This is a genomic window from Streptosporangium sp. NPDC003464 (assembly GCF_053588315.1).
Genome location: NZ_JBSFPS010000007.1, coordinates 1 through 83,243, shown reverse-complemented (window position 1 = coordinate 83,243; position 83,243 = coordinate 1). Strand labels below are relative to the sequence as shown.

Sequence of the window (83,243 nt, the reverse complement as noted above, 5' to 3'; positions counted from 1 at the left end):
GCCGCTCGCCGGGGAACAGCGACCACGGCAGCGTGCTGACCACCGCGTCCGCCCGCTCCACCCCGGCCTCGCTCAGGAGCGCACCGAGGTCGGCGGCGTCACCCTGGATGGTCTCCATCCAGGGCCTGGTCCGGCGCAGGTGCGCCGCCAGGTCCGGCTCGATCTCGACGGCGAGGTGCCGCGAGCCGGAGGCCAGCCGCCGCCGGATGGCCTCGCTGATCGGACCGGTCCCCGGGCCGAGCTCGATCACCACCGGCGTACCGCCCGTGGGCACCACCGCGGTCAGGGCTCTGGCCAGGGTTGGAGAGCTCGGCGCGATCGCGCCCACCACGCCCTGCCTGCGCAGCGCGACCGACATGAATGCGCGCAGGTCCGGGGGCACCGCTGTTCCGTTCATGCCCCCAATGAGACTGTCACGGGGAGGCCGTCCGCAGGGAGCCGGAACCTAGTCTTCAAGGTAGGGCTGGGCATACCCTGGAGGTGGATCCAGCCTGCTGGGAAGCGCGGCGGCGCGGGCCGTACTGTCGGGGGATGCAGTCATCGGCCGCCTGGCGGGCCCTCACCCGACGGGACCTGTTGCTGACCCCCTGGCCCTGGCGTTCACTGGCCTACCTGATCACCGGTGTGCTCCTCGGCGAGGTCGTCCTGGTGGTGTTCCTCATGGCCCTGTTCGTGAGCACGGTCCTGGCGCTGCTGCTGGTGGGCATCCCGCTGCTGCTGGCGCTGGGGTTCAGCGGGATACCGGTGGCCGCGCTGGAACGCCGCCGGTTGCGGATCATCGACCCGGCTCCGGCCGGCACCCCGCACCGCCGGCCGGAGCCGCGGGGGCTGCGCGGGTGGATAGGCCTCCGCCTGCAGGAGCAGGCCACCTGGCGGGAGCTGGCCTACCTGATCCTGCTGGTCGCCGTGCTCTGGCCGATCGAGTTGCTGGCGGTGGTGTTCGGCCTCGGCGCGCCGGTGACGATGATCCTGACACCGGTTCTGCGCGCCCAGACGGGTGAGTTCTGGGTGCTGAGGTTCTGGACGGTCGACACGGATCTGGAGGCCTTCGCGGCACTCGCCGTCGGGGCGGTCTGGCTCGCCCTGGCCCTCTACCCGCTGACATTGCTCGCCACGGCCCACGGCATGCTGGCCAGGCTGCTCCTCACCCCCCGGGAGAGCGAGCTGGGACAGCGGCTCGACGAGCTCACCCGGTCCAGGACCCGGCTGGTGGAGGCGTTCGAGGTCGAGCGGCGGCGGATCGAGCGGGATCTGCACGACGGCGCCCAGCAGCGGCTGGTCGCGCTGACCATGACACTCGGCCTGGCCAAGCTGTCGGAGGGCCCGGAGGCCGCCGAACTCGTCGGCAAGGCGCACGAGCAGGCGAAGCTCGCGCTGGCCGAGGTCCGCGACCTGATCAGGGGGATCCACCCGCAGATCCTCACCGACCGGGGACTGCCCGCGGCCGTCGCCGACGTCGCCGACCGCTCCCCGGTGCCCGTCGAGGTCTCCATGGTGCTTCCCGTGCGGCTGCCCGAGGTGGTGGAGTCCGTCGCCTACTTCGTGATCTCCGAGGCGCTGACGAACGTGGCCAAGCACAGCGGCGCCCGTGAGGCCTCGATCACCGGATGGCTGGACGGCACCCGGCTGGTCGTGGAGATCCACGACGACGGCATGGGCGGCGCGAACACGTCGGAGGGCACCGGCCTGGCGGGGCTGGCCGACCGCGTCTCGGTGGTGAACGGCAGACTGATGCTCTCCAGCCCGTCCGGCGGGCCGACCCTGCTACGAGTGGAGATCCCTTGCCCGTCGATCGCCCACTGACGATAGTCCTCGCCGAGGACGGCGTACTGCTCCGCGAGGGGCTGGCCGGGCTGCTCAACCGGTTCGGGCACCGGGTGGTGGCCGCGGTGGGCGACGCCGGAGGCCTCGTCGACGCGGTGCGCGCGCACACGCCGGACATCGTGGTCACCGACGTGCGGATGCCGCCCGGCTTCACCGACGAGGGACTGCGGGCCGCGGTGGCGCTCCGCTCGGCGGACCCGGGCCTGCCGGTCCTCGTGCTGAGCCAGTACGTCGAGCAGACCTACGCGAGCGAACTCCTGGACTCCGGCGACGGCACCGGGGTGGGCTACCTGCTCAAGGATCGGGTGGGTGATGTCGAGGAGTTCGTCGACGCGCTGCTCGGAGTCGCCGCCGGCGGGACGGTCGTGGACCCCGAAGTGGTCCGGCAGTTGCTGCGCCGCCGCCGCGACCCGCTGGCGCGGCTCTCCCCTCGCGAGCGGGAGGTCCTCGCGTTGATGGCCGAAGGCCGGTCCAACGCGGCCATCGCCAGGAGCCTGGTGGTGTCCGAGGCCGCCGTGGGCAAGCACATCGGCAACATCCTCACCAAACTCGACCTGCCCCCGGCCGAGGACGACCACCGCCGGGTCCTCGCGGTCGTGACCTACCTGCGGGGATAGGACCTTCAACGCCCCTGCGGGGATCCACGGCCCTACGGGGACAGGACCCTCACGACGGCGGAGGACCACGACGCGAGGGACGGCGGCCGGCGCCGGCTCTGCCAGCGGTGACGGCCGCGATCACCACCGGCGCGCGGCCGCCACATCTCGCTGCAACCGCTCACAAGAGGGCCACAAGTCGCACCGGGCACGCTGTGCACGCTTGCATCAGAAGCAGAGGAAGCGTGACAGACATATGTTCTCCAGACCATGGTGGCGACCGGCTCTGACAGCGGTGGCCGCCTTCTCGCTGTCGGCGGGCCTGCTCGCCGCACCCGCCCAGGCGGCCCCGTCGGTGGCGGTGGCGGGCGTGCAGGCGGCCCCGTCGGTGGCGGTGGCGGGCGTGCGGGCGACCCCGGGCCGCCAGGCGGGGCGGTGCCCGGCCGCGGTGGTGTTCTCGGCCACGGTCACCGTCAAGGGCGCGGCCCGGGTGAAATACCGCTGGGTGCGCGGCGACGGCACCAAGGGCGCGGTCAGGACGGCGAAGGCCGGGACGGGGATCAAGCTCCAGGAGCGGCGGACCTTCTCCCGCAGCACCCGTGGCTGGCAGGCCGTACAGGTGCTCAGTCCGAAGAAGCTGACGTCCGGGCGGGCCCACTTCTCCGTCACCTGCCAGGGGTCCACCGACGTCGAGACCCCCAGGTCGCCCGCCGAGGGGCAGGGGCCCGCGCCGCGCGCCTCGGCCGAGGTGGCGGGGGGCAACACCTACTCGGGCCCGTGCGTGGCCCCCGGCAGGACCATTGACTTCGTCGGCACGATCCGCGTCTCGCGTGTCCCCGCGGCCGTCTCCTACCGGTGGGCCGACAGCGACGGGGGCCCGCTCGGCAGGCAGGACCTCTGGTTCTCGGCCAAGGACTCGCCGCGACGCACGGTCGGCGCGAGCCGCACCTTCCTCGCCGGCCAGTCCGGCACCCGGTGGATCGAGATCCTGGACCGCCACGGGAAGGTCCTGAGCACCTCGGCCAAGGTCCCGTACTCGGTGACCTGCACGCCGACGCCCGCGCCGGTGACCGCCTCGGTGACGGGCGTCCGGGTCGACCCGGCCGCCTACCGCGGGACGTGCGCCGCGCCGCTCACCTTCACCTTCACCGCCGATCTCGCCGTCTCCAAGCCGGCCAAGGTCACCTACCGGTGGATCCGCGGCGACGGCACGACGGTCCCCGGCGAGTGGGAGTTCAAGGACGCCAAGGACCTGACCAAGACGGTCAGCCTCACCTGGCCGGTGGCCGACCCCGCCAAGGTGGCCGGCGGGTCCGCGACGGTGCAGATCACCTCGCCGGGCAGGTCGGAGGCGGGTCCCGCGAAGTTCACGATCACCTGCGAGGACACCGGGCCCGGCACGGTGACGGTGTCGGATCCCGTGATCACCACCTGGAGCCGGGGCGGCGGCGAGTGCACCACCCAGAACCCGTACCAGGTGACCGCCGCGTCGATGATCACCGCGCCGAAGGGCGCGGGCTTCCCGCTCGACGTCACCTACCGGTGGCGGTGGGCGGACGGCGGCTACTGGCACAAGGAGACGGTGAAGATCACCGGGCCTGGACCCCACCGGGTGTTCCACCAGTGGAACGTCCAGCGGAGCCAGGCCGGCAAGGTCTTCGTGGACGTCCTCACCCCCACGCCGGTGAAGTCCGGGACCACGGAGTACTCGGTGACGTGCGACGGCAGGCCGCCCGTCCCGAACACCGGCGGCGTGGTGACCTCGGTGACCGACGCGAAGATCACGCCGTCCTCCCACACGGGCACGTGCCCGGTCGACCTGAAGGCCGTCGCGACGATCACGGTGTCGGCCCCGACCAGCGGGCCCGTCGAATACGCCTGGGTGTTCGACAACGGCACCTCCAGCCCCACCGCCCAGGTCGACTTCCCGGCCGGCGGCCCCCTCACCAAGACGGTGGTGTGGGACGAGTGGCGGGCCGTCAAGACCAGCGGTCCGGTGACCGGCTACCTGCGGACCGTCACGCCCAACACGGCGGTGTCGTCCCCCGTCTCCTACTCCGTCACCTGCGCCTGAGCACCACCCCCGGCCATCGGTGACGGCACCCGCGACCGCGCGACCCGGGTCGCGGGTGCCGTCACCCGGCCTCTGCCGGACGGCATAGCCGGCGGCGCCGGAACGGCCGCGGACCTGCCGAACGGCCCATGGCCCGCCGTCCCGGCGGCGGGGACGCTTGATCCATGACAACTGTTACGGCTCCACCTCGTCCGGGATCCTCGACGAGGTCACGCCTGCCGGCCTGGGCCGGTTACGCCGCGGCGCTCTGGTCGCTCGCCTACGGCCTGCTCGGCCTGCGCTGGGCGCTGGGCGGGCCGGGCTTCCCCTGGGGCGCGAGCGACCCCGATCCCGACGGGGCGCTGTCCATCCTCTCGGGCGCCCGCCCGCAGCCGGGCGGATGGTGGATCGCCGGCCTGGGGCTGGCCTGCGCGGTGCTGTCACTGGTGCTCGCCGTGGTCCGGGGACGGGGCCCGCTGCGGATGGTGCCGCCCGCCCTCGCCTGGCCGGCCGCCGTGGTGCTGACGCTGGTGATCCCCGACTCCCGCCTCATGATGGGCGTCGCCTACACGCCGCTCCTGCTGGTCGCGCCCCTGTTCGGCTGGGACCTCGGCGGCGCCGGCCTGCTCGACGTCTGGCCCTGGGAGGTGGTCAACCAGCTGCTGTGCGTGCTCGGCGGGGTACTCCTGGCCGCGGCCGCCCTGTCCTACCACCGCCGCGGCAGGCGGGCCTGCGCCGGCTGCGGCCGTACGGCGGGCGGCGGAGGCTGGACGGCCCCGGCCGCCGCGGCCCGCTGGGGGCGCCGGGCCGTCCACGTGGCCGCCACGGTGCCGCTGGTGTACTGCGCGACCCGATGGGCCTGGGCCCTGGGCATCCCGCTGGGGGTCAGCGAGGAGTTCCTCGCCGAGGGCTCCCGCGACACCCCGGGGATCTGGCTGGCGGGGGCCTACCTGGCCACCTTCGGAGCGCTGGGCGGGATCCTCACCCTGGGGCTGACCCAGCGCTGGGGCGAGGTCTTCCCCCGGTGGATCCCCGGCCTGCGCGGCAGGCGGGTCCCGCCGGCGCTCGCCGTCGTCCCCGCCGCGTTCGTCTCGGTCATCGTCACCGTGGCGGGCCTGACCTACATCCGCTGGACGGTCGCGGGCCGCTTCGAGCTCTCCGAGGTGGGCGCCTGGCTCCCGGAGACGTTCTGGCCGATCTGGGGAGCGGCCCTGGCCGCCGCCGCCCTCGCCTACCACCTGCGCAGACGCGGCCGGTGCCGGCGCTGCGACCGGCTGTGACGCGGACCGTCCACGACATGGGCCGCCGGTGACGCGGAAGGCCCGCCGTGGCTCGCCACGGCGGGGCGGGCCGGGGAGAATGCGACGCATGGAAGGTCGATGGATCGAAGTGGCCGACAGGGTGCTGGTGCGCCGTTACACGGAACTGGACCTGTCGGTGGGACTGGTCATGGGTGACGGCGGCTGCCTGGTGGTCGACACGCGAGGCGACGAGCGGCAAGGGGCGGAGCTCGCCGCGGAGGTGCGGCGGATCACCCGGGATCCGTGGACGGTGGTGATCACTCACTCGCACTTCGACCACAGCTTCGGCACCCGGCCGTTCCTGGACTGCCCCGTCTGGGCGCAGGAGGGGTGCCGGGCCGACCTGGTCGCGGACGGGGCCGGGACGAAGGAGGCCTGGGCGCGGCGTTACCGGCAGGAGGGACGTGCCGACATCGCCGACGACATCGCCAAGACGGAGATCGTGCTGCCGGACCGCCTCGTGACCGACCGGGCGGAGTTGACCGTCGGCGGGCGCGAGATCGTCATGGCCTACTTCGGCCGCGGCCACTCCAGCAACGACCTCGTGGTCCACGTCCCGGACGCCGGTGTGGTGTTCGCCGGTGACCTGGTGGAGAACGGCGCGCCGCCGGCGTACGGCGACGCCTACCCGCTCGAATGGCCGGCCGCCGTCGCCGGGCTGCTCGGGCTGGCCGGCGAGGGCACCGTGGTGCCCGGCCACGGGGATCCGATGGACCGCCGGTCCGTCACCGCCCAGCACGCCGAGATCACCGCCGTCGCCGGGCTCTGCCGGGAGGTGGCCGCCGGCCGGATGAGCGTGCCGGAGGCCGTACGGCTGTCGCCCTACCCCGAGGACACCATCAGGACCGCCCTCCAGCGTCCGACGGGCTAGGCCCCGTCCGGACCGGGCGGGTGGCCGGTCGATCGGGGCCGGTCCCGGCGGCCCCTCACAGCACCGCGAATCTGGCCGCGCCCCCCGGGGCGAACTCGGTGTGGATGCGGTGGAGGGGCACGCCCAGGCCGAGCAGGCGGTTGGCGGTCACCCGCACCATGTCGGGCGAGCCGCACACGAAGACGTCTCCGTCGGGGACGATCCGGTGATACTCCAGGGCGTCCACCGCGCTCTGCCTGCGCCACTGGTCCGGATCGTCGGAGACCGCGTGGACGATCCGCAGGCGCCTGTGGTCCGACCGCAGGCGTTGCAGGTCTTCGTTGTCGTAGGCGTCGACGCTGCGCCGGACACCGTGGAAGAGATCGATGGCGGGGCGGTCGGGCACCCAGACCGACTCCTCGATGAGCGCCTTGAGCGGGGCCAGACCCGTGCCGCCGGCGATGAAGATCAGGTGCGAGGTGCTCGCCCGGTCGAGCACGAGGCTCCCCCGCGGCGGTCCCAGCAGGAGGCTGTCGCCCGGCCGGGTGTGGTGCATCAGCGCCGTGCTGACCCATCCGCCGGGCACCATCCGCACATGGAAGGTGAGCAGGTTGTCCTGGCGGGGCGCGTTCGCGATCGAGTACGGGCGCCACACCCGGGGCCAGTGCGCGCTCTGCAGGGTGGCGTACTGCCCGGCCCGGTAGGGGTAGGGCTGGTCGGGCTGGACGGTGATCACGGCGATCTCGGGGGTGCGCACCTCGTGCGCGACCACGGTCGCGACCCAGGACGGCGGAGACTGGGTGGCGTCCTGCTCGGCGGCCTGGATCATCACCTCGGCGATGAACTTGTAGGCGGTCATCCACGCCTCGTCGTAGGCGGGACGCCAGAGCTCGCCCGCGTGGTACCGCATCGCGGCGACCAGGCAGTCGCCGACCGCGGGGTAGTGCTCGGGCTGGACCCCGTACTTGCGGTGGTCCCGGGCGAGCTGGCCGAGATAGTCGCCCACCCCATCGCCGTCCTCCAGGTTGAGCACCACCTGGGCGAGCGCGTGGAACAGGCGGTCGCGCTGGAGGTCCATCGCGGGCGGGAAGAGCTCCCGGATGTGCGGGTAGTTGGCGAAGAGCCTGCCGTAGAAGTGCTTGGTGACCTGGTCGGCCACCGGCTCGATGAGTGACCAGCTGTGGCGGATCAGCCCGATGTCGATTGTCATTCCGTCACCCGACCGACTTTCCCGCCTCTTCCCGCTCCCGCCCGGCGACCTTCACCTGCCCGACACCGAAGTAGTCGTCTCCCGCGGGCCTGCGTCCTTCGGACCTGCGCTCCCTGCGGTCCTGCTTGGTCAGCAGCGGGATGTGCTTGGAGCAGTGGATGTATGCCTCCTCGACCTCCACCATGACCCAGCGCTCGGCCCGGCGGCCGGGCGCGGTGCGGTCCTCGTCGACCAGGCCGTAGCGGCGGGCCGCGTCGTAGGCGGTGGTGATGGTCGCCGAGCCGTTGATGTGCAGGCCCACGAGGTCGTCGAAGAAGTCGACGAAAAGCAGGCTGAGGTGCGCGTTCTCCATGATGTTGCCCAGGCTGGCGAGGACGCCGTTGCCGCGGAACTCCGGATACATCACCCTCGTGTCGTCCACCACCCGGACGAACCCGGGCGGGCCCGCCCGGAACGACGTGTCACAGTTGCCCGCGGCGTCCGCGGTCCCCACGAAGACCATTTCCTGCCGGGCGACGAAGTCCCGCATATGGGGCGTCAGGCGGTCGACGACCTGCCGTTCGTAGAAGCGCTCCGCCCGGTCCCTGGTGGCGAACAATCTCTGGAGGATGTGCTCTCCCCTGGAGCCCGGCAAGCCCTCGCCGTCATCCAGAGCTCCGTACGGCGTGTGCTGCCCCATCACATCGCTCCCAGTAGTCCCGATCACATGGCCTGCGACGTGGGCGGCCGCCGAGCTCGCGCCCGACAGCCCCGGCGGCGGAACACCGATCCGGGCGGTTCTGCCCACGTAAGCGATGGAGCCTAAACCATAGGCACCCTTGTCCGAAATGGTCTTGAAACTTTTCTTTGAGAGTCATGAGGCATGCTCAATTTCCTCACCTGACCCGCCGAGTCACCCGCCATTCCCCTCCACAGCCGTGACGCCGGCCCTCGAAACCGGACAGGGGCCCCTGTAACCGCAGATCACAGCAGTCACCTGTCCCGACCGGCAGCATCAGGGTGTAAGGCGCGCCAGGGAGGGTAAGGAGGCCAGTCATGATCAAAGTCAAGGATACCGGCAGACCGGAAAAGCGGTGGGGCTTTTCCCCTCATCCGGTGCGACTCATCCGGCGGGCCGGGCCTCGCGGAGCGCGTCGGCCATGAGCGTGACACCCAGGCTGGTCAGGGCCAGCGCGAGCGCCGGCACGGCCGCGAGCCGCGGAGTGACCACGAGCAGGGCCGTCCCCTCGCTGACCATCCCGCCCCAGTCGACCTCCGGCGGGGGCAGGCCGATGCCGAGGAAGCTCAGCGAGGTCGCCGCGACCAGGCTCTTGGCCATGTCGCCGGTGGCGACGGTGAGGGCGGGCCCGACCGCGTGCGGGAGGATGGTCCGGCGCAGCAGGTAGAAGGGCGACGCGCCCATCGCCCGGACCGCCAGCACGTGGCCGGAGGCCGCCGCCCGCACGACCGCGGCCCGGACGACGAGGGCGCAGCTCACCCACCCCAGCGGCACGAGGGCGGCGAGGACGGCGGTGAAGCCGGGCGGCAGCACCCCGGCCAGGGCCAGCGCGAGCGTGAGGCCGGGCAGCGCGAGCGCCACGGCGGCCGCCGACCGCAGCAGCCGGTCGAGCCGGCCGCCCGCCAGGCCCGCCACGGCGCCGGCGACCGTGCCGGCCGCGGTGATGACGGCGGTGACGGCGGCGGCCAGCAGCAGCGAGGTACGGCCCGCCGCGGCGGTCCTGGTGAGCAGGTCGCGCCCGAGCTGGTCGGTCCCGAGCCAGTGCTCCCCGCCGGCCGGGAGCAGGGCCCGCGCCAGGTCCGGCCGGTAGGGGTCGTGGGGCGACAGCACCGGCGCCGCCAGGCAGAACAGGACGACCGCGCCAAACAGCAGCGCGCCGGCGACACCCCCGGCGGGCGGCCGCGGACGGTGACCCGTCACCGTCGCGTCCGGGGGTCGGCCAGCGACGCGCACAGCTCGGCCAGGGCCAGGACCAGCACGGTCCCGAGCGCGACGAGCAGCACGTACGCCTGCACGGTCGGGATGTCCCGCTGCCGGATCGCCGACACGGCGAGCTGACCCACCCCGGGCCAGGCGAACAGGGTCTCGACGACCACCGCGCCGGCCAGCAGCTCGGTGAGCACGATCCCGGCCGCGGTGATCGCGCCGGGCGCGGCCGCGCGCAGCGCGTGCACCACGACGGTACGGCGCGCGGTCAGCCCCTTGGCCAGGGCGAGCTTGACGAAGGGCAGCCGCGCCACGGCCGCCAGGTCGGCCCGGAGCAGCCGGAGCAGCGTGGCCGTACCGGCCAGGCCGAGGGTGACGGCCGGCAGGATCACCGCCTCCGGGGAGCCGTCGCCACCGGTCGGCAGGGCCCGCGCGCCGACGGCGACCAGGCTGATCAGCAGGATGCCGACGACGTACGGCGGGACGGCCGCGACCGTCACCGCCACGGCCCGCGCGATCCGGCTGTCGAGTGCGCGCGGCCGGAGGGCGGCGCGGACCGACACGAGCACGGCCGGCCCGACCGCGATGAGCGAGGCCACCCCGGCCAGCCACAGCGTCGCCGGGACCCGCGACAGGATCTCGGCGGCCACCGGCGCGCGGTCGACGTGGGAGCGCCCGAAGTCGCCTCGCAGCACGCCGAGCAGCCAGTGGAGGTACTGGGAGAACAGCGGCCGGTCGAGGCCGAGCTCGCCCCGCAGCACGGCCACGCTCTCCGCCGTGGGCTGGACGCCGCCGCGGCGGAGGATCTCCTCCGCCGGGTCTCCGGGTGCCAGGGACGTCAGGAGGAAGGTCAGCGCCGACAGCACCAGCAGGACGAGGAGCGTCCGTGTCACGCGCCGCAGGGCGGCGGTCACCGCGCCGGCGCCAGTCCGGCGAGATCCACCAGGTAGGCCGGGCTCTGCGTGAGACCTCGCACCGCGCTGCTCGTCACCACCGGGTTGTCCTGGTAGGCGAGCGGGATCATCGGCCGGTCGGCGGCCAGCAGCCGCTGGACCCGGTGGTAGAGCTCACGGCGCTCGTCCGCGCCGGCGGCGGCCGCGGCCCGGTCGATCAGCCGGTCGAACTCCTCGCTGCGGTAGCCGAGGTTGCGCTCGCGGTTCCAGGCCGCGTCGGAGCGCAGGAAGCGGCGGAACAGGTAGTCGGGGTCGCCGTTGGGCACGCTGTAGGCGCTCAGGAAGATGTCGTAGTCTCCCGCCTCCATGACCGCCTTCGTCGCCTCGGCCACGTTCACCCGGGCGGGCAGGCCCACCGCCCGGAGGTCGGCCCGCAGCACCTCGGCGATGTCGGCGTAGGGGAACTGGCCGGTCTCCGACGAGGAGATCAGGATGGAGACCGGCCCGGCCGGGCGGCCCGCCGCGGCGACGAGCCCGCGTGCCCGGGCGGGGTCGTGGACCGGGCGGAGGCCGGGATCGGACAGGGCTCCGAAGATCGGCGACAGGAAGGGCGCGCCGGGCGTCGCCGTACCCGCCAGCAGCGTGCCGGCGATGGCCCGCCGGTCGATCGCCAGATCCACCGCCTCGCGCAGTCTCGGATCCGCGAACGGTCCCCGGGAGGCGTTGAAGGTCAGGTAGTGGGTGAGCACGGAGGGGGTGCGGGTGACCCGGAACCGGCCGTCGGCGGCGACCGCGGCGACCTGGCCGGGGAGCAGGGCGCCCTTGTCCATCAGCCCGGCGACCTCACCGGCCCGCAGCGCCGCCACCCGCGCGTTGGCGTCCGGGACCGTCTTCACCACGATCCTGTCGAAGGCCGGCCGGCCGCCCCAGTAGCCCGGGTTGGCGGCCAGCTCCGCCTGCCGTCCCTTCGACCAGGAGACCAGCGTGTAGGGGCCCGTGCCCACCGGGCCGCCGGCGAACTCCCCGCCGGCCCCGAACGCCGACGGCGCCTGGATCATGCTGTAGAAGTCGGCCAGCCTGGCGGGCAGGTCCGCGACCGGCTCGGCCAGGGTGAACACGACCTTCCCGCCCTCGGCCCGCACGCCGGTGAGCTTGCCGTAGGCCGCCTCCATCCCGGCGTCGAGGCTGAAGAAGGCCGACGGCCTGGGCGCGATGCGCCGGAACCGCTCGACGTTGGCGACCACCGCCTCGGCGGTCAGCGGCGTCCCGTCGCTGAACCTCACACCGGTGCGCAGGGTGAACGTCCATCTCCGGCCCCCGCCGGAACGCTCCCACCCCGTCGCCAGCGCGGGCGCCGGCCGCATCCCGCCGTCCAGCGTCACCAGGGGCTCCCACACCCCCAGCGTCCGATGGGTGAAGTACGGATCCTCCGGCCCGGCCACGAGGTCGCGCGGGGCGGCCAGGACGAGCGCCCCCGCCGCCCGCCCGGCGTCCCCCTGGCCACCGCAGGCCGCCAGGGCGGCGAGCAGGGCCGTCCCCAGCGCGGCCACGGCCCCCGCCCCCGGCCGGGCACCTCCGCGCGCCCTCATCCAGATCGAAAGACGCGACCCGCGACGGCTCCTGTTCACATGATCATCCTTTGCGGTCGGCGGAGCGGCTCCGCGCGTTCCCGAGCCGCCCGGGGACGGCCCCCGGCGTGACACCAGAGAAACGATAACCATTTTTATACGATTGGCGCCTTTCGACCTGTCACGAGATCGCATCACAGTCCGGATACGGCCGCCAGCCCCGGATGCGGACCGCCCCGATCACGTAGGGACCGTCCGGCGCGCGCTCCGGGCGGGGGCCGGAGGACGGGGGCCGGAGGCGGACGCCCGGGGCGGGCACCTCGGGCGGCGGCCCGCGCCCCGGCACGAAAACCGATATGAGGCCCGTAGCACCGCTTGATACTCTTCGCGGGGCCGACGGGGAATCGGGAACGGTGCGGACCTGACGGCTCCCGCCGGGGCCGGGCCGCACAACGGCGCGTCACGGAGGCCATCGACAACACGCTCCGGAGGTGCCGCCATGAGACTCAGCGGGCAGGTGCTCGTCTTCGACGCCGACGACACGCTGTGGGAGAACAACATCCTGTTCGAGCGCGTCATCGACGACTTCCTCCACTGGCTGGAGCACCCGACGCTCGACAGGGCCGAGATCCGCGCCATCCTCGACGACATCGAGGCGGCGAACGCGGTCGTGCACGGTTACGGCAGCAAGATGTTCCTGCGCAGCCTCGGCGAGTGCCTGGAGCGGCTGCGCGAGCGGCCGGCGACCGTGGCGGAGCTCCGCCACATCGACGAGCTGGCGACGGCTCTCGTCGAGGGACGCGTGGAGCTGGTCCCCGGAGTCTCCGAGACGCTCGCCGACCTCGGCGACCGGCACGACCTGCTCCTGCTCACCAAGGGCGACACGGACGAGCAGCAGCGCAAGCTGGAGGTCTCCGGGCTCGCGCACCACTTCGGCGGCATCCACATCGTGGCCGAGAAGAACGTCGACACCTACCGGTGGCTCGCCCGGGAGCACAGCCTGACGCCCGCGACGACCTGGATGATCGGCAACTCCCCGAAGTCCGACATCCTCCCCGCCCGGCAGGCGGGCATGAACGCGGTCTTCATCCCGAACGACAACACCTGGGTGCTTGAGCACAGCGAGCTCGACCCCGCCGACACAGGCGTGCTGCGGCTCCGGAAGTTCTCCGAGCTGCCCGACCACTTCTGAAAACGGAGGATCCCTCGCATGAGCACCACCTCGCCGTCGGACGGCCCCTCCCGGCAGTCCGGGTCCACCACCGGAGGAGCGCGGACGCCCTCCGTCTCCTGCGTGTTCATCTGCCACGACGGCCACGGCCGGGTGCTGCTGGCCCGGCGTGGCAGCGGCGCCCGGGACGAGCCCGGCACCTGGGACTGCGGGGCCGGGGCGCTGGAGTACGGCGAGACGTTCGAGGCGGCCGTCGCACGGGAGGTCCGCGAGGAATACTCGGCCGACGCGCTGAAGATCGAGACGATCGGAGTCCGCAACGTCCTCCGGGAGGAGCCGGCCTCCCACTGGGTCGCGGTCGTCTTCGCGGTCGAGGTGGATCCCGCCGGAGTCGCCATCGGCGAGCCTCACAAGTTCGACGAGCTGGGCTGGTTCGCGCCGGACGCGCTGCCGTACCCGCTGCACTCACAGCTCGCCGAGAGCCTCAGGCTGTTCCACGCCTGGCAGCGGGCGTAGGCGCGGAACAGCGCGAGAGCCGAGCCCCTCGGCGAGCCGCGGGCGCCTGATGTCGTCCGCTCAGAACGCCTGGGCCAGGCAGCCCAGGGCGACGGCCACCACGATCGTGGCGACCGCCAACGCTCTCACGGATCTGGGAATGCGCATCACGATGCCCCTCCAGGTCTCACAGGCAGTACCGCACGAGCCATTCGTCCGCGTCGTAGGCCCGCTGCGCGGGGTCCGGCGCGGTGGCCGCGCGCTGTTCGACCATGTCCTCGAGCCGGACCCGTTCGGGCAGCCGGCCGAAGCGGGCACGCCGCGCGGTCTCGGCGGCGTCGTGCGCCGGCCCCACCTCAGGCGGCTTTCGCGTTGATGGTGACCGGGACGTTGCCGCGGACCGCCTTGGAGTAGGGGCAGATCTGGTGGGCCGCGGCGCCGAGCTCGTCGGCCGTCCGCTGGTCCACGCCTCCGAGTTCCAGGTTGAGCACGGCGCTGAGGCCGAACTCGCCGTCGTCGCCGTGGTGCAGGGTCACCTCCGCCGTGATGGCCGTGCTCCTCAGTGTGACCTTGCGCTGCGCCGCCGCCCTTCTGACCGCGCCGAGGAAGCAGGAGCCCCAACCCGCGGCGAACAACTGCTCGGGATTGGTGGCCCCGCCCGCCCCGCCGAGCTGCTCCGGGATGGCGAGCGTGGTGTCGAGGAGGCCGTCGTCGGCCTGGATCCGGCCTCCGTTGCGGCCCTCTCCCGTGACGGTGACGACCCCGGTGTAGCTGACAGCCATGACTTTTCCCTTCTGGGCTGGTGGAGAAAGCCCGGGAACGCATCGAGCGTCACCGGTTCAACTGGTGACGATATTGGCAGCCCGATGCGTCACCCGTCAAGCCGGTGACGCGCGGGGAGGGTTCATGGCAGGCGGATGTGGTGCCCCTTCCAGCGGGCGCGCAACCAGCGATCGTGGCTGGCGATCACGATCGCGCCGGGCCCGTCGGCGCCCAGGGCCTCTTCCAGCTCGTCGCAGAGGCGGGGCGAAAGGTGGTTGGTGGGCTCGTCGAGCAGGAGCACCTCGGGTGCGTCGGCCACCAACAGCGCCAGCGCGAGCCGGCGGCGCTGACCGACGGACAGCTCCCTCACTCGCAGGTCCGCGTCGCGGGGGCCGATCAGACCGAGCGAGCGCAACGGCACGGACTCGGCGCGCTCCGGACCGAGCGCCCGCTCGTACGTCTCCCGCGCCGTCCGGTCCGGCCGCTCGAAGACGGTGTCCTGGGCCAGCAGCGCGACGGTCAGACCGGGCCGCCGCCGGACCTCGCCCTCCGCGGCCGGCAGCCCGGCCAGCACGGCCAGGAGTGTCGACTTGCCCGCCCCGTTGGGCCCGGTGACCAGCAGCCGCTCCCCGAGCGGCACGTCGAGCCGGTCGATCGAGAGCCGTCCCGGCACCCGCACGTCCCGCAGTGACAGCAAGGCGCCGTCGTGGGGATCGCGGGACTCGGCGGCGTCCGCGCCGTGGGCGGCCTCTGCGACGTCGACGACCAGGGTGCGAGGGCTGAAGCGGAGAGGGGGCGGTGGGGCCGGAACCTGCTCGCGTTCCAGCCGGGCGAGCCGGCGGGCGGCATTGCGCACCCGCCGCGCGATCTGGTGCTGCACACGGCCCCCGGTGTGCCCGTACCCCATCTTCTCGCTGTCGCGCTTCAGCCGGTCGTGCGCCACCTGCCGCGCCGTCACGGCGACGGCCGCGCGCAGCTCGCCGAGCTCCGCCTGCTCCTCCGCGTGCCGCCGCTCCCAGCGCTCTCGCTCCGCGCGCTTCTCGGCCAGGTACGCGCCGTACCCGCCCCCGTACCGGACGGGCCCGTCCACCGTCGGGTCGAGATCGATCAGGTCGGTGCAGACCGCGTCCAGGAACGCCCGGTCGTGGCTGGCCACGACCACGACGCCGGTCATGCCGCGCAGCTGCTCCTCCACGAACACCGCGGCGTCGTCGTCCAGGTGGTTGGTGGGCTCGTCGAGCAGCAGCGCCGCGGGCCGCCTGATGAGCAGTGCCGCCAGGGCCAGCCGCCCGCGCTGCCCTCCCGACAGCGACGCGAGCGCACGGGAGTGCGGCACACCACCGAGGCCGAACCGGTCGAGGACGATGCCGGCGCGCCGGTCGGCGTCCCAGGACTCGCGCTCCTGAGCCTGCTCCAGCCGCACCCCGTACTCGCCGAGCAGAGCGGCGTCGTCCGGGGCGGCGGTGAGCGCGCGGGCGAGCCGATCCAGCTCGGCCAGGTCCGCGCGTGCCTCGCGCAGGGCGTCGTCGAGCACGTCGGCGATTGTGGCCCGGCTGTCGAAGGGCATCTCCTGGTGCAGGAAGCCGAGGTCGGCGGGGCGTACGACGGTGCCGGAGTCGGGCCGGTCCACCCCGGCCAGCAGCCGTAGGAGCGTGGTCTTGCCGGCGCCGTTCTCGCCGATCAGGCCGATCCTGTCCCCGGGCGCGGCGGTGAGCGAGACGCCGTCGAGCACGCGCCGCGCGCCCAGCGTCCGTACGAGATCGCGGGCGAGCAGCGCGTCACTCACCGGCGGGCCCTCCGGTCTCCAGGAGGCGCCCGCCGGACAGCTCCAGCCAGCGCTCCGCCTTGATCTCCGCGAGGAACCGCTCGTCGTGGCTGACCACCACGAACGCCCCCTCGTACGCGCCGAGCGCGCTCTCCAGCTGGCCGACGCTGACCAGGTCGAGATTGTTCGTGGGCTCGTCCAGCAGCAGGAGCTGCGGCGCGGGCTCCGCGCACAGCACGCAGGCCAGCGTGGCCCGCAGCCGTTCGCCGCCCGACAGCACCCCGACAGGCAGATGCGCACGCGCGCCGCGGAACAGGAAACGGGCCAGCATGTTCATCCGCTCCGACTCCGCCATGCCGGGGGCGGACGCGGCCAGGTTCTGCGCCACCGTACGATCAACGTCGAGCAGGTCCAGCCGCTGCGACAGGTAGGCCACCCGGCCGTCGGCCCGTCTGGCCGTGCCGCCGTCCGGCTCCAGCTCCCCGCTGATCAGACGCAGCAGGGTGGACTTGCCCGCACCGTTGGGGCCGGTCAGCGCGATGCGCTCGGGTCCACGGATCACCAGGTCGACGCCGGGCCCGGCGAACAGGCCGCGGGCCTGAAGGCGTTCGCCGAGGAAGACCGTGCGACCCGCGGGCACGTTCGTCCCCGGCAGCTCCAGCGTGATCCTCTGGTCGTCACGCAGCGCCCGCCCCGCCTCGTCGAGCCGGGCCTTGGCATCGCTGACGCGGGCGGCGTGCATCTGGCCCGACCGCCCGGCCGACTCCTGGGCGCCACGCTTCATGTTCCCCGCGAAGATGCGCGGCAGGCCGGCGTTCTTGAGGTTGCGGGCGGCGTTGCTCGCCCGGCGCTCGGCCCGCTCCCTGGCCTGCTGCATCTCCCGCTTCTCACGCTTGAGCTCCTGCTCGGCGCTGCGCACGCCGCGCTCGGCGGCCTCCCGCTCCGTGCGCACGGCCTCCTCGTAGGCGGTGAAGTCACCGCCGTAGAAACGGACCCCGCCCCGGTCCAGCTCGGCGATGCGGTCCATGCGGTCGAGCAGGGCCCGGTCGTGACTGACCACGAGCAGGCAGCCGTTCCAGTCGCCGAGCACGTCGTAGAGCCTGCGGCGCGCGTCGAGGTCGAGGTTGTTCGTGGGCTCGTCGAGCAGCAGGACGTCGGGGCGCTTGAGCAGCTGCGCGGCCAGGCCGAGCGAGACGATCTGGCCGCCGCTCAGGGTGCGCAGCGTACGCGCGAACTCCAGGTCGCCGAGCCCGAGCCGGTCAAGCTGGGCTCGGGTGCGCTCCTCGATGTCCCAGTCGTTGCCGATCGTGGTGAAGTGCTCCTCGCTCGCGTCCCCTGACTCGATGGCGTCCAGCGCGGCGATCACGGGGGCGATGTCCAGGACCTCGGCCACGGTCAGGTCGCCGGTGAGCGGCAGGCTCTGCGGCAGGTAGCCGAGCTGGCCGCCGACGGACACGCCGCCGCTACTGGGCCGCAGCTCACCCGCGACCAGCTTGAGCAGCGTGCTCTTGCCCGCGCCGTTCGGGGCGACGAGGCCCGTACGGCCGCCGCCCACGGTGAAGGACAGGTCACTGAAGACAGGGGTGTCGTCAGACCAGGAGAAGGACAGGCCAGAACTGATGATGAATGCATCGGACATGCGACAGACCTCGGTACAGAATCCGGGCGCACGGATGGGGCCCGGCAAGGGAAACAGGACTGGGGGAACGACGACGAGGGCCCACATCGGCGGCGGTCATACACGCCTGCCGGGGCCGGTCAACCTCCGGTATTACCCGGAGATGTCGACGTCACCTGCCACGTCTGGTCTCCTAACATCCGAACACAAGGTCTATCACCATAGCAGCCGTCGAGGTCAGGTCGCGCCGGCCGTCTGCGTCTCCTTCTTGCGAGCCCGGTAGGCAGCCGCCTTGATCTTGTTGCCGCACGACTCCATCCCGCACCACTCCCGGCGCCCGCCACGCGACCGATCAATGAAGATCTTCGTGCACTCGGGGTTGGCGCACTCCTTCATCAGCGGCACCTCCGGCCCGCTGAGCAGCTCGACGGCATGCCGGGCCACCGTGGACAGCGCCTGAGCCGGGGTCGCCTCCACCCACCGCCCCTCGGCCGTGAGCTGGAGGGGCGCCGGCGGCCGGCGTGCTGTCTCGTTCACCAGCGCGAGCGCCTCGCCGTCGTATCCGTCACCGGCGAGCCGGGCGGTGACCAGCGCATAGATGGCCTCCCGCACCGCCACCGCCTGGACCAGATCCGCTTCCCGGCAGGGCGAGAGGACGTTGACGACACCGGACTCCACGTACCACGCGTCGAGCCGGTCCGGGGCGTCGAGCGTCTCGAAGCGCGCGGTGCGACGCGCGCGGAGCGTGCAGGCGAGGTCGAGCGCGGGATTGCCGCACAGAAACACATGTTTCACATCACCAGTTTGACAGGTGACTTCTGGCCGTGCAATTGCCATCACCGCTTGAACAGGTGACGACAAAGGGGTGCGGCGGAGTGCGACCACGTCGTGGTGGGCGCGGGTATCGCTCAAGCTGCGACGCCTGGACGGCGAAGGACCCGAAGCGCTGGCTCTCCTCAGCCGTCCACGCCGGACACGTCCTGGCGGAGGAACAGGTTCGGGTGCCGTTCCGCCCACAGCTCCTCGTCCAGGTGGTGGTCCCGCCATTCCTCCGGCGGGTCGGCCAGCCAGTCGTGGCCGAATATCGCGTACGGATGGTCCGCGCGAACGCACTCCAGCTCGTACTGGTCCAGGTATTCCATCAACGGCCGCCACAGCTGCCTGTCCTCGACGACCAGGTACGAGGCCGCCAGACCTGGTCCGTGCAGCCAGCTGCGCATCATCCGTGCCTGGAACACGTCTGTGATCGGAGACGGCTCAGCCTCGTGGGCCGGGCAGATCAGATGCCTCGCGATCCCGATGTGCGCCCCTGGGGGCACCGCCGTCATCCGGCGCACGTCGCGCCAGATGTCCCTCATGACAGGGTCGGCCTCCAGTTCTTCCCGGTCCGGCGTCCGCAGGGTCAGCCAGCTCAGGAAAGCGCGCAGGCGGTTGCTCCTGCGACACCGGAGCACGGAGAAGGCCCCTGGCTGACGGTCCAGCCAGAACCGGACGGACGCGGCCGTGAACTCGCCGTAGGTCTCGCTCGCCATGGTGACAAGTTCGTCGTGGTCGGCGCGGGTCGCCCCGGACAGTCGCAGATCCTCCTCACCCACCCCGGACACGTACCGGCGCACGACCCCGCCGCGCCTGCGCAGATGGCTGATCGTCCGCATGACCGCCACGCACGCGTGGGGATCGCGGGCGTCGCGCAGGAGCTGGTCCATGACGTAGTGGCGGATCCGCCGGTGCATCCGCTCATAGCCGACGGGGTCCCGCCACCGCAGGTCGTGGTCGAGGGCCTCGCGCAGCACGCCGTTGACCTCCAGGCCGTGGGCGGCGGTTTCGACATACGGTTGCGCTCGGAGCCAGTCGAACAGCTCCGCCGCCCGGCCGCCCGGAACCACCGCCCGGAGAAGGTCCTCGGTGGTGTGGCGGGCGTGCGCGCACACGCGCAGCGCCCACCGATGCGTCTCCGTCGGCACGCTACCGGCCAGGAGCGCGAGCACGTTGTCGACCACGTACCGCACGGCGTCACGCCGCGACGGCTCTCCCGTGATTGACATGCTCCTGCCGGCCTCGGCGGCGAGCGACAGCGCGAAGGGGTTGCCGGCGGCGAAGTCCACGATGGACCTCCGGAGGCCGGGGTCGACGCCGCGGGCTTCCACCAGCGCGGCAGACTCGGTGGCGGTGAGGGCTCCGAGGTGCCGGATCACGATCGTCCCGGACCAGGCCGGATCGGTGAGCCAGGCGGCGCTCGGCCCGGTCCGGCCCGCCACCACGACGATCGCGTTCCCGGGCAACCGCCGGAGGTACTCGCCGCGCAGCCATGGTTCGAGGTCTCCCAGCTCTTCGAAGGAGTCGATGAGGAGAACCGCGCCGGAGACGCCGGAGAGCTCCTCGGCGGATCGTTCGAGCTGCTCGCGCGCTTCCGCGGTCGCCGGACCGTGGAGGTGCCGCACACGCCGACCCGTGGCGGCGGCGTCTTCGGCGAACTTCCGCAGCAGCGTCGACTTACCGATGCCGGCGGGTCCGCGGACGAAGAGAAGCCCCGGACGTTCCCCATGGCTCTTCGTCAGCAGATCCTGGAAGGCGGCGCGTTCCGTGCCCCTCCCGACGAACCGCCAACCGGGCCGCTCCGGCTCCGTGCCCGCCGGCTCAGGCGGGGCCGGCTGCTCCGGGGAGTGCGCGGCGGGCGTCCCGGCCCATGGGGCGGGGGCGGACTCGTCGTGGTCGGTGTCGGCCCGGAGGATCCTGTCGTGGATCTCCCGCAGCCGCGGTCCCGGGCTGACGCCCAGTTCCTTGCCCAGCAGGTCGTAGACCATCCGGTAGGTCTCGAGCGCCTCCGCCCGCCTGCCGCTGCGGTACAGGCCGAGGAGATAGATCTCATACAACGGCTCGTCGAGCCGGTTCTGCTCGATGAGCAGCGGGACCTCGGCCACCACCTCGGCGTGCTTCCCCAGCTCCAGGCGGAGCTGCAGCAACTCCTGGGTGGCGATCAGCTTCAGCCGTTCCAGCCGGAACCGCTCACGTTCGGCGGCCTCGCCCGGGACCCCGGCCAGCGCCGTGCCCCTCCAGAGGTCGAGTGCCTCCTCCAGCCGCTTCGCGGCCGCCGGGATGTGCCCGCTCGCGCGCTCCTGCCGGGCGGTTTCGAGCAGATCGGCGAACTCGGTGGCGTCCAGCGCGAACAGCGACGGGTCCAGCATGTAACCCCCGGACCGGGAGCTGATCGCCGAGCCCAGTCCGTGCTCGGACAGCAGCCGCCGGATGCGGGAGATGTAGGTCCGGATGACGGCTCCGCCGGTGCCCGGTGCCCGCTCGCCCCACAGGCCGTCGACCAGCTCACCGATCCGCACGGAGCTGCCGCTGTTGGCCAGCAACAACATCAGGACGGCCTGTTGCTGGGGCGCGCCGAGATCCAGCCGCGTGTCACCGCGATGGAGACCGGGTGGTCCCAGAACGGTGAACCTGCACGGAGCCGAGACCACGTTCGGCTGTCCGATCACTGTTTGGACGCTTTCCTTTGCGAGACTGCACGGCTGCGGGACTGCGCGGCGGCCGGCCGCCACACGGGTCCGCGGTAGTACGTCCCAGAAGGTAAGTTCACCCGGGTCGCCGTCGCGAGCGTCAGGTGACGCTGTGCGTGTACGTCGTCCGGGGTCATGCCTCGGCAATGCGTCAAGAGGCCGACGCTGCGTCAGTAGGGTCGGGCAGAGACGCCCGGGCACGGCTTCGGGGCATCAGTGACGGGTCGCGCTACGCGAGAGGGTGGGGGAAGCTCGATGGCCGGGGTGAGCTTTGGGCTACTGGGTCCGACAAGGGTCTGGAGCGGTGGGGAAGAGCTGGAGGCCGGGTCTCCGCAACAGCGGAGGGTGCTCGCCCTGCTGCTCCTGAGCGAGGGCCGTCAGGTCTCGCTCGACGAGATCGTGAGCGCGTTGTGGGGCCGCGAGGCGCCACGCAGCGCCGTCGCGAGCACCCGCACGTACGTCTCCCGCCTGCGCCGGGTACTGACCGACGGCGGTTCGGCCGGGCTGGGGACCGAGGCGGAGATCAGGTCGGCGGGCCGGGGCTACCAGCTGGTCGTGGACCCCGGCGCGGTCGACGTGGCGGTGTTCCGGCAGACCACCGCCGCCGCCCGGGAAGCCCGCGAGCAAGGGAAGATCACGGAGGCCTCCCGGTTGCTGCGCGGCGCGCTGGCGCTGTGGCGCGGACCGGCGCTCGACGGGCTGAGCGGAGCCTTCTTCGAGGGCCGCCGCGCCTGGCTCGAGCAGCTGCGCGCGTCAGCCATGGAGGAGCGCTGGGCGATCGACATCGAGCGGGGCGACTGTGACGAAGCGATCGCCGGACTGACGCTCGCGACGGCGGCGGAGCCTTATCGCGAACGGTTGTGGGAGCTGCTGATGTGGGCCCTCGACCGCGACGGCCGCCGCGGGGAGGCCCTGTCGGCCTACCGGCTGATCACCCGGTTGCTGGACGACGACCTGGGCCTGGAGCCCGGTCCCGGCCTGCGCAGGATGTACGCCCGGATCAGGACGGCGGCTGACGCCTCACTTGTCTGAGCCGCTCCACCGGCCGGCCCGGAGGTGGGCGATACCCATGTCCAGGGCGGCCTCCAAATGGACGGTCTGGCCGGTGGACATCTGGATCAGCACGCCGCCCTGGATGCCGGCCAGCAGGGCGGCCGCCGCCCGGTCGGGATCCAGGCCCGGGTCGATCTCGCCGGCGTCCTGCATGTGCCGTACACCGGCGGCGATCTCGGCCTGCCAGCGGTGCATCAACTCGGTGACCACGGCCTGGGCGCCGGGCGTGCGGCTGCCCAGGTGCGAGGTGACGGAGTTGAGCGGGCACAGACGTCCCTGCCGCCGATAACGGTCGACGACCTTGTCCCGCCATGCCTGCCAGGCGGGCCAGGAGGTAAGGCTGTCGAGCTGGGGCCGCTGGTCCTCCAGCACACGGTCGGCCTCGAGGCGGGCCACGGCCAGCAGCAACTCCTCCCGCCCGCCCGGGAAGTAGTGGAACAGCTGGCTCTTGCTCGTCGTCGTCCTGGCCAGGACGTCGTCCAGGGTCGTGGCGGCCACGCCGAACTCGCGGATGTGCGCGGCCGCGCCCTCGAGAATGCGCTGCCGCGTCGCGGCTCCCTTGCGGGTCAGCGTGCGCATGGCCACCAATCCAGATTGGACTTTTAAGTCCACATTAGCGTAGGCGCCCCGGACGCGATCCGCCCGTCGCGCGATCCGCGCCTGTCGCATCGGCCCCCAGAAGGCGCCGCAGGACCATGCGCCATCCAGGACGATTGGACTTGACAGTCCATTTTCGGCCGCACAAGCTGAACGGACCGCACGGTTCAGGAACCGAGCAATGCCCTTCTCCACCCGACGGAGTGAAATTCCCATGCCTCTGGACCACTACTATCTGCTCGGCCGTTCCGGGCTGCGCGTCAGTCGACTGGCGCTGGGCACGATGAATTTCGGCACCGGCGGTTTCCACGCCGCATACGGCAAGACCGAGGAGGAGGCCCGCCCCGTTTTCCGTCGCTACCTCGAAGCGGGCGGGAACTTCATCGACACCGCCGATTTCTACACCGCCGGTGAGAGCGAGACCATCCTCGGCAACCTCGTCGCGGAAGCCAAGGTGCGCGACAGGGTGGTGCTCACCACCAAGTTCACCAACAGCGTCGACCCCGGGGATCCGAACGCGGGGGGCAACGGACGCAAGCACATGATCAGAGCGGTCGAGGCGTCACTGCGCCGTCTGCGCACCGACTACATCGACCTGTTCCTGCTGCACACCTGGGACCGGATCACTCCTGTCGAGGAGGTCATGCGCACCTTCGACGACCTCACCAGGGCTGGGAAGATCCGCTACGCGGGCCTGTCCGACGTGCCCAGCTGGTACGCGGCGCGGGCCCAGACCCTTGCCGAGGCGAACTCCCTCGTACCGGTGGTCAGCCTGCAACTGCCCTACTCCCTTGTCGACCGGACGATCGAACTGGAACACGTCCCCATGGGGCAGAGCTTGGGACTCGGGATCACCGCGTGGAGTCCCCTCGGGAGCGGCTTCCTCACCGGGAAATATCGGAACACGGACCGGGGCCTGGTCGGGCAGGGCCGGCTCAGCGGCGGAGGCTCGCCCGGACGCTCGTGGACGGACCGGGAATGGCAGCTTCTGGCGACACTCGAGAATGTCGCCGACAAGCTCGACAGGACGATGGCCCAGGTGGCCGTCAACTGGGTCGCCACCCAGCCCGGGGTCTCCTCGGCGATCATAGGGGCGAGCAGCACGGACCAGCTTGACGCCAACTTGGCGGCCCTCGATTTCGAGCTGCCGGCCGAGCTGCGCGCGAAGCTCGACGAGGCGAGTTCCGTGCCGCCCCGGTCGGTCTACCGGATGTTCACGCCGGACTATCAGAGCTGGCTGGTCAGCCCTGGCATCAAGGTCGGGGACAAGCCGGCCGGGTACGCCCCGGCCGTGCGGAACTGGGTGTCGGGCGGCAGCGGCACTTCCTGACCCGCCTTCCGCGGCGGCCGGGCGAGAGGAACGACGTCTGCCGGTGCGGTCACCGGCAGACGGCCTTACCTCTCCTCGTGAGTCTTGAGCGTCCGCGCGAGATCGGCCCGGGAGCTCACCCCCAGCTTGGGGAAGATCCGGTGCAGGTGGGTGCCGACAGTGCGGTGAGACAGGTACAGCCGTTGCCCGATCTCCCGGTTCGTCAGCCCCTCGGCGGCCAGCTGCGCGATGTTCAGCTCGTGCGGGGTGAGCTTCTCCCGCGCGTCCGGGTCCCGGTTCGGGCTCGACTCCCCCGCACCGCGCAGCTCCCGTCGTGCGCGCTCGCCCCATGCGGCCATGCCGAGCGCGTCGAAGGTCTCCCTGGCCGTGCGCAGATGCGTCCGGGATTCCGCGGCCCGGCGCTGCCGTCGCAACCATTCGCCGAACGCCAAATGGAGGCGTCCGCGTTCGGCGGGCCACCCGGTCAGGTCCGTCCGCAGCGCGGCCGTGAACAGCTCCTCCGCCTCCGCGGTCGGGGCGAGCACGGCGCGCGCGTAGCGCAGCCCGATGTGCAGCGCCGGTGAAGGCGTCGATGCGGCCGGCGGCTCCAGGTCGTGCAGGATGTCCCGCATGGTGTCGGTCCGCCCGGCACGCACGGCGGCCTCGGTGAGCTCCGCGAGGAAGTAAGCGCGCAGGGCCAGCTGGTAGGCGGGGTCGGCGGGATCGAGGATCCGGCTCAGGGCGGCGAACGCGTCGTCGAAACGCCCCTCGCTCAGGGCCGCGAGCCCGCGCGTGAGCTGGACGGTGGCCAGGACGGGTCGGGCGCCGGCCGGGAGTGCGACCCGTTCGGCCTCGTCGGCGAGCGTTCTGGCCGACTCGTGGTCGCCCCGCAGCGCGGCGATCTCGGCCTGGACGGCCGTGGCCAGCCCGTACATGAACGGCTGACCGGTCTCCTGGGCGAACTTGGCGGCCTCCGCCGCGACCGGCACGGCCGTGGCCAGGTCGCCGAGCCGGGCCCGGCTCCACGCCTGAACGGCCAGGGCCCGGGGCAGCAACCCGAGCCGGCCCTGGGCACGCAGGCCGGGCGCGGCCGCCGCGGAGAAACGGGCGGCCAGGTCGAACGCCCCGACCTGCAGGGCCGCGCTGCCCAGGTAGCGATCGACCTCCGGGTCGGCGCCGGCCACGCCGGCCAGTTTGCGCAGCCCGTCGAGCACGGTGCCGCCCCGCTCGAACGGCGCGACGTAAGCGGCGACCGCGACCATGCGCGGATCGTCGGCAGGAACGGGGAGCCGGTCGGCCACGCCCAGCAGCGAGCGGCGGGCGGCCGGGCCCGGTTCGGACCAGAAGCAGCGCATGGCGGCGCCCCACAGGATCCGGACAGCCGGCTCGACCTGCCCGTCGGCGGCCACCGACGCGGCCAGCTCGGCCAGCTCCGACACGCGGGAGACGTCCTCGCGTACCCCGTCCTCGAAGCCGCTGAGCAACCAGGCGGCGGCGGCGCGCCGGCGCGGCGGGAGGTCGAGGGCCTGCGCGTCGCCCACCATGCGCTCGGCCGTGTCGCGGCTGCCGGATTCGACCGCGAGCTCGGCCGCTCTCAGCAACCTGAGCGCCTTCCGGTCCTGCCCTTCGCTCAACCGGGCCGCCTGCTCAAGCGCCGCGATCGCGGCGGCGACCCCGCCCCGGTGCCGGGCCCGGTCGGCCGCACGGTCCAGCTCGGCCGCCACTTCCTCGTCCGCTCCGGACGCCGCGGCGGCCCGGTGCCAGGCCCGCCGGTCCGGCCGTCCGCGTAGCGTCTCGGCGAGCGCCAGGTGGGCCTGCCGGCGCTCGGCGAGCGTCGAAGCCGCCGGGATGGCCGACCGCATCATGGGATGACGGAACCTCACCATGCCGATCCCGAGCTCGATCAACCGGGCCTCGACGGCCGGTGCGAGGACCTCCAGCTCGGCCGCCGACCCCAGGATCAGTCCCGTGGCCGCGAGCGTTTCGGAGACCGAATCGCTCTGGTTGAGCGCCGCGACCAGCAGGGCGGTGCGGGCCGGCGCCGGCAGCGTGGCGACCCGGGCGGTGAACGCACGTTCAAGACGCTCGGTGAGCGGCAGCACCGGACCGGGCCCGCCGAGGTGATCACTCAGCGACCACGCCGGACCGGGCCCCGCGTGGTCCCCCATGGCCGCCGGCAGCTCGGTCAGCGCCAGCGGGTTCCCGGCGGCCTCCTCCAGCAGCCACGTCCGGACCGCCGAGGTGAGGCCAGGGGCGATCGAGTCCAGGAGCTCGGCGGCGACCTCGTCGGAGAGCCGGTCGACGGGCATCGGGAACAGCCCGGCGTCCTGCAGGGGCGAGCGCTCACCCTCCCGGAGGGTCGCGATCATGGCGATGGGCTCGGATTCGATCCGCCGCGCCACGAAGGCGAGGACGTCGGCGCTGGCGCGGTCGAGCCAGTGCACATCCTCGGCGACGACCAGCAACGACCGGACGGCGGCCTCCTCGGCCAGCAGGGTCAGCGTGGCGAGGCCGACGAGGTAGGCGCTGGGTCCGGCCCCGTCGGCGAGGCCCAGCGCGCTCCGCAGGGCGTCACGCTGCGGGGCCGGCAGCGCGTCCACGCCCGCCCGGACCGGGTACAGCAGCCGCTGCAACCCGGCGTAGGCGAGGTTCTGCTCGGACTCCACGCCGGTCGTCGTCAGCACGCGCGGGCCTGCGACCGACGGAGCGGAGACGGCCTCCGCCACGAGCGCGGACTTCCCGACGCCGGCCTCCCCCCGGAGGAGAACGCCACTGCGGTCACCGGGGCCGTCGATGAGCTCGGCCAGGGCCTTCAGCTCGGCTTCCCGTCCGAAAAGCGGCATGGTGCGGCACTCCTACCCTCGGTGTCCCCGGCTGTCTCCCCAGCCGTGCGCGACCCTACCGAAGTGCCCGGATACGACGTTTCACCAGCGTGTACGGAATGCATATCGGGACTCACGACGACGGCGGTGACCGAGCGCATCCGTGTGCGGCCGGAGGTGCTGCTCGCGCCCCTGCGCGATCCGGTGCCGCCGGCGAAGCAGAGCGCGACACTCGACCGGTTGTCCGGTGGCCGCTTCACCCTCGGCCTCGGGGCCGGCGCGCGGGAGGACGATTTCCAGTGCTGGTCCGACGACACCCAGCAGATCGACCGCCTGGCGGACCTCCTGGCGTGACCGCTCTCACCGTGGGGCGGCGAAGAGAGATCCCTCGCGCCGCCCCACGGCCAGGTGCTCAGTCGCGCGCCGCGAGGGTCCGCGTCACCTCGTCGATGAGCCCGGCGAGCTCAACGGGCCGGGACAGGAACGGGGAATGGCCGCCGGGCAGGTGCCGGACCACGTCGGCCATCGTCAGCTGCCGCTTCACGAACAGCTCGGGCAGACTCCTGTCGTCGTCGCAGACGATCAGTGCCGAAGGGATGGTCCGCCACGACGCCCGTGTCTGCTCCTCGGTGAAGGCCCGAGCGCTCTGTGGCCTGAGCCGTGCCACGGCTGTGTCGGCCGACTCCGCGGGAACATCGTGGTAGAATGCCTCTCGCGCCGGTTCCGGGCACGGCACGATCTTGGTTTCCGGCGGGAACCACGGCCCCCCAAGGGGTGTGATCACCGCCTCGCCGGCGTTCAGCATGTGCGCCGCGAGGTAGACGAGCCGCTCGACATTCGGCACCGTCTCGGCGACCTCGGTCACCGGGACACCCCCGTAGGAGTGCGCCAGCACGGTGACGGGACCTTCGACGGTCTCGAGGTGCTCCCGTACGGCCCGCGCGTCGTCGTACATCCCGGCATCCGGGTCTCCCGACGTGCTCGGCAGATCCACCGTCGACGCGCTCCAGCCGCGGCTCTCCAGCTCCGGTACGAGCCGATCCCAGCAACAAGGCCCGTGCCAGGCACCGTGCACGAGCACCAGCTTCCTCGGCTGGTCCGTTTCAGTCATCACGTCTTCTCTGATCTCTGGTCGTTCAAGGCTCTGTCGGGAACGGCGTGCAACCGCAGCGCCGACGGGCCGGCGAAGGGCGACGCCGCAGCGTGTCGAGCGTCAGCCCGAGACCCCGCCGGGCATGGGCCGCGATGCCTGTCATGGGGTGTCCTGCTGTGCCAGGTCGCCGCAGGTGAAGCCCTTCTCGCGCTCGGGATCGAGCTGGATCTGGCCCAGGTTGGTGGTCTCCATCGGCCTTCGGAGAGTCTCCAGCTTGTCGCAGTCGTACAGGACGTATGTGCCGTCGCTCTCGCCCAGCAGCATCATCCAGCGGCCGTCGTAGAGCGGCTTGTCGTCCTCAGCGCTTTTGATCACCGCCCACTGGTCCTGGAAGCCGACGGCGTTCAGCAGTTCGTTGGCCTGCCCGCTGTTCTGGACGTCGACCGCGCCCTCGACGAGCCCCAGGATGAGCAGGAAGCCCAGGCCGACTCCGGTCATCCCGCCGACGATCACTTTCGTCCCGGCGCGCCCGATCGGCTTGCGACGCAACAGCCGGAACGGGATGAGGAAGGCCAGTACGCCGAGCCCCACCGCGATGACGACCATGGCGAACAGGTCCGGATCCCCGAAGAGGCGGAGTACGCCCCAGTACGTGGCCCCGCACCACAGTGCCGCCAGCGCCGCTGCGATCCAAGGCCGTTCCCGGAGTTTCCGTACGAGCCTGCCCGCCGCTCCGCCGGTCATCTTGTCGATCAGCCAGCCCACGCCGACGACGACGCCGAGCAGTGGCATGGCGACCAACAGGAGCAGGACCAGGGTGCTGGTCATGCGGCCGAGCAGGACCGACTGGTCGACGCCCACCTGCTGCGGGTTGACGCCGAAGACGGCGTACATCTGCTCGATGCCGATGTAGAGGACCGCGTAGAGCGCCACCGCGATCGGCACGACGACGGATCCGATGCGTTCGAGCAGTTCCAGGACACCGCCGCCCTCCCGCGTCACGGGGGTGGGGTCATCCGGGAGTACCGGTGTTTCCGGCGGTTCGAGGGATATGGGGTGACTCGACATGGCGCACGACCATAGGCGCCGCCTGCATGCGGAACGTTGACGAGGCGTATCCGCCGTGGCCGGGCACGCGGCGGCGCGGGCTGCGGACGATTCTCCGGACCAGCCCCCGGCGGCCGGCGGACCACTCCTGAGCAGCCCTGCCATGGCACGTATACACGTCGTCAACAAGCGGTCCCTAGGGTCGCACCGGGGCGGGCTGCCTGAGGCCAGGCCTGCTCAGCCGCACCGGACGCGAAGGAGACCCATGACCACTGGCGTCACGACCGCCTGTCGCGGACCCTGCACACCACCACCGTGCGGGGTCAGCGTGCCTGCGGGGTGCCGACGCCGCGCAGCAGCGTGTCGACCACGACGTCGGCGGCCTGTGCGGCGCTCAGCCCGGGCAGGTTCTCGGCGGCGTGTTCCATCAGCGGCGGCAGGACCGTGGCCGCCCAGCCGGGCGGCAGGTCGGAGCGGAGCAGGCCCTCGTCGATGGCGCGCTGCAGGAAGGCGTCGACCTCGTCGACCAGGCGGCGGCGGCGCTGGAGGATCGTCACCTCGCGGAGCATGCGGCTCGTCTCCACGGGCCATCTGCGGTTGACGGCGATGATGCCCTCGACGTAACGGTGCAGTGCGATCGCGACCGGGGCCTCGCGTAGCCTGGCGGCCTCGACGGCCTCCTCGACCGCGTCGTAGCGGGCTCCGTAGACGGCGGCCATGAGGTCTTCGCGGGAGGCGAAGCGGCGGTAGACCGTGCGGCGGTCCACTCCTGCCTCGGCGGCGATGGCGGCGATGGTCGCCGAGGGGTCGTCGGCGAGCATGCGGGCGCCCGTGCTCAGGACACGCTCCAGGTTGCGTGCCGCGTCTGCTCTCACCTGCCCAAGCTACCGCCTCACGTAGCACATGAAACAAATTCCCGACACACTGGCGGGAACGTTACATTCTTAATAGCAACACGTATGAGGCATTTACAGTGTCGGCATCCATTCGGGATGTGGAATTCCACCGTTATGGACTTGCGAGTCCATTTTTTGCGGCCTCAGCTTGGCGGCCAAGGGCTCCGACCTGATCGGCCGTACCTGAAGAAGGGAAGGAAGTGTGGAGTCGCTCGTCTCGACGATGGTGGGCCGGGATGGCGTCCAAGGGGAGCTGTCGGCGTTCATGACGGCCGCCGGGGGGCAGGCCCTCATCCTCAGGGGCGAGACCGGGGTCGGCAAGAGCGCCCTGCTCGACCATGTGGCCGGCCTCGCGGTCCCGGAGAACCACCGGGTGATCCGCGCCGCCGGGGTCGAGGCGGAGGCGGAGCTGCCCTTCGCCGGCCTGCACCAGCTGCTGTACTCGCTGCTGCCTCACTCGGCCGGGCTCGACGGAGGCCGCCGCGACGTCTTCGACGTCGTCTTCGGGCTCCGCGAGGGCAAGGCGCCGTCGGTCATGTCCCTCGGCATCGCCGTCCTCGACCTGCTGTCTTTGGCGGCGTCGGAGAGACCGCTGCTGCTGTTGCTCGACGACGGTCAGTGGATGGACGCCTCCAGCGCCGAGGTGTGCGGGTTCGTGGGACGCCGGCTCACCGGCAGCTCCGTGAAGATGCTCATCGCCGTACGGTCCGACGTCGGCTCGCGGTTCGACACGTCCGCGCTTCCCGAGCTCCCCGTGGCGGCCCTGCCGGAGGAGGCGGCCGGGCAACTGCTGGACATGCGCCATCCGCGGCTCGACGCGCAGACCCGGCGCATCGTCCTGGAGCACGCCATGGGCAACCCCCTGGCGCTGTTGGAGCTGCCCGTCCACCTGGACGGCGGCCACACCGGCCGCACGGCCGAGGAACTCCTCGGGTTCGGCAACATCCCGCTGTCGCGCCGTCTGCAGCACGTCTACGGCCTCCGCATCGAACGCCTGGCCGGTCCCGTACGCGAGGAACTGCTGCGCGGCGCCCTCGACGGCGTCGGGGCGGGACCGAACGGCAACCGCGCCCCCGGCGCCCGCTACCGCATGCGCGAGGCCGACGGAGCGGTCGCGGCCGGCCTCCTGGACGCCGACCCCGCCACCGGCGACCTCGTCTTCCGGCACCCGCTGATCCGCACCACCGTCGTTCAGCTGGCGACCCCCAACCAGCGCCGCGCGGCGCACGCCGAGCTCGCGCGGGTGCACCGCGACGACGTCGAGCGGCGCGCCCGCCACCTGGCGGCCTCGATCGTGGATCCCGACGAGGAGGTGGCAGCCGCGCTGGAGGCCGCGGCCGACTCGGCGACCCGGCGCGGGGGCGCGGTCGCGGCCGTGGCCTGGCTGACCCGCGCGGCGGAGCTGAGCGAGACCCCCGCCGACCGCTCCAGGCGGGTCGGTGACGCCGCCTTCATCGCCGGGCATGCGGCGCTCCTGGACCAGGCGCAGCAGCTCGTCCGCTCGGACCTGCCGCCGGGCGCGGGCGAGTCCCCCGCCGCGGTCGTCACCTCGGCCTACGTGGCCCTGTACGAAGACGGCGACGTACGCTCCGCGCACCGCCACGTCGCGGCGGCGATCGAGAGCCTGCGGAAAGACGGCGCGCACGAGCCCGCCGAAGTCCTCACCCGCCTGGTGAACCTGCTGCTGGCCATCAGCCAGTACGCCGGCGACGCCGCGCTGTGGGATCGCACCGGGCAGCTCATGGACTCCCTGGGAGACCGGGTCGACACACGTTCGGCGATCTACCGCGACGCGTGGAGCGACGTCGTCCGTCACGGCGCGGGCGTGCACGGGCGCGTCGAGCGCGCGTTCGCCGGCGTCTCGGAGCTGGAACCGTGGGACGTCTCGCGCCTGGCCGTGGCCGCCTACCACGTCGACACGCTGAGCCGGTACCGCCCCTACCTGCAGCGCGCCGTCGACCGTGAGGTGGAGACCGGCGCCGTGGCCACCGGCATGACCATGCTGCATCTGATCATGCTCGACCAGCTGGCCGCCGGCGAGTGGGACGACGCCGAACGGACCGGACAGCGCGCGCTGGAGCTGACCACGTCCCACGGATACGCGCTGTTCACCCAGCACACTCACGCCTACCTGGGGCTCCTGGCCGCCATGCGCGGCCAGGTCGAACGGGCCCGGGAGGTGCAGGCCCTCCTGGACGCCTGGGCCCGCCCGCGCGGCGTGGGATTCCTGGCCCAGATCGCCGACGCCATCGGCACGGCGGCGGCCCTGAGCGAGGGTGACCACGAAGCCGCCTACCTGTACGCCATCGGCATCACGCCGCCGGGATCGTTCGCACGCCACGCCCATCAGGCCGCACGCACGTTGCTCGACCTGGTCGAGGCCGCCGTGCACACCGGGCGCCTGGAGCAGGCCCGCCGGCACGCCCAGGCCGCCGCCGACGCCGGCCTGCCCGGCGTCTCCCCCCGGCTGGCCCTCGTCACCTACGGCGCCCTGGCCATGACGACCGCCGACGAGAAGGAGGCCGAAGACATGTACGCCCGGGCCGAGGCCCACCCGGCCGCGGCCGGCTTCCCGTTCGAGCTGGCGCGCATCCGCCTGGCGCGCGGCGTCCGGCTCAGGCACACCCAGGGACCCAAGGCCGCACGGCCCGTCCTGATCCGCGCCGCCGAGTCCTTCCAACGGCTCGGCGCCACGGGCTGGGCCGGACGCGCCCAGGCCGAGCTGCGCGCCTCGGGGACGCCCGCCCGGACCTCTCTGCCGTACCTGACCACGCTGACCTGGCAGGAACGCCGCATCGCCGAGCTGGCCGCGAGCGGGCTGACGAACAAGGAGATCGGCGGACGCATGCACCTGTCCCCGCGCACCGTCAGCTCCCATCTCTACCGCGTCTTCCCGAAATTGGGCGTCACCACGCGTGCCGCGCTGCGCGACGCTCTGGGCAAGGTCGGCGACGGCGGCGACGCGTGAGCCCCCTTCACCACTTCGACGGGTCGGCGCGTACCCCTCGCTCGGCGAGCCAGACCAGCACGTGGTCGGCGACCGCCCGCCAGCCGCTGTCGACGACCAGCGAATGGGCCCGGTCCGGGAACTGCTTGAGGCCGCTGGTGGCCGTCGAGTCGCTGTACAACTTGTACGCGGCCCGGGTGACGTGATCGGGCACCAGCCGGTCCTCCTGCCCCGAGATCAGCAGCAGCGGGCCGCGGCCGGTGTTGCCGTGGTCCACGACCGCCCGCGGGTGCCGTACGGCACCGCCGTGTCCCAGCTCGGCCAGCAGCCGGCGCGGCCCGGGAACGACGTGACGCTCGAACAGCTCGGCCGACTCCTGCTCGGTGACCGCGTTGGCGAACAGCCGCCGGAACCTCCCGGCGTCCATCGACACCGGCCACGGTTCCCCAGGCGCCGGGGAGGTCACGTGGTCGACCGGGACGGGGGCGATGGCGACCGCGGCACGGCCCGCGTCCGCGCCGAGGAGGTGCTGCGCGATGAGCCCGCCCACCGAGTGGCCGACGACCACGGGCGGGGTGTCGAAGGACCGGACGATGCGCGCGTAGTGATCCGTGAGCGCGTCGAGCCCCAGCTCGTGGAACGTCTCGGGGTGCCGTCGGGCCTCGTCCACCGTGGCGTGCTCTCCCGGCCAGCCCGGCGCGCAGACGGCGAAACCGAAACTGGAGAAGCGCTCGTTCCATGAATCCCACGACGACGCGTGGAGCCACGCGCCATGGATGAAGACGACGGGAGTGGGGTTCACGGATCCTCCGGAAAGGCTCAGGACCAGGTCGTACGGGCCGTGATCCAAGGATCTTCCAGATGCGTCCGGGGCGGGAACAGTCGAATGACTCAATGTTCCTGTCCGCCTTGCGTCGCCGGTCCGGCGCGGTCCGCCGGGACGCCGCGCTCCGGGGAGGGTTCCGCGTGGCCGGCACGGCTGCCGTCCGCCGTGTCTCACCGTCATGTGACTGATGTACCGGATCCCCCTGCCGGAAACAGTGAGAGACGCCGCATTCCCCGCGACACGACACGGAGGATTCCACATGATCAACAGGCGCACCTTCGGCAAGACCCTCGGTCTGGCCACCGGCGCGGCAGTCGCCTCGCTGGCGGGCGTGCATGCCTTCCCGGCCGCCTCCGCCACCAGGCGTGGGGCGGCCCCGACGTTGCCGGCGGTCACGCCCGGCACGCACACGTCCTTCGCCTCGCTGAAGCAGGTCAGGGCCGGGCTGCTGGACATCGGCTACGCCGAGGCGGGCCCGGCCCACGGGCCCGCGGTCATCTGCCTGCACGGCTGGCCGTACGACATCCACAGCTTCGTCGACGTCGCCCCGCTGCTGGCGGCGCAGGGCTACCGGGTGATCGTTCCCTACCTGCGCGGTCACGGCACGACGCGGTTCCTGTCCTCGAAGACGTTCCGCAACGCCCAGCAGTCGGCGATCGCACTCGACATCATCGCCCTGATGGACGCCCTGAAGATCGACAAGGCCGTGCTCGCCGGCTTCGACTGGGGGTCGAGGACCGCCGACATCATCGCGGCCCTGTGGCCGCAGCGGTGCAAGGCCCTGGTGTCGGTGAGCGGCTACCTCATCACGAACCTCGAGGCCAACCTCGAGCCGCTGCCGCCGAAGGCCGAACACGCCTGGTGGTACCAGTACTACTTCGCCACCGAGCGGGGCAGGAAGGCCATGGAGGACTCGGCCAAACGCCACGACCTGACCCGGCTCATCTGGGACACCGTCTCCCCGACGTGGGACTTCGACGACGCCACCTTCGAGCGCACGTCCGCGGCCTTCGAGAACCCCGACTACGCCGCCATCGTGATCCACAACTACCGGTGGCGGCTGAGCCTGGCCGACGGGGAGCGCCGTTACGACGGTCTGGAGAAGCGGCTCGCCGCACGGCCGACCATCAAGGTGCCGACCATCACCCTGGACGCCGAGCGCGACCCCTTCACGGCGCCGCCGGGCGACGGCTCGTCGTACCGGAACATGTTCACCGGCGCCTACGGACACCGCACCCTGGAGGGCATCGGCCACGACGTGCCGCAGGAAGCGCCCACGGCCTTCGCGCAGGCCGTCGTCGACGTGGACCACTTCTGACCATTACCTGAAATGCCGAGACAGCCTGCCGGATGCGATCCGGCAGGCTGTCGGTGTGTTTCCGCTGGTTCCGTCAGACGGTCTGTGTCTGCCGCCGGCGGGCACGCCAGGCCAGCAGCCCGGCCTGGATGATGAAGAAGACGCCGCCGCCGGTGGCGTAGACCGACAGCACGTCGAGCGAGGCGTCGTCCCCGAGAGCCTGGATGTTGTAGAAGATGCCCACGAGGAACGACAGACCGCCCGCGATCAGCATCGGCCACTGCGTGCCCAGCTCCGGGCCGCGCCGCCGCAGCCCGACCAGCATCTGCGCCGCACCGGAGACGACGGCCCAGGCACCGAACACGTGCAGCACCGCCGCCACCCCGCCCGCCCCCGCCAGGCCGACGCCGACGGCGGCCAGAGTGCTGAGCACCCCGTTGAACAGCGTCAGGCGACGCTCCGATCCGTCCGGGAGCGCACGCAGGTCGATCAGCGACGACGCCGCGTCCATCAGCGGATAGACGACCAGCAGGGTGATCGCCAGGGCATCGATGGGGTCGTGCGCGGAGGCGAACACCGCGGCCCACGCCACGGCCAGGACTCCACGGCCCAGGTACAGCTTGAGCAGGGATGACGTTCCGGATGACTTCGTGTTCATGGTGGGTGGCCTTCTCCAGACGAGTGGATGGTCGTCAGTGCCGGACGGGGGCGCAGTAGTAGCTGCCGTCGTCGGCCGGGTCGCCGTGGCCGATGTAGCGGGAGACGGACGGGTACCGGCACAACTCGCGCGTCACCGTCTTGCCGGAGGAGTCCGTGATGGCGGCGCTCAGCGTCTGCGGGGCCCGGCCCTGTTCGACCCAGGCCGTCAGGGCGCCGAGGGCGTCGGTGGGCACGGGGCCGGTGCTCGTGGGGCCGGCGCAGTGGGCGACGCCCGGCGCCAGGAACAGCCGGTAGAAGTCGTCGACCCGGCGCGCACCGCCCATGGCCAGCTCCACCCTCCGGCGGTAGTCCACGGTGCCCTGCGTGGGGATCAGCTGGTCGGCCTGGCCGTGCCAGGTGAGGAGCTTGCCGCCGGACCTGCGGAAGGCCGACAGGTCAGGGTCGTCGGTGCCGATGATCGTGTCGTACTCGGCCTGGGACTGCTCGAACAGCTCGGCGAACCCGGCGTAGGTGATCGTCGAGAGGTCGTAGGAGGGCTGCCGCTTCAGGAACGTCGAGACCCACGTGGCCGGTACGGGGAACGGCGCGCCCACGCGGTTCCCGTCCGTGTCGACGCGGGTGCCGGCGAGGTCGAAGCCGGCTCCGATCGGGATGCCCGACCACAACTTCCTACCGGACGGGGTGCGGGGGCCGGCCCAGATCTTGCGCACGACGGCGGCGTCGGCCGCGGTGATGGTCTCCTGCTTCCCGTCGCATTCGACGCGCTTGCCGATGAGCCGGCGCGGGTCGAAGGCGCACGTGGCGGGGTCGCCGATCAGCCCGTCGGGAGCACCGTCGAGCGGGTCGCAGACCTTGACGGCGGCCTCGTTGAAGGCGCTGAACTCACAGGGGGAGGGGAAGGTGTCCTCCTCGTTCATCACCACCTGCGGCCACAGGGTCGCGACCTCGAACTCGTCCCAGTTGATCGCCGGAGCGGTGGCCAGGATGCCGTCGAAGTCGCCGGGGTGGCGCTGGGCCTCCATGTAGCCCTGACGGCCGCCGGTGGAGCAGCCGTTCCAGTACGAGTAGGAGACGGGCCTGCCGTAGACCTCGTTGACCACCTGCTTGCCGACGGCCGCCATCTCGTGCTGGGACCGGTCGGCGAAGTTCTTCAGCAGCGCCGTGTCGACCTCGCCGTCACTTCTCAGGGCCCAGCTGGTATCCAGGTACGTGCCGACGCCGGCGTCGGTGGTCGCGGCGGCGTAGCCGCTCTTGACCGCGCCGGCCAGGCCCGCGCCGTAGTCGCCGGCGGCGAAGGCGCTGCCGCCCAACGCCTGGAAACGGCCGGTCCAGCCCGTCCCGGGCAGCCAGATCCGCACCTTGGCGTGGTCGCCGACGCCCGGGTGGGTGAGCGTGACCGTGACATCGCAGTAGGCCGGCACGTCCGGGATCTCGACCACGTCGGTCAACGGCGGCACCGGAGGGACGGTCACGGTGCCCGCCTCCCGGCTCACCGCCGTCACGGACTCCACCGCGGTGCCGGCCGGAGCGTTCACGGAGATGGACGAGCACGTGAACGGGGCGGTGGCGGAGCGCGCGGTGCCGGCCGAAGCCGCGGCCGGCAGGCACGCCGCCACCAGCGGCACTCCGGCCGCGAAGATGATCAGAAGGCGTTTCATGACGTTCCTCTCGCTGAAGTACCGGGTCATCGGCTGTCGCGGTGCGTCTCACTGTCGTTCGCGGCCGGGACCGGCACATCAGTCAGTTGACGGTCAGCATCGGCGAGCCGCTCCGGGAGCACGTCACACACGTCGCGGCGCAGGCCGGCGGGCACATACGGGGACATGTACGCACTTCGCGGCCCACGGCTGGGCGGTGCCGTCCGTGCTCACGTCCCGACTGAAGAGTCGAACGGCTTAACGCGCTGAGGCGCGCACACGCGCACCCGGCCGCCGTGTGAAGCGAGACAGCCCGTCGACCAGCACCGTCGCGGTACTGGACGACGGCTCGGCCGACCCGTCGTGACTGACCGTCAAGTGACGGATGTGACCACGGTCCTTCTCTGACGACAGTGATGGCAGCAGATCCACCACCTCCGTCTGAAGCCTCCTGAAAGGGGAAAATCGTGGTCAGCATCAAGGGTGTACGCAGCCGGCGGCTCATGCTGGGTGCCCTGTCGACGCTCGCGATCGGTCTCCTCACCGCCGCCGCCGCCACGCCCGCCTCCGCGTCGGACAAGCCGGCCAAGCCGGCCAAGCCGACCATCGTGCTGGAGCACGGCGCCTTCGCCGACGCCTCCAGCTGGAACGCGGTGATCGAAGAGCTGCGCGCGGACGGCTACCCCGTCGTCGCCCCGGCCAACCCGCTGCGCGGACCGGCCAACGACGCGGCCGCGCTCCGCAGCGTCCTCGACCACGTCGCCGGACCCAAGATCCTTGTCGGGCACTCCTACGGCGGCTCGGTCATCAGCGTCGCCGGCGCGAACGACCCCCAGGTCAAGGCCCTCGTATACGTTGCCGCCTTCCTGCCCGCCCCCGGCGAGACCGCCCTGGAGCTGACGGGCAAGTACCCCGGCTCCACACTCCCCGGCACCCTCGACCCCGCCCCCTTCACCCTCCCCGACGGCACCACCGGAACCGACCTGTACATCAAGCCCGGCAAGTTCCACCACCAGTTCGCCGCCGACGTACCGGCCGGCACCGCGGCCCTCATGGCCGCCACCCAGCGGCCCATCGCCCAGTCCGCCCTGGAGGAGAAGACCGAGGCCACCGCGTGGAAGGACAGGCCCACCTGGGCGGTCATCACGACCCAGGACCTCAACATCCCCGTCGAAGTCCAGCGCTACATGGCCAAGCGCGCCCACGCACACTCCATCGAAGTACGCGCCTCCCACTCCGTCGCCGTCTCCCAGCCGAAGACCGTGGCCGGCGTCATCGAGAAGGCCGCACGCGCCACCCGATAGCACCGGGCCGAAAGGAAGATCACAACCATGGACATGAAGCTCGAAGTCGTCGTCCTGCCCGTATCCGACGTCGACCGCGCCAAGGACTTCTACACCCGGCGGCTGGGCTTCCGCCTCGACGCGGACTTCCCCATCAACGACGGTTACCGGATCATTCAGGTCACTCCCCCCGGCTCCGCCTGCTCGATCATCTTCGGCGACGGCCTCACCGACGCCGAACCCGGAACGGTCCAGGGGCTGCACCTGATCGTGTCCGACATCGAGCAGGCCCACAAGGAACTGGCCGGCCTCGGCGTCGACGTCACCGGTCCGTTCCACGACGCCACCGGCGCCTTCCACCAGGCCGGCGAGACCGGCCGTGTCATGGGCCCGCACCCGCAGCGTGCCAGCTACGGCTCCTTCGCCTCGTTCACCGACCCTGACGGCAACCGCTGGTTCCTGCAGGAGATCACCGAACGGCTGCCCGGCCGCTGACCGACGGCACCCCGAGACAAGGCCACCCATGGAGGACCAGTGACCAGCGAAGACACCCGTACCTATGACGTGGTCGTGATCGGGGCCGGTCCGGTCGGCGAGAACGTCGCCGACCGGACCACCGCCGCCGGACTGAGCACCGTCATCGTGGAAAGCGAGCTCGTCGGCGGCGAATGCTCGTACTGGGCGTGCGAACCGAGCAAGGCCCTGCTGCGGCCCGCTCTCCTGCGTGCCGACGCCGGCCGGGTACCCGGCCTGGCCCCGGCCGCCGCCGGACCACTGGACGCCGCCGCCGTACTGGCGCATCGCGACCGCATGGCCGCGCATTGGAGCGACGACGGCCAGGTCGAATGGCTCAAGACGGCCGGCATCGACCTCCGACGCGGCCACGGCCGCCTTGACGGGCCACGACGCGTGGCCGTGACCACCCCCGACGGCGGCACCGTCCACCTGCGGGCCCGGCACGCCGTGGCCCTGTGCACAGGCAGCAGCGCCGCCCTCCCCGACCTGCCCGGACTCGCCGCCCTGCGCCCCTGGACCAGCCGCGAAGCCACCAGCGCCCCGCAGCCGCCCGGACGGCTCCTCATCGTCGGCGCGGGCGTCGTGGCCACCGAGATGGCCACCGCCTGGCAGGCCCTCGGCACCCAGGTCACCCTCCTCGCCCGCGGCACCCGCCTGCTGCCCCAGATGGAACCCTTCGCCGGCGGACTCGTCGCCGACCGCCTGCGCGGAGCGGGCACCGACCTGCGGTTCGGCGTGACCGTCGCCACCGCTGCCCGCACGGGCGGCGAGGTCCGCATCACCCTTTCCGACGGCAGCCGGCTCACCGCGGACGAGATCCTCTTCGCCACCGGCCGCGCGCCCCGCACCGGCGACATCGGCCTCGAGACCGTCGGCCTGCCCCCCGGAGGCTGGCTCACCACCGACGACACCCTCACCGTCACCGCCACCCCGGGCGACTGGCTCTACGCCGTGGGCGACGTCAACCGGCGGGCCCTGCTCACCCACCAGGGCAAGTATCAGGCCCGCATCGCCGGCGCCGTCATCGCCGCCCGAGCCTGCGGCACCCCGCTCGACACCGGACGCTGGAGCCCTCACGCCGGCACCGCCGACACCGCCGCCGTACCCCAGGTCGTCTTCACCGACCCCGAGGTCGCCGGCGTCGGCCTCACCACCATCGAAGCCCGGCGCACCGGCCGCCGCGTCGACGTCGTCGACTACGACCTCGGCCACGTCGCCGGCGCCCTCCAGCACGACCCGGACTACCGTGGCAGGGCCCGCGTCCTGATCGACCCCGATCGCCGCACCGTCGTCGGCGCCACCTTCGCCGGACCGGGCGTCGCCGAGCTCCTCCACTCCGCCACCGTGGCGATCACCGGCGAAATCCCCGTCGAACGCCTCTGGCACGCCGTACCGCCCTTCCCCACCATCAGCGAGGTGTGGCTGCGGCTGCTCGAGACGTACCGGGACCAGCACAGCCGAGGAGACAGGAACCCCTGACCTACCCGAGGAGCGGCGTTGTCACCAGGACTGACGACGGGCTTCCTCTGCAGCACATGAAGAGATTTGTGTCACATAATGCGAACTTTATATCTATAACTGCTACGTTGATGTGACAGTTAAAGAATGCCGGGCGGAGGAAACACCCATGGCCAAGACATGGCTCATCACTGGAGCGTCACGCGGCTTCGGACGCCACCTCACCGAGGCCGTCCTTGAAGCAGGCGACCAGGTCATCGCCACCGCGCGCAGCCCCAAGCGACTCGACGACCTGCCGGCCCGTCACGGCGACCGGATACGGGCGGTCGCACTCGACGTCACCGACGCCGCCGCAGCCTCCCGAGCGGTCAAGGAGGCCACCGACACCTTCGGCGGCCTCGACGTGATCGTCAACAACGCCGGCTACGGCAACAGCGCACCGATCGAGGAGATGGCCGAAGACGACTTCCGCGCCCAGATCGAGACCAACCTCTTCGGCGTCGTGAACGTCACACGGGCCGCCCTGCCCGTCCTGCGCGCCCAACGATCAGGAGTCTTCGTACAGTTCTCCTCCATCGGAGGGCGCGTCGGCGGCACCCCGGGAATGGGGGCCTACCAGACCGCGAAGTTCGCCGTCGAAGGCTTCTCCGAAGTCCTCGCCAGCGAAGTCGCCCCCTTCGGCATCAAGGTCGTCATCGTCGAGCCAGGCGCGTTCCGCACCGACTGGCAGGGTTCCTCCATGGAGATCCACCCCGTCGGCCCCGACTACGAGCAGACCGTGGGCGCCATCCACCGCTACCGACGCGACACCGACGGCACCCAGCCCGGCGACCCCGCCCGTGCCGCCAGGATCATCATCGACGTCGTCCGCGACGACGACCCACCCCGACGGCTCCTCCTCGGCAGCGACGCCGTTGCCTCCGCCCGGAAAGCCGCCGAGATCCGCGCCGCCGAAACCGAGAAATGGGCCGACGTGAGCCGCTCGGCCGACTACCCCACCGCCGGATCGACGCCGGACCCAACCGGCTCCGGACGGAATTCGACGCGGGCAAGCAGGCCGCACTGAGCACCGGTTTCCCGGGAAGTACCGGGTACGCGGTCCTGTGACCGTTGTGCGGCTCGACCTGATGACGCGGCTCCAGGAACTGCAAGTACACCGTCAACGCGGCCGCCCGGCCAGGGCCCGCGCGGGTACGGCAGCGGTACAACTCCCCTGACCGGGGTGCTAGGCTGCCGTCCGTTCGGTATCGGATCGGCGTGGGAGGGAGGTGAGGTTTGATGACCGCGGTGAAGACCGCTGCCATGCGCAGCGCCCGGGCCAACCTCACGTCCCGGGCCCCGGTCTGACCCACTTCTTCCCCCCGGCCTTGAGCCACCCGGCTCAGCGGGCGGGGTGATGTCCGCGTCTCGTCGGGGCCCCTTCTCCGCAAGGGTCTCACGTTGCCACACACATACACCGATCCATCCGGCCTGTCCCGGTACGGGTGGACCGACGCACTCGACCGAACCTTCACCGAACATCACGGAGCGGGCCTCGTGCCGGCCCGGGTCTCCCGGGTCGATCGCGGCCTGTGCACGGCGATCACCGTGTCGGGCCCGACACGGGCCACGTTCGCCGCGCCGTACCCGCCCGACCCGCTCCTGACTCCCTGCACCGGCGACTGGGCCGCGCTGCGCCCGGGCGCCGAGCCGCACCTGGTGGCGCTGCTGCCGCGGCACAGCGCGATCGTGCGCTCGTCGGCGTCCAGGTCCTCCCACGGGCAGGTGCTCGCCGCCAACGTCGACACGGTCGTCATCGCCCTGTCCTTGGCCACGCCCTTGGACGCGGCCAAACTGGAGCGGCTGCTCGCCCTGGCCTGGGAGAGCGGGGCGCAGCCGGTGATCGTCCTGACCAAGGCGGATCTGGCCCACGATCCCGAGGCCGTCCACGCCGAGGCCGGCGCGCTGGCACCTGGCGTGGACATCCTGGTCACCAGCGTCGCCACGGGTCACAACATCGACGTGCTGGCCGCGCTGGTGCGCGGCACCACCGTGCTGCTCGGCCCCTCGGGTGCGGGCAAGTCCAGCCTCGGCAACACACTGCTCGGCGAGGAGCTGCTGGCCACCGGCACGGTACGCGCGCAGGACGGCAAGGGCCGCCACACCACCGTCCGCCGCGAGCTGCTCCCCCTGCCCGGCGGCGGGGTCCTCATCGACACGCCCGGCCTGCGCGGGATCAGCCTGCACGACGCCGCCGACGGCCTGGAGCAGGTCTTCGCCGAGATCGAAGACCTCGCCGCGTATTGCCGCTTCGGCGATTGCGCCCACGGCACCGAGCCAGGATGTGCGGTCCAGGCCGCCATCGCGGCGGGTGAGCTGCCCGAACGTCGCCTGCGCAGCTACCGCAAGCTGCAACGGGAGAACGCCTGGGCGGCCTCACGTACCGATGCCCGGCTGCGCGACGAGCGCGTCAACCGGCAGAAGGCCATCACCAGTCATCTGCGCGCCACCTACAGGTTCCGGGACCAGCAGCCATGACCGGCCGCGTCCCACCGACCTCCCCGACCGCTCATCGTCCACCAGGAGCCCGCGCCACCATGCCCGAAAGCCCGCACGACCCGATCGGCGACCCCACAGTGGCGGCGCTCTTCGCCCTGCACGACAACCTGGCACGTCAAGGCCCCGGCTCCGACGCGACCACCCGCCACCTGCTGTCCCTGGCCGGGCCGCTGGCGCCGCGCCCGCGCGTGCTGGACATCGGCTGCGGGCCGGGCCGCTCCTCACTGGTGCTGGCCCAGGCCGGCGCCGAGGTCACCGCGGTCGACCTGCATCAGCCGTACCTCGACGGACTGGCACGGACCGCCGCCGACCGCGGCCTCGTCGTCCACACCGTACGGGCGTCGATGGCGGACCTGCCCTTCCCGGACGGGAGCTCCGACCTGATCTGGGCCGAAGGATCCGCGTACATCATCGGCTTCGACACCGCGCTGCGCTCCTGGCGGCGGCTGCTCGCCCCGGGTGGCCGGCTGGTCGTCACCGAATGCGAATGGAGCACCGACTCCCCCTCCGCCGAAGCCCGCGCGTTCTGGGATCAGGCGTATCCGCTGCGCACACGGGAGCGCAACATCGCCGCGGCGCACGCCGCGGGGTATGCCGTCGCCGCGGCGTATCCGCTCCCCGACCGCGACTGGTTCGAGGAGTACTACACGCCGCTGTCACAGCGCGCCCACGCGGCCGACCTGGCCGTACCCGGGATGCGCCAGGCGGTCGCGTCCACCCTGCAAGAGATCACCATGCGCCGCGAGCACGGCGCGGACTACCAGTACACCGGCTATGTCCTGCATCCGCAGAAGGACAAGGAGACGGACCCGACCATGACCCCTTCCTGGACCACCCGCCCCGAGAGCGCCGGCGACGTCGCCGCCATCCGCGACATCAACCTTGCTGCCTTCCCCAGCCCGCACGAGGCCGACCTCATCGAGGCGCTGCGGGCCGACCCGCAGGCGTGGCTGCCCGGCATGTCCTGGCTGGCCGAGGCCCCCGGCGGCGATCTCGCCGGATACGCGCTGCTCACCCGCTGCCACGTCGGCGACTCACCCGCCCTCGCCCTGGGCCCGTGCGCCGTCAAGCCCGAACATCAGCGGCGGGGCGCGGGTTCCGCCGCCATCCGCGCCGCTCTGCGCGCCGCCCGCGAGCAGGGCGAGAACCTGGTGGTTGTGCTCGGCCACGCCGAGTACTACCCGCGCTTCGGCTTCACCCCGGCCTCCGGGTACGGCATCCGCCCGCCCTTCGACGTCGAGGACAAGTACATGATGGCGCTCGCCCTCGACCCTGAACGGCCGGTCCCGAGCGGCGTCATCCGCTACCCGGCGGCGTTCGGCGTCTGATCTCCCGCTCCCTGGACGCGGCGAACGGCTCTCAGCGCGGCTGGGGGCCGTTCGACCGTCGCGAAGGCCGGCGGCCTTACGGCCGAGCACCCGTGGTGTGAGACGTGGGACTGGCCTGCCTCGGACGCGGTCACGAGCTCGCGTGGGTGAGCAGCGACATGATCATGGTCCACACCTGGTCCACAGCCAGTGAGCGTCAACGAGAACGGGCGGGACTCCGTGAGACTGGAGTCCCGCCCGTTTCGGCGTTCTAGCTGCAGATCAACCCATGTTCGGGTCGGCCTGGCTGGTGTGCCCCCTGCAAGATTCGAACTTGCGCTCCCGGCTCCGGAGGCCGGTGCTCTATCCCCTGAGCTAAGGGGGCCAACGAGTGATTAGATTACCAGCATCTTGAGGTGAACAGACACTCGCAGCGCGAAGTCGGTGATCTGGGGGCGTCGGTCTTTACCTGGTGGTCGTCCGGGGGGTTGGGCGGACCGCCCCTCGGTAGCGCGAGCGGTAGTAGGCGGAGGCGGCGAAGTCCGTCGTCTTGACGACGTCACCGCGCTTGGGGGCGTGCACCATGACGCCGTCCTTCACGTAGACGCCCACATGGGTGGGGTCTCCGGTGCCGCCGCCGAAGAAGACCAGGTCTCCGGCCTGGAGCTGGGAGAACGGCACGCGACGCCCCTGCCTGAACTGGCTGCCGGTGTAGTGGGTGAGCGCGGCTCCCGCCCTGGACCAGGCGTGCAGGGCGAGGCCGGAGCAGTCGAAGCCGCCGCCGGTCGGCCCCGCGGTCGAGCCTCCGCCCCAGACGTACGGCCTGCCGATCTGGCGGAGCGCCGCGGCCGCCGCCGTCTGCCCCGGCGACGGCCTGTCCGGCTGCCGAGAGGGCGTGGCCGAGGGACGGGAAGAGGGGGCGGCCGAGGGGCGAGAGGAGGCAGCCGGGGAAGGAGACACCTCCGGCTCCGCGGAGGAGACGACGGCCGGCTGGCGGACTCGCGAGGGAGGCGGAGAGCTGGAGGGGGCTGCGACATCAGGGGAGGCGGAGGGGACGACACCCCCAGCAGACCCGGAGCCGGAGGAGACGGTGACGTCGGGAGACTCGGAGATGGAGGCAGCGCCCCTGGAGGATCCGGAGCCGGAAAGGACGGCACCCCCAGCAGACCCGGAGGCCGGAGGGACGGTGACATCGGGAGACCCGGAACCCGGAGGGACGGTGACATCGGGAGACCCGGAGGCCGGAGGGACGGTGACATCGGGAGACCCGGAACCCGGAGGGACGGCGTCTCCGGGGGTGCCGGAGGCGCTCGTGGGTCGGGCACCGCCCATGGCGGAGAGGGCGCCTCCCGTGGCGGAGAGGGCACTGTCCGTCGCGGCCTGGCCGGCCCGGGGCGGGGAACCCGAGCCTGTGCGGGCGGCCTCGCAGGCGCCGGTGAGCGCGGCCCGGCCCCTTTCTCCGAGCCACCTCCGGAGTCCGGCCGGCAGCTCCATCTCGGCCAGCAGCCGCCTCCAGCCCTCGGCGGCCTGCGCGCAGGGGCGGGCCGCGGGCACTTCGGGGCTCCCCGCGAGGGTCGCCATGAGGACGGTGGCGGTGAGGATTGTCGTGATCATGCGTGCCCTCCCTGGGCTCGATGAACGATCGAGGCCTCAGGATGTGCGGGACGGGGCCTTCCCCAAGGAGCCGAACCGGATTCTGTGGACGCCCAGCGGGCTGTCCACAGCCGTGGAGGGTGATCCAAGTGGAGGGTGATCCAAGGAGAAACTGCGGGTCCGAGGACGCGTAACGAGGGATCATCACCGTCCCGTCCATCCCGCCTGCCGTAAGCTCCCTCGCCCGCCCGGAGACCCCTCACCGCCCACAACTCCCCCACCCCGCCCGGAGACCCCTCACCGCCCCTGCCCGGGCCTCCTGTGGAGGAGGCTCGGGTGACGGCCCAGGGGAAGATCGGGGAACCTGCGGCATCCCCGGGAAACCGGTCTCCGCCCCTTCGGGACCTGCCCTCGGTGGACAGTCGTCCGTACGCATCCGCCGAAAACCGCGCGTGACCCGGCTCCGAAGAGTTAGCCTCACGGCCGTGGGCGAGGTTCTGGGCAAGGTATTGGTGGTGGATGACGACGAGGTCATCCGACAGCTGATCGCGGTCAACCTGACCCTGGAGGGGTTCCAGGTGGAGACCGCCTACGACGGGCAGAACTGCCTGGACCGGGTGCTCGACGTGATGCCCGACGTGATCACGTTGGATGTCATGATGCCCCGGCTGGACGGGTGGATGACCGCCACCAGGTTGCGCGGCGACAAGGGGACCCGGCACATCAAGGTGGTCCTGATCACCGCGCGGGCGCAGGAGGACGACAAGCGCCGGGGGCTCGGCATCGGGGTCGACGCCTATCTCACCAAGCCGTTCGACCCGGCCGAGCTCATCCAGGTCGTCCGCGACCTGGCGCTGGCCACCCGCAGCGGCTAGATCAGTCCCTCCTTACGGGCCAGGGCGGCGGCCTGGGTGCGGGAGGAGACGCCGAGCTTGCCCAGGATGTTGGACACGTGCACGCTCACCGTCTTCTGCGCGATGAACAGCCGCTCGCCGATCTCGCGGTTGGGCAGGCCCTCGGCCACCAGCGTGAGCACCTCCTGCTCCCGGCCGGTGAGCACACCCGGCTGCGCCGAGGTGAACCGGGCCCGGCGGCCCAGCTCCGCCAGGGCCTCGCCCAGCGGCTTGGCGCCCAGTGACGTGGCGTCCGCGACGGCCCGCTCCCACTCCTTCAGCGCCTCGGCGCGTCCGCCCGAGGCGAGCAGCGCCTCGGCCAGCCGCCACCGGGCGCGCGCGGCCTCGTAGACGAACCCGACGTCGAACGCCTCGACCACCGCACGCCACGCCTCCACGTCGGCACGGCCGTGCACGCGGTGCCACTCGGCCTCCGCCCGGGCCAGCCAGGCCCGCCCCTCGAACCCCATCCCCGGCCGGGCCGCCCGCCGCGCACGGGCGAGCAGCTCGTCGGCGCCGTCGGTACGGCCCAGGTCGGCCAGCGCCCAGAGGGCGACCGCGCCGATGCGGATGTTGCCGGCGTCGGCGGGGTCCATGGCTCCCAGGACCGCGGTCGCGTGTTCCAGGGCGGCCCCGGGGTCCTGCCGCCAGAGGGCGTGCTCGGCGGCCATGCCCCGGGACATGTAGGCGACCAGGGCGTCCGACCAGAACGGCCGGAGCCAGGTCAGCCGCTCCTCGACCGCGGGCGTCCCCATGGCGACCTCGATGAACAGCGCGAAGGAGGAGAGGATGGCCTCGGGGATCTTGCCGACGCGCACGCCGAACCCGGCCGCCGTCTCCCGGGCCTGCGTCCACTCCCCCGCCATGTAGTGGATCAGGAACTGGAGGAAGCGCAGGTCGGTGCCGTAGGTGCTCCAGGAGAGCCCGGACTCCATGGCCAGCCGCACACCTCGATCGGCGGTCACGGCGGCGGTGGCCATGGAGCCGCGCTCGAACTGGGTCCGGGCGTGGTGGAAGATCGCGCGCAGGTCCATGGCCAGGTCGCCGGAGCCCTGGACGGCGACCGATCCGAACAGCTCCTCCGCCAGGGCGCGGTCGCCCTCGAACTCCGCGCAGGAGGCCAGCACGATCATCGCCCCCTTCTCCGCGTCGCTCGCCCCCGTGGCCCTGGCGACCTCCAGCGCGCGGTCGGCGAGGGGCCTGACCTCCGCGTGCCGCGGGCCCCAGCTGAGCGTGCGGGAGAGGGTGGCCAGCGCCTTGGCGAGGGCGGCGGTCCCGGGCGGGGCCGCGGCCACGGCCGCCTCGGCGGCCACGATCGCCTTCGGCACGTCGTCGGAGTCGTAGAGGTAGTAGGCGAGCCTTTCCAAGGACTCGGCCGTCGGGGGGACCTCCCGCACCTGGGCGGTGGCCCGGTGGTTGTCTCCCATGTCGGCCGCCGCGGCGGCGGTGCGCAGCACGAGCCGGACGCGGTCCATCCCGGCCAGGGCTTCGGCGCCGGGGACCCGGTCCCACAGGCCGAGCGCCTGCTCGAAGTGGCGGTGGGCCTCGGCGGGGGCGCCGAGCCGCTCGGCCCGCCGGCCCGCCTCGACCGAGGCGGACAGGGCTTCGGCGAGGTCGTGCCCGGCCAGATAGTGGTAGGCGAGCTCGGCGGCGGCGCCGCTGCGGGCGGTGAGCAGGCGGGCGAACGCGGAGTGCATGCGGGTCCGCTCGCCCGGCAGCAGGTCGGTGTAGACGGCCTCCTGGAGCAGGGCGTGCCGGAAGGCGTAGCCGTACTCCCCGCTGGGGCGGAGCAGCCCGCGTGAGACGATCTCCCGCATGGCCTCCTCGAAGGCCAGTTCCTCCAGGCCGGAGGCCTCCCGGAGCAGGTCGTGGTCGACCCGCCGGCCCGCGACGGCGGCCCCCCGGAGCACCTGCTGGGCGGCGTCGGACAGCAGCTCCGCCCGGGAGAGCAGCAGGCTGGTCAGGCCGTCGGTCATCGAGGAGCCCTCGATCGCGGCCTCCAGGAGCTCTTCGGCGTAGAACGGGTTCCCCTCGGCCCGGTCGACGACCTCGCCGATCATCCGGGCGTCGCCGCCGCCGAGGGAGGTCAGGTAGTCGGCCATCTCACCGCGGTCGAGCGGGCTCAGCTCGACCGCCGTCACCAGGGGGAGACGTTTGAGCTCGGCCAGGACCCGGCGCAGCGGGTGGCGCCGGTGGAGGTCGTCGGTCCGGTAGGTGCCGACCAGGCAGACGCGCTCGGTCTGCAGCATCCGGCTGAGGAAGACCAGCAGGTCGCGGGTGGACTGGTCGGCCCAGTGCAGGTCCTCCAGGACCAGCAGCACGGGCTGCGCGGCCAGGAACCCCAGCATCGAGCCGAAGAGCTGCTGCTGGGTGAGGGCGGAGGCGGTCTCCGGGCCGAGGTCGGTGCCGCCGGGCAGCAGCCGCCCGAGGACGGGCCGGGCGTCGAGCGCCGCGCGCAGCTCACCCCGCGCGTCGCGCAGGGCGTCCGCCAGCGGGAGGTACGGCAGCGCGTCGCCGAGCTCGGCGCACTGCCCGACCAGTACGGCGAAGCCGGCCGCCTCGGCCCGCTCGCTCAGCTCTGTCACCATCCGGGTCTTGCCGATGCCGGCGTCGCCCCCCACGAGGGCCACCCCCGCCAGCCCGCCGGCTGCCGAGTCGAGCACGGCGACCAGGCGATCAAGCTCCGCCAACCGCCCGATCAGAGCACTTTGCCCTTTCTGCCACTCCACGCCGGGAGTATGTCACGGTCTGCCGACATCGGGCCGAATGGTCCACCGACGGCGCCCGCGAATGGCCTTCGTGGCGGGGATCAGGGCGCCTCTAATGTCGGAGCCATGGTCTCCATGTCGACATTCCTGGTTTTCATCGTGGCGTCCCTCGCGCTGGTCCTGGTGCCCGGCCCCAACCATCTCTACATCGCCGCCCGGGCCATCGCCCAGGGCAGGGCCGCCGGGCTGGCGAGCGCGTTCGGCGTGGAGGTCGGCACCCTGGTGCACATCGCCGCGGCGGCGGCCGGACTGTCCTACGTGATCGCCCGGTCCGCCGCGCTCTTCAACGTGATCAAATGGGCCGGAGTGGCCTACCTGGTCTATCTGGGTGTGCGGACCCTGACCGGCAAGCAGGAGCTAACCGCCCAGGAGGCCACGCCGCAGCCGCTGCGCGCGATCTTCCTCGAAGGCGTGGTCGTCAACGTGCTCAACCCCAAGGTGGTCCTGTTCTTCCTGGCATTCCTGCCGCAGTTCGTGCGTCCGGAGGCGGGGGCGGTGCCGCTGCAGATCGCCCTGCTGGGCGGCACCCTCCTGCTCCTCGGCCTGATCTCGGACATGGTCTACGCCGCCGGCGCGGGCGCGCTCGGCGGGCGGCTGCGCGGCCGGTCGGACCTGCTGCGCCGCTTCAGCGGGATCGTCTATCTGGGACTCGGCGCCGCGACCGCCTTCTCCGGCCGGTCGAGCTGATCGCACAGGTCCCCCAGCAGGCGGGCCAGCGGCCCGGGGTCCCGCAGCACGCCCAGGTGCCCGCGGCGGGGGATCAGGATCAGCCGCCCGTCCCGGCAGGCGCGCAGGAAGGCCCGCTCGTCGCTCCGGAACGGGTCGCGGGCGCCGTTGACCAGCCACACCCGTCCGGGGTAGGCGGCCAGTGCCGCGAGCTGGTCGTGCTCGGCGACGGCCGCGACGGCCTGCGGCAGCACCTCGCACGACAGCCCTCCCGCCACCATCGCCGCGCCGGCCGGGCCGGGCAGGACGCGCCGGAGGACGTGGGAGCTGATCCGGTCCGCACGGGCGGGGTCGCGCGCGGCGAGCGCGGCGACGGACCGGTAGATCCACGCCGTCGACGCGTTGCGGGCCGTGCATCCCATGGCCACCAGCCCGGCCACCCGCCCGGGGAGGCGCTCGGCGGCGGCGATGCCGACGTAGCCGCCCAGCGAGAGCCCCGCCACGAGCGCCCGTCCGCCGAGGGAGTCGATCGCGTCGGCCACAGCCGAGACCGCCGCGTCCATCGAGAACGGCTCGCCGCGACGGGTCCCGTGGCCCGGCAGGTCGACGGCCGCGGAGGGCCGGTCGAGGCGGGACATGACGGGGCCCCACATGGTCCCGCTGACGCGGATCCCGTGGACAAGGACGACGGGCGGCATCACTGACCTCCAAATACAACGGTGCGTTGCACTTATTGAAACACAACGCACCGTTGCGTTGCTACACTCGGCCCCATGGCACCGCGCAAGGAACAGCAGATCCTCCAGGCGACGCTCGAACTCCTCGCCGCCAAGGGCTACGAGGGGCTGACCGTGGAGGGGGTGGCCGAGCGGTCGGGGGTCAACAAGACCACGATCTACCGGTGGTGGCCGTCAAAGGCGGCGCTGCTCGCCGCCGCGCTGGTCGAGGCCGACCTGCTCGCGATGGAGCCGCCCGACACCGGCAGCCTCAGGACGGACCTGGAGGCGCTGGTCCACGGGATGGCCGCGCTGCTCACGCGGCCCCCGGCGGCCGACGTCGCGGTGGCCGCGCTCGGCGCCGCCGTACACCATCCCGAGCTCGCCGCGGCGGTCCAGCGTTTCTTCGCCGACCGGCTCGCCGGAGAGGAGGCCGTCTTCGAGCGCGCGAGGCGGCGCGGCGAGCTGCCCGGCACGGCCGACCCGATGCTGATCATGGATCTGCTCGCCGGCGCGGTGTGGCTGCGCACGGTCTTCCGGGGGCTCCCCCTCGACGACGGCTTCGCCGCGGAGGCGGTGAGCACGGTCCTCGACGGCCTGACCCGAGAGCGCGCCGGCCGCCGCTGAGGACCCGGGCGGGCGGTCCGGGAACGCGCCCCGGGCGTGGGCCCGGCCGGTCCGCGGGCACGCCCGGAGCCAGATCGGCTCAGACCCGGCGGCCGGTCCGCGAACACACCCAAAGCCGGATCGACTCAGACCCGGCGGTCAGTCCGCGAGCGTGCCCGGGATGCGGTCGAGGATCGGGTACGGCATGAGCCCGTAGGCGTAGAAGTCGACCGCGTCGGCCCCCGCGGCCCGGACGGCCCGGACCTTGGCGGCGAGCCGGTCGGCCGAGTCGGTGTCGGGCAGGCCGGGCCGGAGCACGACCCGCAGCTCCTTGTCCTTGCCCGTCGAGCGGCGGTAGGCGCCCACGTCGTCGCCGACCCTGCCGGCGTCGCGGGCGTAGGCGAGCACGCCCAGCGAGGGCACCAGGTCGCCGAGGGCGACCAGGTCCACGCCGAGCTGCCAGGAGTCGTGCGCGGCGAGCCCTCCCGAGGGCAGGCCCTCGGCGTAGCCCTTGACCGCACCCGTCGCGTCGAGGAAGACCAGTTTGGAGCCCTCCGCGCTGACGGCCGTGGAGACCTCCGAGACCAGCGAGGTCACCACCTCCGAGCGGGCCCGCGCGTAGGCGACCACCTCGGGCCCGGCGTAGGCGGTCAGCGCCGCCCGGGTCACCTCGCCCTGCGCGGGCGGGTCGCCGTCGAGCACGCCGCCCACGACCCTGGCGCACTCCTCGCGCGCCACCTCGGCGTTGACGCCCAGGTCGGCCGCGCGGCGCATGCAGAAGTCGCAGAAGCACAGGCCGAGCAGGAAGACGTCCATCGGCCCGAGCGGGACGAAGCTGCGCTCGTGGTGGTAGCCGTGGCCGAAGGTGCCGAAGTGCAGCGCCTCGGCGACCACGCTGTCGACCCCCTGCCTGGCCACCGCCCGGCCCAGCGCGACCGCGTAGCGGCGGACGTCCGGGTGGGAGGGGCACAGGTCGGCGGGCGAGCCCCGGTCGCCGAAGCAACTGCGCACGGTCACGTCGGGGTTGGCCAGACCGAGCGTGGTGTTCTGCAGGAAGACGGTCCAGCCGTGCAGCTTGAGGCCGCGCTCGGCGGTGGCCAGGCGCAGCGCCGCCAGCGGCTGCTCCCCGGCGCCCTCCTGGACGGGCGGTACCAGGCGCAGCTCGCCGAACAGGTCTTCGGGCGGCGTGAAGTGCGCGCCGTCCCTGCGGATCGTCACGCGGGGGCGGCCGTGGGGGGTGACGTCACGGGCGCAGTGGTAGGCAGCGGCCACGGTCACGCCCGCCACGCCGTATCCGGTGATGCGGTCGAGGACCTTGTCCAGGCCCTCCCCGCGCACGTCCTCCACATAGACGTATAGCGAGCTGTCCAAGCCGCCGCCCTCCCACGCAGTCGGTCAGACTCTAACGCGGCTTGTAGGCCACGAAGTCGATCTCGACAAGGATGTCCATCAAGTCGGAGCCGACGGTCGTGCGGACCGGGTACGGCTGGGTGAAGTAGGACTTGTAGACCTCGTTGTAGGCGGCGAAGTCCCGCTTGAGGTGCTGGAGGTGGACGGTCGACTTCACCACGTCGTCGAAGCCCAGACCGTGGGCGGCGAGGATCGCGCCCAGGTTGCGCATCACCTGGTGGGTCTGCTCGGCCACGTCCGCCCCGACGACCTCGCCGGTCTTGGGGTCCAGGGGGCCCGCGCCCGAGGTGTAGACGAAGTCGCCGACCACGAGGCCCTGCGAATAGGCCCCGACCGGCGCCGCGCCCTCGTCGGTCCGCAGCTCCTGCTTGCCACTCATGTCACCACTCCTTTAACCGTTAACCGGGAACAACGGGAATCGCTGGGATCAGCGACCGGGGAAAACGCTCAGAGATCAGAAATAGGTGTCGATCAGGTCGACGACGATGTAGTCGTCGTCGACCACCGGCATGACCCGCCACTTGTCGAAGGCGGTGCACGGGTGGGAGATGCCGAACGAGACCAGGTCTCCCGGCTTCACCTTCGAGTCCGGCGCGAGCCGCAGGACCGCGTGCTGGTCCTGCATCTTGAGCACCGTGGCGTCGGCGACGGCCCCGCGGGGCACCGGCAGGCCCTCGTCGAAGGGGGCGTCCCGCTTGCCGAACCCGACGACGGCCAGGCCCGGCTCGGGGACGCTCAGCACGTGCGCCCAGATCTCCAGCGCGGCCCGCAGCTCGCCCCCGATCCGGGTGTAGGGCGTGCGCTCGCGGTAGTAGCCGTCGTCGTGGGTGACGTAGGCGCCGCTGCGCAGCATGATCCTCGCCTGGCAGGCGGCGAGCTCCCGGCCGATCACGTCGAACCACTGGCTCCCGCCCACCGACAGGATCGGGTCGCGCACCCGCAGGTGCTCCAGCGCCTCCAGCATCCGGTGCAGGTAGGCCCGCACCTCCGCGGCCGACGTCAGCGAGCCTTCGTACCCGGCGACGCCCGCGAGCTCCACGCCGTCGGCCGCCTGCGCCACCGCGGCGACCTCCAGCAGCTGGCCGAGTGTGCGGCTGCCGGCCCGCCCGCCCTCGTGCCCGAGCTCGGCCAGCACCCGGAACGGCCTGGCCCCGGCGTGCTTGGCGAGCGTCTCCACCCCGGCCACCGAGTCCACGAAGCAGAGGAACTCGAACGACGGGTCCTCGGCGAGCTGCGCCGCGAGGGCGTCGAGCCCCGCCGGGTCGAAGACCTGGTTGGCGATGATGATCCGGGAGACGCCGAACTCGCGCAGGGTGAGCGCCTGGCTGGGGGTGGCGACCGTCAGCCCCCACGCCCCGGCGTCGAGCTGGGCCCGGACGAGCTGGGGCGACATGGTCGTCTTGGCGTGCGGGACCAGCATCAGCCCGTGCTCGGCGGCGAAGGCCGCGAGCGTCGCGATGTTGTGCTCCAGCGCGCTGCGGTGCGCCACCATGACGGGGAAGCTGAACGCCCCTCCGAACAGCGACGATCCGACTGCCCTGCCGGGATCCACGATCCCCTTCATGCGATGCCCCCTTCGTCCGCTCTGGTGGACCCTATCCTCAGGGCCGCAGCGCCCGTCCGGGGGTGGCCCCGGTGAGCTCTCCTCCCGCCAGGACGGGGACGCCGGAGACGAGGACGTCGCCGACGCCGACGGCCAGGGTGCGCGGGGCGGCGTAGGTCGCCCGGTCGGAGACCGCCCCGGAGTCGAGGACGACGACGTCGGCGGTCTGCCCGGCGCGGACCAGCCCCCGGCCGGCGAGACCGAAGCGGCGGGCCGGGTGGGAGGCGAGGTGGACGGCGGCCTGCTCCAGGGTCCAGTCGCCGGTCTCGCGGACGTGGTGGCCCAGCATGCGGGCGAAGGCGCCGTAGCCTCGGGGATGGGGGTGGCCGCCGACGTAGATGCCGTCGGAGCCGCCCGTGTGCGCCGGATGGCGCAGGATCGCGCGCACCGACTCCTCGCCCTCGGGACCCTCGTCGGGGCGGGCCGTCACGCAGCCGGCCTCCAGCCGGGTGTCGATCAGGACGCGGCGGCAGAACTCGCCCGGCTCCAGTCCGGCCTTGGCGGCGGCCTCCGGGAGCGAGAGCCCCTCGGCCCACTCGGCCCCGGGCACGTGGGAGAAGGTGATCCGCGGCCAGAGCGCCGAGTCCCAGTCGACCGGCTCGGACTCCAGCAGCTCCAGCGCCCGGTCGGTGTCGGCGGCCGGGATCCACGACGGCAGCGCGACCATCGCCAGGATCGTGCTGCCGCGCAGGTAGGGGTAGGTGTCGAAGGTGACGTCCAGCCCGTCGAGCCGGGCCTGGTCCACCAGCGGCAGCAGGGCGGAGGCCGGACCGTGGTAGTGCGAGACGTGCACGGCGGCGCCCGAGCGCCGGGCGATGTCCGTCACCTCGGCCATGCCCGTCCCGGCCTGCGCGCCGTACCCGCGCATGTGCGTGACGTACGGCAGGGCGCCCAGCGGCGCGCAGAGCGCGGCGATCTCCTCGGCGTCGGCGTAGCGTCCGGGGGCGTACTCCAGTCCGGTGGACAGCCCCACCGCCCCCTCCGACAGACCGCGCTCGACGCGGGCGAGCATCCCCGCCAGCTCGTCGGGGGTCGCGGCCCGCTCGGCGGCGCCCATCACGTCGTAGCGGATCGTGCCGTGCGGCAGCAGGTAGGCGGTGTTCAGCGCGGTCGCGCGGTCGTAGCCGTCCAGCAGCTCGCGCACGCTCAGCGGCCCGTCGGCCGACGGGTGGGTCCCGTTGACCGCGGCGAAGTAGCGGGTGGCGTAGGCGAAGGTCTCCGGGGTGGAGGCGGGGGCGAAGGACAGGCCGTCCTGGCCCAGGACGAACGTGGTCACCCCCTGGCGGAGCGCGGCGAGCTGCACCCCCGGGTCGAACACCAGGGCATCGCCGTGGGCATGGCAGTCGATCAGGCCCGGCATGACGTGCCGGCCTGATGCGTCGATCACCGTCGCGGCCTCCGCCCCGGCCAGCCGGCCCACCGCGACGATCTGGTCTCCGGTGATGCCGACATCCGCCCGGAAGGCCGGGGAGCCCGTGCCGTCCAGCACCTGGCCGCCCTTGATCAACACATCGAATGACATGTTGGGATTCAATCATTCACCGGGAACCCCATGCATCCAGGCACGCCTCCACCCGGCCCGGCGCCGGGCCGGACGGCTCCGGACGGTCCCGGACGGCGATAATTAGGCCCCCCCACCCCTTGACCTCGGCGCGGCAGGAATGATGCCATCTTCATCTAGTTAGGAACCTTTCCTAACTAGATGACCGCAGAGAGGGCGGACCCTGTGCATGCGAGACCGCGTCTCCGTCACCCCTCGACCATCCTCGTTCCGGCACTGGCGCTCGCCCTGATCGCGTCGGTGTCCGTGCTGGCGGCGCCGCCCGGCCTCGCCGCCGACTCCCTCCTGTCCCAGGGCCGTCCGGCCACCGCCTCCTCCAGCGAGGACTCCTCGCTGGCCCCGGGCAACGCCTTCGACGCGGACGGCTCGACCCGCTGGGCCTCCGCCGAGGGCCACGACCCCGAGTGGCTCCGCGTCGACCTGGGCCAGTCCGCCACGATCTCCCGGGTCAAGCTGACCTGGGAGGCCGCCTACGGAAAGGCGTACCGGATCCAGACCTCGGCCGACGGCTCGGCCTGGACCGACGTCTACTCGACCAGCTCCGGCGACGGCGCCGTGGACGACCTGGCCCTGTCCGGCACCGGCCGCTACGTCCGGCTGTACGGCACGGCCCGCGGCACCGCCTACGGCTACTCGCTGTACGAGATGGAGGTCTACGGCAGCACCGGCGGCACCCCCACCCCGACCCCCACGCCGACCCCGACCCCGACCTCCGGCGGACCGGCCGTGCCCTTCGGGGGCCACACGATCCCCTACGCCTCCGGGATGCTGCGGCCCGGCGGGAGCCAGGCCGCGCTCGACCAGAAGGTGGTCGACTACTACAAGCGCTGGAAGGCCGCCTTCGTCAAGCAGAACTGCGGCAACGGCTGGTACCAGATCATCTCCCCCGACGCCGACCACCCGTACGTGGCCGAGGCCCAGGGCTACGGCATGGTCATCGCCGCCACCATGGCGGGGGCCGACCCCGACGCCAAGAAGATCTTCGACGGCCTGCTGAAGTACGTCCTGGCCCACCCCTCGTCGGTCACCCCCGGCCTGCTCGCCGCCGAGCAGGACACCTCCTGCAAGAGCGTCAACGGCGGCGACTCCGCCACCGACGGCGACCTGGACGTCGCCTACGGCCTGCTCCTGGCCGACCGGCAGTGGGGCAGCGCGGGCGCCTACGACTACAAGCAGCTCGCGATCAAGCACATCAACGCCATCAAGGCCGCTGAGGTCAACCCGACCACCAAGCTGATGAAGCTGGGCGACTGGACCAGCTCCGGCGACCAGTACTACTGGATCAGCCGCTCCTCGGACTGGATGATCGATCACTTCAGGGCGTTCCGCACGGCCACCGGCGACGCGACCTGGGACACCATCCGCGCCAACCACCAGAACCTCATCGCCTCCCAGCAGGCGACCTACGCCGCGGGCACCGGCCTGCTGGCCGACTTCGTGGTCAACACCAACACCACCCCGAAGCCCGCCCCGGGCAAGGTCCTGGAGGACCCCAACGACGGCAAGTACTGGTGGAACGCCTGCCGTGACCCGTGGCGGATCGGCGCCGACGCGGTGACCAGCGGCGACGCCAAGTCGCTCGCCGCCGCGCGGAAGCTGAACACCTGGATCAAGGGCAAGACCGGCGGAGACCCGAACAAGATCGCCGTCGGCTACTCCCTGAACGGCACGCAGATCTCCAGCGGCAGCGAGCCGGCCTACTTCGCCCCGTTCGCGGTGGCGGCGATGACCGACTCCGGCAGCCAGGCCTGGCTGGACGCCCTGTGGAACAAGATGCTGACCACCCCGTTCACCTCCAACGACTACTTCTCCACCAGCATCCAGCTCCAGGTCATGATCACGGTGACCGGCAACCACTGGGTGCCCTGACCCGCCCGTCCGGTACGGCTCCCGCCCGCCGGCGGGAGCCGTACCGCCTCAGTCCTGGTAGGGGATGTCCAGCCGGGAGAGCGTCCGGGGGCAGGTGACGTCCGTGCGCACCGGCCGCCGGCCGAGCAGCTCCCGCGCCTGCTGCCGGGCGAGGTTCCAGCCGTTCCAGGGATCGGGTGCGGACAGGCCGTTGTCCCGGACCACCTCCCGCAGCACGCAACTGCGGGCCGGCTCGGGCAGCCGGTCCAGCGCCGGTACGGCCTCCGCGCCGAGACCGCCCAGGTAGTCCTGGTCGATCCGGTCCACGCCCCGGACGGCGAGCTGGGTCTCGGCGACCCGCAGGTCCGGGTTCCAGACCGCGAACGCCAGCAGCGCCACCCCGGTCATCGCGACCAGGGTCCTGGGCAGCCACCCGGCGCCCCCGCGCCGCGTCAGCCGTACCGCACCGCTGATCAGGATCAGCGCGAAGACCGCGCCCAGCCACCAGATGGCGGCCCCCACCGAGGCCCGCAGCCGCGAGAACCCGTACGCCTCGACGTACAGGCCCAGCCGGTGCAGCGCGGAGACCAGGATCACCATGGTCAGCGCGCAGAGCACGCCGAGCAGCCCCGCCATCAGCCACCGGTCGCGCCCCGCGAGCCCGAGCGCCCCCGCGGCGACCGCCACGATCGCCAGCACGGACACGCTGACCACGACGAGCTGGAAGAACCCTGAGCGGGCGTACTCGGCGTAGGTCAGCCCGGTGGCGGACACCACCCAGCGGGAGCTGCCGAACAGCACCGTCAGCTGCATCGCCACGAACACCGCGAACAGCAGGTTCAGCGCGGCCAGCGGGGTCACCCAGAGGCCACGGCTCACCTTCAGTCGCAGGCCCGGAGCCTGCGGCCGCGCCGCCGGGCGCAGGCCCACCAGTGCCGCCGAGGCGGCCAGGACCCCGAACACCGCGAACAGCAGGATCCGCAGCGGCACCGAGTCCGCCCAGCCCCGCGCCGCGAACACCCGCTCGACGGCCGCGGCGAAGACCGCGTCCGCCGAGGCGAACAGCGCCCCGAACACCACCACCAGCACCACGCTCAGGCCGATCCCGACGAGCACGGGCACCACCCGCCTGCGCAGCGCCGTCCCCCGCACCGACTTCATCGGCGCGGCCAGGAACCAGGGCGCGGGCAGCAGCCCCAGCACGACCGAGACACCGCCCCTGGCCACCGCGAGCCAGCCGGCCCCGGCCCCCGACAGGGCGAGCGCGGCCAGCAGGAACCCCGCCAGCAGGAGCAGCCCGACGAGCCAGTCCGCGTCCCTGAACACCGCCACCGCGACCAGCCCGTAGGCGAGCACCCCCAGCCCCGCCGACCACGGGGTCACCCTCTGGCGCACGGCCGGCAGCAGCGCCGCCCCCATGACGACGGCGACGAGCACGAACCCCAGCCCCATGGCGCTGTAGGGCAGCGCGACCGCCGCGACGAGCCCGACCCCGGCGCACACCGGCAGCAGCCAGCGGGGAGTGGGCGGCAGCTCCGGCCTCGGGAAGATCGGCGGTGCCACGTAACCTCCGGGCGGGCCGCCTCCGTGAGGATGGGGCCCGGCCCCCGTCACCGGCCCGGCACCCGGCCCCGCGCCGCCCGGCCCCGGTACGGCGGGGCGCCCCACGGCGGGCGGCTGCGCCGAGGGGAGATGGGCGGGCGGCCCGTAGGCGTTCCAAGCCTCGCCCGAGACCGTGGTGGCGCCGATGACCGTGCCGATGAACCCGCCGACCACTGTGACGCCGACGCCCGCCAGCGCGCCCAGCACGGGCACCATGAGCCCGACGGCGATCCCCACGACCCCGCCGCAGAGAAGGCCGACGAGCCCGCCGAGGAGGACGCCGGCGACCGCCCCGCCCCAGTTGCGCACCGGAACCTGCCCGGCGGCCCGCGGGACGGGACGCACGGGGACGCCCGCGTGCCCGGGCCCGGGGCCGCCCGGGGCGGACGGCACGGGCCTGACCGCCCCGGGGGCGGGAGACGGGAAGGTCCCGGGCGTGGAAGGCACGAGGGACCCGGCCCCGGGAGCCCCGAGGGACCCGGGGACGGCGGCCGGAGGAGGCTCAGGCACGGGAGACACGGGAGCCCCGGAGGCGGAGGACCCGGGAGACTCAAGGGACTCGGATGCGGCGGCCGGCGAGAGCTCGGGCGCGGACCCCGGGAGGCCGGAGGCGGAGGACCCAGGAGACCCGGACACGGAAGAGGGAGACCCGAGGGACCCTGAAGTGGCGGCCGGCGGGAGCGCGGACGCGGACGCCGGGAGACCCGAGGCGGTAAACACCGGAGACCCGGGCACGGAGGACCCGGGAGACCCGAGGGACCCGGAGGCAGCGACCGGCGAAAGCTCTGACGCTGACACGGACGCCGGGGGACCGGAGACGGAAGACACCAGAGACCCGGACGCGGAAGACCCGAGGGGCTCGGAGGCGGCGGCCGGCGGGAGCTCGGACGCGGACGCCGGGAGGCCGGAGGCGGGGGACGCGGGCCGGAGGGCCGTCGTGACCCTTCCGGGAAGGTCTACCGCGACGCGGCAGCCGGCGCCGTCCTCGACGCGGATGGAGCCGTCGTGGAGCTCGACGATCTCCCTGGCGATGGCCAGCCCGAGACCGGCACCGCCACCGTCGGCGGCACGGCCGGCGTCCAGGCGGGAGAAGCGCTCGAACGCCCGGGCCCGGTCCTCGGCCGGGATCCCGGGGCCCTGGTCGGTCACGCGCAGCCGTACCCCGGTCCCCTCGGCGGCGGCCGACAGCACCACGGCCCCGCCGTCGGGGCTGTGCCGTACCGCGTTGTCCAGCAGGTTCGCCAGCACCTGGGCCAGCAGGTCGGAGTCGGCCCGGACGCTCAGCCCCTCGGGCACCTCGCAACGGGCCGTGACCCCGCCGCCGGCCAGCACGGCCTCGCGCAGCGCCTGGCCGCACAGCGGCGCGAGCTCGACGTCCTCAAGCTCGATCAGCCGGGCGCCCGACTCCAGCCGGGACAGGTCCAGGAGCTGGGCCACCAGCCGGCCGAGCCGTTCCGTCTGGGCCAGCGCCGTCTCCAGCGTCGCCTGGTCGGGTGCCGAGACGCCGTCCACCACGTTCTCCAGCACCGCGCGGAGTGCGGTTATCGGCGTGCGGAGCTCGTGGCTGACGTTGGCCACCAGCTCGCGCCGCTGCCGGTCCACCTCTCCCAGGTCGGCCGCCATCGCGTTGAAGGCCCGGGCGAGCTCGCCGACCTCGTCCCGGGAGGTGGCGCTGACCCGTAGGCCGTAGCGTCCCTTGGCGATGGTCTGCGCGGCGGCGGCCATCTCGCGCAGCGGCCTGGTCATCCCCCTGGCCAGCAGCTGCACCATGATCAGGGCCAGCACCACGGCCACCGCGACCCGCACGTCACGCGAGTAGCCGGCGTTGATGCCGACCTCGTTGACGACGAACGCCGCCGCCACGGCCAGCACGATCACCATGCCGAGCTTGGCCTTGATCCGGCCCAGGAAGTCGAGAGGTCTCAATGGTCGTCACATCCCTGTGTTGGAGTGGCGGGGACGCAGGCCGGCTCAGCGGCGGACGAGGGCGTATCCGACCCCGTGGACGGTCCGGACGACGCCCGGCCCCAGTTTGCGGCGCAGGGCGCGCACATGACTGTCGACCGTGCGGGTCGCGGCGGCCTCGGAGAACCCCCAGATGTCGGCCAGCAGCCGCTCCCGCTCGAACACCTGGCCCGGCCGTTCGGCGAGGCGGCAGAGCAGGTCGAACTCGGTCCGGGTGAGCTGGGCCTCGGCGCCCCGCACGTAGACCCGGCGCTCGGCGGTGTCGATCTCCACGTCGCCGGCGCGGATGACCGGGTCCGCCACGGCGAGCTGGGAGGCCCGCTCCACCCGGCGCAGCAGCGCGTGCACCCGGGCGACCAGCTCGCGCATGCTGAACGGCTTGGTCATGTAGTCGTCGGCCCCGACCCCGAGCCCCACGAGCAGGTCGGTCTCCTCCCCCAGCGCGGTGAGCATGAGCACCGGCACCGGCCGGGCGGCCTGCATCCGCCGGCAGACCTCCAGCCCGTCGAGGCCGGGCAGCAGCCGGTCGAGCACCACCACGTCGGGCGCGGACCCCGCGTAGGCGGCGAGCGCCTCCTGGCCGTCGCCGACGACCTGGACGTCGAAGCCCTCGGCGGCCAGCCGGTGCCGTACGGCCCGCGCGATCGTCTCGTCGTCCTCCACCACGAGGACACGTCGTTGAGGGAGTGTCATGCCGGGCAGCGTAGACCGGTCCTGTGCAGGCGGCCTGTGGTGAATTGTGAAGGTTCTGCGCACGTACCCGTCCGGAACCGCGGCGCGTGCCCGCGGGTGCGGGGCCTCCGCGCGCGCGGAGGCCCCGCCGGGTCAGATCATGATCATCCGACGGCTGACGACCTGGTAGCCGATCCGGGCGAACGAGGCCGCCATGGGCGCGTTGCCCACGTCGGTGGAGTCCCTCACCTCGGGCTCGCCCTCGGCGGTGAAGATGTGCAGCGTCTCGGCCACCATGTCGTCGGCGTAGCCGTGACCTCGGTGGGCGGGGTCCACCCCGATGTAGCCGATCGTCGCGAACTTGGAGTTCCGGGTGGGCATCACGATGCCGACCAGATCACCGGAGGCGTCGTGGGCCAGCCGCCACCGGTGGCGTCCGCCGGGGAACCCCGCGACGTCGACCAGGGTCGCCTCCGCGGTCGCCCGCACCCCCTTCTCGGCGAGGTTCCGCCGGTCCCAGGCGTCCAGGCTGCCCTCGGCGATCTTGGCCAGCAGGTCCACCACGGTCCCGTCGTCCTCGGCCGGGGTGAAGGTGAGCCGGGTCGACCTGGGCGGCAGGCCGTAGTCGGGGATCCAGCGCAGGTTGAGCCGCTCGACGGAGTGGCGCAGCCCGGCCCGCTCGGCCGCCTCGACCCGGTCGGCGACGTCGGCGACGGCGTCCGGCCGCTCACGCCAGTCGACCGGCAGGAACAGGTGGAAGTCGGGCCGCTCGCCGGAGGGGGCGGAGTATTCCGGGGTGACCAGCTCGGCGTAGGCGGCCCGTAGCAGGGCGGCGCCCACCTCGATCCGGTCGGGCCCGGTGCCCGGGTCGAACCAGTCGAGGCTGAAGGGGTGCTCGGAGCCCGGCGGGCCCCAGAACGCGGCCCGGGCGACCACCTCGTCGCCGCGCAGCGCCACCCAGAGCCAGTCCGGCCGGTAGCCGAGCTCGTCGAAGGGGATGCCGCGCGCGCCGACGCCGGAGGCCGGCAACGGACCGTAGCTGTGGAACAGGTCGTACTCGCCCGCGCCGAGCGGGCGGAAGAACAGGTCAGACACGTCAGAACTCCAGAAAGCGTGCGCTCTCCGGCTCTCAGGCGGCTTGTCGCCCGAGGCGGGAGCGCGTGACCAGGGTGGTGGACATCTGCTCCTCACCTCCTTTTGGTGCTCGAAGGGACGGTCAGCGTACCGACGGTCCACCCGGATATCAATCAGATAATCAGCCGTTATGGTGGCGAAGTGACCGACGTGACGGCGTACCTCCGCAGGATCGGGGCCAAGGTCGACGGCCCTCCGAGCGTGGAGTCCCTGCACCTGCTGCACCGGGCGCATGTGGAGCGCGTGCCGTACGAATGCCTGGAGATCTGGCTGGGCCGCCCCACGACAGTGGACCCCGTGGAGTCGGCCGCGCGGATCATCGGCGGGCGCGGCGGCTACTGCTTCCACCTCAACGGCGCCTTCTCCCTGCTCCTCGATGCGCTCGGCTACCAGGTGACCCGCCACTTCGGCGGGCCCCAGCACACCGCCGGGGACCCGGCGGGCGCCGACGGCGGCCACCTCTCCCTCACGGTCTCCGGCCTGCCCTCCGAGGACAACCCCGGCGGCCGGTGGATGGTCGACCAGGGACTCGGCGACGGGTTCCACGACCCGCTCCCGCTCGTCGAGGGCGTCTACCGGCAGGGCCCGTTCACCTACGGCGTGCGCCCCTCGCAGGCCGAGCCCGGCGGCTGGCGGTTCGACCACGACCCGCGCGGCACCTTCTTCGGCCTGGACTTCCGCGCCGAGCGGGCCGAGATGCAGGCGTTCGCGGCGACGCACGAGCGTCTGTCCACCTCGCCCGAGTCCGGCTTCGTGCGCGTGGCCACGGTCCAGCGACGTGACGCGGGCGGCGTCGACATCCTGCGGGGCCTGGTCCTCACCCGGCTCGGCGACCGCGAGCACACCATGACCGTGGAGACCGAGCGCGACTACTTCGAACTGCTGGCCGACGTCTTCGGCATGCCGCTGGACGACGTCACCCCCGCCGAGCGCGCCAAGCTCTGGCGGCGCCTGTGGAGCGCCCACGAGCGGTGGAGCGTCCGGCGCTGACCGCCGGTGGAGCGCCCGGTGCCGGCCGTCCGGCGCGGCCGGGCGCGTCCCGTCGGACTATGAAAACAGAAGCCAGGGGCCGATGATCGGGCGATGATCGTCATTCATTGGTCCATAGAGCACTAAGTGGCTATGTTTCTGTCCGCGATGGGACATCGAACGGGGTGAGCAGGATCGACACTCGAGTGTTAGCGGGCCGCTACCGGCTGCTCAATCCCCTCGCCGAGGGCGGCATGGGCACCGTCTGGCTGGCCGCCGACGAAGTGCTCGGCCGCGACGTGGCGGTCAAGGAGGTACGGCTCCCGCCGGATCTCGACCCCGCCCGGCGGGAGGAGTCCTGCGCCGCGGCGCTCCGCGAGGCGAACCTGGCCGCCCGGCTCAAGCATCCGTCGATCGTGACCGTCCACGACGTGATCGTCGAGCAGGAGCGGCCCTGGCTCGTCATGGAGCTGCTGTCGGGCGCCTCCCTGGAGCAGACGGTCCGCGAGAGGCAGCCGCTGCCGGCGCACCAGGCGGCCCGCGTCGGCGTGGGCATCCTCAGCGCGCTCGCCGCGGCGCACGCCGCCGGGGTGGTGCACCGGGATGTCAAACCCGGCAACGTCTTCCTCACCCGGAGCGGCCGGGCCGTCCTCACCGACTTCGGCATCGCCGTGGTCGAGGGCGAGGCGACGGCCGACCCCACCAGCCGCCTGGTCGGCTCGCCCAACTACATCGCCCCGGAGCGCCTGCGCGGCGAGCGCGGCGGTCCCGCCTCCGACCTGTGGTCCCTGGGCGCCACGCTCTACTTCGCCGTCGAGGGGGTGCCGCCGCACCCGGCCGACACGCCCATCTCGGCGATCAGCCGGGTGCTCACCGAGCCGGCCAGGGCGCCGGAGCGGGCGGGCGCGCTGGGCCCGCTGCTGATGCTCATGCTCGCCCCCCGGCCCGAGGAGCGGCCGTCCTTCGACGCCGTCGCCCAGGCCCTGCGGGAGCTCGCGCTCGGCCGCCAGGCGCCCGTGCTCCCCCTCCCGTCCCACCCGTCCTCCGCGCTCCCCCTCCCGTCCGGCCCCGGACCGGCCGTCCCCCTCCCTCAGGCGCCCGCCCCGCGCAGGGGACGCACGGCCCTGTGGGCGGCCGTCGAGGTGGCGGCGGTGGCGGCGGTCATCGGGGCCGCCATGGGCGTGACCCACCTGACCGCCGGCCCCGCGGCCCCGGGCCCGCCGGCGCGGCTCAGCGAGCGGCCGGGCGTCTTCGCCACCCCGGTGGACCTGTGCGAGCTGGTCCCGGCGGCCCGGGTCAAGGAGCTCCTGCCGGCCCTGAAGACCGAGGGAGAGCCGACCAACCAGGGCGGCTGCCAGTGGACGACCTCCGGGATCGGTCTGGAGGTGTATCCGGTGGGCGGCGGCAAGCAGTGGGGCAAGAGCCCGCGCCAGGCCCACGAGCTCTTCGTCAACCAGCGCAACGGCACCCTGCCCAACGGGGAGACCGCCTGGAGCTGGTCGGGCATCCAGGCCGGGACCCGGTCGGCCCGGGCCACCGGCCCGCTGGAGGTCAAGCCGGTCGGGGACGAGGCGTTCGGCTACGACCTCTACGAGAACCGCAAGACCGGCAGGCTTGAGAAGAGCCACACGGTGCTCCGCGTCGACAACCTCGTCGTCGACGTCAGCTACACCGTGGTGGACGGCAGCAAGGACGGCCCCGCGATCCAGGCCGGCACCCACACCGCCGCCACCTGGATCGCGAACGCGCTGAACAAGCAGAAAGCGACCCGATGAACCACCCAGACGTCCCTCGATCGCAGGGCAGGCACGCCAGCGCGCCCGCCGCCGGTCCGGCCCCCGCCGGCGCACCGAGCCCGGCGGTGCTGGAACAGGCCTCGCTGGAGCAGGTGATCGGGCGGCTCGGGCCGATGACGCCGCAGCAGGCCGCCACCGTCGGTCTGGCCGTGCTGGACCAGCTCGTGGCCGTGCACACCCGGGGGCTGCTCCACGGCGACGTACGGCCCGGTTCGGTGCTGCTCGGCCCGCACGACCAGATCATCCTGAGCGCGCCGACCTTCCGGTCCCCGACCTTCACCGCCCCCGAGGGCGTGACGGGCCCGGCCGCCGACCTGTGGTCGCTCGGTGCCACCCTCTACACCGCCGTCGAGGGCCGCCAGCCGTCCCCCGGCGGATCCCTCGACAACGCGGGCCCGCTCGCCTCGATCCTGTTCCAGCTGCTCTCCGGCGACCCGGCCCAGCGGCCTGAGCCCGGGACCCTGCGCAACATCCTGCTCGGCGTCTCCCAGAACCGCGGTGAGGCCCCCACCCCGCTGCCCCCCGCCCCGGGGGGCACGCCGGCCGCCCCGGTGGACCCGCCGGTCCCGGCGGACCTGCTGGGCCCGTCGCCGGTCTCCGCCGGCGCGCCGTCCCCCTCGGGCCCGCCGGCCTCCGCAGGCGCGCCGTTCCCCGTGGACGTGCTGGCCGCCCCCGCGGACCTGCTGGGCCCGTCACCGATCTCCGCCCCCGCGGACCTGCTGGGCCCGTCGCCGGTCTCCGCCGGCGCACCGTCTCCCCCGGACGCGCTGTCCCCCTCGGCCGTCCTGCCGGGCCCTCCGGACGTGCTGTCCCCCTCGGGCACCCTGTCGAACCCCCCGGACGCGCCGTCCGGCCCCGCGGACGCGCGGCCCGGCGTCTCGACACCCGCCGAGCCGCCCCCCTTCGACTCGGCGGACACCATGCCGCCCCGGCCCGCCTCCGATCCGTCGGCCATCCCTCCCGTCCCGGACCCCCGGCAGGCGCCCCCCGGCGCCCCCGCCTCGCGGGAGCTCGTCCCCGCCTCCGCCTCCGCCTCCGCCGGGCCGCGCGACGCGCTCGCCGCCGCCCCGGCGCCGGGCGAACCCACGGACCCGGCCGGACGCTCCAGGCAGCGGGCCGGGGTGCTCGTGCCCCGCCCGATCGTGGCGCTGACCGGTGTCCTGGTCGTCGGCATGGCGGCGACCATCGGCTTCCTGCTGGTCTCGCCGCCCGGCGGCTCCGGCGGGGACGGCCCCACCGCCGAGCCCGTCGCCGCGGGCAAGGGCCTGTTCGCCGCCGCTCCCCGCGCCTGCAGCCTGCTCGACGACCAGCAGGCGAATGAGGTTGTGCCGGGCTTCCGGAGCTCGGAGGTCGAGCCCGCCGCGTGCGACTGGCTCAACCAGCACGACTGGCGCAAGCCCGGCCCGGAGAAGTTCGACCTGCGCGTACGGCTGGTCGCCCAGAAGGCGGACGCCTCCGGGGTCCAGCGGGCCAAGGAGTATCTGGCCGGCAAGAGGACCGACTCCGTAGAGAGGGGCAAGTTCGCGACGCCGAAGCCCGCGCCGCCCCAGACCCTGAAGGGGATCGGCGAGGAGGCGTTCAGCACGGCCGGCTACAGCTCGATCAACCTCTACGGCGGCTCCTACAAGGTGACCGTGGTCTTCCGGACCGGCAACCTGATCGCCCAGGTCGACTACGAGCGGGGCGGCGTCAAGGACGACCGGGACGGAAAGATCGCGGAGGGGGCCCAGAAGGTCGCCCGCTGGCTCACCCAGTCCCTGAAGACCGATGGCTGAGCTGCCGCTGCCCGTGCTCGCGGGCCGTTACCGGGCGCTGCAGCGGCTCGGCGCGGGCGGGATGGGCGTGGTCTGGCGCGCCCAGGACGAGCTGCTCCACCGCGAGGTGGCGATCAAGGAGGTCAAGCTCGACCCGAGCCTCCCCGAGGCGCAGCGGGCCGAGTTGCGGGAGCGCACCCTCCGCGAGGCCCGCGCCGCCGCCCGGCTGGGCCATCCGTCCATCGTGGCCGTGCACGACGTCATCGCCCAGGACGGCCGCCCGTGGATCGTGATGGACCTGATCCGGGGCCGCTCCCTGGCCCAGGCGATCCGTGAGGACGGGCCGCTCCCGCCGCCGCGGGTGGCCGCGATCGGCCTGGCCGTGCTCGACGCGCTGGCCCTGGCGCACAGCCGGGGCATCATGCACCGCGACGTGAAACCAGCCAACATCATGCTCGCCCACGACGGCGGGGTGCTGCTGACCGACTTCGGCATCGCCACGCTGGAGGGCGACGTCCAGCTCACCTCTCCGGACGCGCTGGTCGGCTCCCCCGGATACATGGCCCCGGAGCGGCTGCGCGGCACCGGTGACGGCCCGGCCGCCGACCTGTGGTCCCTGGGCGCCGCCCTCTACACCGCCGTCGAAGGGCGCAGCCCCTTCCAGCGCGGCGTGCCGGTCGCCACCCTCGGCGCGGTGCTCACCGAGCAGACCCCGATCCCCTCGCGGGCGGACGGCCTGACCCCCGTCCTGCTGGCGGTGCTGGCCAAGGACCCCCGGGAGCGTCCCGGAGAGGCCGTTCTCCGCGCGGCGCTGCACCGGGTCGCCCAGGGGCTGCCCGCCGGGCCGCTCTCCCCGCAGACCCCGCCGGAGCCGGCGGCGCCGTCCCGGCCCCGCCGTACCGGGTGGCTCGTCGGGGCGGGGGTGGCCGCGGCGGCGGCCGCGGCCGCGGTGGTGCTCGTGACGGTCTCGGGAGGCCAGGCGGCGCCCGGCGCCTCTCCCACCGCGCCCGACCCCCGGGCCGGGCGCTTCACCGCCGCCCCGGAACCCTGCACCCTGCTGACCGGGGCCCAGAGCCGGGCCGTGGTGCCGGGCGCGACGCCCATGGACATGCCGGCCCAACAGGATCGGGAGGCGTACTGCGTCTGGGACAGCCCGGCCGGCGGGCGCCAGATCCGCGTCTCCCTCACCCACCAGGCGCCCGTGCCGGGCCGGAGCGCCCCCGACGCGGCCCACGAGTTCTTCGCCGCCGAACGGACGAGGACCAGGGCGGATGCGGGCACCGGCCCCATCGGGTCGGTCAGCCCGCTCAGGAACGTCGGCCGGGTCGGGGCGGAGGCGTTCTCCTACGACGTCACCGCCCTGGACCGGGTCCACGCCGTCGTCCGCTTCCGGGTGAGCAACCTGCTGATCGAGGCCAACGTGTCGGAGAAGGGCAGGCGCGCCGGCACGGAGCTGCGCAGGCACGCCCTCCACGTCGCGCGCCAGGTCGCCGAGGAGTTGAACAGCCGTGACTGAGACGTCCGCGCCGGAGCCGCGGTCATGACCGATCCGAACCTGCTCGCCGGGCGCTACCGGCTGCTGGAGCGCCGCGACCGCGCGGGCACCACCTGGCGCTCCCGTGACGAGCTGCTCAACCGCGACGTCACGATCGCCGAGGTACGGCTCCCGCCTCCCGGCCCCCACCGCGACTGGCTCCTCGGCCAGATCCGCGCCGCCGCCGACCTCCGGCACCCGGGCGTCGCCACCCTCCACGACGTGATCTCCGCCCCCGACCGGATGTGGCTGGTCCTGGAGTCGGTCGAGGGCCGTTCGCTGCTCCAGACTGTCCGCTCCGAAGGGCCGCTGCCGGCCGAGCGCGCGGCCGAGGTCGGTCTGCGCGTGCTGGACACGCTGACCGCCGCCCACGAGCGCGGCATCCACCTCGCCGCCACCCCCGAGACCGTGCTGCTCACCCCTGACGGGCGGACCGTGCTGACCGGCGTGGCGGCCCCCGTGCCCACCGGCGACCTGCGCGACCTGCGTGACCTGGGCGCCACCCTGTTCACGGCCATCGAGGGGCGGGCCCCGGACACCGGTTCCCAGACCGTCCCCCGCATGCCGGACGGGATGCCGGTGGCCGCCCCCGCCGCCGTACCGACCGGTTCCGGCCCGCTGGCCCCGCTGGTGGAGGGCCTGCTGTCGGCCGACCCCGCCCACCGGCCCGACGCCACCTCCGTCCGCATGTCCCTGGAGAACCTCGCCCCCGGGCCCAGGAGGTCACGCCGCGGGCCCGTCCTCGTCGCGGCCGCCGTCGCGTGCGTGCTCGCGCTCGCCGGCGGAGCGGTGGTGTGGAGCATGTCGGGCACTCCGGCACCGGCTCCGACGGTCCGCCCGGCGCCCTACGTGGACCCCGGCCCCTTCGCCAGGACGCCCCGGCTGGACAGGCTGTTCACCGCGGAGCAGATGGCGCGGCTGGAGGTGGCCGACCCCAGCGAATGGGGGGACGGCAGCATGTGGGGGACCGCCGACTCCTCCGCCCCCTCGTCCCTGCAGCGCCAGCTCTCCGTCACCGCGAAGCTGTATCCGGCGGCGGCCGAGGCCACCCGGGCGTTCGCGGGCCGCTTCGCCGCCGGCACCCGCACCGCGGGCACCAAGGACGGGCGCACCCAGACCCCGCCCCGCAAGGTCGAGGGGCTGGGGAACGAGGCGTTCGCCGGCGAGGTCACCAACTACGGCTACGGCGCGACCGTGGTCGTCCGCGTCAACAATCTGATCATCGACATCCAGTACCAGCGGCTGTCGGGCGAGCCGCAGGAGGAGATCAGGCAGGGCGCCCGCACCGCGGCCGGCTGGGCGGTCGGGGCGCTCACCCGCAAGGGCTGAGCACGGCGCGGCCGCCGGCGACCGGCGGGGCGGGAGGCGTCGGGACACCGCCGGGCCGGCCGGTTCCGGGCCCGCGCGCCGGCCCTTAAGCGGAGCGGAAGGGGATCGTAAGGGGCCTCCGGCACCGTGGATCCCGTCGGAAGCGATCCGCGAAGCCCTGAGGGAGAAGACCAGATGGAGACCGCCGAGTACGAGATCGTCCGTGACTTCACGGCGCGGCGCGAGCAGGTGTACGCCGCCTGGACCCAGCCGGAGCGCTTCGCCCGCTGGTTCGGCCCGCGCGTCTTCACCACCCCGGCCGACCGGGTCGTGCTGGACGTCCGCCCGGCCGGCGCCTGGCAGGCCACGCTGGTCGGCGAGGAGGGCTTCGAGGTCACGCTGCGGGGCGTCTACCGCGAGGTCGCCGGGCCGGGCCGGCTGGTCTTCACCACCGGCGACCCCGACGACCCCGGCGACGGGCCCGCCTCGGTGGCGACCCTCACGCTGGAGGAGCACGAGCACGGCACGACGATGCGTTTCCACCAGTTCGGGGTCAACACCGACGCCGAGCACGCCGAGCAGGCCAGGGCGGGCTGGCTGGAGTTCTTCGACCGCCTGGCCGAGCACCTGGCGGTTCAGGCCACGTCGTCGAAGGTCAGCTCGGAGCCGCGCGCGTAGGCGGCGGCGAACTCCTCCTCCCCGAGCGCGTCCATCGCCCCGGCGGTGATCCGCCGCACCTCGTCCTCCTCCGAGCGGGAGGCCGGGGTCCGGTGCGCCCGCCTGGCCGAGGCGGCCAGGCCGAGCAGCCGGGCGCACTCCTCGGGCGCCGAGGCGGCCGCCAGGCCCTCGACGGCGAACGCCGTCGTGCGGGGATCGCCGACCCTCCTCGCGGCGGCGAACGCCTCCAGGAACAGTTCGCGCGCGCCCTCGGCGTCGCCCCGCAGCTCATGGACGAAGCCCAGCTCGGCCAGGGCCGAGGGCAGGAACAGCGGGGGCTCGCCGTCGCGCGGGACGCCGTCGAGCAGGTGGCCCAGACGCGTCTCGGCCACCTCCAGCAGGCCGGCCCGGCGGGCGGAGTAGCCGTACCCCATCTCGGCGAAGATCTGCCCCTCCCGGTAGCCCTGCCCGGTGGCCAGGCGCAGCGCCCGCCCGCAGTGCTCCATGGCCCGCCCGTAGTCGCCGGTGTTCATCGCGATCCAGCCCAGCCACGACAGCCGCCGCACGGCCTCGGGCCACAGCCCGAGCTCCTCGGCCGTCCGCAGACCCTCGGCGAACAGCGCGCTCGCCCGCTCGTAGTCGCCGCGGATCTCGGCCAGCCCGCCGAGCCACTCGGTGGCCTGCAACCGGCCCCACTGGTCGCCCAGCTCCCGGAACATCTCGGCGCTCCGGCCGCCGTCGCGCTCCAGGGCCTCGAGGTCACGTCGGGTGAAGGCGTCGCGGGCGTGCCGGCTCAGGGCCACCGCCGTGCCCCAGCGGTCGCCGACCTCGGAGAAGGTCGCGAGCGCGCTGTCGACCAGCGCCTGTGAGGACGCCGGGTCGGCCGCGCACAGCCCGACGAACAGCTCCGCCCTGGCCCGCTCGCCCGGCTCGGCCAAGCGCAGGGCCGGCTCCCAGTCGACGTCCTGGCCCAGCGACAGGGCGAACCCCGCGTGCCAGGCCCGCGCCCTCGCCCGGTCGGCGGTGGGCCCGTCGGGTCCGAGGGCCAGCGCGGACTCCAGCGAGCGCAGCCCCTCGCCGAGCCGGCCGCGGAGGAACCAGTACCACGCCAGGGAGTTCACCAGCCGCAGGGCGTCGGCCGCCGGGGCGGCGTCGAGGGCGGCCCGCAGGTTCGCGGCCTCGGCGTCCAGCCGCCGCATCCAGCGCACCTGCTCGGGCCCCCGGAGGCACGGCTCCGCCCGTACGGCCAGCGCCGCGTAGTAGTCGACGTGCGCCTGCCGTACCCGCCCGGTCTCCCCCGCGTCCTCCAGCCGGTTCAGGCAGTAGGCCGCCACCGACTCCAGGAGCCGGTACCGCACCCCCGACGGCCCGTCCACGACCGCCACCAGCGACCGGTCGACCAGCTGCGCCAGCACGTCGAGCACGTCGACGCCGGCCTCGGCGCACACCGCCTCGGCCGCCTCCAGCGTGCAGCCGTCGGCGTGCACGGCCAGGCGGCGCAGCACGATCCGCTCGGGGTCGGTGAGCAGCGTCCAGCTCCAGTCGATCATGGCCATCAGCGTCTGCTGGCGCGCCGGAGCCCCGCGCTGGAAGCCCGCCAGCAGCCGGAACCTGTCGTCCAGCCTGGCCACGAGCTCCTGGACCCCCAGGGCCCTGACCCTGGTGGCGGCCAGCTCCAGCGCCAGCGGGATGCCGTCCAGCCTGCGACAGAGCTGCGCGACCGCCTCGGCGTTGCGGGCGTCGAGCGCGAACCCGCGGGCCGAAGCGGTCGCCCGTGCCACGAACAGCCGCACGGAGTCGGCCCTGGCCACGGTGCGCAGCTCCGACCCTTCGGGCAGCTCCAGCGCGGGCACGCTCCACAGCGCCTCACCGGCCACGTTCAGCGGCTCGCGGCTGGTCGCCAGGATCCGCAGGCCCGGCGCCGAGCGCAGCAGCGCCTCGGTCAGCTCGGCGGCCTGGTCCACCACGTGCTCGCAGTTGTCGAGCACCAGGAGCATCCGCCGCCCGCGCAGCGCGTCGGCCAGCCGCGGCAGGACGCCCGCGGAGTCCTCGCGGATGTCGAGGGCGACGAGCACGGCCTCGGCCAGCGACGGCGTGTTCCGGTCGTAGGGGGCGAGCTCGACCAGCCACGCGCCGTCGGGGTGCGCGCCCGCCGCCTGCCGCGCCACCTCCAGCGCCAGGCTGGTCTTGCCGACGCCTCCCGAGCCGGTGAGAGTGACCAGCCGGCCCGCCTCCAGCAGGGCGCGCACCTCGGCCACCGCCTCGCCGCGCCCGATCAACTCGCCGACCGGGGCGGGCACGTTCGTCACCGGCCGCTCGGTCCTGCCGCTCAGTGCGGGGTCCTGCCGCAGGATCCGCGCCTGCAGCTCGGCCAGCTCGGGCGACGGGTCGAGCCCCAGCTCGGCGGCGAGCCGCTCGCGCAGCTCGCCGTAGCTGGCCAGGGCCTCGCTCTGCCGTCCCGCCCGGTACAGCGCCCGGATGTGTACGGCGCGCAGCCGCTCTCTCAGCGGGTGCGCGGCCACGAGTTCGGCCACCTCGACCGGTTCGCCGGCGGCCAGCCTGGCCTCCGCGTGCTCCTCGACGGCGGCCAGCCGGGCCTCCTCCAGGCGCGCGATCACCGGCTGCAGGAACTCGGCGTCGGCGAAATCCGCGTACGCGGCCCCGCGCCACAGCGCCAGCGCCTCGGCCGGCTCCCCCTCCTCCACCAGCCGCGCGAAGCGGCCGGCGTCCACCGCGTCGGGGCCGGCCCGCAGCGCGTAGCCGGGAGCGCGCGAGACCACCAGGTCCTTCCCGCCCGGCTCGGCATCCTCCAGCGCGCGGCGCAGCTGCGAGACCCGCACCTGCAGGGCCGCCGCCGGGTTGGCGGGCGGTCCGTCGCCCCACAGGTCGTCGACCAGCCGGTCGGCGGACACCACCCGTCCTTCGTGGGCGAGCAGATCGGCGAGCAGCGCGCGGACCTTCAGGCCGGGGACCGTCACGACCTCCCCCGCGTCGGTCCAGGCCGTCACCGGTCCCAGCACTCCAAAACGCATAAAGGCGACCCTAAGGGCATGAGCGGGATGTCAGGAGCGGGCTCCGGCACGGCGGACCCATGGCCGCCGCCTCGGTTCAGAGGTCCATGACGGAGCGGACCTCGCGGCGCCGGAGCGCCCGGCCGCAGGCCGCGCAGAGCAGGACCGGGTCGAGGGCGGCGCCGCAGGGAGCGTGGGTGATGGCCAGGGCCGAGCCCTCGGGGGCGGGGAACTCGCGCTGGGCCCAGTCGACCAGGAAGGCGAAGACCTCGAAGAAGGCCAGGCCCTTGTCGGTGAGCCGGTAGGAGCCGTCGGGCCGCGGGTCGAGGACTCCGAGCTCGACGAAGCGGCGCAGCCGGTCGGTGAGGACCGAGGGCGCGAGGCCGAGGCCGGACTGGAAGTCGACGAAGCGGCGGGTGCCGAGGAGGGCGGCGGCCAGGATCGCGGTGCTCCAGCGGTCTCCGAGGATCTCCATCGAGTCCGGGCAGTAGCCGATCAGGTCGGGTGCGGCGCCGGGGCGGACCGTGCGCCGGTGCCGGCGGGGCGGGCCGATCCGGGAGAAGGTGGTCAGCGGGCCGGGTTCGGTGCGGGTGTCGCGGGCGCTCATCGGCCGCAGGCACGCGCCGCACCCGAGGTACGGCTCGGCGGCGTGGCCGCACAGCTCGTGCCGGAGCGGCGGCAGCCGCCTGCGGTCCGCCCAGTCCCGTTCCCAGGAGTGGATGGCCACCAGCAGCGCCCACAGGGCCAGGCCCCGCTCCGTCAGCCGGTATTCGTGGCGCGTCCGCCCGTCCCGGTAGGCCGCCAGCTCGAAGATGCCGTGACCGACCAGCTCCTTGAGCCTGCCGGCGAGCACCGATTCGGAGATCCCCAGCGCGTCGCGCCATCCGGCGAAGGTCCGGATCCGCAGCAGGAACGCCCGCTGCAGGATGAGCAGCACCCAGCGGTCTCCCAGGATCGCCAGAGCCTGTCCGATCGCACTGAGCTCAGCTCGCGCCGTCTTCCGCTCAGCGCCGCTCACGATCCATCCTCCGCTGCCCACTCGGATCCGCCGGCGAAGCATGCCGGACCGACCAACTCGATCTTGTGTTAGACAGTTTGGCCCACTCCATGACGGAATGACCCGGGCGGAACGGCCGTTGATGGGCTGACTTCTCCTATCGAAGCTTCCGGACATGGCCGAGCCTGTGGTGATCATCGATGAGTCCGGGGAGCCGAATCCATACCTTCGGGGGGTATACACCCCGGCCCGGGAGGAGATCACGGCCGAGAACCTCAAGGTCATCGGAGAGATCCCGAAGGATCTCAACGGCGCCTACCTGCGTAACGGGCCGAACGCGCGCTTCCCCATGAAGGGGCGCTACCACTGGTTCGACGGCGACGGCATGGTGCACGCCGTGCACTTCGAGGACGGCAGGGCCCGATACCGCAACCGCTACGTGCGGACCAGGGCGTTCGAGGCGGAGCCGGCCGCCGGGAGGTCGCTGTGGACCGGCGTCATGGAGAACCCCAAGGGCAACCCGGCCGGCAACACCCGCGGGCTCAACCTCAAGGACTCGGCCAACACCGATCTGGTCTTCCACCGGGGGAGGGTCCTCGCGACCTGGTACCTGTGCGGCGCGCCGTACGGCCTGGTCCGCTACGACAACGTGACCGGCGCCAAGGAGACCTACCACTACGGCGAGCACCGCTACGGCAGCGAGGCCCCGTTCACCCCGCGCGAGGGCTCCACCGCCGAGGACGACGGCCATCTGGTCAGCTTCGTCACCGACGAGCGCGAGGGCACCTCCGAGGTGCAGGTCCTGCACGCCGCCGACCTGGCCGCCGGGCCGCTCGCCCGGATCGTCCTGCCCCGGCGCGTGCCGCTCGGCTTCCACGCCACCTGGGTGCGCACGGACCAGTTGAGGGGCGGTGCCGCGACACCCCCGTCCCCGGTCGGATAATCACGATATATCTCGGATGGAACCATGGCGGCGGGCCCACACGTTGGACGGACGACGCAGAATGACACCAGGCGGGGCGCCGGCTCCGCGTTCGGAGGATGTTGACGATGTCGCCCGTCCAGAAATACGCGATCGGTGCCGGGATAGCCGTGGTCGTGGCCTGGCTGATCCTGCCCGGCTGGCTGACCCTGCTGGTCCTCCTGGGCGTCGTCGCCGCCCCGGTCGTGGGATACATGATGCTCGACCCGTCCCAGCGCGAGCGGCTCAAGCGGGCCCGCAGGCGCGGCCTGGGCCGCTGACCCGGCGGGAGCCCGCCCGGCCCGGAGCCCGCCGGGCGGGCTCCGGGCCGACGATCAGGCGGGGGCGGCCGCGAGCTCGGCCTCCACGCGCCGGGTGACCTTGCGCTCGAACACGAACGACAGCAGCGGCACGGTGCCCGCCAGCATCACGCCCACGACATACGGCCACGACCAGCGGGCCTTCATGCCGAGGTTCATCGCGGCCACCAGATAGAGCATGTAGAGGAAGCCGTGGATCGGAGAGACGACCTTCGACGGGCCCTCGATGTCGAAGCCGTATCTGAGCACGATGCACGTGACCAGGACAAGCAGCATCACGCCGACGACGTACGCCAGGATGCGGAAGGGCTTGAGGGCGGATTCCACGGTCATCTACCTCGGTCTTGGGGTTCGGACACTGAAACGATATGCGGCCTCAGGCGGCGGCCGGTTCGGGGCCGGGCTCCTGCTCCTGCTCCTGCTCCTGCCCCTGCTCCGCCGTACGGCCGCGCAGGATGTCGCGGACGAAGTGCCACCACATGAACACCGCGAACAGGCCGAAGATCCACCACTGGGCGGCGTAGGCGAGGTTGCGCCAGGTGAGGCCGCCGGCCTCGGTCGGCGGGGAGACGCTCACCGGCTTGGCCGCGACGGTCGGGGGCGGGGACTGCGTGGCGGCCACCACGAACCCGTCGCGCAGCTTCGCGCCCTGCCACAGGTTGACCAGCTCGGCCGACGAGACGGTCAGCACCTGCCCCTGCGGCAGCCGGCGGGTGCGGCGCTGCACGCTGTCGGTGGCCTCCGAGGGCTGCAGCCGCCCGGTGACGGTCACCCTGCCCTCGGGTACGGCGGCCGCCGGATCGTCGGCCCGGGGCACCCAGCCGCGCACGACGGGGATCGAGGTGCCGTCGCCGAGGTCGAGCGGGGCGAGCAGCCACAGCCCGCCGTCCCGTTCGGCCACCAGGAGCTGCCTGGACCGGTCGTAGGTCCCCTCCGCCGTCACCCGGCGGCTGACCGCCTCACTCGTCATGTGCCTGCCGGGCTGGGTGAGGGTGCCGACCGCCACCGGGGCGGGGTCCCGCGTCGCGTGGGGCTTGCCGGAGTCCTCGAAGACGCCGAGCTGCCAGCGGCCGAGCAGCCCGCACACGACAAGCGCTCCGATCGCGAGCAGGTGGAGCGCCAGCACGCGAGGAGAGAACAGGATCCGGAGCATGACACCACGCTATCCGCCCCGGTCGGCGGTCCTGTCCCCAGTACCGCGCCTCACCCGCGCCACAGGTCCCAGGCGTCTCGTGCCCCGCGCGGGGAACAGGCCGACGTGCTGTGGGCCCTCCGCGAAAGTGGCACAAATCGACGCCAGGGAGCACTGCGTATCGCTAAAGTCGTCCCATGTCTGAACCCCAGATCGACCCGGCCGGCAACACCCAGCAGTTCCGCGCGTTCGCCCAGCGGAGCGAGCCCGAGGCCGCGCCCCAGAAGCGGTCGCTGGCCGTGCCGGTCGCCGTGGCGGTCGCCGTGCTGGTGATCGCCGCCATAGCCGCATACCTGATCCTCTAAGGACCGGACGACCGACAGCGCCGACGGCACCGCCCTCGGCGCTTTTCGCGTTCCCTGGGAATGTCTCATACCGACCGGTCGGTGTGAGGCGGCTCACCCGCGCGGGGTGTGGACGGCGTGACGATCCGCCGATTACATTAGACAGCGAGTCCAATAAACGGAACGCCCTCGCCACCGGCCGGGCCGCACGTCAGGAGGCTCCACGCCCATGCGCCGTCAGGAGACTCAGCAGGGAGACCGTATGAGCACGCACCCCGGGATAACGATCATCGGTTCCGGCTTCGCCGGGCTGGGCATGGCGATCAAGCTGAAGGAAACCGGCTACCACGACTTCGTGATCCTGGAGAAGGCGGCCGACATCGGCGGCACCTGGCGGGACAACACCTACCCCGGCTGCGCCTGCGACGTCCCCTCGCACATGTACTCCTTCTCCTTCGAGCTCAACCCCAACTGGTCGCGCATGTTCTCCCCGCAGACCGAGATCCGGGACTACATGCGGGCCTGCGTCGCCAAGTACGGCCTGGCGCCGCACCTCCGGTCCGGCAAGGAGGTCGTCGGGCTGGAGTACGACGACGGCGCCAACCACTGGCAGGTCAGCACCGGCGACGGCGAGACCTTCACCACCAACGCGGTGGTCTCGGGGATCGGCGCGCTGCACGTGCCCTCGCTCCCGGAGATCCCGGGCCGCGAGAGCTTCCGGGGCCCCTCCTTCCACTCGGCCGAGTGGGACCACTCGGTGGACCTGACCGGCAAGCGGGTCGCGGTGATCGGCACCGGCGCCTCGGCCGTCCAGTTCGTGCCGCAGATCGCCGGGCAGGTCTCCCGGCTCCACCTGTTCCAGCGGACGCCCCCGTGGATCCAGCCCAAACCCGACTTCCCCATCTCGCCCCGGATGAAGAGGGCGCTCGCCCTGCCCGGCGCCGCGCGGGCGCTGCGCAACTCGATCTACTGGGCGCTGGAGACCCGCGCGCTCGGCTTCACCGTCGACCCGCGCCTGATGAAGGCGCACCGGACGATGGCCCTGCGCCACCTGGCCAGGCAGGTCCCCGATCCGGGGCTGCGGGCCAAGCTGACCCCCGACTACACGATCGGCTGCAAGCGCATCCTCATCTCCAACGACTACTATCCCGCCCTGAGCAGGGAGAACGTCGAAGTGATCACCGATGGCGCGGCCGAGATCCGGGAGAACTCGATCATCGACTCCACCGGCCGGGAGATCGAGGTGGACGTGATCGTCTACGGCACCGGATTCAAGGTCACCGACGCGCTGAACGAGCAGCGGATCATCGGCAGGGCGGGCCGGAAGATCCAGGAAGCCTGGCAGGACGGCATCGAGGCCTACTACGGGATCACCACCGCCGGGTTCCCGAACCTGTTCTTCCTGCTCGGCCCCAACACCGGCCTGGGCCACAACTCGGTCGTCTTCATGATCGAATCCCAGGTCCGCTACGTGATCGACTGCCTGCGCCTGCTGTCGAGGAGCGGCGCCAGGGCCCTGGACGTCCGGCCCGAGGTCCAGCGCGAGTTCAACGACCGCCTCCAGAACCGCCTGCACGAGCTGGTCTGGAACGAGGGCGGCTGCAAGAGCTGGTACCTGGACGAGCACGGCGTGAACCGGACGGTCTGGCCGGGCTTCACCTTCGAATACTGGGCGCGCACCCGGAAGGTCAGGCCCGCGGCCTACGAGCTGATCCACTGAACCGCCCACGGGCCTGTCAGGTTCACCCGCGCCGTCACCAGGGGTTCTGAATTTTTTACGGAAGGGATGGATTATCGATCGCCGGAGGCGATCAGGGGCACGTTATGGATGTGGGCCCGTTGCTGCTGGCCGTCGTGGTCACGACGGCGCTGGTCTTCGCCTTCACCAACGGCTTCCACGACACCGCCAACGCGATGGCGACGTCCATCGCGACCAGGGCACTGCGGCCGCACCTGGCCGTCACGCTGTCGGCCGTACTGAACTTCGTGGGGGCCCTGCTGTCGCTGAAGGTGGCGGCGACGATCGCCGAGCGGATCGTGTCCAGTGACGCGATCACGATGACGGTCGTCTTCGCCGGCCTGGCGGGCGGGCTGGTGTGGAACCTGGTGACCTGGTATCTCGGTCTGCCGTCGAGCTCCTCCCATGCCCTCATCGGCGGGGTGGTGGGGGCGACGCTCGTCTCGGCGGGCTCCTCCGCGGTCCACGGCGCCGGGATCGTCTCGGAGATCCTCGTCCCGGCGGTCCTCTTACCGCTGGCGGCCATACTCACGGCGGCCGTCGGCACCTACCTCGTCCACCGGACCGCCAGGAAGGTACCGCCGCGTATCCGCAGCCAGGGGTTCCGGATCGGGCAGGTCGGCTCGGCGTCACTGGTGTCGCTGGCCCACGGCACCAACGACGCCCAGAAGACCATGGGCGTCATCATGCTTGCGCTGCTCGCCGACGGCGCGATCGGCGACGGCGCGACCGTGCCGACATGGGTGATCTTGAGCAGCGCGACCGCGATGGCCCTGGGGACCTACGTCGGCGGGTGGCGGATCATCCGGACCGTGGGCAAGGGGCTGACCGACATCAACAGCCCGCAGGGGTTCGCCGCCGAGGCGTCCTCGGCCGCGATGATCCTCGCCGCGTCGAACTTCGGGTTCCCGCTGTCGACCACCCACGTGTGCTGCGGCTCGATCCTGGGTTCGGGGGTGGGCCGGCGGGTCGCCAGGGTCCGGTGGGGTACGGCGGCCCGGATAGCCGCGGTCTGGCTGCTCACCCTGCCGGTGTCCGCCCTGGTGGGGGCGGTCGCCTGGAAAGGGGCCGAGGCCATCGGGGGTTTCCCGGGCGTCGCGGTGATGTTCCTGGTGGTGATGGCCTTCGCCCTGGAGATCTACGTGGCCGCGGACATACGGCCGGTCAACGCCTCCAACGTCAACGCCACCTGGACCGAAGACGGGACGCCCCCGGCCTGCCTCAAGGAGCCCACACCGGACGAGCGGGCGCAGGAGTGGGCGGAGCGGCGGGCCCAGGCGGAGAAGCAGGCGGCCGCCGAGGAGGAGGCGGTGCGGAAGGAGCCGACCAGCTGAACGGCCCGGGCACGCCCGGAGAACCGCCCACCACCTCGGCCGGCAGACCGTACGGCCGGCCGTACGGCTGGCCCCCGGAGAACCGTTCGCCCCCCACCACCCCGGCCAGCAGACCGGCCTGACGGATCAGGTCGCCGGCCGTACGGCCGGTACCCCGGAGGACCGCCCACCACTCCGCCCGCAGATCGGACGGCGGGCCGTACGGCCGGCCCCCCGGAAAACCGTTCGCCCCCCGCCACCCCGGCCAGCAGACTGACCTGATGGATCAGATGGCGGGCCGTACGGTCAGTGCGCTGGTGACCGTGGACGGCCGGCGGCTCGGGGCCGTCGGCCCGTTCCCGGTGGACACTCCCTGGTGGGCCGATGTCGGGCCGGTCGTCTCGCACCTGGAGCCGGCGCTCGGCGTGCCGGTGGCGGTGCTGCGCCTGCTCACCGTCGACGGCGGCGAGGGGGCCCGGGACGGGCACGTGACCTACCATGTCGAGGCGCTGCGGCCTCCCGTCCGCGAGCTGCCGTCCCCCTGGCCCGCCGGCTCCGGCGACCTGGTGGGCCCGGCCGCCCGGCGGGCCGACTGGGCCACCGCCTCGGGCGTGCGGGAGGCGCTGGAGTGGGCGGACTCCGCGCTCCGCGCCTCGGGCCGGCCGCCGAGCGGGCCGGCCGGACAGGTGAAGACGTGGAACCTGTCCGGGCTGTTCCGGATCCCGACCGCGCGGGGCCCGGTCTGGCTCAAGACCACTCCCGGGTTCGCGGCCTGCGAGGCGAGCGTCATCGGGGCGTTCGCCCGGGTGGCCCCGGAGTCCGTGCCGGCCGTGGTGGCCGCGGATCCGGTGCGCCACAGGGTGCTGCTGGACCACGTCCCCGGTGTGGACTGCTGGGACGCCCCCGATGACGTCGTCCGCGACGCGGTGGACCGGCTGGTCGCCGCGCAGGCGGCGATCGCGGAACGGGTGGAGGGCGTCCCGGCCGGGCTGCCCGACCGTACGCCACGTGTCCTGGCCGGCATGGTCGACGAGCTGCTCGACGGCGCGGCGGCCGCGGAGCTGAGCCCCGGCGAGCTGTCCTCGGCCCGGCGGCTGGCCGGACGGCTGCCGGCGCTGATCGCCTCGCTGGAGGCGTGCGGCCTGCCGCACACGGTGGTGCACGGCGACTTCCATCCCGGCAACGTGAGATCCGACGGGCGGCGCACGGTCATGGTGGACTTCGCCGACAGCCATTTCGGGCACCCCGTCCTGGACGGCCTGCGGATGCGCGACTTCACCCCCGACGGAGAGCGGGCGGCGCGGGTGGCCCGCTTCTGGGCCGAGGCATGGTCGGCCCGCGTCCCCGGCTCCGACCCGGTCCGCGCGCTCGCCCTCGCCGGTCCGCTCGCGCACCTGTCGTACGCCGTGCGGTACCAGGAGTTTCTCGACAACATCGAGTCCAGCGAACGGCCCTATCACGCGGGCGATCCCGCCCAGGAGATCCGCGCCGCCCTGGAGTGCGCCTGCCCGGCCGGCCTCTGACGTGCCCGCGGCGGGCCGGTCCGGCCC

The 83,243-nt window shown here is 72.8% G+C and carries 68 protein-coding genes, 1 tRNA gene and 1 pseudogene; 35 read left to right on the top strand and 35 right to left on the bottom strand.

Translation table 11 applies throughout. The annotated features are described in order from the left end of the window. The coding region (locus ACWDS7_RS03170; protein WP_451927883.1) for a class I SAM-dependent methyltransferase at positions 1 to 397 on the bottom strand (397 nt) is incomplete at its 3' end. A gap of 134 nt (positions 398 to 531) precedes the next feature. Here ACWDS7_RS03170 and ACWDS7_RS03165 point away from each other — a divergent pair. The 5 genes from ACWDS7_RS03165 to ACWDS7_RS03145 all read left to right on the top strand — a co-directional run bounded on the left by ACWDS7_RS03165 (position 532) and on the right by ACWDS7_RS03145 (position 6,645). After that, positions 532 to 1,803: a sensor histidine kinase gene (locus ACWDS7_RS03165; protein ID WP_451927882.1), complete on the top strand. Its 1,272-nt coding sequence runs from the start codon at positions 532 to 534 to the stop codon at positions 1,801 to 1,803. Then, entirely contained in the window at positions 1,782 to 2,441 is a 660-nt protein-coding gene (locus ACWDS7_RS03160) for a response regulator transcription factor (protein ID WP_451927881.1), read from the top strand. The genes ACWDS7_RS03165 and ACWDS7_RS03160 overlap by 22 nt, the downstream gene beginning before the upstream one ends. 235 nt (positions 2,442 to 2,676) lie before the next feature. Continuing rightward, positions 2,677 to 4,494, top strand: coding sequence for a hypothetical protein (locus ACWDS7_RS03155; RefSeq protein WP_451927880.1), 1,818 nt, complete (start codon positions 2,677 to 2,679; stop codon positions 4,492 to 4,494). Positions 4,495 to 4,658: 164 nt separating this feature from the next. Beyond that, on the top strand, positions 4,659 to 5,753 hold the full coding sequence (locus ACWDS7_RS03150) for a hypothetical protein (RefSeq protein ID WP_451927879.1): 1,095 nt from the start codon (positions 4,659 to 4,661) through the stop codon (positions 5,751 to 5,753). 88 nt (positions 5,754 to 5,841) lie between these two features. Then, positions 5,842 to 6,645, top strand: coding sequence for an MBL fold metallo-hydrolase (locus tag ACWDS7_RS03145; RefSeq protein ID WP_451927878.1), 804 nt, complete (start codon positions 5,842 to 5,844; stop codon positions 6,643 to 6,645). A gap of 55 nt (positions 6,646 to 6,700) precedes the next feature. On the opposite strand, the gene ACWDS7_RS03140 is transcribed toward ACWDS7_RS03145, so the two are convergent. The 5 genes from ACWDS7_RS03140 to ACWDS7_RS03120 form a co-directional block, all read right to left on the bottom strand. Then, positions 6,701 to 7,834: a globin domain-containing protein gene (locus tag ACWDS7_RS03140; protein WP_451927877.1), complete on the bottom strand. Its 1,134-nt coding sequence runs from the start codon at positions 7,832 to 7,834 to the stop codon at positions 6,701 to 6,703. Positions 7,835 to 7,838: 4 nt separating this feature from the next. Further along, complete coding sequence (locus tag ACWDS7_RS03135) at positions 7,839 to 8,513, bottom strand: pyridoxamine 5'-phosphate oxidase family protein (protein WP_451927876.1); 675 nt, start codon at positions 8,511 to 8,513, stop codon at positions 7,839 to 7,841. A gap of 423 nt (positions 8,514 to 8,936) precedes the next feature. Beyond that, a complete protein-coding gene (locus tag ACWDS7_RS03130; protein ID WP_451927875.1) occupies positions 8,937 to 9,752 on the bottom strand; it encodes an ABC transporter permease in 816 nt (271 codons plus the stop codon). After that, complete coding sequence (locus tag ACWDS7_RS03125) at positions 9,749 to 10,651, bottom strand: ABC transporter permease (protein ID WP_451927874.1); 903 nt, start codon at positions 10,649 to 10,651, stop codon at positions 9,749 to 9,751. The genes ACWDS7_RS03130 and ACWDS7_RS03125 overlap by 4 nt, the downstream gene beginning before the upstream one ends. A gap of 17 nt (positions 10,652 to 10,668) precedes the next feature. Next, entirely contained in the window at positions 10,669 to 12,240 is a 1,572-nt protein-coding gene (locus ACWDS7_RS03120; protein WP_451927873.1) for an ABC transporter substrate-binding protein, read from the bottom strand. A gap of 478 nt (positions 12,241 to 12,718) precedes the next feature. Between ACWDS7_RS03120 and ACWDS7_RS03115 the strand changes: the two genes are divergently transcribed. Together ACWDS7_RS03115 and ACWDS7_RS03110 are read left to right on the top strand one after the other, a co-directional pair. Next, positions 12,719 to 13,411 carry an HAD family hydrolase gene (locus tag ACWDS7_RS03115; RefSeq protein ID WP_306858648.1) on the top strand — a complete coding sequence of 231 codons (693 nt, stop codon included), beginning with the start codon at positions 12,719 to 12,721 and terminating at the stop codon, positions 13,409 to 13,411. 18 nt (positions 13,412 to 13,429) lie between these two features. Then, complete coding sequence (locus tag ACWDS7_RS03110; RefSeq protein WP_451927872.1) at positions 13,430 to 13,906, top strand: NUDIX domain-containing protein; 477 nt, start codon at positions 13,430 to 13,432, stop codon at positions 13,904 to 13,906. A gap of 166 nt (positions 13,907 to 14,072) precedes the next feature. On the opposite strand, the gene ACWDS7_RS03105 is transcribed toward ACWDS7_RS03110, so the two are convergent. The 6 genes from ACWDS7_RS03105 to ACWDS7_RS03080 all read right to left on the bottom strand — a co-directional run bounded on the left by ACWDS7_RS03105 (position 14,073) and on the right by ACWDS7_RS03080 (position 21,515). Further along, on the bottom strand, positions 14,073 to 14,240 hold the full coding sequence (locus ACWDS7_RS03105; RefSeq protein WP_451927871.1) for a hypothetical protein: 168 nt from the start codon (positions 14,238 to 14,240) through the stop codon (positions 14,073 to 14,075). Between the two features lies 1 nt (position 14,241). Continuing rightward, positions 14,242 to 14,667 (bottom strand): organic hydroperoxide resistance protein, encoded by a 426-nt coding sequence (locus ACWDS7_RS03100; protein ID WP_451927870.1) that lies wholly within the window; start codon positions 14,665 to 14,667, stop codon positions 14,242 to 14,244. 122 nt (positions 14,668 to 14,789) lie between these two features. Beyond that, positions 14,790 to 16,433 (bottom strand): ABC-F family ATP-binding cassette domain-containing protein, encoded by a 1,644-nt coding sequence (locus ACWDS7_RS03095; RefSeq protein WP_451927869.1) that lies wholly within the window; start codon positions 16,431 to 16,433, stop codon positions 14,790 to 14,792. Beyond that, positions 16,426 to 18,051 carry an ABC-F family ATP-binding cassette domain-containing protein gene (locus ACWDS7_RS03090; RefSeq protein WP_451927868.1) on the bottom strand — a complete coding sequence of 542 codons (1,626 nt, stop codon included), beginning with the start codon at positions 18,049 to 18,051 and terminating at the stop codon, positions 16,426 to 16,428. The genes ACWDS7_RS03095 and ACWDS7_RS03090 overlap by 8 nt, the downstream gene beginning before the upstream one ends. Before the next feature lie 216 nt (positions 18,052 to 18,267). Beyond that, complete coding sequence (locus ACWDS7_RS03085) at positions 18,268 to 18,825, bottom strand: CGNR zinc finger domain-containing protein (protein ID WP_451927867.1); 558 nt, start codon at positions 18,823 to 18,825, stop codon at positions 18,268 to 18,270. 161 nt (positions 18,826 to 18,986) lie between these two features. Continuing rightward, entirely contained in the window at positions 18,987 to 21,515 is a 2,529-nt protein-coding gene (locus ACWDS7_RS03080; RefSeq protein WP_451927866.1) for a BTAD domain-containing putative transcriptional regulator, read from the bottom strand. Positions 21,516 to 21,791: 276 nt separating this feature from the next. Here ACWDS7_RS03080 and ACWDS7_RS03075 point away from each other — a divergent pair, with 276 nt between their 5' ends. Continuing rightward, a complete protein-coding gene (locus ACWDS7_RS03075) occupies positions 21,792 to 22,568 on the top strand; it encodes an AfsR/SARP family transcriptional regulator (RefSeq protein ID WP_451927865.1) in 777 nt (258 codons plus the stop codon). On the opposite strand, the gene ACWDS7_RS03070 is transcribed toward ACWDS7_RS03075, so the two are convergent. Next, positions 22,557 to 23,168, bottom strand: coding sequence for a TetR/AcrR family transcriptional regulator (locus ACWDS7_RS03070; protein ID WP_451927864.1), 612 nt, complete (start codon positions 23,166 to 23,168; stop codon positions 22,557 to 22,559). The two genes, ACWDS7_RS03075 and ACWDS7_RS03070, sit on opposite strands and share 12 nt — an antisense overlap. Positions 23,169 to 23,400: 232 nt before the next feature. Here ACWDS7_RS03070 and ACWDS7_RS03065 point away from each other — a divergent pair, with 232 nt between their 5' ends. After that, entirely contained in the window at positions 23,401 to 24,516 is a 1,116-nt protein-coding gene (locus ACWDS7_RS03065; RefSeq protein ID WP_451927863.1) for an aldo/keto reductase, read from the top strand. A gap of 65 nt (positions 24,517 to 24,581) precedes the next feature. Here ACWDS7_RS03065 and ACWDS7_RS03060 read toward each other — a convergent pair whose 3' ends face one another. Continuing rightward, complete coding sequence (locus tag ACWDS7_RS03060; RefSeq protein WP_451927862.1) at positions 24,582 to 27,338, bottom strand: ATP-binding protein; 2,757 nt, start codon at positions 27,336 to 27,338, stop codon at positions 24,582 to 24,584. 126 nt (positions 27,339 to 27,464) lie between these two features. On the opposite strand from ACWDS7_RS03060, the gene ACWDS7_RS03055 reads away from it, so the two are divergent. Next, on the top strand, positions 27,465 to 27,671 hold the full coding sequence (locus ACWDS7_RS03055; RefSeq protein WP_451927861.1) for an LLM class flavin-dependent oxidoreductase: 207 nt from the start codon (positions 27,465 to 27,467) through the stop codon (positions 27,669 to 27,671). Between the two features lie 58 nt (positions 27,672 to 27,729). Here the strand turns inward: ACWDS7_RS03055 and ACWDS7_RS03050 are convergent, their stop codons facing one another. From ACWDS7_RS03050 to ACWDS7_RS03040, 3 genes are all read right to left on the bottom strand, one after another. Next, positions 27,730 to 28,428 (bottom strand): alpha/beta hydrolase, encoded by a 699-nt coding sequence (locus ACWDS7_RS03050; protein WP_451927860.1) that lies wholly within the window; start codon positions 28,426 to 28,428, stop codon positions 27,730 to 27,732. Positions 28,429 to 28,569: 141 nt separating this feature from the next. Further along, positions 28,570 to 29,412, bottom strand: coding sequence for a hypothetical protein (locus tag ACWDS7_RS03045; RefSeq protein WP_451927859.1), 843 nt, complete (start codon positions 29,410 to 29,412; stop codon positions 28,570 to 28,572). Between the two features lie 368 nt (positions 29,413 to 29,780). After that, entirely contained in the window at positions 29,781 to 30,332 is a 552-nt protein-coding gene (locus tag ACWDS7_RS03040; protein WP_451927858.1) for a TetR/AcrR family transcriptional regulator, read from the bottom strand. A 223-nt stretch (positions 30,333 to 30,555) separates the two neighbouring features. On the opposite strand from ACWDS7_RS03040, the gene ACWDS7_RS03035 reads away from it, so the two are divergent. Further along, on the top strand, positions 30,556 to 33,321 hold the full coding sequence (locus ACWDS7_RS03035; RefSeq protein WP_451927857.1) for a LuxR C-terminal-related transcriptional regulator: 2,766 nt from the start codon (positions 30,556 to 30,558) through the stop codon (positions 33,319 to 33,321). Between the two features lie 7 nt (positions 33,322 to 33,328). On the opposite strand, the gene ACWDS7_RS03030 is transcribed toward ACWDS7_RS03035, so the two are convergent. Continuing rightward, entirely contained in the window at positions 33,329 to 34,102 is a 774-nt protein-coding gene (locus ACWDS7_RS03030) for an alpha/beta hydrolase (protein ID WP_451927856.1), read from the bottom strand. A gap of 283 nt (positions 34,103 to 34,385) precedes the next feature. Here ACWDS7_RS03030 and ACWDS7_RS03025 point away from each other — a divergent pair, with 283 nt between their 5' ends. After that, on the top strand, positions 34,386 to 35,444 hold the full coding sequence (locus ACWDS7_RS03025) for an alpha/beta fold hydrolase (protein WP_451927855.1): 1,059 nt from the start codon (positions 34,386 to 34,388) through the stop codon (positions 35,442 to 35,444). 73 nt (positions 35,445 to 35,517) lie between these two features. Here ACWDS7_RS03025 and ACWDS7_RS03020 read toward each other — a convergent pair whose 3' ends face one another. Beyond that, positions 35,518 to 36,081 carry a hypothetical protein gene (locus tag ACWDS7_RS03020; RefSeq protein ID WP_451927854.1) on the bottom strand — a complete coding sequence of 188 codons (564 nt, stop codon included), beginning with the start codon at positions 36,079 to 36,081 and terminating at the stop codon, positions 35,518 to 35,520. A gap of 34 nt (positions 36,082 to 36,115) precedes the next feature. Then, the gene (locus tag ACWDS7_RS03015; RefSeq protein ID WP_451927853.1) at positions 36,116 to 37,741 is read right to left on the bottom strand and encodes a tannase/feruloyl esterase family alpha/beta hydrolase; all 1,626 of its coding nucleotides are present in this window, start codon (positions 37,739 to 37,741) and stop codon (positions 36,116 to 36,118) included. Between the two features lie 446 nt (positions 37,742 to 38,187). On the opposite strand from ACWDS7_RS03015, the gene ACWDS7_RS03010 reads away from it, so the two are divergent. The 7 genes and pseudogenes from ACWDS7_RS03010 to ACWDS7_RS02980 all read left to right on the top strand — a co-directional run bounded on the left by ACWDS7_RS03010 (position 38,188) and on the right by ACWDS7_RS02980 (position 44,843). Then, positions 38,188 to 39,024, top strand: a complete 837-nt coding sequence (locus ACWDS7_RS03010) for an alpha/beta fold hydrolase (protein ID WP_451927852.1) — start codon at positions 38,188 to 38,190, stop codon at positions 39,022 to 39,024. Between the two features lie 33 nt (positions 39,025 to 39,057). After that, positions 39,058 to 39,498 carry a VOC family protein gene (locus tag ACWDS7_RS03005; protein WP_451927851.1) on the top strand — a complete coding sequence of 147 codons (441 nt, stop codon included), beginning with the start codon at positions 39,058 to 39,060 and terminating at the stop codon, positions 39,496 to 39,498. A 39-nt stretch (positions 39,499 to 39,537) separates the two neighbouring features. Further along, entirely contained in the window at positions 39,538 to 40,998 is a 1,461-nt protein-coding gene (locus tag ACWDS7_RS03000) for a dihydrolipoyl dehydrogenase family protein (RefSeq protein WP_451927850.1), read from the top strand. A gap of 148 nt (positions 40,999 to 41,146) precedes the next feature. After that, positions 41,147 to 42,043: an oxidoreductase gene (locus tag ACWDS7_RS02995; RefSeq protein ID WP_451927849.1), complete on the top strand. Its 897-nt coding sequence runs from the start codon at positions 41,147 to 41,149 to the stop codon at positions 42,041 to 42,043. 470 nt (positions 42,044 to 42,513) lie between these two features. Further along, entirely contained in the window at positions 42,514 to 43,494 is a 981-nt protein-coding gene (gene rsgA, locus ACWDS7_RS02990) for a ribosome small subunit-dependent GTPase A (protein ID WP_451927848.1), read from the top strand. Further along, positions 43,491 to 44,030, top strand: a pseudogene (locus ACWDS7_RS02985) (class I SAM-dependent methyltransferase); the annotation flags it as partial. The gene rsgA and the pseudogene ACWDS7_RS02985, both read left to right, overlap by 4 nt. Positions 44,031 to 44,330: 300 nt before the next feature. After that, positions 44,331 to 44,843: a GNAT family N-acetyltransferase gene (locus tag ACWDS7_RS02980; protein ID WP_451927884.1), complete on the top strand. Its 513-nt coding sequence runs from the start codon at positions 44,331 to 44,333 to the stop codon at positions 44,841 to 44,843. 292 nt (positions 44,844 to 45,135) lie between these two features. Here ACWDS7_RS02980 and ACWDS7_RS02975 read toward each other — a convergent pair. Beyond that, positions 45,136 to 45,207: transfer RNA gene (locus ACWDS7_RS02975), tRNA-Arg, on the bottom strand. Positions 45,208 to 45,287: 80 nt separating this feature from the next. Continuing rightward, positions 45,288 to 45,782: a C40 family peptidase gene (locus ACWDS7_RS02970; RefSeq protein WP_451927847.1), complete on the bottom strand. Its 495-nt coding sequence runs from the start codon at positions 45,780 to 45,782 to the stop codon at positions 45,288 to 45,290. A 1,118-nt stretch (positions 45,783 to 46,900) separates the two neighbouring features. Between ACWDS7_RS02970 and ACWDS7_RS02965 the strand changes: the two genes are divergently transcribed. Then, positions 46,901 to 47,290: a response regulator transcription factor gene (locus tag ACWDS7_RS02965; RefSeq protein WP_306858693.1), complete on the top strand. Its 390-nt coding sequence runs from the start codon at positions 46,901 to 46,903 to the stop codon at positions 47,288 to 47,290. On the opposite strand, the gene ACWDS7_RS02960 is transcribed toward ACWDS7_RS02965, so the two are convergent. Further along, positions 47,287 to 49,998 carry a helix-turn-helix transcriptional regulator gene (locus tag ACWDS7_RS02960; RefSeq protein ID WP_451927846.1) on the bottom strand — a complete coding sequence of 904 codons (2,712 nt, stop codon included), beginning with the start codon at positions 49,996 to 49,998 and terminating at the stop codon, positions 47,287 to 47,289. The two genes, ACWDS7_RS02965 and ACWDS7_RS02960, sit on opposite strands and share 4 nt — an antisense overlap. 153 nt (positions 49,999 to 50,151) lie before the next feature. Here ACWDS7_RS02960 and ACWDS7_RS02955 point away from each other — a divergent pair, with 153 nt between their 5' ends. Continuing rightward, the gene (locus tag ACWDS7_RS02955) at positions 50,152 to 50,763 is read left to right on the top strand and encodes a LysE family translocator (protein WP_451927845.1); all 612 of its coding nucleotides are present in this window, start codon (positions 50,152 to 50,154) and stop codon (positions 50,761 to 50,763) included. On the opposite strand, the gene ACWDS7_RS02950 is transcribed toward ACWDS7_RS02955, so the two are convergent. Beyond that, a complete protein-coding gene (locus tag ACWDS7_RS02950) occupies positions 50,715 to 51,440 on the bottom strand; it encodes an alpha/beta fold hydrolase (protein WP_451927844.1) in 726 nt (241 codons plus the stop codon). The two genes, ACWDS7_RS02955 and ACWDS7_RS02950, sit on opposite strands and share 49 nt — an antisense overlap. A 75-nt stretch (positions 51,441 to 51,515) precedes the next feature. Between ACWDS7_RS02950 and ACWDS7_RS02945 the strand changes: the two genes are divergently transcribed. Further along, positions 51,516 to 52,085: a TetR/AcrR family transcriptional regulator gene (locus tag ACWDS7_RS02945; protein WP_451927843.1), complete on the top strand. Its 570-nt coding sequence runs from the start codon at positions 51,516 to 51,518 to the stop codon at positions 52,083 to 52,085. Positions 52,086 to 52,223: 138 nt separating this feature from the next. Here ACWDS7_RS02945 and ACWDS7_RS02940 read toward each other — a convergent pair whose 3' ends face one another. The 4 genes from ACWDS7_RS02940 to ACWDS7_RS02925 all read right to left on the bottom strand — a co-directional run bounded on the left by ACWDS7_RS02940 (position 52,224) and on the right by ACWDS7_RS02925 (position 56,599). Then, positions 52,224 to 53,435 (bottom strand): hypothetical protein, encoded by a 1,212-nt coding sequence (locus ACWDS7_RS02940; protein WP_451927842.1) that lies wholly within the window; start codon positions 53,433 to 53,435, stop codon positions 52,224 to 52,226. A 31-nt stretch (positions 53,436 to 53,466) separates the two neighbouring features. Then, complete coding sequence (locus ACWDS7_RS02935) at positions 53,467 to 53,853, bottom strand: Rid family detoxifying hydrolase (protein ID WP_433253001.1); 387 nt, start codon at positions 53,851 to 53,853, stop codon at positions 53,467 to 53,469. A 75-nt stretch (positions 53,854 to 53,928) separates the two neighbouring features. Then, the gene (locus ACWDS7_RS02930) at positions 53,929 to 55,038 is read right to left on the bottom strand and encodes an alanine racemase (RefSeq protein ID WP_451927841.1); all 1,110 of its coding nucleotides are present in this window, start codon (positions 55,036 to 55,038) and stop codon (positions 53,929 to 53,931) included. Positions 55,039 to 55,075: 37 nt separating this feature from the next. Beyond that, positions 55,076 to 56,599, bottom strand: coding sequence for an N-acyl-D-amino-acid deacylase family protein (locus tag ACWDS7_RS02925; RefSeq protein ID WP_451927840.1), 1,524 nt, complete (start codon positions 56,597 to 56,599; stop codon positions 55,076 to 55,078). Positions 56,600 to 56,803: 204 nt separating this feature from the next. Here ACWDS7_RS02925 and ACWDS7_RS02920 point away from each other — a divergent pair, with 204 nt between their 5' ends. Continuing rightward, complete coding sequence (locus tag ACWDS7_RS02920) at positions 56,804 to 58,507, top strand: glycosyl hydrolase family 8 (RefSeq protein ID WP_451927839.1); 1,704 nt, start codon at positions 56,804 to 56,806, stop codon at positions 58,505 to 58,507. Positions 58,508 to 58,555: 48 nt separating this feature from the next. Here the strand turns inward: ACWDS7_RS02920 and ACWDS7_RS02915 are convergent, their stop codons facing one another. The 3 genes from ACWDS7_RS02915 to ACWDS7_RS02905 all read right to left on the bottom strand — a co-directional run bounded on the left by ACWDS7_RS02915 (position 58,556) and on the right by ACWDS7_RS02905 (position 63,820). Next, positions 58,556 to 62,014: a DUF4153 domain-containing protein gene (locus ACWDS7_RS02915; protein WP_451927838.1), complete on the bottom strand. Its 3,459-nt coding sequence runs from the start codon at positions 62,012 to 62,014 to the stop codon at positions 58,556 to 58,558. Positions 62,015 to 62,059: 45 nt separating this feature from the next. Further along, on the bottom strand, positions 62,060 to 62,746 hold the full coding sequence (locus ACWDS7_RS02910) for a response regulator transcription factor (RefSeq protein ID WP_306858713.1): 687 nt from the start codon (positions 62,744 to 62,746) through the stop codon (positions 62,060 to 62,062). A gap of 132 nt (positions 62,747 to 62,878) precedes the next feature. Continuing rightward, positions 62,879 to 63,820: a GNAT family N-acetyltransferase gene (locus ACWDS7_RS02905; protein ID WP_451927837.1), complete on the bottom strand. Its 942-nt coding sequence runs from the start codon at positions 63,818 to 63,820 to the stop codon at positions 62,879 to 62,881. Positions 63,821 to 64,000: 180 nt separating this feature from the next. Between ACWDS7_RS02905 and ACWDS7_RS02900 the strand changes: the two genes are divergently transcribed. The 6 genes from ACWDS7_RS02900 to ACWDS7_RS02875 all read left to right on the top strand — a co-directional run bounded on the left by ACWDS7_RS02900 (position 64,001) and on the right by ACWDS7_RS02875 (position 71,898). Further along, positions 64,001 to 64,849: an arylamine N-acetyltransferase family protein gene (locus tag ACWDS7_RS02900; protein WP_451927836.1), complete on the top strand. Its 849-nt coding sequence runs from the start codon at positions 64,001 to 64,003 to the stop codon at positions 64,847 to 64,849. A gap of 164 nt (positions 64,850 to 65,013) precedes the next feature. Then, entirely contained in the window at positions 65,014 to 66,603 is a 1,590-nt protein-coding gene (locus ACWDS7_RS02895; protein ID WP_451927835.1) for a serine/threonine-protein kinase, read from the top strand. Beyond that, entirely contained in the window at positions 66,600 to 68,399 is a 1,800-nt protein-coding gene (locus ACWDS7_RS02890; protein WP_451927834.1) for a hypothetical protein, read from the top strand. Before ACWDS7_RS02895 ends, ACWDS7_RS02890 begins: the two co-directional genes overlap by 4 nt. Next, positions 68,392 to 69,894, top strand: a complete 1,503-nt coding sequence (locus ACWDS7_RS02885; RefSeq protein ID WP_451927833.1) for a serine/threonine-protein kinase — start codon at positions 68,392 to 68,394, stop codon at positions 69,892 to 69,894. Before ACWDS7_RS02890 ends, ACWDS7_RS02885 begins: the two co-directional genes overlap by 8 nt. 24 nt (positions 69,895 to 69,918) lie before the next feature. Then, the gene (locus ACWDS7_RS02880; protein ID WP_451927832.1) at positions 69,919 to 71,241 is read left to right on the top strand and encodes a hypothetical protein; all 1,323 of its coding nucleotides are present in this window, start codon (positions 69,919 to 69,921) and stop codon (positions 71,239 to 71,241) included. 174 nt (positions 71,242 to 71,415) lie between these two features. Then, positions 71,416 to 71,898, top strand: coding sequence for an SRPBCC family protein (locus tag ACWDS7_RS02875; RefSeq protein ID WP_451927831.1), 483 nt, complete (start codon positions 71,416 to 71,418; stop codon positions 71,896 to 71,898). Here ACWDS7_RS02875 and ACWDS7_RS02870 read toward each other — a convergent pair. Beyond that, positions 71,856 to 74,909: a BTAD domain-containing putative transcriptional regulator gene (locus tag ACWDS7_RS02870; protein ID WP_451927830.1), complete on the bottom strand. Its 3,054-nt coding sequence runs from the start codon at positions 74,907 to 74,909 to the stop codon at positions 71,856 to 71,858. The two genes, ACWDS7_RS02875 and ACWDS7_RS02870, sit on opposite strands and share 43 nt — an antisense overlap. A gap of 76 nt (positions 74,910 to 74,985) precedes the next feature. Continuing rightward, entirely contained in the window at positions 74,986 to 75,906 is a 921-nt protein-coding gene (locus tag ACWDS7_RS02865) for a winged helix-turn-helix transcriptional regulator (RefSeq protein WP_451927829.1), read from the bottom strand. A 154-nt stretch (positions 75,907 to 76,060) separates the two neighbouring features. On the opposite strand from ACWDS7_RS02865, the gene ACWDS7_RS02860 reads away from it, so the two are divergent. Together ACWDS7_RS02860 and ACWDS7_RS02855 are read left to right on the top strand one after the other, a co-directional pair. Further along, positions 76,061 to 76,828, top strand: coding sequence for a carotenoid oxygenase family protein (locus ACWDS7_RS02860; RefSeq protein WP_451927828.1), 768 nt, complete (start codon positions 76,061 to 76,063; stop codon positions 76,826 to 76,828). Positions 76,829 to 76,935: 107 nt separating this feature from the next. After that, positions 76,936 to 77,127 carry a hypothetical protein gene (locus ACWDS7_RS02855; protein ID WP_306858732.1) on the top strand — a complete coding sequence of 64 codons (192 nt, stop codon included), beginning with the start codon at positions 76,936 to 76,938 and terminating at the stop codon, positions 77,125 to 77,127. Between the two features lie 54 nt (positions 77,128 to 77,181). On the opposite strand, the gene ACWDS7_RS02850 is transcribed toward ACWDS7_RS02855, so the two are convergent. Together ACWDS7_RS02850 and ACWDS7_RS02845 are read right to left on the bottom strand one after the other, a co-directional pair. Then, positions 77,182 to 77,499 carry a DUF3817 domain-containing protein gene (locus ACWDS7_RS02850; protein WP_306858734.1) on the bottom strand — a complete coding sequence of 106 codons (318 nt, stop codon included), beginning with the start codon at positions 77,497 to 77,499 and terminating at the stop codon, positions 77,182 to 77,184. 43 nt (positions 77,500 to 77,542) lie between these two features. Next, positions 77,543 to 78,319 carry an SURF1 family protein gene (locus ACWDS7_RS02845; RefSeq protein WP_451927827.1) on the bottom strand — a complete coding sequence of 259 codons (777 nt, stop codon included), beginning with the start codon at positions 78,317 to 78,319 and terminating at the stop codon, positions 77,543 to 77,545. Positions 78,320 to 78,495: 176 nt separating this feature from the next. On the opposite strand from ACWDS7_RS02845, the gene ACWDS7_RS02840 reads away from it, so the two are divergent. The 4 genes from ACWDS7_RS02840 (at position 78,496) to ACWDS7_RS02825 (ending at position 83,216) form a co-directional block, all read left to right on the top strand. After that, positions 78,496 to 78,663 carry a hypothetical protein gene (locus tag ACWDS7_RS02840; protein WP_306858737.1) on the top strand — a complete coding sequence of 56 codons (168 nt, stop codon included), beginning with the start codon at positions 78,496 to 78,498 and terminating at the stop codon, positions 78,661 to 78,663. A gap of 241 nt (positions 78,664 to 78,904) precedes the next feature. Beyond that, positions 78,905 to 80,362 carry a flavin-containing monooxygenase gene (locus ACWDS7_RS02835; protein WP_451927826.1) on the top strand — a complete coding sequence of 486 codons (1,458 nt, stop codon included), beginning with the start codon at positions 78,905 to 78,907 and terminating at the stop codon, positions 80,360 to 80,362. A gap of 104 nt (positions 80,363 to 80,466) precedes the next feature. After that, a complete protein-coding gene (locus ACWDS7_RS02830; protein ID WP_451927825.1) occupies positions 80,467 to 81,714 on the top strand; it encodes an anion permease in 1,248 nt (415 codons plus the stop codon). Positions 81,715 to 81,974: 260 nt separating this feature from the next. Beyond that, positions 81,975 to 83,216, top strand: coding sequence for a phosphotransferase family protein (locus ACWDS7_RS02825; RefSeq protein ID WP_451927824.1), 1,242 nt, complete (start codon positions 81,975 to 81,977; stop codon positions 83,214 to 83,216). Positions 83,217 to 83,243: the final 27 nt, after the last annotated feature.

Bases quoted from the DNA above. Each gene is read 5' to 3' on its own strand.
- ACWDS7_RS03165 (WP_451927882.1), top strand. From the start codon at position 532: ATGCAGTCATCGGCCGCCTGGCGGGCCCTCACCCGACGGGACCTGTTG.
- ACWDS7_RS03155 (WP_451927880.1), top strand. From the start codon at position 2,677: ATGTTCTCCAGACCATGGTGGCGACCGGCTCTGACAGCGGTGGCCGCC.
- ACWDS7_RS03150 (WP_451927879.1), top strand. From the start codon at position 4,659: ATGACAACTGTTACGGCTCCACCTCGTCCGGGATCCTCGACGAGGTCA.
- ACWDS7_RS03145 (WP_451927878.1), top strand. From the start codon at position 5,842: ATGGAAGGTCGATGGATCGAAGTGGCCGACAGGGTGCTGGTGCGCCGT.
- ACWDS7_RS03140 (WP_451927877.1), bottom strand. From the start codon at position 7,834: ATGACAATCGACATCGGGCTGATCCGCCACAGCTGGTCACTCATCGAG.
- ACWDS7_RS03135 (WP_451927876.1), bottom strand. From the start codon at position 8,513: ATGGGGCAGCACACGCCGTACGGAGCTCTGGATGACGGCGAGGGCTTG.
- ACWDS7_RS03120 (WP_451927873.1), bottom strand. From the start codon at position 12,240: ATGAGGGCGCGCGGAGGTGCCCGGCCGGGGGCGGGGGCCGTGGCCGCG.
- ACWDS7_RS03115 (WP_306858648.1), top strand. From the start codon at position 12,719: ATGAGACTCAGCGGGCAGGTGCTCGTCTTCGACGCCGACGACACGCTG.
- ACWDS7_RS03110 (WP_451927872.1), top strand. From the start codon at position 13,430: ATGAGCACCACCTCGCCGTCGGACGGCCCCTCCCGGCAGTCCGGGTCC.
- ACWDS7_RS03100 (WP_451927870.1), bottom strand. From the start codon at position 14,667: ATGGCTGTCAGCTACACCGGGGTCGTCACCGTCACGGGAGAGGGCCGC.
- ACWDS7_RS03090 (WP_451927868.1), bottom strand. From the start codon at position 18,051: ATGTCCGATGCATTCATCATCAGTTCTGGCCTGTCCTTCTCCTGGTCT.
- ACWDS7_RS03075 (WP_451927865.1), top strand. From the start codon at position 21,792: ATGGCCGGGGTGAGCTTTGGGCTACTGGGTCCGACAAGGGTCTGGAGC.
- ACWDS7_RS03070 (WP_451927864.1), bottom strand. From the start codon at position 23,168: ATGCGCACGCTGACCCGCAAGGGAGCCGCGACGCGGCAGCGCATTCTC.
- ACWDS7_RS03065 (WP_451927863.1), top strand. From the start codon at position 23,401: ATGCCTCTGGACCACTACTATCTGCTCGGCCGTTCCGGGCTGCGCGTC.
- ACWDS7_RS03060 (WP_451927862.1), bottom strand. From the start codon at position 27,338: ATGCCGCTTTTCGGACGGGAAGCCGAGCTGAAGGCCCTGGCCGAGCTC.
- ACWDS7_RS03050 (WP_451927860.1), bottom strand. From the start codon at position 28,428: ATGACTGAAACGGACCAGCCGAGGAAGCTGGTGCTCGTGCACGGTGCC.
- ACWDS7_RS03025 (WP_451927855.1), top strand. From the start codon at position 34,386: ATGATCAACAGGCGCACCTTCGGCAAGACCCTCGGTCTGGCCACCGGC.
- ACWDS7_RS03020 (WP_451927854.1), bottom strand. From the start codon at position 36,081: ATGAACACGAAGTCATCCGGAACGTCATCCCTGCTCAAGCTGTACCTG.
- ACWDS7_RS03015 (WP_451927853.1), bottom strand. From the start codon at position 37,741: ATGAAACGCCTTCTGATCATCTTCGCGGCCGGAGTGCCGCTGGTGGCG.
- ACWDS7_RS03005 (WP_451927851.1), top strand. From the start codon at position 39,058: ATGAAGCTCGAAGTCGTCGTCCTGCCCGTATCCGACGTCGACCGCGCC.
- ACWDS7_RS02995 (WP_451927849.1), top strand. From the start codon at position 41,147: ATGGCCAAGACATGGCTCATCACTGGAGCGTCACGCGGCTTCGGACGC.
- ACWDS7_RS02980 (WP_451927884.1), top strand. From the start codon at position 44,331: ATGACCCCTTCCTGGACCACCCGCCCCGAGAGCGCCGGCGACGTCGCC.
- ACWDS7_RS02955 (WP_451927845.1), top strand. From the start codon at position 50,152: ATGTCGACATTCCTGGTTTTCATCGTGGCGTCCCTCGCGCTGGTCCTG.
- ACWDS7_RS02950 (WP_451927844.1), bottom strand. From the start codon at position 51,440: ATGCCGCCCGTCGTCCTTGTCCACGGGATCCGCGTCAGCGGGACCATG.
- ACWDS7_RS02945 (WP_451927843.1), top strand. From the start codon at position 51,516: ATGGCACCGCGCAAGGAACAGCAGATCCTCCAGGCGACGCTCGAACTC.
- ACWDS7_RS02935 (WP_433253001.1), bottom strand. From the start codon at position 53,853: ATGAGTGGCAAGCAGGAGCTGCGGACCGACGAGGGCGCGGCGCCGGTC.
- ACWDS7_RS02930 (WP_451927841.1), bottom strand. From the start codon at position 55,038: ATGAAGGGGATCGTGGATCCCGGCAGGGCAGTCGGATCGTCGCTGTTC.
- ACWDS7_RS02925 (WP_451927840.1), bottom strand. From the start codon at position 56,599: ATGTCATTCGATGTGTTGATCAAGGGCGGCCAGGTGCTGGACGGCACG.
- ACWDS7_RS02910 (WP_306858713.1), bottom strand. From the start codon at position 62,746: ATGACACTCCCTCAACGACGTGTCCTCGTGGTGGAGGACGACGAGACG.
- ACWDS7_RS02890 (WP_451927834.1), top strand. From the start codon at position 66,600: ATGAACCACCCAGACGTCCCTCGATCGCAGGGCAGGCACGCCAGCGCG.
- ACWDS7_RS02885 (WP_451927833.1), top strand. From the start codon at position 68,392: ATGGCTGAGCTGCCGCTGCCCGTGCTCGCGGGCCGTTACCGGGCGCTG.
- ACWDS7_RS02880 (WP_451927832.1), top strand. From the start codon at position 69,919: ATGACCGATCCGAACCTGCTCGCCGGGCGCTACCGGCTGCTGGAGCGC.
- ACWDS7_RS02875 (WP_451927831.1), top strand. From the start codon at position 71,416: ATGGAGACCGCCGAGTACGAGATCGTCCGTGACTTCACGGCGCGGCGC.
- ACWDS7_RS02870 (WP_451927830.1), bottom strand. From the start codon at position 74,909: ATGCGTTTTGGAGTGCTGGGACCGGTGACGGCCTGGACCGACGCGGGG.
- ACWDS7_RS02860 (WP_451927828.1), top strand. From the start codon at position 76,061: ATGGCCGAGCCTGTGGTGATCATCGATGAGTCCGGGGAGCCGAATCCA.
- ACWDS7_RS02855 (WP_306858732.1), top strand. From the start codon at position 76,936: ATGTCGCCCGTCCAGAAATACGCGATCGGTGCCGGGATAGCCGTGGTC.
- ACWDS7_RS02850 (WP_306858734.1), bottom strand. From the start codon at position 77,499: ATGACCGTGGAATCCGCCCTCAAGCCCTTCCGCATCCTGGCGTACGTC.
- ACWDS7_RS02845 (WP_451927827.1), bottom strand. From the start codon at position 78,319: ATGCTCCGGATCCTGTTCTCTCCTCGCGTGCTGGCGCTCCACCTGCTC.
- ACWDS7_RS02840 (WP_306858737.1), top strand. From the start codon at position 78,496: ATGTCTGAACCCCAGATCGACCCGGCCGGCAACACCCAGCAGTTCCGC.
- ACWDS7_RS02835 (WP_451927826.1), top strand. From the start codon at position 78,905: ATGAGCACGCACCCCGGGATAACGATCATCGGTTCCGGCTTCGCCGGG.
- ACWDS7_RS02830 (WP_451927825.1), top strand. From the start codon at position 80,467: ATGGATGTGGGCCCGTTGCTGCTGGCCGTCGTGGTCACGACGGCGCTG.
- ACWDS7_RS02825 (WP_451927824.1), top strand. From the start codon at position 81,975: ATGGATCAGATGGCGGGCCGTACGGTCAGTGCGCTGGTGACCGTGGAC.